This window comes from Serratia sp. CoH_134_PS_4, assembly GCF_058190535.1.
Genome location: NZ_JBXWKI010000009.1, coordinates 1 through 112,376 on the forward strand (window position 1 = coordinate 1; position 112,376 = coordinate 112,376).

Annotated in this window: 126 protein-coding genes (1 of these 126 running past the window's edge); 41 read left to right on the top strand and 85 right to left on the bottom strand. The window is 53.7% G+C overall.

The window, feature by feature from the left end; translation table 11 throughout:
- Positions 1-376: 376 nt before the first annotated feature.
- The gene (locus AC2FCQ_RS14985) at positions 377-919 is read left to right on the top strand and encodes a gamma carbonic anhydrase family protein (protein WP_209640474.1); all 543 of its coding nucleotides are present in this window, start codon (positions 377-379) and stop codon (positions 917-919) included.
- 37 nt (positions 920-956) lie between these two features.
- On the opposite strand, the gene aroE is transcribed toward AC2FCQ_RS14985, so the two are convergent.
- Genes aroE through dprA form a run of 5 tightly spaced genes read right to left on the bottom strand, consistent with a single transcriptional unit; the run spans position 957 to position 4,501 of the window.
- Entirely contained in the window at positions 957-1,775 is an 819-nt protein-coding gene (gene aroE, locus AC2FCQ_RS14990; RefSeq protein ID WP_490309150.1) for a shikimate dehydrogenase, read from the bottom strand.
- Between the two features lie 11 nt (positions 1,776-1,786).
- A complete protein-coding gene (gene tsaC / locus AC2FCQ_RS14995) occupies positions 1,787-2,356 on the bottom strand; it encodes an L-threonylcarbamoyladenylate synthase type 1 TsaC (RefSeq protein ID WP_209640479.1) in 570 nt (189 codons plus the stop codon).
- 7 nt (positions 2,357-2,363) lie between these two features.
- On the bottom strand, positions 2,364-2,909 hold the full coding sequence (locus AC2FCQ_RS15000; protein WP_404761022.1) for a DNA topoisomerase family protein: 546 nt from the start codon (positions 2,907-2,909) through the stop codon (positions 2,364-2,366).
- A 25-nt stretch (positions 2,910-2,934) separates the two neighbouring features.
- A complete protein-coding gene (smg, locus tag AC2FCQ_RS15005) occupies positions 2,935-3,408 on the bottom strand; it encodes a DUF494 family protein Smg (protein WP_037425824.1) in 474 nt (157 codons plus the stop codon).
- Positions 3,380-4,501 carry a DNA-protecting protein DprA gene (dprA, locus tag AC2FCQ_RS15010; protein WP_490309149.1) on the bottom strand — a complete coding sequence of 374 codons (1,122 nt, stop codon included), beginning with the start codon at positions 4,499-4,501 and terminating at the stop codon, positions 3,380-3,382. Before dprA ends, smg begins: the two co-directional genes overlap by 29 nt.
- A 133-nt stretch (positions 4,502-4,634) precedes the next feature.
- Here dprA and def point away from each other — a divergent pair, with 133 nt between their 5' ends.
- The 5 genes from def (at position 4,635) to mscL (ending at position 9,480) form a co-directional block, all read left to right on the top strand.
- Complete coding sequence (gene def, locus AC2FCQ_RS15015) at positions 4,635-5,144, top strand: peptide deformylase (RefSeq protein ID WP_012147205.1); 510 nt, start codon at positions 4,635-4,637, stop codon at positions 5,142-5,144.
- A 17-nt stretch (positions 5,145-5,161) separates the two neighbouring features.
- Entirely contained in the window at positions 5,162-6,106 is a 945-nt protein-coding gene (gene fmt / locus AC2FCQ_RS15020; RefSeq protein WP_490309148.1) for a methionyl-tRNA formyltransferase, read from the top strand.
- A 73-nt stretch (positions 6,107-6,179) separates the two neighbouring features.
- Positions 6,180-7,469 (top strand): 16S rRNA (cytosine(967)-C(5))-methyltransferase RsmB, encoded by a 1,290-nt coding sequence (gene rsmB, locus AC2FCQ_RS15025; protein WP_490309147.1) that lies wholly within the window; start codon positions 6,180-6,182, stop codon positions 7,467-7,469.
- 77 nt (positions 7,470-7,546) lie between these two features.
- Positions 7,547-8,923, top strand: coding sequence for a Trk system potassium transporter TrkA (trkA, locus tag AC2FCQ_RS15030; RefSeq protein WP_209640494.1), 1,377 nt, complete (start codon positions 7,547-7,549; stop codon positions 8,921-8,923).
- Between the two features lie 140 nt (positions 8,924-9,063).
- Positions 9,064-9,480: a large-conductance mechanosensitive channel protein MscL gene (mscL, locus tag AC2FCQ_RS15035; RefSeq protein WP_012147209.1), complete on the top strand. Its 417-nt coding sequence runs from the start codon at positions 9,064-9,066 to the stop codon at positions 9,478-9,480.
- 57 nt (positions 9,481-9,537) lie between these two features.
- Here the strand turns inward: mscL and AC2FCQ_RS15040 are convergent, their stop codons facing one another.
- The 43 genes from AC2FCQ_RS15040 to AC2FCQ_RS15250 all read right to left on the bottom strand — a co-directional run bounded on the left by AC2FCQ_RS15040 (position 9,538) and on the right by AC2FCQ_RS15250 (position 33,610).
- Entirely contained in the window at positions 9,538-9,744 is a 207-nt protein-coding gene (locus AC2FCQ_RS15040) for an alternative ribosome-rescue factor A (RefSeq protein ID WP_490309146.1), read from the bottom strand.
- An 84-nt stretch (positions 9,745-9,828) separates the two neighbouring features.
- Positions 9,829-10,260 (bottom strand): Zn(2+)-responsive transcriptional regulator, encoded by a 432-nt coding sequence (gene zntR / locus AC2FCQ_RS15045; protein WP_209640500.1) that lies wholly within the window; start codon positions 10,258-10,260, stop codon positions 9,829-9,831.
- The gene (locus AC2FCQ_RS15050) at positions 10,254-10,634 is read right to left on the bottom strand and encodes a DnaJ family domain-containing protein (RefSeq protein ID WP_490309145.1); all 381 of its coding nucleotides are present in this window, start codon (positions 10,632-10,634) and stop codon (positions 10,254-10,256) included. The genes zntR and AC2FCQ_RS15050 overlap by 7 nt, the downstream gene beginning before the upstream one ends.
- A gap of 147 nt (positions 10,635-10,781) precedes the next feature.
- Positions 10,782-11,171, bottom strand: a complete 390-nt coding sequence (gene rplQ / locus AC2FCQ_RS15055; RefSeq protein WP_004929726.1) for a 50S ribosomal protein L17 — start codon at positions 11,169-11,171, stop codon at positions 10,782-10,784.
- Between the two features lie 40 nt (positions 11,172-11,211).
- On the bottom strand, positions 11,212-12,201 hold the full coding sequence (locus tag AC2FCQ_RS15060) for a DNA-directed RNA polymerase subunit alpha (protein WP_002919219.1): 990 nt from the start codon (positions 12,199-12,201) through the stop codon (positions 11,212-11,214).
- 25 nt (positions 12,202-12,226) lie between these two features.
- Positions 12,227-12,847, bottom strand: a complete 621-nt coding sequence (rpsD, locus tag AC2FCQ_RS15065) for a 30S ribosomal protein S4 (protein WP_004951125.1) — start codon at positions 12,845-12,847, stop codon at positions 12,227-12,229.
- 30 nt (positions 12,848-12,877) lie between these two features.
- Entirely contained in the window at positions 12,878-13,267 is a 390-nt protein-coding gene (gene rpsK / locus AC2FCQ_RS15070; RefSeq protein ID WP_004951128.1) for a 30S ribosomal protein S11, read from the bottom strand.
- A 16-nt stretch (positions 13,268-13,283) separates the two neighbouring features.
- Positions 13,284-13,640 (bottom strand): 30S ribosomal protein S13, encoded by a 357-nt coding sequence (gene rpsM / locus AC2FCQ_RS15075; RefSeq protein ID WP_020837231.1) that lies wholly within the window; start codon positions 13,638-13,640, stop codon positions 13,284-13,286.
- A 146-nt stretch (positions 13,641-13,786) separates the two neighbouring features.
- Positions 13,787-13,903 carry a 50S ribosomal protein L36 gene (gene rpmJ / locus AC2FCQ_RS15080; RefSeq protein WP_002227352.1) on the bottom strand — a complete coding sequence of 39 codons (117 nt, stop codon included), beginning with the start codon at positions 13,901-13,903 and terminating at the stop codon, positions 13,787-13,789.
- A gap of 34 nt (positions 13,904-13,937) precedes the next feature.
- Complete coding sequence (gene secY / locus AC2FCQ_RS15085; protein ID WP_004929740.1) at positions 13,938-15,269, bottom strand: preprotein translocase subunit SecY; 1,332 nt, start codon at positions 15,267-15,269, stop codon at positions 13,938-13,940.
- A gap of 7 nt (positions 15,270-15,276) precedes the next feature.
- Positions 15,277-15,711 (bottom strand): 50S ribosomal protein L15, encoded by a 435-nt coding sequence (rplO, locus tag AC2FCQ_RS15090; RefSeq protein WP_012147214.1) that lies wholly within the window; start codon positions 15,709-15,711, stop codon positions 15,277-15,279.
- 3 nt (positions 15,712-15,714) lie between these two features.
- The gene (gene rpmD / locus AC2FCQ_RS15095; protein WP_002213339.1) at positions 15,715-15,894 is read right to left on the bottom strand and encodes a 50S ribosomal protein L30; all 180 of its coding nucleotides are present in this window, start codon (positions 15,892-15,894) and stop codon (positions 15,715-15,717) included.
- Positions 15,895-15,896: 2 nt separating this feature from the next.
- Entirely contained in the window at positions 15,897-16,400 is a 504-nt protein-coding gene (gene rpsE / locus AC2FCQ_RS15100) for a 30S ribosomal protein S5 (protein WP_004951140.1), read from the bottom strand.
- A gap of 14 nt (positions 16,401-16,414) precedes the next feature.
- Positions 16,415-16,768: a 50S ribosomal protein L18 gene (gene rplR / locus AC2FCQ_RS15105; RefSeq protein WP_037425856.1), complete on the bottom strand. Its 354-nt coding sequence runs from the start codon at positions 16,766-16,768 to the stop codon at positions 16,415-16,417.
- Between the two features lie 9 nt (positions 16,769-16,777).
- Positions 16,778-17,311, bottom strand: a complete 534-nt coding sequence (gene rplF / locus AC2FCQ_RS15110) for a 50S ribosomal protein L6 (RefSeq protein ID WP_209640506.1) — start codon at positions 17,309-17,311, stop codon at positions 16,778-16,780.
- Positions 17,312-17,325: 14 nt separating this feature from the next.
- On the bottom strand, positions 17,326-17,718 hold the full coding sequence (rpsH, locus tag AC2FCQ_RS15115) for a 30S ribosomal protein S8 (protein ID WP_037425859.1): 393 nt from the start codon (positions 17,716-17,718) through the stop codon (positions 17,326-17,328).
- Between the two features lie 30 nt (positions 17,719-17,748).
- Positions 17,749-18,054: a 30S ribosomal protein S14 gene (rpsN, locus tag AC2FCQ_RS15120; protein ID WP_012147218.1), complete on the bottom strand. Its 306-nt coding sequence runs from the start codon at positions 18,052-18,054 to the stop codon at positions 17,749-17,751.
- Positions 18,055-18,067: 13 nt separating this feature from the next.
- Positions 18,068-18,607 (bottom strand): 50S ribosomal protein L5, encoded by a 540-nt coding sequence (rplE, locus tag AC2FCQ_RS15125; protein WP_004951155.1) that lies wholly within the window; start codon positions 18,605-18,607, stop codon positions 18,068-18,070.
- A gap of 14 nt (positions 18,608-18,621) precedes the next feature.
- Positions 18,622-18,936 (bottom strand): 50S ribosomal protein L24, encoded by a 315-nt coding sequence (gene rplX / locus AC2FCQ_RS15130; protein ID WP_020837239.1) that lies wholly within the window; start codon positions 18,934-18,936, stop codon positions 18,622-18,624.
- 10 nt (positions 18,937-18,946) lie between these two features.
- The gene (rplN, locus tag AC2FCQ_RS15135; protein WP_020837240.1) at positions 18,947-19,318 is read right to left on the bottom strand and encodes a 50S ribosomal protein L14; all 372 of its coding nucleotides are present in this window, start codon (positions 19,316-19,318) and stop codon (positions 18,947-18,949) included.
- 171 nt (positions 19,319-19,489) lie between these two features.
- Positions 19,490-19,744, bottom strand: a complete 255-nt coding sequence (gene rpsQ, locus AC2FCQ_RS15140; protein WP_037425866.1) for a 30S ribosomal protein S17 — start codon at positions 19,742-19,744, stop codon at positions 19,490-19,492.
- A complete protein-coding gene (gene rpmC / locus AC2FCQ_RS15145) occupies positions 19,745-19,936 on the bottom strand; it encodes a 50S ribosomal protein L29 (RefSeq protein ID WP_004951169.1) in 192 nt (63 codons plus the stop codon).
- Positions 19,936-20,346 (bottom strand): 50S ribosomal protein L16, encoded by a 411-nt coding sequence (rplP, locus tag AC2FCQ_RS15150; RefSeq protein ID WP_004951171.1) that lies wholly within the window; start codon positions 20,344-20,346, stop codon positions 19,936-19,938. Before rplP ends, rpmC begins: the two co-directional genes overlap by 1 nt.
- A 12-nt stretch (positions 20,347-20,358) precedes the next feature.
- Positions 20,359-21,057: a 30S ribosomal protein S3 gene (rpsC, locus tag AC2FCQ_RS15155; RefSeq protein ID WP_004951172.1), complete on the bottom strand. Its 699-nt coding sequence runs from the start codon at positions 21,055-21,057 to the stop codon at positions 20,359-20,361.
- Between the two features lie 17 nt (positions 21,058-21,074).
- Positions 21,075-21,407: a 50S ribosomal protein L22 gene (gene rplV, locus AC2FCQ_RS15160; RefSeq protein ID WP_004391423.1), complete on the bottom strand. Its 333-nt coding sequence runs from the start codon at positions 21,405-21,407 to the stop codon at positions 21,075-21,077.
- A 14-nt stretch (positions 21,408-21,421) separates the two neighbouring features.
- A complete protein-coding gene (rpsS, locus tag AC2FCQ_RS15165; RefSeq protein WP_004929772.1) occupies positions 21,422-21,700 on the bottom strand; it encodes a 30S ribosomal protein S19 in 279 nt (92 codons plus the stop codon).
- 14 nt (positions 21,701-21,714) lie between these two features.
- Entirely contained in the window at positions 21,715-22,539 is an 825-nt protein-coding gene (gene rplB, locus AC2FCQ_RS15170; protein WP_037425869.1) for a 50S ribosomal protein L2, read from the bottom strand.
- 18 nt (positions 22,540-22,557) lie between these two features.
- The gene (gene rplW, locus AC2FCQ_RS15175; RefSeq protein ID WP_004951179.1) at positions 22,558-22,860 is read right to left on the bottom strand and encodes a 50S ribosomal protein L23; all 303 of its coding nucleotides are present in this window, start codon (positions 22,858-22,860) and stop codon (positions 22,558-22,560) included.
- Positions 22,857-23,462, bottom strand: a complete 606-nt coding sequence (gene rplD / locus AC2FCQ_RS15180) for a 50S ribosomal protein L4 (RefSeq protein ID WP_004929779.1) — start codon at positions 23,460-23,462, stop codon at positions 22,857-22,859. The genes rplW and rplD overlap by 4 nt, the downstream gene beginning before the upstream one ends.
- Positions 23,463-23,472: 10 nt before the next feature.
- Positions 23,473-24,102 (bottom strand): 50S ribosomal protein L3, encoded by a 630-nt coding sequence (rplC, locus tag AC2FCQ_RS15185; RefSeq protein WP_037425873.1) that lies wholly within the window; start codon positions 24,100-24,102, stop codon positions 23,473-23,475.
- Positions 24,103-24,134: 32 nt separating this feature from the next.
- The gene (gene rpsJ / locus AC2FCQ_RS15190; protein ID WP_001181005.1) at positions 24,135-24,446 is read right to left on the bottom strand and encodes a 30S ribosomal protein S10; all 312 of its coding nucleotides are present in this window, start codon (positions 24,444-24,446) and stop codon (positions 24,135-24,137) included.
- Between the two features lie 407 nt (positions 24,447-24,853).
- Positions 24,854-25,318 (bottom strand): bacterioferritin, encoded by a 465-nt coding sequence (gene bfr, locus AC2FCQ_RS15195; RefSeq protein WP_209640509.1) that lies wholly within the window; start codon positions 25,316-25,318, stop codon positions 24,854-24,856.
- 74 nt (positions 25,319-25,392) lie between these two features.
- On the bottom strand, positions 25,393-25,587 hold the full coding sequence (bfd, locus tag AC2FCQ_RS15200) for a bacterioferritin-associated ferredoxin (RefSeq protein ID WP_013814795.1): 195 nt from the start codon (positions 25,585-25,587) through the stop codon (positions 25,393-25,395).
- A gap of 133 nt (positions 25,588-25,720) precedes the next feature.
- Positions 25,721-26,905 (bottom strand): elongation factor Tu, encoded by a 1,185-nt coding sequence (tuf, locus tag AC2FCQ_RS15205; RefSeq protein ID WP_020828747.1) that lies wholly within the window; start codon positions 26,903-26,905, stop codon positions 25,721-25,723.
- A gap of 70 nt (positions 26,906-26,975) precedes the next feature.
- Complete coding sequence (gene fusA, locus AC2FCQ_RS15210; protein ID WP_209639060.1) at positions 26,976-29,090, bottom strand: elongation factor G; 2,115 nt, start codon at positions 29,088-29,090, stop codon at positions 26,976-26,978.
- Positions 29,091-29,187: 97 nt separating this feature from the next.
- Positions 29,188-29,658 (bottom strand): 30S ribosomal protein S7, encoded by a 471-nt coding sequence (rpsG, locus tag AC2FCQ_RS15215; protein WP_012147229.1) that lies wholly within the window; start codon positions 29,656-29,658, stop codon positions 29,188-29,190.
- A 96-nt stretch (positions 29,659-29,754) separates the two neighbouring features.
- Positions 29,755-30,129, bottom strand: a complete 375-nt coding sequence (gene rpsL / locus AC2FCQ_RS15220) for a 30S ribosomal protein S12 (RefSeq protein ID WP_004930426.1) — start codon at positions 30,127-30,129, stop codon at positions 29,755-29,757.
- A 142-nt stretch (positions 30,130-30,271) separates the two neighbouring features.
- Complete coding sequence (gene tusB / locus AC2FCQ_RS15225; protein ID WP_209639062.1) at positions 30,272-30,559, bottom strand: sulfurtransferase complex subunit TusB; 288 nt, start codon at positions 30,557-30,559, stop codon at positions 30,272-30,274.
- A 9-nt stretch (positions 30,560-30,568) separates the two neighbouring features.
- Positions 30,569-30,928, bottom strand: coding sequence for a sulfurtransferase complex subunit TusC (gene tusC, locus AC2FCQ_RS15230; protein ID WP_265556007.1), 360 nt, complete (start codon positions 30,926-30,928; stop codon positions 30,569-30,571).
- An 8-nt stretch (positions 30,929-30,936) separates the two neighbouring features.
- Positions 30,937-31,326: a sulfurtransferase complex subunit TusD gene (tusD, locus tag AC2FCQ_RS15235; protein WP_404760850.1), complete on the bottom strand. Its 390-nt coding sequence runs from the start codon at positions 31,324-31,326 to the stop codon at positions 30,937-30,939.
- Complete coding sequence (locus tag AC2FCQ_RS15240; protein WP_209639066.1) at positions 31,326-32,048, bottom strand: helix-turn-helix transcriptional regulator; 723 nt, start codon at positions 32,046-32,048, stop codon at positions 31,326-31,328. The genes tusD and AC2FCQ_RS15240 overlap by 1 nt, the downstream gene beginning before the upstream one ends.
- Before the next feature lie 399 nt (positions 32,049-32,447).
- Positions 32,448-33,281 carry an FKBP-type peptidyl-prolyl cis-trans isomerase gene (gene fkpA, locus AC2FCQ_RS15245; RefSeq protein WP_490308654.1) on the bottom strand — a complete coding sequence of 278 codons (834 nt, stop codon included), beginning with the start codon at positions 33,279-33,281 and terminating at the stop codon, positions 32,448-32,450.
- Positions 33,282-33,451: 170 nt separating this feature from the next.
- Positions 33,452-33,610: a hypothetical protein gene (locus tag AC2FCQ_RS15250; RefSeq protein WP_490308655.1), complete on the bottom strand. Its 159-nt coding sequence runs from the start codon at positions 33,608-33,610 to the stop codon at positions 33,452-33,454.
- A gap of 40 nt (positions 33,611-33,650) precedes the next feature.
- Between AC2FCQ_RS15250 and AC2FCQ_RS15255 the strand changes: the two genes are divergently transcribed.
- Positions 33,651-33,878, top strand: a complete 228-nt coding sequence (locus AC2FCQ_RS15255; RefSeq protein WP_209639071.1) for a SlyX family protein — start codon at positions 33,651-33,653, stop codon at positions 33,876-33,878.
- A 58-nt stretch (positions 33,879-33,936) separates the two neighbouring features.
- Here AC2FCQ_RS15255 and slyD read toward each other — a convergent pair whose 3' ends face one another.
- The 4 genes from slyD to kefG form a co-directional block, all read right to left on the bottom strand.
- Positions 33,937-34,533 (bottom strand): peptidylprolyl isomerase, encoded by a 597-nt coding sequence (slyD, locus tag AC2FCQ_RS15260; RefSeq protein ID WP_209639073.1) that lies wholly within the window; start codon positions 34,531-34,533, stop codon positions 33,937-33,939.
- 120 nt (positions 34,534-34,653) lie between these two features.
- The gene (locus AC2FCQ_RS15265) at positions 34,654-34,857 is read right to left on the bottom strand and encodes a YheV family putative zinc ribbon protein (protein ID WP_209639075.1); all 204 of its coding nucleotides are present in this window, start codon (positions 34,855-34,857) and stop codon (positions 34,654-34,656) included.
- A 14-nt stretch (positions 34,858-34,871) separates the two neighbouring features.
- On the bottom strand, positions 34,872-36,680 hold the full coding sequence (kefB, locus tag AC2FCQ_RS15270; RefSeq protein ID WP_209639077.1) for a glutathione-regulated potassium-efflux system protein KefB: 1,809 nt from the start codon (positions 36,678-36,680) through the stop codon (positions 34,872-34,874).
- Positions 36,681-36,682: 2 nt separating this feature from the next.
- Positions 36,683-37,234, bottom strand: a complete 552-nt coding sequence (kefG, locus tag AC2FCQ_RS15275; protein ID WP_209639452.1) for a glutathione-regulated potassium-efflux system ancillary protein KefG — start codon at positions 37,232-37,234, stop codon at positions 36,683-36,685.
- Positions 37,235-37,490: 256 nt separating this feature from the next.
- Between kefG and AC2FCQ_RS15280 the strand changes: the two genes are divergently transcribed.
- Entirely contained in the window at positions 37,491-39,404 is a 1,914-nt protein-coding gene (locus tag AC2FCQ_RS15280; RefSeq protein ID WP_265556008.1) for an ABC transporter ATP-binding protein, read from the top strand.
- Positions 39,405-39,482: 78 nt separating this feature from the next.
- Here the strand turns inward: AC2FCQ_RS15280 and tauD are convergent, their stop codons facing one another.
- From tauD to AC2FCQ_RS15310, 6 genes are all read right to left on the bottom strand, one after another.
- Complete coding sequence (tauD, locus tag AC2FCQ_RS15285) at positions 39,483-40,331, bottom strand: taurine dioxygenase (RefSeq protein WP_209639081.1); 849 nt, start codon at positions 40,329-40,331, stop codon at positions 39,483-39,485.
- Entirely contained in the window at positions 40,328-41,164 is an 837-nt protein-coding gene (gene tauC / locus AC2FCQ_RS15290) for a taurine ABC transporter permease TauC (protein WP_404760847.1), read from the bottom strand. The genes tauD and tauC overlap by 4 nt, the downstream gene beginning before the upstream one ends.
- A complete protein-coding gene (gene tauB, locus AC2FCQ_RS15295; RefSeq protein WP_265556012.1) occupies positions 41,161-41,928 on the bottom strand; it encodes a taurine ABC transporter ATP-binding subunit in 768 nt (255 codons plus the stop codon). Before tauB ends, tauC begins: the two co-directional genes overlap by 4 nt.
- A 9-nt stretch (positions 41,929-41,937) precedes the next feature.
- Positions 41,938-42,933: a taurine ABC transporter substrate-binding protein gene (gene tauA, locus AC2FCQ_RS15300; protein WP_404760846.1), complete on the bottom strand. Its 996-nt coding sequence runs from the start codon at positions 42,931-42,933 to the stop codon at positions 41,938-41,940.
- 124 nt (positions 42,934-43,057) lie between these two features.
- Positions 43,058-43,840 (bottom strand): PhzF family phenazine biosynthesis protein, encoded by a 783-nt coding sequence (locus tag AC2FCQ_RS15305; protein ID WP_490308656.1) that lies wholly within the window; start codon positions 43,838-43,840, stop codon positions 43,058-43,060.
- Positions 43,841-43,850: 10 nt separating this feature from the next.
- On the bottom strand, positions 43,851-44,453 hold the full coding sequence (locus AC2FCQ_RS15310; protein WP_209639091.1) for a LysE family translocator: 603 nt from the start codon (positions 44,451-44,453) through the stop codon (positions 43,851-43,853).
- A gap of 118 nt (positions 44,454-44,571) precedes the next feature.
- Here AC2FCQ_RS15310 and AC2FCQ_RS15315 point away from each other — a divergent pair, with 118 nt between their 5' ends.
- The 3 genes from AC2FCQ_RS15315 (at position 44,572) to AC2FCQ_RS15325 (ending at position 46,802) form a co-directional block, all read left to right on the top strand.
- Positions 44,572-45,552, top strand: coding sequence for a hydrolase (locus AC2FCQ_RS15315; protein ID WP_209639093.1), 981 nt, complete (start codon positions 44,572-44,574; stop codon positions 45,550-45,552).
- The gene (locus AC2FCQ_RS15320; RefSeq protein ID WP_012147255.1) at positions 45,549-45,782 is read left to right on the top strand and encodes a YheU family protein; all 234 of its coding nucleotides are present in this window, start codon (positions 45,549-45,551) and stop codon (positions 45,780-45,782) included. Before AC2FCQ_RS15315 ends, AC2FCQ_RS15320 begins: the two co-directional genes overlap by 4 nt.
- 150 nt (positions 45,783-45,932) lie before the next feature.
- On the top strand, positions 45,933-46,802 hold the full coding sequence (locus AC2FCQ_RS15325; protein WP_209639095.1) for a phosphoribulokinase: 870 nt from the start codon (positions 45,933-45,935) through the stop codon (positions 46,800-46,802).
- Positions 46,803-46,840: 38 nt separating this feature from the next.
- On the opposite strand, the gene AC2FCQ_RS15330 is transcribed toward AC2FCQ_RS15325, so the two are convergent.
- Complete coding sequence (locus AC2FCQ_RS15330; RefSeq protein ID WP_209639097.1) at positions 46,841-47,248, bottom strand: OsmC family protein; 408 nt, start codon at positions 47,246-47,248, stop codon at positions 46,841-46,843.
- A gap of 379 nt (positions 47,249-47,627) precedes the next feature.
- Between AC2FCQ_RS15330 and crp the strand changes: the two genes are divergently transcribed.
- Both crp and AC2FCQ_RS15340 read left to right on the top strand, forming a co-directional pair.
- Entirely contained in the window at positions 47,628-48,260 is a 633-nt protein-coding gene (gene crp / locus AC2FCQ_RS15335; RefSeq protein WP_004718520.1) for a cAMP-activated global transcriptional regulator CRP, read from the top strand.
- A gap of 54 nt (positions 48,261-48,314) precedes the next feature.
- Complete coding sequence (locus AC2FCQ_RS15340; protein ID WP_209639455.1) at positions 48,315-50,387, top strand: YccS/YhfK family putative transporter; 2,073 nt, start codon at positions 48,315-48,317, stop codon at positions 50,385-50,387.
- A gap of 84 nt (positions 50,388-50,471) precedes the next feature.
- Here AC2FCQ_RS15340 and argD read toward each other — a convergent pair whose 3' ends face one another.
- The 6 genes from argD to ppiA all read right to left on the bottom strand — a co-directional run bounded on the left by argD (position 50,472) and on the right by ppiA (position 57,435).
- Complete coding sequence (gene argD / locus AC2FCQ_RS15345; RefSeq protein ID WP_245210065.1) at positions 50,472-51,689, bottom strand: bifunctional acetylornithine/succinyldiaminopimelate transaminase; 1,218 nt, start codon at positions 51,687-51,689, stop codon at positions 50,472-50,474.
- A gap of 131 nt (positions 51,690-51,820) precedes the next feature.
- Positions 51,821-52,396, bottom strand: coding sequence for an aminodeoxychorismate synthase component II (locus AC2FCQ_RS15350; protein WP_209639099.1), 576 nt, complete (start codon positions 52,394-52,396; stop codon positions 51,821-51,823).
- Positions 52,397-52,501: 105 nt separating this feature from the next.
- On the bottom strand, positions 52,502-54,028 hold the full coding sequence (locus tag AC2FCQ_RS15355) for a helicase HerA-like domain-containing protein (protein WP_209639101.1): 1,527 nt from the start codon (positions 54,026-54,028) through the stop codon (positions 52,502-52,504).
- Positions 54,029-54,170: 142 nt separating this feature from the next.
- A complete protein-coding gene (gene btsR / locus AC2FCQ_RS15360) occupies positions 54,171-54,896 on the bottom strand; it encodes a two-component system response regulator BtsR (RefSeq protein ID WP_209639103.1) in 726 nt (241 codons plus the stop codon).
- Positions 54,896-56,581, bottom strand: coding sequence for a sensor histidine kinase (locus AC2FCQ_RS15365; RefSeq protein ID WP_209639105.1), 1,686 nt, complete (start codon positions 56,579-56,581; stop codon positions 54,896-54,898). The genes btsR and AC2FCQ_RS15365 overlap by 1 nt, the downstream gene beginning before the upstream one ends.
- A gap of 284 nt (positions 56,582-56,865) precedes the next feature.
- A complete protein-coding gene (ppiA, locus tag AC2FCQ_RS15370; protein WP_037424983.1) occupies positions 56,866-57,435 on the bottom strand; it encodes a peptidylprolyl isomerase A in 570 nt (189 codons plus the stop codon).
- A gap of 356 nt (positions 57,436-57,791) precedes the next feature.
- Here ppiA and AC2FCQ_RS15375 point away from each other — a divergent pair, with 356 nt between their 5' ends.
- The 4 genes from AC2FCQ_RS15375 (at position 57,792) to tsgA (ending at position 62,063) form a co-directional block, all read left to right on the top strand.
- Positions 57,792-58,136, top strand: coding sequence for a PTS lactose/cellobiose transporter subunit IIA (locus AC2FCQ_RS15375; RefSeq protein ID WP_209639460.1), 345 nt, complete (start codon positions 57,792-57,794; stop codon positions 58,134-58,136).
- A complete protein-coding gene (locus AC2FCQ_RS15380) occupies positions 58,133-59,440 on the top strand; it encodes a 6-phospho-beta-glucosidase (RefSeq protein ID WP_209639107.1) in 1,308 nt (435 codons plus the stop codon). Before AC2FCQ_RS15375 ends, AC2FCQ_RS15380 begins: the two co-directional genes overlap by 4 nt.
- Before the next feature lie 97 nt (positions 59,441-59,537).
- Positions 59,538-60,518: a LacI family DNA-binding transcriptional regulator gene (locus AC2FCQ_RS15385; RefSeq protein ID WP_209639462.1), complete on the top strand. Its 981-nt coding sequence runs from the start codon at positions 59,538-59,540 to the stop codon at positions 60,516-60,518.
- 360 nt (positions 60,519-60,878) lie between these two features.
- Positions 60,879-62,063, top strand: a complete 1,185-nt coding sequence (gene tsgA, locus AC2FCQ_RS15390; protein ID WP_209639110.1) for an MFS transporter TsgA — start codon at positions 60,879-60,881, stop codon at positions 62,061-62,063.
- A gap of 61 nt (positions 62,064-62,124) precedes the next feature.
- Here tsgA and AC2FCQ_RS15395 read toward each other — a convergent pair whose 3' ends face one another.
- Positions 62,125-63,408, bottom strand: coding sequence for a cytosine deaminase (locus AC2FCQ_RS15395; protein ID WP_209639112.1), 1,284 nt, complete (start codon positions 63,406-63,408; stop codon positions 62,125-62,127).
- A 288-nt stretch (positions 63,409-63,696) separates the two neighbouring features.
- On the opposite strand from AC2FCQ_RS15395, the gene nirB reads away from it, so the two are divergent.
- From nirB to cysG, 4 genes are read left to right on the top strand one after another with little or no spacing between them, the layout of a single operon-like run.
- A complete protein-coding gene (nirB, locus tag AC2FCQ_RS15400; RefSeq protein WP_209639114.1) occupies positions 63,697-66,246 on the top strand; it encodes a nitrite reductase large subunit NirB in 2,550 nt (849 codons plus the stop codon).
- Positions 66,243-66,569: a nitrite reductase small subunit NirD gene (gene nirD, locus AC2FCQ_RS15405; RefSeq protein WP_265556026.1), complete on the top strand. Its 327-nt coding sequence runs from the start codon at positions 66,243-66,245 to the stop codon at positions 66,567-66,569. The genes nirB and nirD overlap by 4 nt, the downstream gene beginning before the upstream one ends.
- Positions 66,570-66,599: 30 nt before the next feature.
- On the top strand, positions 66,600-67,400 hold the full coding sequence (nirC, locus tag AC2FCQ_RS15410) for a nitrite transporter NirC (RefSeq protein WP_209639118.1): 801 nt from the start codon (positions 66,600-66,602) through the stop codon (positions 67,398-67,400).
- 50 nt (positions 67,401-67,450) lie between these two features.
- Complete coding sequence (cysG, locus tag AC2FCQ_RS15415; RefSeq protein ID WP_490308657.1) at positions 67,451-68,854, top strand: siroheme synthase CysG; 1,404 nt, start codon at positions 67,451-67,453, stop codon at positions 68,852-68,854.
- Positions 68,855-68,907: 53 nt separating this feature from the next.
- Here the strand turns inward: cysG and trpS are convergent, their stop codons facing one another.
- The 12 genes from trpS to pilM all read right to left on the bottom strand — a co-directional run bounded on the left by trpS (position 68,908) and on the right by pilM (position 79,220).
- The gene (gene trpS / locus AC2FCQ_RS15420) at positions 68,908-69,912 is read right to left on the bottom strand and encodes a tryptophan--tRNA ligase (RefSeq protein WP_209639122.1); all 1,005 of its coding nucleotides are present in this window, start codon (positions 69,910-69,912) and stop codon (positions 68,908-68,910) included.
- Between the two features lie 2 nt (positions 69,913-69,914).
- Complete coding sequence (locus tag AC2FCQ_RS15425) at positions 69,915-70,613, bottom strand: phosphoglycolate phosphatase (protein ID WP_209639124.1); 699 nt, start codon at positions 70,611-70,613, stop codon at positions 69,915-69,917.
- Complete coding sequence (gene rpe, locus AC2FCQ_RS15430) at positions 70,606-71,283, bottom strand: ribulose-phosphate 3-epimerase (protein ID WP_490308658.1); 678 nt, start codon at positions 71,281-71,283, stop codon at positions 70,606-70,608. Before rpe ends, AC2FCQ_RS15425 begins: the two co-directional genes overlap by 8 nt.
- A 112-nt stretch (positions 71,284-71,395) precedes the next feature.
- Entirely contained in the window at positions 71,396-72,208 is an 813-nt protein-coding gene (gene dam / locus AC2FCQ_RS15435; protein WP_209639128.1) for an adenine-specific DNA-methyltransferase, read from the bottom strand.
- A 278-nt stretch (positions 72,209-72,486) separates the two neighbouring features.
- Positions 72,487-73,509, bottom strand: a complete 1,023-nt coding sequence (locus tag AC2FCQ_RS15440; RefSeq protein WP_209639130.1) for an SPOR domain-containing protein — start codon at positions 73,507-73,509, stop codon at positions 72,487-72,489.
- A gap of 159 nt (positions 73,510-73,668) precedes the next feature.
- Complete coding sequence (gene aroB / locus AC2FCQ_RS15445) at positions 73,669-74,766, bottom strand: 3-dehydroquinate synthase (protein WP_490308659.1); 1,098 nt, start codon at positions 74,764-74,766, stop codon at positions 73,669-73,671.
- A 93-nt stretch (positions 74,767-74,859) separates the two neighbouring features.
- The gene (gene aroK, locus AC2FCQ_RS15450; protein ID WP_004391482.1) at positions 74,860-75,381 is read right to left on the bottom strand and encodes a shikimate kinase AroK; all 522 of its coding nucleotides are present in this window, start codon (positions 75,379-75,381) and stop codon (positions 74,860-74,862) included.
- Between the two features lie 350 nt (positions 75,382-75,731).
- Positions 75,732-76,973, bottom strand: a complete 1,242-nt coding sequence (hofQ, locus tag AC2FCQ_RS15455) for a DNA uptake porin HofQ (RefSeq protein WP_490308660.1) — start codon at positions 76,971-76,973, stop codon at positions 75,732-75,734.
- Positions 76,970-77,338, bottom strand: a complete 369-nt coding sequence (locus AC2FCQ_RS15460; RefSeq protein ID WP_209639136.1) for a DNA utilization family protein — start codon at positions 77,336-77,338, stop codon at positions 76,970-76,972. Before AC2FCQ_RS15460 ends, hofQ begins: the two co-directional genes overlap by 4 nt.
- The gene (locus tag AC2FCQ_RS15465; protein WP_490308661.1) at positions 77,331-77,852 is read right to left on the bottom strand and encodes a hypothetical protein; all 522 of its coding nucleotides are present in this window, start codon (positions 77,850-77,852) and stop codon (positions 77,331-77,333) included. The genes AC2FCQ_RS15460 and AC2FCQ_RS15465 overlap by 8 nt, the downstream gene beginning before the upstream one ends.
- Positions 77,845-78,384: a PilN domain-containing protein gene (locus AC2FCQ_RS15470; RefSeq protein ID WP_490308662.1), complete on the bottom strand. Its 540-nt coding sequence runs from the start codon at positions 78,382-78,384 to the stop codon at positions 77,845-77,847. Before AC2FCQ_RS15470 ends, AC2FCQ_RS15465 begins: the two co-directional genes overlap by 8 nt.
- On the bottom strand, positions 78,384-79,220 hold the full coding sequence (gene pilM, locus AC2FCQ_RS15475) for a type IV pilus biogenesis protein PilM (RefSeq protein WP_490308663.1): 837 nt from the start codon (positions 79,218-79,220) through the stop codon (positions 78,384-78,386). Before pilM ends, AC2FCQ_RS15470 begins: the two co-directional genes overlap by 1 nt.
- A 122-nt stretch (positions 79,221-79,342) precedes the next feature.
- On the opposite strand from pilM, the gene mrcA reads away from it, so the two are divergent.
- Positions 79,343-81,901, top strand: a complete 2,559-nt coding sequence (gene mrcA, locus AC2FCQ_RS15480; RefSeq protein WP_209639144.1) for a peptidoglycan glycosyltransferase/peptidoglycan DD-transpeptidase MrcA — start codon at positions 79,343-79,345, stop codon at positions 81,899-81,901.
- 50 nt (positions 81,902-81,951) lie between these two features.
- On the opposite strand, the gene nudE is transcribed toward mrcA, so the two are convergent.
- Positions 81,952-82,506: an ADP compounds hydrolase NudE gene (nudE, locus tag AC2FCQ_RS15485; RefSeq protein WP_209639145.1), complete on the bottom strand. Its 555-nt coding sequence runs from the start codon at positions 82,504-82,506 to the stop codon at positions 81,952-81,954.
- A 465-nt stretch (positions 82,507-82,971) separates the two neighbouring features.
- Here nudE and AC2FCQ_RS15490 point away from each other — a divergent pair, with 465 nt between their 5' ends.
- From AC2FCQ_RS15490 to AC2FCQ_RS15520, 7 genes are all read left to right on the top strand, one after another.
- A complete protein-coding gene (locus AC2FCQ_RS15490) occupies positions 82,972-85,104 on the top strand; it encodes an intracellular growth attenuator family protein (protein WP_209639147.1) in 2,133 nt (710 codons plus the stop codon).
- Positions 85,105-85,196: 92 nt separating this feature from the next.
- A complete protein-coding gene (gene yrfG, locus AC2FCQ_RS15495; protein WP_209639149.1) occupies positions 85,197-85,874 on the top strand; it encodes a GMP/IMP nucleotidase in 678 nt (225 codons plus the stop codon).
- The gene (gene hslR / locus AC2FCQ_RS15500; protein ID WP_209639151.1) at positions 85,875-86,282 is read left to right on the top strand and encodes a ribosome-associated heat shock protein Hsp15; all 408 of its coding nucleotides are present in this window, start codon (positions 85,875-85,877) and stop codon (positions 86,280-86,282) included.
- Positions 86,283-86,307: 25 nt separating this feature from the next.
- A complete protein-coding gene (gene hslO, locus AC2FCQ_RS15505; RefSeq protein WP_209639153.1) occupies positions 86,308-87,186 on the top strand; it encodes an Hsp33 family molecular chaperone HslO in 879 nt (292 codons plus the stop codon).
- A 196-nt stretch (positions 87,187-87,382) separates the two neighbouring features.
- The gene (gene pckA, locus AC2FCQ_RS15510; protein ID WP_112364261.1) at positions 87,383-89,002 is read left to right on the top strand and encodes a phosphoenolpyruvate carboxykinase (ATP); all 1,620 of its coding nucleotides are present in this window, start codon (positions 87,383-87,385) and stop codon (positions 89,000-89,002) included.
- Positions 89,003-89,122: 120 nt separating this feature from the next.
- Positions 89,123-89,380 carry a FitA-like ribbon-helix-helix domain-containing protein gene (locus AC2FCQ_RS15515; RefSeq protein WP_490308664.1) on the top strand — a complete coding sequence of 86 codons (258 nt, stop codon included), beginning with the start codon at positions 89,123-89,125 and terminating at the stop codon, positions 89,378-89,380.
- Entirely contained in the window at positions 89,377-89,856 is a 480-nt protein-coding gene (locus tag AC2FCQ_RS15520) for a type II toxin-antitoxin system VapC family toxin (RefSeq protein ID WP_209639159.1), read from the top strand. The genes AC2FCQ_RS15515 and AC2FCQ_RS15520 overlap by 4 nt, the downstream gene beginning before the upstream one ends.
- Before the next feature lie 23 nt (positions 89,857-89,879).
- Here the strand turns inward: AC2FCQ_RS15520 and envZ are convergent, their stop codons facing one another.
- Positions 89,880-91,250: a two-component system sensor histidine kinase EnvZ gene (gene envZ, locus AC2FCQ_RS15525; protein ID WP_209639161.1), complete on the bottom strand. Its 1,371-nt coding sequence runs from the start codon at positions 91,248-91,250 to the stop codon at positions 89,880-89,882.
- Positions 91,247-91,966 carry an osmolarity response regulator transcription factor OmpR gene (gene ompR / locus AC2FCQ_RS15530; RefSeq protein WP_004709363.1) on the bottom strand — a complete coding sequence of 240 codons (720 nt, stop codon included), beginning with the start codon at positions 91,964-91,966 and terminating at the stop codon, positions 91,247-91,249. The genes envZ and ompR overlap by 4 nt, the downstream gene beginning before the upstream one ends.
- Positions 91,967-92,382: 416 nt before the next feature.
- Here ompR and greB point away from each other — a divergent pair, with 416 nt between their 5' ends.
- From greB to AC2FCQ_RS15555, 5 genes are all read left to right on the top strand, one after another.
- Positions 92,383-92,856 (top strand): transcription elongation factor GreB, encoded by a 474-nt coding sequence (gene greB, locus AC2FCQ_RS15535; protein WP_209639163.1) that lies wholly within the window; start codon positions 92,383-92,385, stop codon positions 92,854-92,856.
- 157 nt (positions 92,857-93,013) lie between these two features.
- Positions 93,014-95,344, top strand: a complete 2,331-nt coding sequence (locus tag AC2FCQ_RS15540; protein WP_265556040.1) for a Tex family protein — start codon at positions 93,014-93,016, stop codon at positions 95,342-95,344.
- A 648-nt stretch (positions 95,345-95,992) separates the two neighbouring features.
- A complete protein-coding gene (feoA, locus tag AC2FCQ_RS15545; RefSeq protein ID WP_209639167.1) occupies positions 95,993-96,217 on the top strand; it encodes a ferrous iron transporter A in 225 nt (74 codons plus the stop codon).
- Between the two features lie 71 nt (positions 96,218-96,288).
- Positions 96,289-98,604 carry a Fe(2+) transporter permease subunit FeoB gene (gene feoB / locus AC2FCQ_RS15550; protein WP_490308665.1) on the top strand — a complete coding sequence of 772 codons (2,316 nt, stop codon included), beginning with the start codon at positions 96,289-96,291 and terminating at the stop codon, positions 98,602-98,604.
- On the top strand, positions 98,604-98,843 hold the full coding sequence (locus tag AC2FCQ_RS15555) for a FeoC-like transcriptional regulator (RefSeq protein WP_209639172.1): 240 nt from the start codon (positions 98,604-98,606) through the stop codon (positions 98,841-98,843). Before feoB ends, AC2FCQ_RS15555 begins: the two co-directional genes overlap by 1 nt.
- 44 nt (positions 98,844-98,887) lie before the next feature.
- Here the strand turns inward: AC2FCQ_RS15555 and AC2FCQ_RS15560 are convergent, their stop codons facing one another.
- On the bottom strand, positions 98,888-99,172 hold the full coding sequence (locus AC2FCQ_RS15560) for a YdgH/BhsA/McbA-like domain containing protein (protein ID WP_209639174.1): 285 nt from the start codon (positions 99,170-99,172) through the stop codon (positions 98,888-98,890).
- Between the two features lie 246 nt (positions 99,173-99,418).
- A complete protein-coding gene (gene bioH / locus AC2FCQ_RS15565; protein ID WP_490308667.1) occupies positions 99,419-100,213 on the bottom strand; it encodes a pimeloyl-ACP methyl ester esterase BioH in 795 nt (264 codons plus the stop codon).
- A 41-nt stretch (positions 100,214-100,254) separates the two neighbouring features.
- Here bioH and gntX point away from each other — a divergent pair, with 41 nt between their 5' ends.
- Together gntX and nfuA are read left to right on the top strand one after the other, a co-directional pair.
- On the top strand, positions 100,255-100,938 hold the full coding sequence (gntX, locus tag AC2FCQ_RS15570; protein ID WP_265556041.1) for a DNA utilization protein GntX: 684 nt from the start codon (positions 100,255-100,257) through the stop codon (positions 100,936-100,938).
- A 67-nt stretch (positions 100,939-101,005) separates the two neighbouring features.
- Positions 101,006-101,581 (top strand): Fe-S biogenesis protein NfuA, encoded by a 576-nt coding sequence (gene nfuA / locus AC2FCQ_RS15575; protein ID WP_012147309.1) that lies wholly within the window; start codon positions 101,006-101,008, stop codon positions 101,579-101,581.
- 188 nt (positions 101,582-101,769) lie between these two features.
- On the opposite strand, the gene malQ is transcribed toward nfuA, so the two are convergent.
- Positions 101,770-103,860 carry a 4-alpha-glucanotransferase gene (gene malQ / locus AC2FCQ_RS15580; RefSeq protein ID WP_490308669.1) on the bottom strand — a complete coding sequence of 697 codons (2,091 nt, stop codon included), beginning with the start codon at positions 103,858-103,860 and terminating at the stop codon, positions 101,770-101,772.
- A gap of 9 nt (positions 103,861-103,869) precedes the next feature.
- Complete coding sequence (gene malP / locus AC2FCQ_RS15585; RefSeq protein WP_490308670.1) at positions 103,870-106,275, bottom strand: maltodextrin phosphorylase; 2,406 nt, start codon at positions 106,273-106,275, stop codon at positions 103,870-103,872.
- 542 nt (positions 106,276-106,817) lie between these two features.
- On the opposite strand from malP, the gene malT reads away from it, so the two are divergent.
- The 5 genes from malT to glpD form a co-directional block, all read left to right on the top strand.
- A complete protein-coding gene (gene malT, locus AC2FCQ_RS15590) occupies positions 106,818-109,532 on the top strand; it encodes an HTH-type transcriptional regulator MalT (RefSeq protein WP_490308672.1) in 2,715 nt (904 codons plus the stop codon).
- A gap of 84 nt (positions 109,533-109,616) precedes the next feature.
- Positions 109,617-109,943: a thiosulfate sulfurtransferase GlpE gene (gene glpE / locus AC2FCQ_RS15595; RefSeq protein ID WP_020837374.1), complete on the top strand. Its 327-nt coding sequence runs from the start codon at positions 109,617-109,619 to the stop codon at positions 109,941-109,943.
- A gap of 163 nt (positions 109,944-110,106) precedes the next feature.
- Positions 110,107-110,943: a rhomboid family intramembrane serine protease GlpG gene (gene glpG / locus AC2FCQ_RS15600; RefSeq protein ID WP_209639186.1), complete on the top strand. Its 837-nt coding sequence runs from the start codon at positions 110,107-110,109 to the stop codon at positions 110,941-110,943.
- Between the two features lie 36 nt (positions 110,944-110,979).
- Positions 110,980-111,738 (top strand): DeoR/GlpR family transcriptional regulator, encoded by a 759-nt coding sequence (locus AC2FCQ_RS15605; RefSeq protein WP_020837378.1) that lies wholly within the window; start codon positions 110,980-110,982, stop codon positions 111,736-111,738.
- Between the two features lie 256 nt (positions 111,739-111,994).
- A protein-coding gene (glpD, locus tag AC2FCQ_RS15610) for a glycerol-3-phosphate dehydrogenase (RefSeq protein ID WP_490308673.1) crosses the window boundary here: on the top strand, positions 111,995-112,376 show its start. The gene runs 1,127 nt beyond the window's last position; only the first 382 of its 1,509 coding nucleotides appear in the window; the start codon lies at positions 111,995-111,997; its stop codon lies beyond the right edge, outside the window.

Consider the following 112,376-nt stretch of genomic DNA (forward strand, 5'->3'; position numbering starts at 1 on the left):
CCCACACAGATTGTCTGATAAATTGTTAAAGAGCAGTGAGTTAGCCGCCGTAGCTTGCTATCTCGAGGTGGCGTATAATACGCTTTCCTCTTTCAGAGTCAACCCCTAAATTTCAGGATTTTTTCTCTTCGAACCCCGGAGACTCTGTGAAGTTGTTCACATGTTCCGTGTCGATGGAGGCGCATTATAGGGACCCGAGTTTTTTGCACAACCCCTTTTTTGATCTTTTCTTTCTGTTTGCACACTTTTAAACCCTTTCGCGTGGATCTTGCGCGATCAGAGCTGTTTTCCACAGGATCTATCATTTCAGTTGGTTGTAATTCCACCGCCAGCGTCTAGTATTGCCGATAAATATGATCCCACGTGAGGCTATATCATGTCCGATGCAGTACGTTCTTATCTTCATTACTCTCCTAAACTGGGTCAACGCGTGATGATCGATCCTTCCAGCGTCGTGATCGGCAATGTCTCACTGGCGGATGACGTCAGTATTTGGCCTTTGGTTGCCATTCGTGGTGACGTGAACGCAGTCATTATCGGCGCACGCAGTAATATTCAAGACGGCAGCGTGCTCCACGTGACCCATAAATCCGAACATAACCCTGAAGGTTACCCACTGCTGATTGGGGAAGACGTGACGGTAGGGCATAAAGCAATGTTACACGGCTGCGCGATTGGCAATCGCGTACTGGTAGGAATGGGATCGATCCTGCTCGATGGTGCAGTAATAGAAGATGACGTGATGATTGGTGCCGGCAGCCTGGTCGCGCCAGGTAAACGTCTGGTGAGCGGTTATCTCTATATGGGGAGCCCCGCGCGCCAGGTTCGTCCATTGACCGCTGCCGAACGGGAAGGATTGCTTTACTCTTCTACTAACTACGTACGTTGGAAAGACGAATATTTGTCAGAAGATATCTGACAAACGCCCGTTTCCTAATGGGATAACGGGCTTAGCGTTACGCCGCCAGTTCGTGACGCAACTGGCGCAGCACCGGCTCGATCTCCGGCATCACACCATGCCATAACAGAAACGCATGTGCAGCCTGCCCCACCAGCATGCCTAAACCGTCGGCATAGTCTGTTGCGCCTTGTTGCTGCGCCCAGGCCAGAAACGGTGTCAGCCCCTGCTGATAAAACATGTCATAGCAACGGGTGCGGGCATTGATCATGTCAACGGGTAACGTCGGGATCTCACCACTAATACCTGACGCTGTAGCATTAATGACTAAATCAAATTGCTGTTGATCCAATTGATCCAGAGGCAATGCGGATATTTCACCGAGATGCTGGAATACTTGTGCCAGCGTCTGCGCGCGACCAAAAGTCCGGTTAGTGATCACCACGTCACAACCAAACGACAGCAAAGGCAAGATCACTCCGCGAGCCGCGCCGCCGGCTCCCACCAGCAGAACGCGATCTTTTGGTCGGATCAGCCCTTGACGTTCAAGATCCGTCAGTAGCCCAATTCCATCCGTGTTGTCACCCAGTAGACCTCCTTCCGGCAATACCTTCAGCGTGTTTACCGCACCGGCCAGCGAAGCTCGCTCACTGAGCTCCGTCGCGACCTCGTAGGCCTTTTCTTTAAAAGGCACGGTAACATTCGCACCCCGACCGCCCGCCCGAATGAACATCTGCAAAGTCGCTTCGAAATCATCCAGCGGCGCCAACACCGTACCATAGGGATGTTCTATACCGGTTTGGGCGGCAAATAACGCATGAATACGCGGCGATTTGCTGTGACTGATAGGATTACCAAATACCGCGAACTTCTCCATGCACATTACCTCTAGCCTTGACGGATTTGCTTGCCCGTCAGGACATCTCTGATTTCGGAAGGGTTAAGGCGGCCACCGACGCTACCCACCAACACAGGGAAAGCAGCACCGAATTGCTGTTGTACCTCATCAGTACTGCGACAAGGTTCTTGCCCACTAAGATTGGCGCTGGTCGATACCAGCGGTTTGCCAAACTGCCGACACAGTTGCTGTACTAACGGGTGATCACTCACACGCACAGCCAATGAATTGAAGCGGCCAGTCAGCAAACGCGGAGTATCCGCCCGCGCAGGGATAACCCAAGTCACGGGGCCCGGCCAACTGGCGAACATCGTCGCTCGCTGCTGGTCACTCAGTGCAGCGTCATCTATATAAGGTGCTAACTGCGCGTAATCGGCCGCAATCAGGATCAGGCCTTTTTCCCAAGGACGTTGTTTCAGAGCCAATAACGCGTTGACCGCCTGCTCGCTGTCAGGATCGCAGCCCAGGCCAAACACCGCCTCGGTCGGGTAGGCAATAACCTGTTGGTTCTGCAACGCGTCAATTATTGGCGTGAAATTAGAAGTGAATTCTGAGCTCATGATGTCGTTATTCTGTGGTTACTACGGGTTTTCCGCAAAGTTTACTGGCGCAGTAAAGGGTTGGACCTTTTACCGTGCGCTTCTCCATCAACAACGGATAATGGCAGTAGCTGCACTCACCGGCGACAGGTTTAAAATTGAGAACGAACTGGCATTCCGGGTAGCGATCGCAGGAGTGGAAAACCTTGCCATAGCGCGATTTGCGCTGAAGCAATTTACCCTGCTCACACTGCGGGCAGCTGATACTGGTTTCGTCCGGTTTATCGATGACTTCAGTATGATCGCACTTAGGATAATTACTGCAGGCAATAAACATACCGTAACGCCCCTGACGCAATGCCAGCACCGCTTGGCATTTCGGACACGCCTGTCCATCGAGCATCTTGACGATATGGCCCTCGACCTGCGCTTTCAGCGGCCGAATATGTTGGCATTCAGGATAACGGGAACAGCCGAGGAAGGGGCCGTGGCGACCACTGCGGATCACCAGCTCGGCCCCGCATTCCGGACAGGGTTCATTTTGCCTGGCGGCAAAAATCGCTGCTTTTGTCATAACTTCTTCTATGCATGTTATCGGCTCAGTGCAGATAACCTTCGTTTACTTCAAACAACAGTTCTTCCATTTGCTGATAGGCGCTTTCATATCCGGGGATATTAAACAGTACCATCAGCACCACCCATTTCAGATCTTCGAGATCGAATTCTGTGTTATCCAAAGCCATAACACGATCGATAACCATTTCACGGGTTTCGAGGTTCAATACCTGAATCTGCTCCAGGAACAGGAGGAAACCACGGCAACTAGCATCCAAACGCACACCTTCTTCTTCGGTGTAGATCCGCATTGCTAACGGATCGGCATCCATAAAATACGGTGCATTTTCGCCTTCTTGTAAGTCAGCGAGTTTTTCAAGCCAATTCAACGCGTTGTAGATATCATCCCGATGAAACCCCGCTTCAGCGAGATCATCGGTCAGTTGATCCTGATCGACGCGCATCTCTGGTTCATTGTGGATATAAGTTTCAAACAAGTACATCAGTACGTCGAACATGGCCTGCCCTCCTTATTCGGACATAGCCGCCGGGTACAGCTGCGATCCACCCTGCTAACTCCAGATCGAGTAACTTGATTACTACCTCTGGCACAGGTTGGCCGGCACGTTCAGCGACGACGTCAACAGGTGTCACCTCATCTCCTACGTTAGCCAACACATCGGCAAATGGCAATTCAACTTCGGCTTCTGACGCACAAATAGTTGTATTTTCGCTCAAGGAGAGCCAATGCAGACCGCTTCCCAGCTGTTCAGCAATTTCTTTCGGCCCTGTAACCAAATAAGCACCCTGCTGAATCAGCCAATGTGTGCCTTCACTCATTGGGTTGCCCAACGCACCGGGGAGAGCGAAAATTTCCCGCCCCTGTTCCAAAGCATAGCGGGCGGTAATCAGCGTTCCGCTGCGTAAAGAGGCTTCAATCACGACCACGCCCAGGCTCAGCCCACTAATAATACGGTTGCGCTGTGGAAAATGGCTCGGCATCGGTAAGTCTGTGGCCAAATACTCAGAAACCAATGCCCCACCACTCTCAATGATGCGTTCAGCCAAACGGCGATGCTGGCGCGGGTAGACATTGGCTAAACCGCTACCGAGTACAGCGACCGTTCGACCTTCTGCGGCCAGCGCAGCACGATGGCAGATGCTATCAATGCCCATTGCCAGTCCACTGGTAATGGTAAACCCACAGTGTACCAACCCAGTGGCAAAGTAAGTGGCCCAATGCTCACCATAATGGCTGAACTGGCGACTACCAACCATGGCAATTTGCGGCTGCCGAACGGCTTCGGGGTTACCTTTCACCATCAGCACTAGTGGCGCATCCTCTAGAGGGAGCAATCGCTCGGGGTATTCCGCCTCTCCATATAACCAAAGCACATTACCGGGGTGTTCTAACCAAGCGAGCGTAGCGGCCAGATGACGCGCATTTGCCTGGCGGAACTGTGCCTGCTGCCGCTGGTTTAGCCCCACCTCTCGCAACAAACGATAAGGCTCGCCGCCGGCTGCCACTATCTGCCGGATTATCTGGCTGGCCTTAGCTGCGCTCAGCCCAGCGACTCCACGCATCCGTAAACAGATTTCCTGTGCCTGCATCGCCTGTTCCCCCGCAAAAAATGGTGGTATTACCAATTCGAGCAATTGGTGCGCAATGCTGTCAATCAGGCCGGGAAATGTCTAGAATAGAAGCTAAACCTCGTTTATCACTCGGATACAGATCTCAAGATATATGTCAGTATTGCAGGTATTACATTACCCAGACGACCGGCTGCGCAAAGTCGCGGCCCCGGTAAAAGAAGTCAATGCGAATATCCAGCGCATCGTGGATGATATGTTTGAAACCATGTACGCAGAGGAAGGCATTGGCCTGGCTGCGACACAGGTGGACATCCATCAGCGCATTATCGTTATTGACGTTTCTGAGAACCGCGATCAGCGCTTGGTGCTGATCAACCCGGAACTGCTGGAAAAAAGCGGCGAAACCGGGATTGAGGAAGGTTGCCTCTCTATCCCTGAACAACGTGCTTTAGTTCCGCGCGCAGCTGCTGTGAAAATCAGAGCACTGGACCGTGACGGAAAACCTTTCGAGCTGGAAGCTGACGATCTGTTAGCCATTTGTATCCAGCACGAGATGGATCACCTGGTAGGCAAGCTGTTCGTCGATTACCTGTCGCCACTCAAGCGCCAACGTATTCGTCAGAAACTGGAAAAAATGGCCAAGCTTAACGCACGCGCCTAACCCATCAGGAAATCAACGTGTCTGACTCTTTACGGATTATTTTCGCCGGAACTCCAGACTTCGCAGCGCGTCACCTTGACGCGCTGTTGTCATCTGAGCACCAGATCGTCGGGGTCTTCACCCAGCCCGACCGCCCTGCGGGTCGCGGTAATAAACTAACGCCTAGCCCGGTCAAAGTTCTGGCCGAGCAGCATCATTTGCCCGTATTCCAACCCAAATCACTGCGCCCGGAAGAGAACCAGCACTTGGTTGCTGATCTCAACGCTGATGTGATGGTGGTGGTGGCCTATGGCTTGATCCTGCCTAAAGCGGTGTTGGATATGCCACGGCTTGGTTGTATCAACGTCCACGGCTCGCTGCTGCCACGCTGGCGCGGTGCTGCACCAATCCAGCGTTCACTCTGGGCTGGTGATAACGAAACTGGCGTGACCATCATGCAGATGGACGTGGGTTTGGACACTGGCGATATGATGTACAAAATCGCTTGTCCAATTGAGGCGGATGACACCAGTGCCAGTCTGTACGACAAACTGGCGCAGCTTGGCCCACAAGGCATGCTGGCCACGCTACAGCAAATGGCTGCGGGTACGGCGAAACGTGAAGTACAAGATGAATCGCTGGTAACCTATGCTGAGAAGCTGAGCAAAGAAGAAGCGCGCCTGGATTGGAACCTATCGGCTGCACAGCTTGAACGTTGCATCCGTGCCTTTAACCCATGGCCAGTCAGCTATTTCACCCTTGAAGATCAACCCGTGAAAGTCTGGCAGGCAACAGTATTGGCACAAACCACTGATGCAGAACCTGGTACCATTATCCATGCTGACAAGCAGGGTATCCAGGTAGCGACCGCTGAGGGTGTTCTTAACCTGACTCAGTTGCAACCGGCAGGAAAAAAACCGATGTCAGCACAAGATCTGCTGAACTCACGCCGTGAATGGTTTACACCGGGCAACCGGCTATAAATCGCCCCCACTGCCCGGTCGATAATCGCCGGGCTGTTTCTTTCTTAACGCCGATCGTTATCAGCTTTAGCCTATGAAAAACAATTACAATCTCCGCAGCATCGCTGCCAAAGCCATCGGCCAGGTGCTCGATCAGGGTCAGTCACTCAGCACTGTCCTGCCGTCACTGCAAAAGACCATTTCTGACAAGGACCGCGCACTCCTGCAAGAGTTGTGTTTCGGCACCCTGCGCGTATTGCCGCAACTGGAATGGTGCATCCAGCAATTGATGGCAAAACCCATGACTGGCAAGCAGCGCACGCTGCACTATTTGCTGATGGTGGGCCTCTACCAGCTGCTGTATACACGCATACCCGCCCACGCAGTATTAGCGGAAACAGTAGAAGGCGCAGTGGCATTGAAACGGCCTCAACTTAAAGGCCTGATCAACGGCGTTCTGCGCCAGTTCCAGCGCCAACAGGAAGAGTTACTGCAACGTGCCGCTAACAATGACAGCCGCTATTTGCACCCGAGCTGGCTGTTAAAGCGTATCCAGCAGGCCTATCCCGCACAGTGGGAACAGATTATCGACGCCAACAATCAGAAGCCACCTATGTGGTTGCGCGTCAATCGTCTTCATCATTCCCGTGAAGATTACTTGCAGTTGATGGAGCAAGCGGGCATTGCCGCCGTCCCGCATACTGAATATCGCGATGCGGTACGTCTACTGGCGCCATGTGCCGTCACCGACCTGCCAGGTTTTGCCGATGGGTGGGTAACGGTGCAAGATGCTTCCGCACAAGGCTGTGTCGATCTTCTCGATCCGCAGGATGGCGAGCAGATCCTCGATCTTTGTGCGGCTCCCGGTGGCAAAACTACCCATATCTTGGAAGCGGCTCCCAAAGCCCATGTGATGGCGGTCGATATCGATGAGCAGCGTCTGAGCCGGGTTAAAGAAAACCTGCAACGCCTGCGTTTACACGCCGACGTAAAACTGGGTGATGGCCGTACCCCGCAGCAATGGTGTGGTGATAAACAATTCGATCGCATTCTCTTGGATGCCCCTTGTTCTGCCACCGGTGTAATCCGCCGGCATCCCGATATCAAGTGGTTGCGCCGCGACAGCGACATCGCGGACCTGGCCGCTTTGCAGGCCGAGATCATTGAAGCCATTTGGCCACATCTCAAAACCGGTGGAGTGATGGTGTATGCCACCTGTTCTATTCTACCGGCAGAGAATGCTGAGCAAGTTGCAGCCTTCCTTCAGCGTCATGCAGATGCTCGTCTGGTTGAGACCGGTAACGATCAACAGCCTGGCCGACAGAATCTTCCCCATCCTGAGGATGGAGATGGCTTCTTTTACGCTAAGCTGATTAAAATGTAGCTGTTCCGTACTCAGGGCGCGTCTGTTGCGCCCTTTCAGATAATCTTCAGCGGTTTCAGTGTGAAGCAGAGAAGCAAATGAAAATAATTATTCTTGGCGCAGGTCAGGTGGGTGGAACACTGGCGGAAAACCTGGTGGGCGAAAACAACGATATTACCGTCGTGGATACTGATGCCGGCCGCCTGCGTCAGTTACAGGATAAGTTTGATCTGCGGGTCGTTCAGGGATATGGCTCTCATCCACGCGTACTCCGTGAGGCCGGTGCTGAAGATGCCGATATGTTGGTTGCAGTCACTAATTCTGACGAAACCAATATGGTTGCCTGCCAGATTGCCTACTCGCTGTTTAATACCCCCAACCGAATCGCCCGAATTCGTGCGCCAGAATATATCCGCGAGTCAGAGAAGCTGTTCCAACCCGAAGCCGTACCCATTGATCACCTGATCTCACCGGAACAACTGGTTATCGACTACATCTACAAGCTGATTGAATACCCAGGTGCACTACAGGTGGTTAATTTTGCTGAAGGCAAGGTCAGCATCGCGGCGGTAAAAGCCTATTACGGTGGCCCACTGGTCGGTAATGCGCTGTCTTCGATGCGTGAACACATGCCGCACATTGATACCCGTGTCGCCGCAATCTTCCGCCAGGATCGTCCTATCCGTCCACAGGGTTCCACCATTATCGAAGCCGGTGACGAAGTCTTCTTTGTGGCTGCCTCACAGCATATCCGCGCGGTAATGAGTGAGCTGCAACGGCTGGAAAAACCGTATAAACGCATCATGATTGTCGGCGGCGGCAACGTTGGTGCCGGTTTGGCGCAGCGGTTGGAGAAATCCTACAACGTGAAGCTGATCGAACGAAATCAGCAACGCGCTGCAGAACTGGCCGAACAACTGCACGATACCATTGTGTTTTATGGTGATGCCTCAGACCAGGAGCTGCTGGCGGAAGAGCATGTTGACCAAGTCGACGTCTTTATTGCCATAACCAATGACGATGAAGCTAACATCATGTCAGCCATGCTCGCCAAACGAATGGGTGCCAAAAAAGTAATGGTACTTATTCAACGCCGCGCCTATGTTGACCTGGTTCAAGGCAGCGTAATCGATATAGCGATTTCACCACAGCAAGCAACCATCTCAGCATTGTTAGGCCACGTGCGTAAAGCGGATATCGTCAGCGTTTCATCATTACGTCGCGGTGTGGCGGAGGCGATTGAAGCCATAGCACATGGTGATGAAAGTACGTCAAAAGTGGTTGGCCGCATTGTAGAAGATATTAAACTGCCGCCAGGTACCACCATTGGTGCCATTGTGCGTGGTGATGACGTTATTATTGCTAATGGCAGCAGTAAAATCGAACAGGGCGATCACGTCATTATGTTTATTACCGACAAGAAGTTCGTCCCTGACGTTGAGCGCCTGTTCCAGCCAAGCCCATTCTTCTTGTAGAACAAATGTAGCAATGGATGGTCTATAATTACGAGGTTGTTCTCTGCCGTGGAAAGAGACAAATCTTTTCTCTCCTTTTGTGGCAAAGGGAAATTGCTTTGTTAAACTTGAGTTATTAAATTCTTCAAGGGGTGCGTTCTATGAGTATGATGAAAGAGTTCCGCGAATTTGCCATGCGTGGCAACGTGGTTGACTTGGCAGTGGGTGTGATTATTGGTGCAGCATTCGGTAAGATCGTATCGTCTTTCGTTGCAGATATTATCATGCCACCACTGGGCTTATTGATCGGCGGCGTTGATTTCAAACAATTCCACCTGGTATTACGCGAAGCTCAAGGCGCAGTACCTGCAGTAGTAATGAACTACGGCTCATTCATTCAGACCATTTTCGACTTCGTTATTGTTGCCTTTGCTATTTTCCTGGCAATTAAGCTAATGAACAAAGTGCGTCGTAAACAAGAAGAAGCACCAGCGGCCCCGCCGGCGCCAACTGCTGAAGAAAAACTGTTGACTGAAATCCGTGATTTACTGAGTCAGCAGCAACAGCCAAAACTGTAAACCTGTTTATCCTGCACAAATAAAAAGCCATCTTATTCAGATGGCTTTTTTAATGTCTTAAAACCAGAAGGCCAGTGGTAAAATATCGCCTGATACATTACCACTGGCCTCCCAGCTGCCACCTTTTGCATGTTTGTCTTTGCGCCGGTAGCTCCCTTTCCCTTTAGTATTTTTTTCTACTCTTTGGCGGAATAAAGGGTCATGCAACAGCGCCTCAATGGCATTGTCTTGTATCTTGCCTTTCGTATGACGGTATTGAGTCATAGTAATGTACCTTCTCTATGTATGGTTATATAACGCGATAATATTACTGCTGGTCGTATAAAAATTAAAGTACCGCCGATTGTATTAAGCACCTTTTTTTACTTTTTCATCGCTGGCTCCCTGCTCCAGCGCTTCAAGGATCGAGCAATAACTACTGGTATGTGCACTGCCGCAACAAGCATCGCTAAGACGCTTTAACGACTCACGCATCCGAGTTAGTTCCTTAAGCTTATTTTCTACTTCACCGAGCCGCGCGTCGACGATTGACTTAGACTCCTGGCAGGTATGATGCTCAGGATCAACACGGATCGACAACAGTTCAGCAATGGTTTCTAGCGTAAAACCGAGCTGTTTGGCATAACGTATAAAGCGCAACCGCTGCAGGTCTTGATTGTTGTACAACCGGTAACCGCCCTCGGTTCGAACGTTATGGTCCATCATCCCTTGTTTTTCGTAGTACCGCACCGTGTCCGGCGTAACGTCTGCAAGCTTTGCAAGTTGCCCAATCTTTAACATTGCCCTTCCTCCGAAGAAAACTTATCACCCAATGCGCGTTGGTATTCACCATGCAAAAAGTCAGTGCTCATCCCTGCCTGTCGTAAACGGTGTTCTAACAGTGCCATCCGTTTCCCTAACTCAACATAGTCCGGATGTTCGCTATTAATTTCTTGCAGTAAACGAGCTATGCTCAGCGCTTCTTTACGATCCTCTAATTCTGCAGGCAAATAGCCCGCATTTTTAAGCAGGCGAAACCCAGTACGCAGCTCAACGGGAACCGCACTGTCATCATCCAACTCAAGCGGCAGCCCCTGGCCCGGTAAATTATCCAATTCACCTTTAGCCTGGGCATCGAGAATATGACGTTCCGCCCATTGATCGAGTAACCACATAGCAGGATCCCTCAGTTGATCTGATTAATAACGTCAGCATAGCGGATAGGGGCGAGGATCTTAAGTCTGGCGGGGGAAGAACGCACGTTTAGCCGGGTATAGACGTAAAAAAACCGGGCAAGCCCGGTTTTTTTACGCGTCTACAGATTACTCTGCAGTTGCTACTTCTGCTTGAGACTCAGCACGATCAACCAGCTCGATGTATGCCATCGGCGCGTTGTCGCCTGCGCGGAAGCCACACTTCAGAATGCGAGTGTAACCACCGGCACGGCTCGCGAAACGCGGGCCCAGCTCGTTAAACAGTTTTGCCACGATCTCGTTATCACGAGTACGGGCGAATGCCAGACGACGATTAGCTACGCTGTCGGTCTTGGCAAGAGTAATCAGCGGCTCAACAACGCGACGCAGCTCTTTCGCTTTTGGCAAGGTCGTCTTGATGATCTCATGACGAACCAAAGAGCCGGCCATGTTACGGAACATAGCCTGGCGATGGCTGCTGTTACGGTTCAGTTGACGACCACTCTTACGATGGCGCATGACCTTATCCTTCTCAGTAAAACCTTAACCTGTGATCCGGTTACTCGTCAGCAATGCTTGCCGGTGGCCAGTTTTCTAGGCGCATGCCCAGAGACAGACCACGGGAGGCCAGCACGTCTTTAATCTCAGTAAGAGATTTTTTACCCAGGTTCGGCGTTTTCAGCAACTCAACCTCGGTACGCTGTACCAGATCACCGATGTAGTGGATAGCTTCTGCCTTAAGGCAGTTAGCAGAGCGGACAGTCAATTCCAGATCGTCAACAGGGCGCAGCAGAATCGGATCGAATTCTGGTTTCTCTTCTTTAACTTCTGGTTGACGTACATCACGCAAGTCAACAAAAGCTTCAAGTTGTTCAGCCAGGATGGTTGCCGCACGGCGGATCGCCTCTTCAGGATCGATCGTGCCATTGGTTTCCATTTCGATGACCAGCTTGTCCAGGTCAGTACGCTGTTCTACACGCGCTGCTTCAACATTGTAGGCAATACGCTCTACAGGGCTATAGCATGCGTCAACCAACAGACGACCGATCGGGCGCTCATCTTCTTCCGAATGAATTCGGGCAGAAGCCGGCACATAACCACGACCACGTTGAACTTTGATACGCATGCTGATAGCAGCGTTTTCATCGGTCAGGTGGCAGATCACGTGCTGAGGCTTGACGATTTCGACATCACCATCATGGGTAATGTCGGCAGCGGTCACAGGGCCAATGCCAGATTTATTCAGGGTAAGGATAACTTCATCTTTCCCTTGAACTCTCACCGCCAGCCCTTTCAGGTTGAGCAGGATCTCCAGGATATCTTCCTGTACGCCTTCTTTGGTGCTGTACTCGTGCAGTACACCATCAATCTCAACCTCGGTCACCGCGCAACCCGGCATAGATGAAAGCAGAATACGGCGCAGTGCGTTGCCAAGAGTATGGCCAAAGCCACGCTCTAAAGGCTCAAGGGTCACCTTGGCGTGCGTCGAACTGACTTGCTCGATATCTACCAGGCGCGGTTTTAGAAACTCTGTCACAGAACCCTGCATTGTGTCCTCTCTTTGGTACTAAGCCTTACTTGGAGTAAAGCTCGACGATCAGGTGTTCGTTAATGTCCGCAGACAGATCGGTACGTTCAGGCATACGCTTGAACACGCCTTCCATCTTAGCAGCATCAACTTCAAGCCAGGTCGGCTTTTCACGCTGCTCAGCCAGCTCCAGAGAAGCTTTAACACGAGATTGCTTTTTAGCCTTCTCGCGGATGCTGACTACGTCATTCGGAGATACCTGATAAGAAGCGATGTTAACAACGCGACCATTTACCATAATTGCTTTGTGGCTAACTAACTGACGTGACTCTGCACGAGTAGCGCCGAAGCCCATACGGTAAACAACGTTGTCCAGACGACCTTCCAGCAGTTGCAACAGGTTTGCACCGGTGTTGCCCTTCAGGCGTGCTGCTTCTTTGTAATAGTTACGGAACTGACGTTCCAGAACACCGTACATACGGCGAACTTTTTGCTTTTCACGTAACTGTACACCGTAGTCAGACAGACGCGGTTTACGCGCACCGTGTTGACCAGGCGGTTGCTCAATTTTACACTTGGTATCGATCGCGCGAACGCCAGACTTAAGGAACAAGTCTGTGCCCTCACGGCGGCTAAGCTTGAGCTTAGGACCCAAATATCTTGCCATTTTCTTTCTCCAACAAACCTAAAAGCAGCGTTATACGCGGCGCTTTTTCGGCGGACGACAACCGTTGTGAGGGATAGGAGTCACATCAGTAATATTAGTGATGCGGAAACCTGCGGCGTTCAGTGCACGAATAGTTGATTCGCGACCCGGACCCGGTCCCTTAACCATAACTTCCAGGTTCTTGATACCGTATTCTTTTACTGCGTCAGCACAACGCTCGGCTGCAACCTGAGCTGCAAACGGAGTTGACTTACGAGAACCACGGAAACCAGAACCACCGGCAGTTGCCCAACCCAATGCATTACCCTGACGATCGGTAATAGTTACAATGGTGTTGTTGAAAGAAGCATGGACATGAGCCACGCCGTCAGAGACTTGTTTTCTTACACGCTTACGTGTACGAACAGGTGCCTTTGCCATTATTCAATCACCCTGATTATTTCTTGATTGGTTTACGCGGACCCTTACGGGTACGTGCGTTGGTCTTCGTACGCTGACCGCGAACTGGCAGACCACGACGATGACGCAAACCACGGTAAGTACCAAGATCCATCAGACGCTTGATGCTCAGGGTAACTTCACGACGCAAATCACCTTCTACAGTGAATTTGGCGACTGCTTCACGCAGCTGTTCAATTTGCTCTTCAGACAGCTCACTGATCTTAACATGTTCAGCAATACCCGTAGCAGCACAGATAGACTGTGAGCGGGTTTTACCGATTCCGAAGATCGACGTTAAGGCGATTACGGTATGTTTATGATCAGGAATGTTAATGCCTGCTATACGGGCCACTATGCACTCCTACTATTTTATACGGCAACACCATTCTGAAAAGCCCGTTTTCAGGATACTCAAATAATGTTGCAGCTACATACAAAAGATTGGCTGGCTAATCTAGCCAGCTCAACCCAACTTTGCAAGAAAAATATGCGAGATAATCAGCCTTGACGCTGTTTATGCTTCGGCTCGGCGCTGCAAATCACACGAACGACACCGTTACGCTTAACGATTTTGCAGTTACGACATAATTTCTTGACGGAAGCACGAACTTTCATTTTTACTCTCCGTAACTTCTCAAACGCACCTGAATTAGCGGTTATAGCCTTTCAGGTTTGCTTTCTTCAATGCAGACTCGTACTGACTTGACATCATCAGAGTTTGCACTTGAGCCATAAAGTCCATGATGACGACAACCACGATCAGTAGCGAGGTACCACCAAAGTAGAATGGTACTTTCATTGCATCACGCATGAACTCCGGGATCAGGCAGATGAAAGTAATGTACATCGCGCCCACCAGGGTTAAACGCGTCATTACTTTATCGATGTACTTCGCCGTTTGCTCTCCCGGACGAATTCCTGGTACGAAGGCACCGGACTTCTTCAGGTTATCTGCTGTCTCACGCGGGTTGAAAACCAACGCCGTGTAAAAGAAACAGAAGAAGATGATTGCAGACGCATAGAGTAACACATAAAGCGGTTGCCCTGGCTGCAAATACAGCGAAATCGTTGTCAGCCAGTTCCAACCGGTACCGCCCCCAAACCATGATGCAATCGTGGCAGGGAACAGAATAATGCTGGAAGCGAAGATTGCTGGGATAACCCCTGCCATATTCACTTTCAACGGTAAGTGTGTGCTCTGTGCTGCATAAACACGACGACCTTGTTGACGCTTCGCATAGTTAACGACAATACGCCGTTGACCACGTTCGATGAAAACAACGAAGAAGGTTACTGCAAACACCAATACTGCAACCAACAGCAACAGGAGGAAGTGCAGGTCGCCTTGCCGGGCTTGCTCAATAGTATGGGCCACTGCCGGCGGGAGTCCCGCTACAATACCTGCGAAGATAATGATCGAGATACCGTTACCGATACCGCGTTCAGTAATCTGTTCGCCCAGCCACATCAGGAACATTGTCCCGGTAACCAAGCTCACGACTGCAGTAAAGTAGAATGCAAAGCCTGGGTTTAACACCAGACCCTGCATACCAGGCATATTCGGCAGACCAGTAGCAATACCGATCGACTGGAATATGGCCAACACCAGCGTACCGTAACGGGTGTACTGGCTAATCTTACGACGGCCAGCCTCCCCTTCTTTCTTAATTTCAGCTAACGCTGGATGAACCACCGTTAACAGCTGGATAATGATCGACGCCGAAATATACGGCATGATCCCCAGAGCAAAGATAGAAGCACGGCTGAGGGCACCACCAGAGAACATGTTAAACATTTCAATGATAGTGCCTCTCTGCTGCTCGAGCAATTTGGCAAGCACAGTGGCATCGATACCAGGAATCGGAATAAAAGAGCCGATACGGAAGACAATCAGCGCGCCGATTACAAACAAAAGTCTGCGCTTCAGCTCGCCGAGCCCGCCTTTAGCACTTTGAAAATCTAATCCTGGTTGCTTAGCCATCTGCTACTTATTCCTCAATTTTACCGCCAGCAGCTTCGATAGCAGCACGAGCGCCTTTGGTGACACGCAGACCACGCAGGGTAACCGGACGAGCGATTTCGCCTGAAAGCATAACTTTCGCGAATTCGATCTGGACACCAACAACGTTAGCGGCTTTCAGCGTGTTCAGGTCGATTACGTCGCCTTCAACAAGAGCCAGCTCAGACAGACGAACTTCTGCCGTGATCATAGCTTTGCGAGAGGTGAAGCCGAATTTCGGCAAACGACGATATAAAGGCATCTGACCACCTTCAAAACCACGACGTACGCCACCGCCAGAACGTGAGTTCTGACCTTTGTGACCACGACCAGCGGTTTTACCCAGGCCAGAACCAATACCACGACCTACACGCTTAGGCGCATGCTTGGCACCTTCAGCCGGAGACAGAGTATTTAAACGCATCTGTTACTCCTCAACCTTAACCATGTAGGAAACCAAGTTGACCATACCACGTACAGCAGGAGTATCCTCACGCTCTACAGTATGACCAATACGACGCAGACCTAAACCGATCAGGGTTGCCTTATGCTTTGGCAAACGGCCGATGCTGCTTTTTGTTTGAGTTACTTTAATAGTCTTTGCCATGGTTATTTCCCTAGAATTTCTTCGACGGACTTACCACGCTTAGCAGCGACCATTTCTGGGGATTTCATATCTTCCAAAGCAGCAATAGTTGCACGAACCACGTTGATCGGGTTAGTAGAACCATAAGCTTTAGCTAATACGTTATGAACCCCTGCAACTTCCAGGACGGCGCGCATTGCACCACCGGCGATGATACCGGTACCTTCGGAAGCTGGTTGCATGAATACGCGGGAACCTGTGTGAGCACCTTTTACAGGGTGCTGCAGAGTACCGCTATTCAAAGCAACATTAATCATAGCGCGACGGGCTTTTTCCATCGCTTTCTGGATCGCTGCCGGAACTTCGCGTGCTTTGCCGTAGCCAAAACCAACGCGACCGTTACCATCACCAACAACTGTCAGTGCGGTAAAGCTGAAAATACGGCCACCTTTTACGGTTTTAGATACGCGGTTTACCGCGATCAGCTTTTCCTGCAGTTCGCCAGCTTGTTTTTCGATGTGAGCCATCTTAAACCTCTTCCTTAGAACTGAAGGCCAGCTTCACGGGCAGCATCTGCCAGTGCCTGGACTCGACCATGATATTGGAAACCGGAACGGTCAAAGGAAACTTTAGAGATCCCTTTTTCCAACGCACGTTCAGCCAGTGCTTTACCTACTGCTGCTGCTGCGTCTTTGTTACCGGAATACTTCAATTGCTCTGTGATAGCTTTTTCTACAGTAGAAGCGGCTACCAGTACTTCAGAACCATTTGGCGCAATTACCTGTGCGTAAATGTGACGCGGGGTACGATGTACCACCAGGCGGGTTGCACCCAGTTCTTTGATCTTACGGCGTGCGCGGGTCGCACGACGGATACGAGCAGATTTCTTATCCATAGTGTTACCTTACTTCTTCTTAGCCTCTTTGGTACGCACGACTTCGTCGGCGTAACGGACACCCTTGCCTTTGTAAGGCTCAGGACGGCGGTAGGCACGCAGATCTGCAGCAACCTGGCCAATAACTTGTTTATCAGCGCCTTTCAGCACGATTTCAGTTTGGCTTGGGCATTCAGCAGTAATACCTGCTGGCAGCTGGTGATCGACCGGGTGAGAGAAGCCTAAGGCTAAATTCACCACGTTGCCTTTAATGGCAGCACGATAACCAACACCTACCAGTTGAAGCTTCTTGGTGAAGCCTTCGGTAACACCAATTACCATTGCGTTCAGCAGAGCGCGCGTAGTACCCGCTTGGGCCCAGGCGTTTGCAAAACCTTCGCGCGGGGCGAAAGTCAGTGCGTTAGCTTCTTGCTTCACTTCAACGGCGTCATGGACAGTACGAGTCAGCTCGCCGTTTTTACCCTTAATCGAAATAACCTGACCGTTGAGTTTTACCTCTACGCCGGCAGGAATGACGACGGGTGCTTTTGCAACACGAGACATTCTTTCCTCCCGAATTAAGCTACGTAGCAGATAATCTCGCCACCAAGACCTGCTTGGCGAGCTGCACGATCGGTCATAACACCTTTAGAGGTAGAAACAACAGCGATACCCAAACCGGCCATAACTTTTGGCAGCTCATCTTTTTTCTTGTAGATGCGCAGACCTGGACGGCTGATTCGCTGAATGCTTTCTACCACTGCCTTGCCCTGGAAGTACTTCAGTACCAGTTCCAGAACAGGCTTGGCGTCGCCTTCGATTTTGAAATCTTCAATAAAACCTTCATCCTTCAGCAGTTTGGCAATTGCCACTTTCAGCTTGGAGGAAGGCATGGTGACCGCAACTTTGTTCGCGGCTTGACCGTTACGGATACGGGTCAGCATATCCGCGATCGGATCTTGCATGCTCATCTGTCTTTACTCCCGTGATTCAATTGGTAATTACCAGCTAGCCTTTTTCAAGCCAGGTACTTCACCGCGCATAGCGGCTTCACGTAACTTGATACGGCTCAACCCGAATTTGCCCACATAACCATGTGGACGGCCAGTTTGGCGGCAGCGCTTGCGCTGACGAGACGGGCTGGAATCACGCGGCAGAGTTTGCAGCTTGAGAACAGCATCCCAACGATCTTCGTCGGATGAGTTCACACCAGAAATGATAGCTTTCAGTTCCTCGCGTTTAGCGCGGTACTTTTCAGCCAGTTTCACGCGAACGACTTCGCGTGCTTTCATTGATTGCTTAGCCATCAGTAACCCTGCCTTACTTACGGAACGGGAAGTTAAAAGCAGCCAACAGCGCGCGGCCTTCATCATCAGATTTCGCAGTAGTGGTAATGGTAATATCCAAACCACGAACGCGATCGACTTTGTCGTAGTCGATTTCTGGGAAGATGATTTGCTCACGCACACCCATGCTGTAGTTACCACGGCCATCGAATGACTTAGCGGACAAGCCACGGAAGTCACGGATACGTGGAACAGCAATGGAAATCAGACGCTCAAAGAACTCCCACATGCGTTCGCCACGCAGAGTTACTTTACAGCCGATCGGATAGCCCTGGCGGATTTTGAAGCCTGCAACAGATTTGCGTGCTTTGGTGATGAACGGCTTTTGACCGGAGATAGCTGCCAGATCAGCTGCTGCGTTATCCAGCAGTTTCTTGTCAGCGATCGCTTCACCAACACCCATATTCAGGGTGATCTTCTCGACCCGAGGGACTTGCATGACAGAGTTGTAATCAAACTGAGACATCAGTTGTTTGACTACCTCGTCTTTGTAGTAATCATGCAGTTTCGCCATCGTATTACTCCAAATTACTTGATAGTTTCGCTGTTAGACTTGAAGAAACGGACTTTTTTTCCGTCTTCGAATCTAAAGCCTACACGGTCAGCCTTACCGGTAGCCGTGTTGAAGAGAGCAATGTTAGAAACCTGAATTGCAGCTTCTTTTTCAACAATGCCACCTGGTTGGTTCAGGGCCGGAACCGGCTTCTGATGTTTCTTAACCAGGTTGATACCTTCAACAATGACCTTGCCAGCAGACAGGACATTTTTTACTTTACCGCGCTTACCTTTGTCTTTCCCGGTAAGAACGATAACTTCGTCATCACGACGGATTTTCGCTGCCATGGTTCGCTCCTTAGAGTACTTCTGGTGCCAGAGAGATAATTTTCATGAACTTCTCATTACGCAGTTCACGAGTTACCGGCCCAAAAATACGCGTACCGATAGGCTGCTCGCTGTTATTGTTCAAAATAACGCATGCATTACCATCGAAGCGAATGACAGAACCGTCCGGGCGACGTACACCCTTCTTGGTGCGCACCACTACCGCCTTCAGCACATCGCCTTTCTTCACCTTACCGCGAGGAATTGCTTCCTTGATGGTAATTTTGATGACGTCGCCGATGCCTGCGTAGCGACGGTGCGAGCCACCTAGAACCTTGATACACATTACGCGACGTGCACCGGAGTTGTCGGCGACGTTCAGCATAGTCTGTTCTTGGATCATTTTAGTGCTCCGCTAATGTCAACTACTACTTTAAGGCCTAAGAAAACTTTAGGCCGTTGAAAAGCCCCATTACCGAGGGCGCAGCATTATAACACCGCTTCCAGAGTATGGGTAGAAAAAATAAACGGCTCATTTTCTGAGCCGTTTATTAAGTAAGAGCCAGCTACTCTATTACAGAATCGCTTTCTCTACAACGCGAACCAACGTCCAGGACTTAGTCTTGGACAATGGACGGCATTCGCGGATTTCTACCACGTCGCCGATACCACATTCGTTGTTCTCGTCATGTACGTGCAGCTTGGTCGTACGCTTGATGAATTTCCCGTAGATCGGGTGCTTCACCGTGCGCTCGATAGCAACAACCATGGATTTCTCCATTTTGTCACTAACAACACGACCCTGCAGGGTACGGTTAATATCAGTCATTTACACACCCGCCTTTTCAGTCAGTAAAGTCTTAACGCGTGCGACATTACGACGCACTTGTTTCAACAGGTGAGTTTGTTGCAGCTGGCCACTTGCCGCCTGCATGCGCAAGTTAAATTGCTCACGCAGCAGGTTGAGCAGCTCAGTGTTCAGCTCTTCAACGCTTTTTTCACGCAGCTCTTGTGCTTTCATTACATCACCGTCTTAGTTACAAAGGTGGTTTTGATCGGCAATTTAGCTGCAGCCAGCTTGAATGCCTCACGGGCGACCTCTTCTGGTACACCGTCCATTTCGTACAGGACTTTCCCAGGTTGGATCAGGGCAACCCAATATTCCACGTTACCCTTACCTTTACCCATACGCACTTCGAGCGGCTTCTCGGTAATTGGTTTGTCCGGGAATACACGGATCCAAATTTTACCTTGACGCTTAACTGCACGAGTCATTGCACGACGAGCTGCTTCGATTTGACGAGCAGTCAGACGGCCACGGCCAACAGCTTTCAGACCGAAAGTGCCGAAGCTAACATCCGTACCCTGCGCCAGACCACGGTTGCGGCCTTTGTGCATCTTACGGAATTTTGTACGCTTTGGTTGTAACATCAGCGACTCTCCTTACTTGCGGCCTTTACGCTGCTGCTTTTTAGGTTGAGCAGCCGGTTCCGGTTGTTCAACTGCAGCCATACCACCCAGGATCTCACCTTTGAAGATCCATACCTTAACGCCGATTACACCATAAGTGGTGTGCGCTTCAGATGTGTTGTAATCGATATCCGCACGCAGTGTATGCAACGGAACACGACCTTCACGGTACCATTCGGTACGCGCGATTTCAGCACCGCCAAGACGGCCGCTTACTTCAACTTTGATACCTTTAGCGCCAAGACGCATTGCGTTCTGTACAGCACGCTTCATAGCACGACGGAACATAACGCGACGTTCCAGCTGTGAAGTGATGCTGTCAGCAACCAATTTAGCGTCAAGTTCCGGTTTACGGACTTCGGCGATGTTAATTTGCGCAGGAACGCCAGCGATATCCGCTACGACCTTACGCAGTTTTTCGACATCTTCACCTTTCTTGCCGATAACGATGCCTGGACGAGCAGTGTGAATAGTCACACGGATGCTCTTCGCAGGACGCTCGATAACGATGCGAGAAACGGAAGCTTTCGCCAGTTCCTTAATCAGGAATTGACGAACTTTAAAGTCGCTGTCCAGGTTGTCAGCGAATTCTTTGGTATTCGCATACCAAGTAGAGTTCCAAGGTTTGACAATACCCAGGCGAATACCATTAGGATGTACTTTCTGACCCATTGCTAGTCTCCAGAGTCTCAGCGATCGGACACAACCACAGTAATGTGGCTGGTGCGCTTCAGGATGCGATCTGCACGACCTTTTGCACGCGGCATAATGCGCTTCATGCTTGGGCCTTCGTCTACGAAGATTTTCGTGACTTTCAGATCATCGATGTCAGCGCCATCGTTGTGTTCTGCGTTAGCAATGGCAGACTCCAGCACTTTCTTAACCAGACCAGCAGCTTTCTTGTTGGTGTAGGCCAGAGTTTCCAGAGCTTGCGACACTTTCTTACCGCGGATCAGGTCTGCAACAAGGCGGACCTTCTGTGCAGAAGAACGAGCGTGGCGATGTTTAGCGATAGTTTCCATCTCTTCCTCCTACCTTAGCGCTTTTTAGCTTTTTTATCAGCCGCATGGCCGCGATAAGTGCGAGTCGGCGCGAATTCACCCAGTTTGTGACCGACCATTTCATCGGAAACGAACACTGGTACGTGCTGACGACCATTATGGACAGCGATGGTCAAACCGATCATGTTAGGAAAGATCGTTGAACGACGGGACCAAGTGCGCAAAGGCTTCTTGTCACCGCTTTCCACCGCTTTCTCTACCTTCTTCAGCAAGTGCAGGTCAATAAAAGGACCTTTCTTGAGAGAACGTGGCATGGCTTATCCTCTAATTATTTTTTGCTACGGCGACGTACGATGAACTTATCGGTACGCTTGTTGCTGCGGGTTTTCTTACCTTTGGTCTGAACGCCCCATGGTGTTACTGGGTGTTTACCAAAGTTTTTACCCTCACCACCACCGTGCGGGTGATCTACCGGGTTCATCGCCGTACCGCGAACGGTAGGACGAACACCACGCCAACGTGCAGCACCTGCTTTACCCAGAACGCGAAGCATATGTTCAGCGTTACCGACTTCACCCAGGGTGGCGCGGCAATCAACTGGAACTTTACGCATTTCGCCTGAGCGCAGACGCAGAGTTACGTAGGAACCATCACGTGCAACGATCTGAACGTAGGCACCAGCAGAACGAGCCATCTGGCCGCCTTTACCTGGTTTCATTTCTACGTTATGAACCGTTGAACCCACTGGGATGTTGCGCATTGGCAGGGCGTTACCTGCTTTGATTGCAGCATCAACACCAGATTGGATCTGGTCACCAGCTTTCAGGCCTTTCGGCGCCAGGATGTAACGGCGTTCGCCGTCTTTGTACAGAACCAGCGCGATGTTCGCGGAACGGTTCGGATCGTACTCCAGACGCTCAACCACAGCAGGGATACCATCTTTGTTGCGTTTGAAGTCAACCAGACGATAATGTTGCTTGTGGCCACCACCGATATGACGGGTGGTGATACGGCCATTGTTGTTACGACCACCGCTTTTGCTCAGTTTCTCAAGCAGCGGGGCATAAGGTTTACCCTTGTGCAGCTCAGGGTTAACCACTTTAACAACGTGGCGACGACCCGGAGATGTAGGTTTACATTTAACAATTGCCATTGTTCTTACTCCTCCGACTTACTCTGCGCCGCCGATGAAGTCCAGATTCTGGCCTTCTTTCAGGGTGACGTAAGCTTTTTTCCAGTCGCTACGACGACCAACACGCTGACCGTGACGCTTCACTTTCCCTTTAACTACCAGGGTGTTAACGTCTTCGACTTCGACTTCAAACAGTTTCTGCACTGCAGCTTTAATTTCTGCTTTGGTCGCGTCTTTGGCAACTTTGAGTACGATGGTGTTGCTTTTTTCCATCGCAGCGGATGCTTTTTCAGATACGTGCGGTGCACGCAGCACTTTCAGCAAACGTTCTTCACGGATCATGCCAGCATCTCCTCAACTTGCTTCACAGCATCAGCAGTCATAACCACTTTGTCGAAGGCGATCAGGCTAACCGGGTCGATACCTGCTACATCGCGCACGTCAACCTTGTACAGGTTGCGAGCAGCCAGGAACAGATTCTCATCCAGTTCACCGGTCACGATCAGCACATCTTCCAGAGCCATATCTTTCAGTTTCTGTGCCAGCAGCTTAGTTTTAGGCGCTTCTACAGAGAACTTCTCGACAACGATCAGACGATCTTGACGTACCAGTTCGGACAGGATGCTTTTCAGCGCGCCGCGGTACATCTTTTTGTTAACTTTCTGACTGTGGTCCTGAGGCTTAGCAGCAAAGGTCACGCCACCTGAACGCCAGATCGGGCTCTTTACAGAACCTGAACGCGCACGGCCGGTACCTTTCTGGCGCCACGGTTTTTTACCGGAACCAGTTACTTCAGCACGGGTCTTCTGAGCACGAGTACCTTGACGGGCACCTGCTGCATAAGCAACAACAACCTGGTGTACCAGCGCTTCGTTGAAGTCACGACCGAAGGTAGTTTCGGAAACAGTCAGCGCGCTTTGCGCGTCTTTCAATACTAATTCCATTGCTATCCCCTTACGCCTTCACAGCTGGTTTAACGATCAGGTTGCCACCGGTTGCGCCCGGTACAGCACCCTTAACCAGCAGCAGGTTGCGCTCAGCGTCAACACGTACTACGTCCAGGCTTTGAACGGTTACACGCTCGTCACCCAGGTGGCCAGCCATTTTCTTGCCTTTGAACACTTTGCCCGGAGTCTGGTTCTGACCGATAGAACCCGGAACGCGGTGAGACAAGGAGTTACCGTGGGTAGCATCTTGGGTACGGAAGTTCCAGCGCTTTACAGTGCCAGCAAAACCTTTACCTTTAGAAGTACCGGTAACATCGACTTTTTTAACTTCAGCGAAGATTTCTACGCTGATGTTCTGACCTGTAGTGAACTCTTCACCTTCTGCAAGGCGGAATTCCCACAGACCACGGCCAGCTTCGACGCCAGCTTTAGCGAAATGGCCCGCTTCCGGTTTGGTTACGCGGTTAGCTTTTTTGCTACCGGTAGTAACCTGAACGGCACGGTACCCGTCGTTAGCCAGGTCTTTAACCTGAGTCACGCGGTTCGCTTCAATTTCAATCACGGTTACTGGGATAGAAACGCCATCTTCAGTGAAGATACGAGTCATACCCAATTTCTTACCGACTAAACCAATCATTGTTTCAACCTCTCAATCGCTCAATGACCTGATTAACCCAGGCTGATCTGCACGTCTACACCAGCAGCCAGATCCAGACGCATCAGAGCATCAACGGTTTTCTCGGTTGGCTCAACGATGTCAACCAGACGCTTGTGAGTGCGAATCTCGTACTGATCACGCGCGTCTTTGTTAACGTGCGGAGAGATCAGAACGGTAAAGCGCTCTTTGCGAGTTGGCAGCGGGATCGGACCACGGACTTGCGCACCAGTGCGCTTTGCAGTCTCGACGATTTCCGCGGTTGATTGATCGATAAGACGATGATCAAACGCTTTCAGGCGGATACGGATTCTTTGGTTCTGCATGAGACCAGAGCTCCAATTATTTATAAACGTAAATAATTACTCCTCACACCCATTTCGATTGATGGGGGAGTGTAATCGTCAACATATAACCCCCATATCGGGAGTATTGTTCGAAGGGCAAAACGTACCTGCCAATCGACTGATTCGCTAAAATCAGGCTTACCAAGATTAGGTAAGCCCGCGCATTATACGCAAAACAGAGCGAGAAGCAAGACACAGATGGAAATATGCTCAGGATATCGGCATCTTTTACAGGCGGGCATTTTACGTGACGAAGTGCGGAACAGAGATCGATGTATGCGGGGGGGCTACAATACTGCGTTGCCGGCGCTCCCCCGCCCTACTGGAGAAAACACATGCCGGCCGGGGAGCATCGTCGTTGAGTGGGGGAAACGGTATTTATATTCCTAAAGCTGAGCTTGCGCGTAGTTCTGGATCCCCAGACGAGCAATCAAATCCAGTTCGGTCTCCAGCCAGTCGATATGCTCTTCTTCATCGGCCAAGATCTCTATCATCAGATCGCGGCTGACATAGTCATGGATAGAATCGGCGTAGGCGATGCCTTCGCGCAGGTTCTTGGCACCCGCCAGCTCCAGCGCCAGATCGGAACGCAGCATCTCTTCAATGTCTTCGCCAATGTTCAGCTTGCCGAGATCCTGCAAATTCGGGATACCTTCCAGAAACAGAATCCGTTCGATATAGCGATCGGCATGCTTCATTTCGTCAATCGACTCGTGGTATTCCTTATCATTGAGGCGTGTTAATCCCCAATTCTTGAACATTCGGGCGTGCAGGAAATATTGATTGATGGCAACCAGCTCGTTACCGAGCAGTTTGTTGAGGTGAGCAATGATCTTTTTATCGCCTTTCATAGGTAACTCCTCCTGGCCAGTTCTAAAAGTGTAGAAGCTGTAAGCCAAGAGTCAAAAAATAACCTTACCTTTAGTTAGGCAACTTCGTGCATAGGAATAATGGTTCCGCTTTCCTCCACCATAATCTGTCTTGCCTGACGAATGCACTTTCCGCAATCGGTACCAATTGGCACAAGTTCACGCAATTGTTTCATGGTATGCGGGTTGTGCTGACGCACGGCCTTACGAATCGCTTTGTCAGTCACGGCATTACACAAGCATACATACATAGAGAGACTCACTTCTTAACCAATGCCGTAAGTCTAAATAGGAATGCTTTTTATTTCAATTAACATTTGACCAGATTGCATAAAAAAAGGGCACCGAAGTGCCCTCTTTTTTGTGTCGAAAAATTATACGCGATTAAGCGATAACTTTAGCAACAACACCAGCGCCTACAGTACGGCCGCCTTCACGGATTGCGAAACGCAGACCGTCGTCCATCGCGATTGGGTGAATCAGGGTTACAACCATGTTCACGTTGTCGCCTGGCATTACCATCTCAACGCCTTCTGGCAGTTCGATGGTACCGGTCACGTCAGTTGTACGGAAGTAGAACTGTGGACGGTAGCCTTTGAAGAATGGCGTGTGACGACCACCTTCTTCTTTGCTCAGGATGTACACTTCTGAGTCGAATTTGGTGTGTGGCTTGATTGAACCTGGTTTAGCCAGTACCTGACCACGTTCGATATCTTCACGCTTGATACCACGCAGCAGAACACCTACGTTCTCACCAGCACGGCCTTCGTCCAGCAATTTGCGGAACATTTCAACGCCAGTACAGGTAGACTTAACGGTGTCTTTGATACCAACGATTTCAACTTCTTCGCCAACTTTAACGATACCGCGCTCAACACGACCGGTAACAACGGTACCACGACCGGAGATGGAGAATACGTCTTCGATTGGCAGCAGGAACGGCTTGTCGATAGCACGCTCTGGTTCTGGGATGTAAGAATCCAGGTAGCCAGCCAGCTCGATGATTTTAGCTTCCCACTCAGCTTCGCCTTCCAGTGCTTTCAGCGCTGAACCACGAACAACTGGCAGGTCATCACCAGGGAAGTCATAAGCAGACAGAAGTTCACGAACTTCCATTTCTACCAGTTCCAGCAGCTCTTCATCATCAACCATGTCGCATTTGTTCATGAATACGATGATGAAAGGAACGCCAACCTGACGACCCAGCAGGATGTGCTCACGGGTCTGTGGCATTGGGCCATCAGTCGCAGCAACAACCAGGATAGCGCCGTCCATCTGAGCAGCACCGGTGATCATGTTTTTAACGTAGTCGGCGTGCCCTGGGCAGTCAACGTGCGCGTAGTGACGAGTCGGGGTGTCATATTCAACGTGAGAAGTGTTGATGGTGATACCACGAGCTTTTTCTTCTGGCGCGTTATCGATCTGGTCGAAAGCACGTGCAGAACCGCCGTAGGTTTTAGCCAGAACGGTGGTGATTGCTGCAGTCAGGGTAGTTTTACCGTGGTCAACGTGGCCGATAGTACCAACGTTAACGTGCGGTTTGGAACGTTCAAATTTTTCTTTAGACACGGCTATATTCCTTACTCTTATGCTCTCCCCTCATGGAGAGAGCACTGATCAATGTGTTAAACCCGAAAGCTTATTTACCACGGGCTTCAATAACGGCCTGAGCGACGTTGTTCGGCGCATCATCGTACTTCAGGAACTCCATGGAGTAAGAAGCACGGCCTTTGGTCAGAGAACGCAGTTGTGTCGCGTATCCGAACATCTCGGACAACGGAACTTCAGCGTGAATCTGAACGCCAGTAGCGTTAGATTCCTGACCTTTCAGTTGACCACGACGACGGCTAAGGTCACCGATGACGTCACCAGTGTTCTCTTCCGGCGTTTCAACTTCAACCTTCATGATTGGCTCAAGCAAAACAGGTTTCGCTTTTTTAAAGCCATCTTTAAAGGCGATAGACGCGGCCAGTTTAAACGCCAATTCGGAGGAGTCAACATCATGGTAAGAACCGAAATGCAGACGCACACCGAGATCAACTACCGGATAACCGGCCAGTGGACCAGACTTAAGCTGCTCCTGGAGGCCTTTATCAACGGCAGGGATGTATTCCGTTGGGATCACACCGCCTTTAATGTCATTGATGAACTCGTAGCCTTTCGGGTTTGAGCCCGGCTCCAGTGGGTACATGTCGATAACAACATGACCGTACTGACCACGACCACCAGACTGCTTGGCGTGCTTACCTTCGATATCGGTAACTTTCGCGCGAATCGCTTCACGGTAAGCAACCTGTGGTTTACCGACGTTCGCTTCAACGTTGAATTCACGCTTCATGCGGTCAACGATGATGTCGAGGTGCAGCTCACCCATACCTGCGATGATAGTCTGGTTAGTTTCTTCGTCAGTCCAAACGCGGAATGATGGATCTTCTTTAGCCAGACGACCCAGAGCCAGACCCATTTTTTCTTGGTCAGCTTTGGTTTTTGGTTCTACCGCGATAGAAATTACCGGCTCAGGGAATTCCATACGCTCCAGAATGATCACATTGTCTGGATCACACAGAGTGTCACCGGTAGTCACGTTCTTCAGGCCGATTGCCGCAGCAATGTCGCCTGCGCGAACTTCTTTGATCTCTTCACGTTTGTTCGCATGCATCTGAACGATACGGCCCAGACGCTCGCGATCCGCCTTCACGGAGTTCAGTACGGTGTCACCGGAGTTAACCACACCTGAGTACACACGGAAGAAGGTCAAGTTACCTACGAACGGGTCGGTAGCGATTTTGAACGCCAGCGCCGCGAACGGCTCATCATCGGTAGAGTGACGAACAGCTGGAGTATCTTTACCGTCATCCAGCATACCGTTGATTGCAGCAACGTCAGTAGGAGCTGGCAGGTAATCAATTACCGCATCCAGCATCGCCTGTACGCCTTTGTTCTTAAATGCAGAACCACAAGTCACCAGGATGATTTCGTTGTTCAGCACGCGCTGACGCAGAGCTTTCTTGATTTCTTCCTCGGTCAGCTCATCGCCGCCCAAGTATTTGTCCATCAGCTCATCTGAAGCTTCCGCTGCAGATTCAACCAGGTTCTGGTGCCATTCAGCAGCCAGTTCTTGCATGTCTGCAGGGATCTCTTCGTATTCGAAGGTCACGCCAGCATCAGCTTCGTTCCAGTTGATAGCTTTCATTTTCACCAGGTCAACAACACCGGTGAATTTCTCTTCCGCGCCGATAGCCAGTTGCAATGGAACTGGATTCGCGCCCAGACGAGATTTGATCTGACCAACAACTTTCAGGAAGTTAGCACCCATGCGGTCCATTTTGTTAACGAACGCGATGCGTGGAACTTTGTATTTGTTAGCCTGACGCCATACGGTTTCAGACTGCGGCTGAACACCACCAACAGCACAGTAAACCATTACCGCACCATCAAGAACACGCATAGAACGTTCTACTTCGATGGTGAAGTCAACGTGCCCTGGGGTGTCGATGATGTTTACGCGGTGCGGCTCGAACTGCTTGGCCATACCAGACCAGAAAGCAGTAGTCGCTGCAGAAGTGATGGTAATACCACGCTCCTGCTCCTGTTCCATCCAGTCCATGGTGGCTGCGCCATCATGAACTTCACCGATTTTGTGGTTTACACCGGTGTAGAACAGAATACGTTCGGTAGTGGTCGTTTTACCGGCGTCGATGTGGGCGCTGATACCGATGTTACGATAGCGCTCAATGGGTGTTGTACGAGCCATTTGATTCCTCTATTGCCTTAGGCGTTCAAGTTCAGTTAACCCAAGCGGGTTGGCTTCTTGAAGCGCCCGCTTGGTTAGCATAACTACTGCGTGGCAATTACCAGCGGTAGTGGGCGAACGCCTTGTTAGCTTCGGCCATACGGTGAACGTCTTCACGTTTCTTAACAGCAGAACCTTTGTTCTCAACTGCGTCAGAAAGCTCGTTCGCCAAGCGCAAAGCCATGGATTTATCACCGCGTTTACGAGCAGCATCAACGATCCAACGCATTGCCAGAGCATTACGACGGACCGGGCGAACTTCAACTGGTACCTGATAAGTAGAACCACCAACGCGGCGAGACTTAACTTCTACAGTCGGGCGTACGTTGTCGAGAGCTACTTCGAAAGCTTCCAGGTGATCTTTACCAGAACGCTGAGCCAGGGTCTCCAGCGCGGTATAGACGATTGCTTCTGCAGTAGATTTTTTACCATCTACCATCAGGATATTTACAAATTTGGCCAACAGTTCGGATCCGAACTTAGGATCTGGAAGGATTTTACGTTGGCCGATTACGCGACGACGTGGCATGGAAATACTCCGTTGTTAATTCAGGATTGTCCAAAACTCTACGAGTTTATTTTGACATTAAAGTGAAAATGTTTGGCCTTACTTAACGGAGAACCATTAAGCCTTTGGCTTCTTCACGCCGTACTTGGAACGAGCTTGCTTACGGTCTTTAACGCCGGAGCAGTCAAGTGCACCACGAACGGTGTGGTAACGCACACCTGGCAAGTCTTTTACACGACCGCCACGGATCAGGATCACGGAGTGTTCCTGCAGGTTATGACCTTCACCGCCGATGTAGGAGGTAACTTCAAAACCGTTAGTCAAACGCACACGGCATACTTTACGCAGTGCGGAGTTTGGTTTCTTAGGAGTGGTGGTATATACGCGAGTACATACGCCACGTTTCTGCGGGCAGGCTTCCAGCGCTGGAACGTTGCTTTTAGCAGCCTTCACAGAGCGTGGTTTGCGTACCAGCTGATTAATTGTTGCCATTAAAAAGCTCCTGGTTTTTGCTTCGTTTGTTGCTTCGTAAACATGTGATAAATCCCCCCGTATGCACTACTGGCAAAGTACGGGACGCAGAATTTTATGGCTGAGCAGTTGAGGTGTCAAGAAATATACAACATTACTCTCATCACCAAGCCATTTGGCTGCGGTGTTTTTCGGTTAATTCGACGAAATGATTATAGCCGACAACAGTAATATTGTGCGAAAAATGACCAACCAATCCTCTGGCTTCCAGGTCGTTCTGCAGCGCATAAAGGGATATGGGGGCGCTGAGTAGCAATTCAAGGTGCGCGCTGCCAGCCAAGCCAGCCAGCACGCCATCTTGCAACAACAGCAAGTCATCACCTGGGGCAGTTAAGCGCAGCAATGCTGGCAAATCACATTGTGTGGGGGAACGGCTAAGGGTATACAGCATCAGGATTTCCTAAAAAGTCATCACCACGTCATAGCTGGCCAACTGCAGGCGCAACGCATCCGGTGGCAGTATTTCAGCATCCAATACCCAGTCGGTCACCTGACCCAAACCGCGTTCCTGTAAGGATGCCTGGCACAGATAGCATTGCTCAACGTCATACAACGGCAACACGCCGAAGGTCGCAATGTAATTACGCGCCAGAATTTTTTCCGGCTGCTGCCCTGGCAAAAGCTGCAGTACGCCGTCGCCAATAAAAAACACACCCACCTCTTCGCTCAACGCAGACGTGGCCAGCAATGCATCCAGCCCTTCCCTGCCACCGGCACTACCATGAGGACTCTGGGTAAAAACAAAAGCGACTCGTTTCATAAACTCTCTCAGAACTGCACCAAGCGGTCACAGCTCAGCGAAGCCTCCGCCAATGACCCCAGCCCGCTGAGGATGAAACCCGGCTGAAGATTAGCGGTAGCCAGCCCTTGCTGCGCAGCCTCTTGCTCGTCGGTCACTCCACGTCGCAGCGCGGCTGCCACACAGACATTGAGCGCAATACCGTGCTGTTGCGCCAGTTGCGTCCAGCACCGTACCAAATCGAACTCATCACCGGCCGGTGCCGTCAGTTGATTGGCGTTCAATACGCCTTCACGGTAAAAAAACACGCTGGAAAGGCGGTGCCCTTTAGCTAAAAGGGCAAGTGCAAACTGATAGGCACTGCTAGCCTGCTGGGTGCCATACGCCGGGCCAGTGACCAAAAGACAGTAATCCAGCATCAACGTTCGGTTCCCAACAGATCGCCGCTTTTGAACTGGCGAATGTACAAGTACACCGTGTGTTTGGAGATATTCAGCCGATCCGCCACCTGGTTGATCGCATCCTTGATATCAAAAATACCCTTCTCATAGAGGTTCAGTACCACCTGGCGATTTTTCGCGTTGTTGGAGACAGTGCGATCGGCATTCACTTCTTCAATGGTGAACTCCAGCGTTTGCGCCACCAAGTCGTCAACGGAGGACGCAAAGTTGACCGACGGGGCAACATCTTGCGTTTCCGGTGGCATGAAGGTCTGCATGACCTGGGAGAAGGGAACATCGAGGTTCATGTTAATGCACAGCAAGCCAATCACTCGCTGCTCGCGATTGCGAATGGCGATAGTTACCGACTTCATCAGCACGCCGCTCTTGGCGCGGGTAAAATAGGCTTTCGACACGCTGCTATCGTCACCCGCCATGTCGTGCAGCATACGCAGCGCCAGGTCAGTGATCGGCGAACCGATTTGCCGACCGGTATGTTCGCCGTTAGCAATGCGCACCGCAGAGCATTTCAAATCTTCCAGTGCGTGCAGCACAATTTCGCAATGCCCGCCGATTAACATCGCCAGGCCATCAACAACGGCTTCGTAAGACTTCAGAATTTCATGATCCGTCTGAGTAAACGGACGTTCATTCAGCAAATCAAGTTCGCTGGCTTCGCTGGATAAAAGCGAATTAGACATCGAAAATACCACCCTCAAAGATCGCCTGTGCCAGGGGGCGCAGCTAAAACTGCTCGTGCAGGCTGCTTTCCACAGGCGGCGCACCCTTGTGATAAAACAGGGTGGGCTGGCTGATATCAGTCTGAAACAGCACGACGAACGTCCGCAGGCCGAAACGACCAGGAACAGTTTTAGATACACGCCCTAAGGGGCAGGCGCATGACTTATAAGCCCGGATTATTAGTCTAGCAAAACAACCAGAGTAAAATCCTTGCGTTTGCGCGTGGTATTGACGTTAAGCCCGATGCCCGGCAGGCGTCAAGCGATCAGTGGGTAAGGCGTGAAAGTGGCACGTAATTGGGTGTGCTAAAATAAAGCCGCCGCGAAGAATATTCGCGGCGGTGAGGTACTCAGACAGGCTTATTGCACTTTAGCATCAGCCGCTGCGTCAGCGGGCTTCTCAGCCTTAGCGTCTGCTTTTGGTGCCGCTTTCACGTCCAGCAGCTCAACGTCGAATACCAGGGTGGAGTTAGCCGGGATGCCCGGAACGCCAGTTTTACCGTAGGCCAGTGCCGGTGGGATAACCAGCTTGATTTTGCCGCCTTTCTTGATGTGTTTCAGGCCTTCAGTCCAACCTGGGATCACACCGTCCAAACGGAACGACAGCGGCTCGCCACGGGTGTATGAGTTGTCGAACTCAGTGCCGTCGGTCAGGGTGCCTTTGTAGTTCACCACAACGGTATCGCTGTCTTTAGGCGCAGCACCGGCACCTGGTTTTTCTACCTGATACAGCAGGCCAGATTCAGTTTTCTTCACGCCTTTTTCTTTAGCGAAGGTATCGCGATACTTAGTGCCTTTCGCTTCGTTATCTTTCGCGTCCTGCTCCATCTTCGCCTGGGCGGAAGCCTTCACGCGTGCTTCAAAGCTCTGCAGCGTTTTTTCGATGTCTGCGTCGTTCAGTTTGCTCTTGTTAGCAAAAGCGTCTTGAACGCCTGAGATCAACTGGTCTTTATCCAGTTTAATGCCAAGCTTTTCTTGTTCTTTCAGTGAGTTGTCCATGTAACGACCCAGTGATGCACCCAGTGCGTAAGCCGCTTGTTCGTCATCATTCTTGAACTTGCCAGTGCTTGGCGCCGCGTCAGCAGGTTTCGCCGCTTCTGCCGGTTTAGCTGCATCCGCAGCCATGACGTGGGTCGCATTCAGAGCAAAAGCCATGGTGGTTGCCAGAAGCGTGACTTTAAACAAAGATTTCATCCATTTCTCCAGTGTCTGAAGCGGTGCCCCAAACAATCATTAAGTAAGATAACCGGGCTACTATAGCTGTCCGAAAGAAAACAAAACAGTCACACAGGTAACCAATCGAGTCAAAGTGTGACTCCCGCTTTAAACAGAAGTTTCGTTTAATGTGCTACCCGCATGATAAATCAGATTTTTCTTTCATCCCGCAGCACAACAGTAACAAATACCGTCAAAGCAAGCGCTCTATTTTTCAGCACTTTACACAGGCCCGCCACGCTTTCGTGAAGTTGCCTCACGGAGCGGGTGAAATAGCACAGCGCAAAGCCAGCGGCAGCTGTTAACATAGTGTCAGATCCAGGATTAAACCGTGTCAGAGGTAGCATCATGCACAACGCCGATACCCAAAGCCTGTTAATGCGGCTTGAAGAGCTGGAAAGCCGCCAGGCCTTTCAGGAAGTCACCATCGAAGAACTCAACCAAACGGTGGTACAACACCAGCTTGAAATGCTGAAATTGCAGGACCACCTGCGCGTTCTGACCGACAAACTGCGTTCGACCCAAACGTCGATGATCGCCTCACAGTCGGAAGAAACGCCGCCGCCACATTATTGACAGACCATAAAAAAGGCAGCCCCAGGGCCGCCTTTTTTTTGCCGTTACTGCGCTGCGATTAGTGGCAGCCGCAACCGCCGTTACCGCAACCGCCTTTCTTAGCCTGATCCTGGCCATGCGCGTGGTCATGGTCGTGATCGTGGCCATGGCCGCCGCAGCAACCTTCACCGTGTTCGTGGTGATGATCGTGCTCGCCGTGTACGTGACCGTGCGCCAGTTCTTCAGCAGTAGCTTCGCGAATCGCGACAACTTCTACATTGAAGTTCAGGTTCTGGCCAGCCAGCATGTGGTTGCCGTCAACCACGACGTGATCGCCGTCCACTTCGGTGATTTCGACTGGAACTGGACCCTGATCGGTATCAGCCAGGAAACGCATGCCAACTTCCAACTCGTCAACGCCCATAAAGACGTCTTTAGGCACGCGCTGCACCAGGTTTTCGTCGTAGTTGCCGTACGCATCGTTAGCGCCAACATTCACGTCAAAACGATCGCCAGCTTCGTGGCCTTCGAGTGCTTTTTCCAGACCTGCGATCAGAGAACCATGCCCGTGCAGATAGTCCAGCGGCGCACTCACCGGAGACTCATCAACCAACACACCGTCTTCTGTACGTACTTGATAAGCCAGGCTGACCACCAAGTCTTTTGCTACTTTCATGATATCTCCTACCGTTAGACACTTGGCGCAACTGTCTTTGGGCTACGCCTTAACCGGACAGATTGTATCGGAAATCTGCCCCGCTGTACCCTCCAGCATAAAAAAACGCGCCCGATAACGCTACTCAGGATGGAAAATACCGATCACCTGCTCCTGCGGCCTCACGTGTTTTGCGACCTGCTCTTCGGTCTGTCGCTGATGGTGACCACACTTAACGCACTCGACCACTTCAACCTGGTCTTCGCGCCAAACGGCCAGCGTATCCATGGCTTTGCAGCTTGGGCAAACGGCTCCGGCAATAAATCTTTTGCGTGTTGCAGACATCTCAGTGCTCCAAATTATTCGTATTCATCCCAGCCGTCGAACTGGCGACTCTCTTTTTGCATTTCTCGGTGGAAAAGTTCTTCCAGCTCGCGCCGCGCTTCTTTCACGCGGGAAATCTGCGCCACATCGCCGTGATGTGGTGGCATCAGCTCACGTAGCATCCGCATATCCAACCGACGGAAGTGTTGCTGAGCACGATAGGCCTGATGCGGATGCATGCCCTGCTCCATTAGCGCTTTGCGCCCCAGTTCCAAGGCACTGGAGAAGGTTTCACGAGTAAACTGCTTGACCCCCGCCTGCAATAATTCGTGCGCCTCCACGCGACCACGTGCACGCGCCAAAATGCTCAGTTCGGGAAAATGCTGCTGACACAGGCGCACAATTTCCATCGTGTCCTCCGGCTCATTACAGGTGATCACAATCGACTTGGCCTTCGCTGCCCCGGCTGCCCGCAGCAATTCCAGCTCGGTGGCGTCACCGTAATACACCTTATAACCGTAGCGACGCAGCACACCGACGGCGCTGACGTCCCGTTCCAATACGGTAATACGCATCTTATTGGCCATCAGCAGCCGGCCGATCACCTGACCAAAACGCCCGAAGCCGACGATAATCACCTGCGGATCGTCATCTTCCACGTACGGCGTCTCTTCGTCTTCGTCCTTGGCGTTGTAGCGGCGTACCAAAATACGGTCGATAATCTGCATCAGTAACGGCGTAGTCATCATCGACAACGTTACTACCACCAACAGCAATGCAAGCTGATCGGGCTGCAAGACCTTCTGTGCACCCGCGGCCGAAAACAGCACGAAGGCAAATTCCCCACCTTGGCTAAGCACGCCGGCAAACTGCAAACGCACGGAACTGCGCAGCCCAAAAATACGCGACAGTGTATAAAGCACGCCTGACTTGATCGTCACCAGCACCACAACACCGAGCAACACTTCGACCAAATGGGTATAGAGTACGCCGATATTTAACGCCATGCCCACCGAGATAAAAAACAGCCCCAGTAACAGCCCTTTGAACGGCTCGATGGCGATTTCCAACTCATGGCGATATTCACTTTCCGCCAGCAGCACACCCGCGATAAAGGTGCCAAGCGCCATCGACAGGCCAAGCGCATCCATAAACAACGCGGCCCCGAGCACCACCAACAATGCGGCGGCAGTAAAGATCTCACGCACTCCAGAAGAAGCGATGTAGCGGAACAGTGGCCGCAGCAGGAAACGCCCACCGATCAGCATGCCGCCGAACGCCGCAACCTTGAGTGCAATTTGTGCCCAATCGTCACTGCTACCACCGGCACCGGCCAAAATCGGGATCAGGGCCAGCGCCGGGATCACCGCCATATCCTGGAACAACAACACCGAGAATCCCAGTTGCCCGCCCTCATTGCGGTTCATACCTTTTTCGCGCATTAATTGCAGCGCCATGGCCGTTGAAGACATCGCCAGTCCTATGCCCCCAATCACAGCAGCCTGCCAAGCGAAATGGGTAAGGTAGAGCAACGCTCCCAGTACAGCGGCGGTAATCAGCACTTGTCCCGCGCCGACACCAAAAATGGAACGCCGCAGCTCCCACAGCTTGCTCGGGTTCAGTTCCAGCCCGATGATAAACATCAGGAACACCACACCCAACTCGGAAAAGTGCAGGATCTCGTCAACGTCGCGAATGAAGCCCAGCCCCCAGGGGCCGATGGCAATGCCGGCGATCAGGTAGCCCAATACGGCGCCAATCCCTAACCGGCGGGCGATCGGTACCGTAACCACCGCGGCGAACAGAAACAGTAAAATTGCGGTCAATAAGGCGGAGCCTTCCATGTTCATCTCCCTCCCTGTGGCAGCGGATGACGCAACCAGTCACCGTACGCGGCAGCATGGCTTTCCAGCACCTCTGGTTTCTGCCTGCGTGCCCAGTACACCAGCATCGGCGTCATCCAGTGCATGTGGCACATGGCGGCGGTCAGTTCGAATGGCCGCAAAATATCTTCCATCGGATAACGGTTATAGCCGCCAGTACGGTAGGCACCCTCAGGCTCACCGGTGGTGATCACCGAACGCCAATACTTTCCCGTCAGCGCATTGCCACCGATACCGCTGGCAAAGCCGCGCGACAGCACGCGATCCAACCATTCTTTCAGCAGGGCCGGGCAACTGTAGGTATAGAGAGGATGTTGAAAAACAATGACCTGGTGTTCACGCAGCAATTGTTGTTCGTGGTGAATATCAATAAAAAAATCAGGATAGTGCGCGTATAAATCGTGCACGGTGACATGTTCCAACTGCTGCGCCGGTCGAAGCAAAACCCGATTCGCTACCGAGTCCTGGGATTCCGGATGGGCATACAGCAGCAAGACCTTCGGCGGCTGTGACATCATTCCCCTCCAAAGCGTCGTCAGAGTAGCGGTTTTCCGTTACCATGGTCCGCAAAGACTAATAATAGGACAGCATACCCGTCGCTTTTCAAACTGCAGCGGTGCTACCTGCGTGCGTTAACCCCAGCCACTTACCTTAGTAGCTCCTGGGATAAACGCCCTTGTCGCCTGGCTGCAACGTGAAATTCATAGGGCATATAAGGCCTGTTAATTTAGAATCACCTCAATTTAACATACTCTGAACATACGGCGCTTTATGATTGTATTCTCCTCGCTACAAATCCGACGCGGCACCCGCGTCCTGTTGGACAACGCCACGGCGACGGTTAATCCAGGTCAGAAGGTCGGTCTGGTGGGAAAAAACGGCTGCGGAAAATCAACGCTGCTGTCATTGCTGAAAGGCGAAATGACCGCAGACGGCGGCAGCTACACCTTCCCAAGTAACTGGGCTTTGGCCTGGGTAAATCAGGAAACCCCTGCGCTGGATGTACCGGCGCTTGAGTATGTGATCGACGGCGACCGTGAGTTCCGCCAACTTGAAGCCGAATTGCAGTTGGCAAACGAAAAAAACGACGGCCACGCCATCGCCACACTGCACGGTAAACTTGACGCACTCGACGCCTGGACCATTCGCTCACGCGCCGCCAGCCTGCTGCATGGCCTGGGCTTTTCCAACGAGCAGTTACTCAATCCGGTTCGCGCCTTCTCAGGCGGCTGGCGCATGCGTTTGAACCTGGCGCAGGCGCTGGTCTGTCGCTCAGACTTACTGCTGCTCGATGAACCGACTAACCACTTGGATCTGGATGCGGTGATCTGGCTGGAACGCTGGTTGAAGGGTTATCAAGGTACGCTGGTGCTGATTTCGCATGACCGTGACTTCCTTGATCCTATCGTCGATAAAATCCTGCACATTGAGCAAGAAACCATCAACGAATATACCGGCAATTACTCCTCATTCGAACGCCAACGCTCGACCAAATTGGCACAGCAACAAGCGCTGTACCAGACCCAGCAGGAGAAAGTGGCGCATCTGCAAAGTTACATTGATCGCTTCCGGGCACAGGCGACCAAAGCCAAGCAGGCGCAGAGCCGTATCAAAATGCTCGAACGTATGGAGCTGATTGCGCCGGCCCACGTCGATAACCCGTTCAGTTTCAGCTTCCGTCAGCCAGAAAGCCTGCCAAACCCTTTGCTACGTATGGAAAAGGTCAGCGCGGGTTACGGCGACAAAGTGATCCTGAAATCGATCAAGCTGAACCTGGTACCCGGCTCGCGTATCGGCCTGCTGGGCCGCAATGGGGCAGGTAAATCCACGCTGATCAAAATGCTGGCCGGCTCGCTGGAGCCACTGAGCGGTGAGATTGGTCTGGCGAAGGGCATCAAGCTGGGTTACTTCGCCCAGCATCAGTTGGAGTTTTTGCGCGCCGACGAATCCCCCTTGCAACATCTGAGCCGTATAGCACCCCGAGTGCTGGAACAACAACTGCGCGACTATCTGGGCGGTTTTGGTTTCCAGGGCGATAAGGTCACCGAGGTCACCGAGCGCTTCTCCGGCGGCGAAAAGGCACGACTGGTACTGGCCTTGATTGTCTGGCAGCGCCCTAACCTGCTGCTGCTCGATGAACCCACTAACCACTTGGACCTGGACATGCGCCAGGCGCTCACCGAAGCGTTAATCGACTTCGAAGGCGCGTTGGTTGTGGTATCGCACGACCGTCACCTGTTGCGCTCCACCACAGACGATCTCTATCTGGTGCATGATGGCCAGGTCGAGGTGTTCGAAGGCGATCTTGACGACTATCAGCAATGGCTGAGCGACCTGCAACGGCAGGAAAACCAGCAAGATGCGCCAGACAAAGAAAACAACGCCAACAGCGCACAGGCACGTAAAGATCAGAAACGCCGCGAGGCCGAATTCCGCACCCAAACCCAGCCGCTGCGCAAGCAGATCGCCAAGTTGGAACTGCAGATGGAAAAACTGGGTGCCGAACTGACGGCGATAGAAGAGAAACTGGCGGACTCGGCACTGTACGACATCAGCCGTAAAGCTGAGCTGACTGAATGCCTGCAAAAACAAAGCCAGACCAAATCCGCACTGGAAGAGACGGAAATGACCTGGCTGGATGCGCAAGAGCAGTTGGAAAGCCTGGCCCAGGAATTTGAATCTTAACATTCAAGGCCGCTATCGTTATCGGAGAATGCCTGTGCGGGGGCGAGCTCACACCGCCGCTGCGCCGTGCAGACATTCTTACGCGCGATAAAAAGGTTTGTCCCCCAGAATGGTCGCGCGGTGCATGATGCGCCGCTGCGGCAGATAATCCGCGTTGGCGTAATGCTGCGTCACGCGGTTATCCCAAATGGCAATGTCATTTTCCTGCCAGCGCCAACGCACCTGGAATTCCGGTTTGGTAATATGCGCAAACAGGAAATTCAGCAGTGCATCGCTTTCCTTTGGTGCCAAATCAACAATCCTTGTGGTAAAGCCTTCATTGACGAACAGCGCCTGACGACCACTCACGGGATGGGTCCGCACCACCGGATGCAACAAAGGGGGATTTTTCTGCACCGCCAACTGCCAGCGCTGGTGTTCCTCTTCGCTACCACGATGCTTATGCTCCGGGAATGACTTGGTAAAATCATGTTCCGCCCTCAACCCCGCCAACAATTGCCTGAACGGTTCAGACAACGCGTCATAAGCCGCAATACCGCTGGCCCACAGCGTGTCACCACCGGCAGAAGGCAGCGTTTTCGCCGCCAAAATTGCCCCCAGCGGCGGGTTTTCGATAAAGGTCACGTCGGTATGCCAGTTATCATTATCCGGCGGATTATTATCATGGGTATCCAGCACGATGATCTCTTTCACATCGGCGGCCTGCGGGTAGACCGGGTGGATGTGCAGATCACCGAAGCGACCGGCTAAATTACGCTGCTGCAAGGGTGTAATTGGCTGATTACGCAAAAACAGCACTTGGTGTTTCAGCAAGGCATGGTAAAGCTGCTCGAATTGGCCGTCGCCCAAGGGTCTTGCCAGCTCAACGTTTTCCACCAGCGCACCGATATAGGGGCCCAACGGGATGATATTCAAACGTTCGTTCATTGTTGTACTCCATGCCACGGGGTCAATCGGCGCTGCAAGGCGCGCAGCCCCAGCTCCAACCCAAATGCAATAATCGCAATCACGCCAATGCCAGCCAGCACCACATCGGTAGCCAGAAACTCACCGGCGGATTGCACCATAAATCCGAGGCCGCGAGTGGCGGCAATCAACTCCGCGGCCACCAACGTCGACCAACCGACCCCGAGCCCAATACGGATGCCGGTCAAAATCTCAGGCAGTGCGCTCGGCAACACCACAAAACGCAGCACCTGCCAGCGGCTGGCGCCCAAGGCTTGGGCAGCCCGCACACGAACCTGAGCCACACTGCGCACGCCAGCGACGGCCGACAATGTTACCGGGGCGAAAATCGCCAGATAAATCAGTAATATCTTTGAAGTTTCGCCGATGCCGAACCAAATCACCATCAGGGGTAAATAGGCCAATGGCGGCACCGGCCGATAAATTTCAATCAGCGGATCCAGAATGCCACGCACCGTCTCATTCAATCCCATCGCGATCCCCACCGGGACCCCGATAATCACCGCGGCCAGCAGCGCTACCAGAATGCGCCCCAGGCTGGCGGCCAAGTGTTGCCACAGCGTGGCATCCATAAAGCCCTGCGGGCTGGCAATCGTGATGAGCTGATGCAATACCTGCTGCGGAGCAGGCAAAAATAATGGGCTAATCAGGTTCAGCGCCGTGACACCCCACCAGGCGGCCAATACCAACAACAAGGTCGCACTGCTTAGCCAGACATTACGCGGTACGCTAAACCGACGACGCACAACCACCTGCGGCTGAGCAACCTCTTTGAGAGCGGAATGCAGACTCATAGCAAGGCCTCGCGCTGTTGGAATACTTTGCCCAGCACATATTCGCGCTGCGCGATAAATTCGGGATCGGATTTGATTGAACGGCAAGCCTCGCCGTCGGCATAACGCTGGCCGAAGTTCAGCGACAAACGTTCCACCACCTGGCCCGGCCCCGGCGACAACAGCAACAGCTCGCTAGCAAGGAACACCGCCTCTTCAATATCATGGGTGATCAGAAGCACCTGCTTGCCGGTATCACGCCAAATGGTCAGTAACAGCTCCTGCATTTGCTCACGGGTAAAAGCATCCAGCGCGCCGAACGGCTCATCCAGCAATAGCAGGCGAGGATCGGCTGCCAGCGCACGTGCAATACCCACCCGCTGCCGCATGCCACCGGAAAGCTGCCAGATGAAATGCTGTTCGTAACCCGCCAAGCCGACGTGCTGTAACATCTGCTGCGCCACCTGGCGACGCTGTTGTTTGCCAACGCCGGCCAGCTGCAGGCCAAACTCAACGTTATCCACCACATTGCGCCACGGCAGTAAACCCTCATGCTGGAACACCACGCCCCGCTCGGCGCCAGGGCCATTCACGGTCGTTCCATCCAGCGTGATGCTGCCAGCTGAAGGCTCAATAAACCCGGCGATCAAATTCAGCAGCGTGGTTTTGCCGCAGCCCGAGGGGCCAAGCACCACCACCAGTTGCCCTGCGGCAATTTGGAACGAGACGTCGCGTAGCGCTGGACGCCCCTGATATTCTGCTGAAAGGTGATTAACGTTTAGCATTCTGCTCCCTTACGACTGCGGCGCAGCCTGCACCTGTTTTACAAAACGATCGGTGACATAGGCACTGTAATCACTGTCGACCTGTGGAATTTTGCCCTGTTGTTTGAGGAATTCCGCCGTATCGTGAATAGCCTTGTCCACCGGCTGACCCAACTGGGTGATCTGCTCCGCAACCGGCAGGTAGGTATTGCCCTTCACCAAGACCGGTATCTGCTCTTCCGGCACACCGCTTAGACGGGCCAGCGTGCTGAGATTTCCTTTGTCCTTCAGCCACTGATCCGGCTGCGCCAGATAGGCTTTTTGGGCATTCAGCGCACTGGCAGCAAAGGCCGTTACCACTTCAGGATGTTTTTCTGCAAAGTCTTTACGCACCACCCAGACATCAAGGGTCGGAGCCCCCCACTGTCCGACCTCGGCAGAATCCGTCAGCACCTTGCCTTGTTTGGCCAACTCATTGACCACCGGTGCCCAGACATAGGCCCCGTCGATATCACCGCGTTGCCAGGCAGCGGCAATGGCCGGGGGTTGTAAATTAAGAATGTTGACCTGCTCAGGTTTGATACCCCAGTGCTTCAACGAGGCTAGCAGGCTGTAATGGGTGGTAGAGATAAAGGGCACAGCGATGCGTTTGCCGATCAAGTCCTGTGGACTTTTAATCGTCTTCTTCACCACCAGGGCCTCGGAGCTGCCAAGTTGTGAGGCGATCAAGAACACTTCGATAGGGAGTTTCTGGCTGGCGGCTACTGCCAGTGGACTGGAGCCGATATTACCGATCTGCACGTCGCCGGAGGCTAGCGCACGCAACACGCTTGAGCCGCTGTCAAACTTACGCCAGTCAACGGTGGCACCGGACTGTTTAGCGAAGCTATTTTCCGCCTGCGCTACCTTGGCAGGTTCCGCCGACGTTTGGTACGCCACGGTCACGTCCACTGCGTAGGCGCTGGCCGTACTGAGTGACAACACCAGAAGTGCCGCGCTGCGTAATGAAAAGAGTTTGCTCGCCATGGTCCGCTCCAATGATAAAAGTCTGTTCAGTTGCTGACAGTTTTATCTGAGCGGTGACGAGCTATAAAAGAATAAAAAAAACTTCGTTATTACCCTAGAGAATATGAATTACAGGAAATCATCATCACGCCAACAGCTCCCCACGCAGGAAAACCCGGGCGTAACCACCAATCAAGGTGCGAGCCCCCTTCAGTTCGCAGAACAATTCACCACCGCGCACTGAAACCTGGCGTGCGCGCAGTTGATGACGCCCCAGACGAGCGGTCCAATACGGCATCAACGTGCAGTGTGCTGAGCCGGTTACCGGGTCTTCGCCGCCGTCGAGGGTGAAATAGCGGGAGACAAAGTCTACCGTTTCGCCCGGAGCACTGACGATCACCGCACGGCCGGTCAGGGCAATTAATGCCGGGACATCGGGGTGTACTGCCCGTACCTGCGCTTCATTTTCCAGCACCACCAGCAGCGCATTGGCCTGCCACACTTCCTGCACAGGGATCCCCAATAGCGCCGCCAACCCGGCAGGCTCTTCGATCTTCTGCGGTGGCCGAGACGGGAAGTCCAAAATCAAACGTTCACCATCCTCGACATCACGCTTAACGTACAGGTCGCCGCTTGCCGAGCGGAACCGAATATCTTGCAACGCCGGGTTTACCGCACTGAATATCACGTGCGCCGCCGCTAACGTGCCATGGCCACACAGATCGACCTCGCGCTGAGGTGTAAACCAGCGAATAGCCGACATATCGCCATCGTCCCAGACAAAACTGGTCTCCGGCAGACTTAGTTCATTGGCGATAGCCTGCATCTCTGCGGCCGACAATGGATGCTTCAGCAGGCAGACGCCGGCAGGGTTGCCACGGAACCCTTCGCCGGTAAAAGCCGCCACGTGGAAGTAATTTTCTGCCATCTGCAATTCCTTAATGCCAGATGAGTAACACACAGGCCGCCGTCAGCAGCCCCATAGAAACATTAAAGATGATCCAGGCCTTTTTGCTGCGCAACAGGCGACCAATCACCGTACCAAATCCCAGCCAAATCACCCCGGCGACGATATTCACCACCAAAATGCCCAGCGAGATTGCCAGAATCGACGTATTGTATTTATCGCCCGCCAGGCTGAAGCTTGCCACCGCCCCCAATGCCATCAACCAGGCCTTGGGGTTAAGGAACTGCAACAGCCAGCCCTGGTACAGACGTATCGGTTTGGGTGGCGCCACATCGGTTTCCAGTTTTTCATAGGCTGCCGTCGCCACTTTCCACGCCAGCCACAGCAGGTACAGGCTGCCGAGAATTTTCAGCACCAGGTGCAATGCGGGGTAAACCAGTATCAGGCTACCCACGCCGAACGCCACCAGCAGCAAAATACTTTGCATGCCCAACATGATGCCAATCATCAGCAGCAGTGAGCGCATAAAACCAAAGTTGGCGCCGGAAGTTGTCAGTAACATATTGTTTGGGCCAGGCGTGATCGCAGCAACCCACAAGAAGCCTAACATCGAAAGAAATAAACTCGGTTCCATGAGGTGGGTGCTCCTCACCCAGGGGGATTTTTTGCAGTATTATTGTTAACTCAGGTAGTGAAGCTAACAGCGCACTATTAATCTCACAATAGCCGCCAAAAAGATTTTTATTCACGTTATGCATGAATCCTTTCGCCCTTTGACCGGGGCCAGTAATCCACATTTACAGACACTGTTGCCACGGTTGGTGCGCCGCCGCGTGCAGCTAAAACCGCACTGGCAAAGGCTGGAATTGCCCGACGGTGATTTTGTCGATCTTGCCTGGAGCGAAGATCCCGCCCTGGCCAGCCACAAGCCACGCGTGGTCCTGTTTCACGGGCTGGAAGGGAGTTTCTATAGCCCCTATGCCCACGGTCAGCTCAGCGCCTGGCGCGAAAAAGGGTGGCTCGGCGTGGTGATGCATTTTCGCGGCTGTAGCGGCGTCCCCAACCGTAAATCACGTATTTATCATTCCGGCGAAACGGAGGATGCACGCTTCTTCCTGCAGTGGCTACGAACCACCTACGGAGAAGTACCAACCGCCGCGGTGGGCGTCTCGCTCGGCGGCAACATGTTGGCCTGCTATCTGTCCCAGCAAGGAAACAAGAGTTTGCTGCACGCTGCCGTCGTGGTATCTGCGCCGCTGATGTTGGAACCTTGTTCATGGCGAATGGACCAAGGCTTCTCACGGGTTTACCAGCGATACTTGCTCGGGCAATTGAAACAGAATGCCACCCGTAAATTATTGCACTACCCAGACACCCTGCCGCTTAAGCTGACGCAGCTTAATGCGTTGCGCCGCATCCGTGACTTTGACGATGCCATTACGTCACGCATCCATGGTTTCAACGACGCCACTGACTATTACCGTCGTTGCAGTGCCTTACCGCTGCTGCCGGCGATCCAAACACCGCTGCTGATCATCCATGCCAAAGACGATCCCTTTATGACCGCCGAGGTGATCCCCGACGTGGCCACACTGCCACACAATATCGAATACCAGTTGACCGAGTTTGGCGGCCACGTCGGCTTTGTCGGCGGCACGTTGAACAAACCCCATATGTGGCTGGAATACCGTATTCCATCCTGGCTTGCCCCTTATCTGGAAACAACCTCGTGATTATCCCCTGGAAAGAACTGGAAACTGAGACCCTTAATAGCCTGATCGAGTCCTTTGTGCTGCGAGAAGGGACGGACTACGGTGAGCACGAGCGCTCGCTGGAGCAAAAAGTGGAAGATGTGCGCCGTCAGCTGAAAAATGGCGAAGTATTGCTGGTGTGGTCAGAACTGCATGAAACCATCAACATCATGCCGCGAGGGCAGTTCCGTGCCGGGCAAGAAGAAATTTAGTCTTGCTCGGTTCTATGACTGACGGAAAAAATCAGGTAACAATGGGCTATTGCAAACCAACGCGCGGAATTTTGCCCTTGGCGAAAGGGCGTCAAACAGACCAATAACCATAACTGACGCCTGCGCATTTAACACGGAGTGAGCACCACTATGTCCGCCAAACATCCCGTTATCGCAGTGACCGGTTCTAGCGGAGCCGGCACTACCACGACCAGCGTGGCGTTCCGTAAAATCTTTCAGCAGCTGAATATCCGCGCCGCAGAGCTGGAAGGCGACAGTTTCCACCGCTATACCCGACCGGAAATGGACGCAGCTATCCGTAAAGCACGCGATCTCGGCCGTCATATCAGTTATTTCGGCCCCGAAGCCAACGACTTCGGCCTGCTGCAACAAAGCTTTCTCGACTACGGCAAGAACGGTACCGGCCGTTCACGCAAGTATCTGCATACCTACGATGAAGCGGTGCCCTATAACCAGGTTCCCGGTACCTTTACACCTTGGGAGCCTTTACCGGCACCGACTGACGTGCTGTTCTATGAAGGGCTACACGGCGGCGTAGTGACCGAACACAACGACGTGGCCAAACATGTCGACCTGTTGGTTGGCGTGGTGCCTATCGTGAATCTGGAATGGATTCAGAAGCTGATCCGCGATACCGGTGAACGCGGCCACTCCCGTGAAGCGGTGATGGACTCGGTGGTACGTTCGATGGAGGATTACATCAACTACATTACGCCGCAGTTCTCACGCACCCATATCAACTTCCAGCGGGTACCCACGGTCGACACGTCGAATCCGTTTGCCGCCAAGGCGATCCCTTCGCTGGACGAGAGCTTTGTGGTGATTCACTTCCGCGGCCTGGATCAAATCGACTTCCCTTATTTACTGGCGATGCTGCAGGGATCCTTTATCTCACACATCAATACGCTTGTGGTGCCGGGCGGCAAAATGGGGCTGGCGATGGAGCTGATCATGGCACCCTTGGTGCAGCGTCTGCTGGAAGGCAAAAAAATCGAATAAGTGGGTAGAGCGCGGCAGTCAGCCGCGCCTTTTCACCATTAGGCCACGTCGCGGATTTCAAAGCTGTGAGTCACGCTGGCGGCCTTACTCAGCATCAATGACACCGAGCAGTATTTCTCCGCCGAGAGATTCACCGCCCGCTCAACGATTTTGTCGCTCAGATCTTTACCGCTCACGATAAAGTGCAGGTTGATATGGGTGAACAGCCGCGGTGCTTCTTCACGTCGTTCAGAAGTCAGCTTGACCTCGCAATCACGCACATCATTACGCCCTTTTTGCAGGATCGACACCACATCGATAGCACTACAGCCCCCTACCGACATCAGCACCATTTCCATCGGGCTGGGCGCTTTGTCGCCCGCATTGCCGTCCATCAACACCTGATGGCCAGACGCGGATTCACCCAGAAACGTTAACCCTTCCACCCACTTAACTCTTGCCTGCATACTGGTCACTCCGGTTAATTTCTTAAAATCAGGGTACGCTTTCGCATAGAAACTGGCAACGGAACCTGATGCTAATCATGCTGAAGCGAGACAACACAAGACACCCGCCTCACTCTGTGCTACAAACAGAGCCGCAATAAATCTTTCCGGGACACTGATTTCAGGGAAACTCCCAGGGAAAGGCTCCTTTACCGGTATGTTAACAGAATGTAGCTTGCAGCTCTCCCGGCAAGTTAATATGCTAGAGCGACAGCGTATATTTATGACACGCCTCAAAATCTGCTGATAGCCACCATTAAAACAACGGCGACAACAGGTTTTACAGGGAACTCTGACCCCTGTGACACAAGGCAGCGATAACAACAGAGGATAACAGCGAATGGTTCTCGGCAAACCGCAAACAGACCCTACTCTCGAATGGTTCCTGTCTCATTGCCATATCCACAAATATCCATCCAAAAGTACGCTGATTCACCAAGGTGAAAAAGCCGAAACGCTTTACTACATCGTCAAAGGCTCCGTCGCGGTGCTGATTAAGGATGAAGAAGGTAAAGAGATGATTTTATCCTACCTTAACCAGGGGGATTTCATCGGCGAGCTTGGATTATTTGAAGAAGGTCAGGAGCGTAGCGCCTGGGTTAGGGCGAAGACCGCCTGCGAAGTGGCTGAAATTTCCTACAAGAAATTCCGCCAGTTAATTCAGGTCAACCCGGACATCCTGATGCGCCTGTCAGCCCAGATGGCAAACCGTCTGCAGATAACATCTGAGAAAGTGGGTAACCTCGCCTTCCTGGACGTTACAGGCCGTATCGCGCAAACACTGCTGAACCTGGCGAAACAACCTGATGCCATGACCCATCCTGATGGTATGCAGATTAAAATTACTCGTCAGGAAATTGGCCAAATCGTCGGTTGTTCACGTGAAACCGTTGGCCGTATTCTGAAAATGCTTGAAGATCAAAACCTGATCTCCGCCCACGGCAAAACCATTGTCGTTTACGGCACGCGTTAATCACTGAAAAAACGGCGCGATGATTCGCGCCGTTTTTTTATGCCCCAAGTCATCATGTGGCGCAGACTGATTTACCACCCGGAAGTCAACTATGCACTGCGGCAAACGCTGGTGCTGTGCCTGCCAGTGTTACTCGGCCTGTTGAGCGGCCAACTGCAATACGGCCTATTATTTTCCCTGGTTCCTGCCTGCTGCAATATTGCCGGGCTAGACACCCCTCACAAACGCTTCTTCAAACGTCTGATCGTCGGTGGCTCTCTATTTGCACTCAGCAGCCTGCTATTACAGCAAGCATTGCTTTGGCACTTGCCGTTGCCGGTGTTGATGCTTGGCCTGGCACTGCTTCTCGGCGTCAGCGGTGAAATAAGTCCGTTACATGCCCGCCTGTTGCCCGCCTCGCTGGTTGCCGCCATTTTCTCCCTCAGTATGGCCGGTACAGTTCCGCTTTGGCACGCACCGCTGCTATACGTCGTGGGTACCGCCTGGTACGGGCTGTTTACCTGGTTTTGGTTCACGCTGTGGAAAGAACAACCGATGCGCGAATCGCTCAATCAGCTCTATTTGGAACTGGCGGACTACTTTGAGGCCAAATATTCGCTGCTGACCCAGCATACCGATCCACAGACCGCATTACCGCCACTGTTGATACGCCAGCAAAAAGTGATGGATCTGATCACCCTGCTGTATCAGCAGCTTAACTTTCTACCGCACGCCAGTAACCTCGAACAAAAGCGCCTACAGCGTACTTTTCAGGTCGCACTGGATCTGCAGGAACACATTACCGTCAGTCTACATCTGCCGGAAGAAGTGCAAAAACTGGTGGAGCAAAGCCAGGCCGAAGCCATCATCCGCCGCAATGCACAGGTGATTGCCGGCCGGCTGCGCACGGTGGCACACGATATTCTCTATCACCAGCATTCTCAGCGTTTCAATATGGACAATGAACTGGCGGCGCTAGAGAAAGTGGCAGCGCAGCACCCGGATAACCCCGTTGGGCAGTTCTGTTACTACCATTTCAGCCGTATTGCTCGTCTGTTACGCACCCAACACCCGCTTTACCGACGCGATCTGATGGCCAATCAAAACCGTTTGCCGTTCTGGCCTGCGCTAGTTAGTTATCTGTCATTTAAATCCAACGCCCTGCGCAATGCGGCACGCCTGGGTGTCACACTCGCTGCCGGCAGTAGCCTCGGGATGATTTTCAACTTACCGAAGCCTTACTGGATACTGCTGACCATCATGCTGGTGAGCCAGAATGGCTACAACGCCACCCGGGTACGTATCCAGCACCGTGCGCTTGGCACCCTGGTTGGGCTGGTGCTCGCCGCCGGCCTGCTGCAACTGCAGTTGCCTGAGGCTGAAACGCTGAGCGTAATGCTGGTTATCACCCTGCTGGCCTACTTGGTCTCGCGTAAAAACTACGGGTTGGCAGTGATTGGTTTTACGGTAACGGCGGTCTACACCTTGCAATTACTGGCGCTAAACGGTACCCATTTTTTGGTTCCACGCCTGATCGATACCTTGATCGGTTGTGTGCTGGTGTTCGGCAGCACCATCTGGTTATGGCCACAGTGGCAAAGCGGTTTGCTGCGTAAGAACGCTCACCAAGCGCTGGAGAACGATCAACAGGCATTGCGTTTACTGTTGGAAGAGCAAGAGCCCGATCCCAGTGCGCTGGCCTATGCCCGCATGCAGGTCAATCAGTCACACAATGCGCTTTTCACCTCGCTTAATCAGGCAATGCAGGAGCCGGGGTTTGAATCGAGCTATCTGGCGGATATGCGCCTGTGGGTGACACACAGCCAGTTTATTGTTGAGCATCTTAATGCAATGACCATTCTGGCGCGTGAACACTATATGCTGACGCCAAAGCTGGCGGAGGAGTATCTGCAAACCTGTGAAATCGCGCTGCAAAGCTGTCAGCAGCGCCTGGAATACGACGGGCCGAGCAGCAACGCCATCATGCAGCCGCCGGATCTCCACCCAGAGATGCCGATTACCGAGATGGAACGCCACCTGCGACGCATTTTGTCGCACCTGAGTGTGATGCACACCATTTCGTCACTGGCCTGGCGCCAGCGTCCGCACCACGGCATCTGGCTGAAGCGTAAATTACGCGATCAATAAGGGCGCCGTAGGGCGCCCTTAGGTTGATGACATAGTGCTCTGTTGTTTAGTGGGAGGGGCGCGCCCCGTAATCCATGCGACGCATTAAGCGTTAATCACATCCTGCACGGCCAACTCAAACAGTGCCATACCCTCGTCAATATCCTGAATCTCTACCACCAGCGAAGGAGCAAAGCGGATCACATTTGGCCCGGCGTTAAGAATCATCAGCCCACGTGCAGCGGCAGCGGTCAGGAAGTCACGCGCTTTACCCTGATATTGCGGTGTCAGCTCAGCACCAATCAGCAGGCCCATGCCACGAATGTCGCTGAAGATACCGTACTTCTCGCCCACCTTCTTTAACGCCTGCACGTACAAACCATGGCGCAGTTCAATGCCGCTCAGCACCTCTGGCGTATTGATCACGTCCAGTGCGGCTTCTGCCACAGCACAGGCTAGCGGGTTGCCACCGTAGGTGGTGCCATGAGTGCCTACCTGCATTACCGACGCAATGTCTTCGGTGGTCAACATGGCGCTGACCGGGAAACCTCCACCGAGAGCTTTGGCTGTGGTAAGAATGTCCGGCGTCACACCATAATGCATGTAAGCGAACAGTTTGCCGCTGCGCCCCATACCGCTTTGTACTTCATCGAATACCAGTAGCGCCTGGTGCTTGTCGCAGAGTTCACGTACGCCTTTGAGGAATTCGGCATTTACCGGGGTAATACCGCCTTCACCCTGAATCGGTTCCATCACTACCGCACAGGTGTGGTCATCCATCACGGCTTTTACCGCGGCCAGATCGTTGAACGGCACGTGCACGATATCCGCAGGCTTCGGCCCAAAGCCGTCAGAATACTTGGCCTGCCCACCCACTGAGACGGTGAAGAGCGTACGACCGTGAAACGCGTTATAAAACGCGATGATTTTGGTTTTGTATGGACTATGCCGGGTAATCGCGTAATGGCGTGCCAGTTTGAAGGCCGCCTCATTGGCTTCCGCACCGGAGTTGGCGAAAAACACCCGATCGGCAAACGTGGCCTGGATCAATTTGGTGGCCAAGCGCAGCGCCGGTTCGTTCGTGAAGACGTTGCTGGTATGCCACAGGGTTTCACCCTGCTCTTTCAGCGCCGCCACCAGCGCCGGGTGGCAATGCCCCAACGCCGTCACCGCGATGCCACCGGAGAAATCGATGTACTCTTTCCCCTGTTGATCCCATACACGGCTGCCTTTACCGCGTACCGGCACGAACTGAGCAGGTGCATAAACAGGCAGGATAACCTGATCAAAGGTACTGCGGCTTACTGCGGATTTTTCGGTCATTATTGGGTCCACCCTAGGGGTTCTTCAGCGTAATCTTGATGATCAAGTGAAAATATAATCACAAAATATGCATAAAAAACCAATAAAGGGCAAACGCAAATCACCTTCCCGGCGAAAAAAAAGCTAACGGTTTAACTTTTAAGGAAATTATCCAGCAGTTGGTGCCCCTGTTCGCTGAGAATGCTCTCAGGATGGAACTGCACCCCTTCCAGCGCCAGCTGGCGGTGGCGAATGCCCATGATCTCATCGTGCACACCGTCGCGCTCACTCCAGGCCGTCACGTCAAAACAGTCCGGCAGCGTCGCGGCTTCAAGCACCAACGAGTGATAACGGGTCACCGTCAGCGGATTGAGCAACCCGTGAAAAACACCAGAATCAAAATGGCGGATCGCCGAGGTTTTGCCGTGCATGACTTCACGCGCCCGCACCACCTTAGCGCCAAAGGCCTGCCCCAGCGCCTGATGGCCCAGACAAACACCGAGGATCGGCAATTTACCGGCAAAATGACGGATGGCATCCAGCGAAATGCCGGCTTCGTTCGGCGTGCAGGGGCCGGGAGAAATCACTAAACGCTGCGGCGCCAGCCTTTCGATGTCGGCCAGTTGCAGCTCATCGTTGCGCTTTACCACCACCTCGGCGCCCAATTCGCAGAAGTACTGGTAAAGGTTATAGGTAAAAGAGTCGTAGTTATCGATCAACAGCAGCATAGTCTTTCCAACGGGCATCATCGTAGGGGGCAAATACCTTGCCCCAATTTACACGGGCGCAGTATACAACGCCCCTACAATACCGCCGCTACCGATAATTTCAGCTTACTTTTTGCGACCGCCCATAATCGAGCCCAGTACACCGCGCAAGATCTGACGGCCCAGATCGCGTGCCATGCTTTTGGCCGCAGTCTGGACAATGCCATCATGCTTGCCGCCGCGCGGGCCGGTAGAACCAAACAAGATTTCATTCAGCCCCCCCATCAAGCCGCCCCCCGCCTGCTGTTGTGCCTGAGGTTGCTGTGCAGACTGGCCTGCTTGCGGGGTGCCGACGGTAGAAAACCCCTGAGCCGACAGCTTTTCATAGGCCGACTCACGGTCAACCATATCTTCGTAACGCCCATACAACGGCGACTTATTGATCGCACTGTTGAGCCCTTCCGCCCCCAACATCCCCATTTTGGATTCCGGCGCGATCACCATCGCCCGCTCCACCACATTAGGACGCCCTTTTTCGTCGAGGAAAGAGACCAACGCCTCGCCAACGCCCAGCTCAGCGATCGCCGTTTCGGCATCAAAGGCCGGGTTGGCACGCATGGTTTGTGCCGCGGCCTTCACGGCTTTCTGATCGCGTGGCGTAAAGGCCCGCAACGCATGCTGCACGCGGTTGCCCAACTGCCCCAGTACGCTGTCCGGGATATCCAGCGGGTTCTGGGTCACAAAGTAAATTCCGACACCTTTGGAGCGGATCAAACGCACAACCTGTTCGATTTTGGTCAGCAAGGCCGCCGGCGCATCGTTGAACAACAGATGCGCTTCATCGAAGAAGAACACCAGCTTTGGCTGTTCTGGATCGCCCACTTCTGGCAGGTGTTCGAATAGCTCGGCCAGGAGCCACAGCAGGAACACCGAATACAGCTTCGGCTGATTAATCAGCTTATCTGCCGCCAGCAGGTTGATAACACCCTGCCCATTGGCGTCAGTTTTCATCAGATCATTGATGTCCAGCATCGGTTCGCCGAAGAACATATTGGCACCCTGTTCTTCCAGCGTCAGCAACCCGCGCTGGATCGCACCTACCGAAGCGGAAGAGATATTGCCGTATTGGGTCTGGAACTGTTTGGCGTTGTCCCCCACATACTGCACCATCGCGCGCAGATCTTTCATATCCAGCAGCAGCAACGCATTATCGTCAGCAATTTTGAATACCAACTGCAGTACACCGCTTTGTACGTCGTTCAGATCCAGCAAGCGGGCCAGCAGTAACGGCCCCAGATCAGACACGGTGGCGCGGATCGGGTGGCCCTTTTCACCGTAGATGTCCCATGGAATGATGGTGCAAGCTTGCGGCTGCCAGTCGGTGACGCCTATTGCCGCCAAACGCGCCTGCAATTTCTCCGAGGGCACGGCTGCGGTGCCAATCCCCGAGAGATCGCCCTTTACGTCCGACAAAAACACCGGCACGCCAATACGTGAAAACTGTTCAGCCATTTTTTGCAGCGTCACGGTTTTACCCGTCCCGGTCGCACCGGTGATCAGACCATGGCGGTTCGCCAACGCGGGCAAAATAACCAAATCTTGTACCGGTTTCCCGTCTTTCATCGCTTTGGCAATAATCCGTGCTTCACTCATTTTCGTTTCCTTGGGCGCTCTGACACGGCGCAAAAAGCGCCTGTTGATGTCAATAAAGCTATAAGCGCGGCGTAACCCCGTCAAGGACAAACAAAAAGGGCGTCATCAAGACGCCCACAAAGCCAATATTTTCAGAATCTACCTAGCCCCGCAGCCCCAATTCTTCCTTCAGGGTTTTCAGGTAGCGGCGGCTGACTGGCACCGGATCCCCTACCGGCATGATCATTTCTGCCGCACCACTGTCATCGAACCGAATTTCACGCACCTGCTCCAGGTTGACCAAATACTGACGATGGCAACGAACCAACGGCGTTCGGAGTTCCAACGTCCGTAGCGTCAGCTCGGTGAAACACTCCATGCCGTCATTACGTACAACAAACACCCCACTCAATCGTGAACGGACAGCCACCACCTCATCAAAACGCAGTAGATAAATACGGCTGTGGCCCGTGCAGGGAATGTATTTCAGGTCACCGACGCTTTCATCCAACACGGCCATATTTTGTTGCCCGCGATGCTGTTGCAAACGCTGCAACGTTTTGCTCAACCGCTTGGGTTCCGCCGGTTTCAACAGGTAATCAAAGGCATGTTCTTCGAAAGCCCGCACCGCATATTCATCATAAGCGGTCAGAAAGACGATATGCGGCATGCGGTTGGGATCGAGCATGCCGACCATCTCCAACCCAGTGATTCGCGGCATCTGTATATCCAGAAAAACAACGTCAGGCTGCAGCCGATGGATGCCACTGATGGCTTCTATTGCGTTAGCACATTCACCAACAATGCTGATCCCCTCTTCTGCTTCCAGTAAATGCCGCAGGTTATCGCGCGCAGAAGGCTCATCATCGACAATCAGTACGTTTAACATCAGGCTGCCCTCGCCAAGGGTACATTGAGCGTAATACGGGTGAATAATTGCGGCTCACAGGCCACCTGCACGCCATAACCATCGCCGTAGCGTACACGAATACGCTTATCCACCAGGTTCATTCCCAACCCGCTGTTATTTGCCTTCGGTTGGAATAGACCTGCATTGTCAGTCACCTGCAGGAGTAAACACCCATCTTCAAGGCGCGCACCGATATCGATTTTCCCTACGCCCAGCAGCTGAGACGTGCCGTGCTTAATGGCATTTTCAACAATAGGTTGCAGTGAAAATGCCGGTAACCGCACCGCCAGCAACTCTTGCGGCAACGACATGGAGATCTCCAGCCGATCGGCAAAGCGCGCCAGTTCGATCTGCAAATAGGCGTTCACATGTTCAAGCTCATCGGCCAGGCTAACCTCGTCATCTGAACGTTTCAGGTTCTTGCGGAAAAAGGTAGAAAGGTACTGCACCAACTCGCAGGCCCGGTTACCGTCGCGGCGGATAACCGCCACCAGCGTATTCAGCGTGTTAAACAGGAAGTGCGGGTTGACCTGCGCATGCAGCAATTTGATTTCCGACTGCGCCAACAACTGTTTATGGCGCTCATACTGCCCGGCCATAATCTGTGCGGATAACAGGCTGGCAATCCCCTCGCCCAACGTCCTATTGATGGTGCTGAACAAACGGCTCTTGGGTTCGTAGAGTTTGATGGTACCAATCACCCGTTGGTTTTCACCACGCAGTGGGATCACCAGCGTTGAGCCCAGTTTGCAAGCGGGGTTGATCGAACAGGAGTAGGAAAGCTCATTGCCATCAGCGTAAACCACTTCGTTGTTGTCGATCGCGCGGTGTGAGTGACATGATGAAATCGGCGTGCCAGGCAGATGATGGTCGTCACCGATGCCCATAAACGCCAGCAGCTTCTCGTGGTCGGTGATCGCCACGGCGCCAATCCCCAGCTCCTGGTAGATAACCCGTGCCACTTTCATGCTATTTTCCTGATCAAACCCCTGCCGCAAGATACCTTCGGTACGCTCCGCTATCTTCAACGCCTTGGCCGAAAACGCCCCGGTGTATTTCTCGAACATCGCTCGTCTATCGAGCAGGATTTGCATAAACATCGCGGCACCCAGGGTATTGGCGATCAGCATTGGCAACGCGATGTGCTCCACCAGCCGCAGCGCTTCGTCAAACGGACGGGCAATCGCCAGAATAATTGCCATTTGCAGCACTTCAGTGACGAGCGCTACCCCCGCGACAAACAGCGGATTAAACAGCAAATCGATGCGACGATGGCGCATCGCGATACTGTGCACGACGCCGCCCACCAACCCTTCAGCCACGGTGGATACCGCGCAGGCAACATCGGTCATGCCGCCCAGGGTGTAGCGATGCAGCCCCCCCGTCAGCCCGACCAGAAAGCCGACCGAAGGTCCGCCCAACAGGCCACCCAGCACGGCGCCGATCGCGCGGGTGTTGGCAATTGAACCTTCTACATGCAGGCCGAAATAGGTACCCATGATGCAGAACACAGAGAAGATGACGTAGCACAATAGCTTGTGCGGCAGGCGAATGGTCACCTGCGTCAGCGGAATGAATAACGGGGTTTTGCTCAGCAAATAAGCAATGACAAGATAGACGCACATTTGCTGTAGCAACAGCAGAACCTGGCTAAATTCAAACATGGCAGCAGCTCATCCCTTAACAAAACAAATGCATCCCCACGTGGTTGACGTTGCAGCAAGGCGACAAGGGCGAAAATCCTCAGGAACTTACGCAGGTAAGTGACTGGGGTGAACGCACGTAGCCAACAATGTTGCAGCTTCAGGCAAGAGGGGTATAACGCCGGGTTTCCGGTCTGATTATGAGCTGGCGATTAAAGCATGTGGCGGGGGAAAAAACAGTGATGCAGGCAAGGCTTCCAGGGGAAAGCAACGCAGCCGGCCCGCTTGGGGCCGGCGCAAAATCATTATGGCAGCACTTTTGCGGACAGAATGACGATAGGCTTACTCGGGACATTCTGGTACGGACCAACGTTACCGGTGGGTGCCTGGGAGATTTTATCCACGACATCCATACCTTTGATCACTTTACCGAACACCGCATAGCCGAAATCACGTTGGCCGTGATCCAGGAAGGCGTTATCCGCCACATTCAGGAAGAACTGGCTGGTAGCGCTGTCTTTGTCGGCAGTACGCGCCATCGAAATGGTGCCGCGCAGGTTACGCAGGCCGTTATCCGCTTCGTTCTTGATTGGCGCCTGGGTTGATTTTTGCTGCATATCCGCAGTAAAGCCACCGCCCTGAACCATAAAGCCCGGGATCACGCGGTGGAAAACGGTGTTGTTGTAATAGCCGCTGTTCACGTAGTCGACGAAGTTCTTGGTGGAAACCGGAGCCTTCTGACTGTCGAGCGCTAGTTCGATATTCCCTGCCGACGTGGTCAGCATGACATGAGTTTCACCGGCGGCGAACGCAGCGGGCGCCATTGCTGTCAGGGAACACAGCGCAACGAAGGTCACTAAAGTACGTTTGAACATTAACGGGTCCTTTCTCTGGGAGACAAACAACGGAAAAGCGCCTTGATTCTAAAGAGCTGCACCTGCGAGTGCCAGCCATTTACCTATATTTACGTAATTGTGGGATATATCTCAGTCACCCCCGAAATTTACTGCCAAAAGTATGATCGCCTTAGACCTTTTTGCCAACCGCATCACGCATTTTTTGCCCTTTTTACCCCTTCGTCACTTTTTGCGACACAACTCCCGGTTTCGTTTCTCATTCTGGTTAATCTAAACAAATGAGAGCGCTCTCATTTTGAGGCGACACTGAAAACAATGACTATCCGCCGGCATGACTGTCGCGCAATAACTGGAGAAATAATGTGAGTGAATTGATGACTGAAACTGAAATCAGCCCCGATTTTGAAAGCACCATCATGGAGCTGCTGGTGTTCTCCGGTGGTGCCCGCAGCAGTGCGCTGATGGCGCTACAGCAAGCGCGTGCCGGCGACTTTACCGCCTCGGCCAAGCATATGGCCGAGTCCAAAGCATCGGTAAAAAAAGCCCATCGTATTCAGACCCAGCTGATCGGTCTGGACGAAGGCTGCGGCAAACTGACTATCAACCTGATCACCGTTCATGCCCAAGATCATTTGATGAATGCCATGGTGATCCAGGATCTGGCGGACGACATGATTGAACTGTACCGCCGTCAGGCCCAGTTGGAGGTTCGCGCATGAACGCGTTGAAAATCGCTGTTATTGGCGGCGGCAGCAGCTATACACCTGAATTGGTCGATGGGTTGATCCAACGTATCGAAGAGCTGCCGGTGACTGAATTGGCACTGGTAGACGTTGAGCCTGGGCGTGAGAAAGTAGAAATCATTGCCGCACTGACCCAACGCATGTTGGCACGCCACGGGTTAGAGCAAGTGAAGGTTAGCGTGCATTTCGAGCTCGATGACGCGATTCGCGGAGCCAGCTTCGTATTGACGCAGTTCCGCGTCGGGCAACTGCCGGCACGCGCCGCCGACGAGCGTTTAGGGCTGAAATATGATCTTATCGGCCAGGAAACCACCGGCGTTGGTGGCTTTGCCAAAGCGCTGCGCACCATTCCAGTCATGCTGGATATTGCACGCAGAGTAGAAAAATTGGCACCCGATGCCTGGATCATCAACTTTACCAACCCTGCCGGCATTGTCACTGAAGCGGTCTCTCGTTATACCAAAGCGAAAATTATCGGCCTGTGCAACGTGCCGATCAGCATGCATCACATGATCGCCAACATGCTGAAGGCACCTTATAGCGAAGTACAGCTGCAGTTCGCCGGCCTCAATCATATGGTGTGGGTACATCAGGTTACGCAAAACGGTCTCGACGTGACCGACCAGGTCATCAACATGCTGTGCGACGGTGCCGCTCTGACGATGAACAACATCAAGGAAGAGCCGTGGCAGCCTGATTTCCTGCGTGCCGTCGGTGCGATCCCATGCCCGTATCACCGCTATTTCTATCAGACCAAAGAGATGCTGGCCGAAGAAATTGCCGCAGCGGCCGAACGCGGCACCCGCGCCGAGCAGGTGATGAAAGTAGAGAAAGAATTGTTTGAACTGTATGCCGATCCACATCTCGACAGCAAACCGGAGCAGCTCAGTTTCCGTGGCGGATCATACTATTCAGAAGTCGCGCTGGAGCTTATCCGTGCGATCCATAATAATCTCGGTACGCAATTAGTCGTCAATACAGCAAACCGTGGCGCTATTCGCGGTTTGCCAGACGACGCTGTGATAGAAACTAACTGTATCGTCGATGCGCAGGGCGCACATCCGCTGACGTTTGGTACCTTGCCAGACGCCATGCACGCGCTAACCCAGCAGGTCAAAGCCTATGAACGTCTGACCATCGACGCTGCCGTACATGGCTGCCGACGTAGCGCTCTGTTGGCGCTGGTTACCAACCCACTGGTAGGCAATGCTAACGTGGCACAACCCCTGCTGGATGAAGTGCTGGCGGTGAATGCGCCTTATCTGCCGCAGTTCAAATAACTGTCTGGCAAGCCAGAGTCGCTGATAGATTGCTATAACGAGTATGTCGGGGTTCGGTTCGCCGGACCCGTTTTTTGCCGTAATCAGGAGTCGGATGATGGTGACACTGGAAGATGTCGCAGCTTTGGCAGGCGTGTCCCGCGCCACCGTGTCACGCGTAGTGAATGGCGATACCAACGTTAAAGGGCAAACCCGCGAGAAGGTTGAGCGCGCGGTGACTCAGCTCGGCTACACCCCCAATCCTGCCGCCCGTGCGCTGGCCTCCAGCCACAGTAATACCTTGGGACTGGTCACCACCTCGTATCGTGGCGGCTTCTTCGGCGCACTGATGGACTGCGTCCAAACCGAAGCCGAATCTCACGGCAAACAACTGCTGGTAACCCAGGGGCGTAACAGTGCGGAAAATGAATGGCAGGCGATTCAGCGGCTGTTCAGCCTGCGCTGTGATGGCGTGATCCTGCACGTACGCTTTCTCAGCGATGACCAACTGCGCCAATTGGCGACAGAGCAACGCCGCTTTGTGCTGCTCGATCGTCTGGTGCCTGGCCTGGAAGACCGCTGCGTCACCTTCGATCATCCACGCGCCAGCCAAATGGCAACACAGCAGTTGATCGATGCTGGTCACCGACATATCGCCTGTATCAGCGGGCCGCGAGACCGCCCTTCCAGCCGATTGCGGCTCGACGGTTTTGAACAAGCGATGCAGTCCGCACATATCAAACCGGTCGCCTGCGTCGAAGGGCTCTACGATCTTGAAAGTGGCTATCGTTGCGCCGACCAGCTGCTGCAAATGGAAACTGTCCCGACCGCAATCTATTGCTGTAACGAAGAGATGGCTATAGGTGCTTTATTGGCGATCAACGAGCACCGTTTGCGGGTACCGCAAGATATCTCATTAATTTGTTATGACAGCGGTGAACGCGCGCCCTTCGTGCGGCCTGCTCTGACCAGCGTACATTTCCCCATTACCGAAATGGCGCAGTACGCTGCACGTCTGTTGATTGACCCGACCACCGCCGGTGCGCACTTCTCGCCAAAAGTCATCAGCCGTGATTCGATCGTGACGGCAAGCAAATAGATCACAAAAATATCTCAGCAGCTTTCATTGATTGCATCAAAAAATCGACAGCCATCACAAAAACTCCCGTTGTCTGTGCTAGGATCCGCTCCCTGGTGGCTTGATCGGGACTTTTTTCTGCTTTTGCCAGGAAAAACCAGCGGCCTTAATCCAGCGTTATACCCTATGAATTTCAAATTGCAGCCAAGTGCCCAGTGCATTTATCCCCTGGTATTGTAGGGGTGTTGCATGCAGCGCCCGTGTTAATCGGGGCGAATTTATTCGCCCCCTACGGTGACTGGGATCAATGGACGCAGGCAACCACGCTGCGGTTTGAAAGGCGACGGGAGTAATCCTAACAGACATAATCAGGCCTATATAATGAATGACAGCAACCGTCTACGGCTTACCTGGATCAGCTATTTTTCTTACGCGCTGACCGGTGCTTTAGTTATCGTCACAGGGATGGTGATGGGAAACATTGCAGAGTACTTTAATCTGCCGGTTTCCAGCATGAGTAATACGTTTACCTTTCTCAACGCCGGTATTTTGATTTCGATCTTCCTTAATGCCTGGCTGATGGAAATTATCCCGCTGAAACGCCAACTGATGTTTGGCTTTATCTTGATGGTATTGGCTGTCGCAGGACTGATGGTGAGCAAAAGCTTAACCATGTTCTCGTTATGCATGTTTATCTTGGGTGTGGTCAGCGGTATCACCATGTCGATAGGCACCTTCTTGATTACCCATATGTACGCGGGCCGTCAACGCGGTTCACGTCTACTGTTCACTGATTCCTTCTTCAGTATGGCGGGGATGATCTTCCCGATTGTCGCCGCAATGCTGCTGGCGCGCCAGATTGGTTGGTACTGGGTATACGCCTGTATCGGCCTGCTGTACGTAGGCATCTTTGTGCTGGCCTTGTTCTCCGAATTCCCGGTACTGGGCAACAAAGGCGCCGACGCGGGTCAGCCGGTAGCGAAAGAAAAATGGGGTATCGGCGTGTTATTCCTGTCGATCGCCGCACTGTGCTACATCCTCGGTCAGCTCGGCTTCATTCAGTGGGTACCGGAATACGCCACCAAGTCCTTCGGGATGGATATCAGCCAGGCAGGTAAACTGGTGAGCGACTTCTGGACGTCGTACATGGTCGGTATGTGGGTGTTCAGCTTTATCCTGCGCTTCTTTGATTTGCAGCGCATCGTCACCATTCTGGCCGCGTTGGCGACTGGCGCAATGTACCTGTTCGTCAGCACCGACAACCCGGAACACCTGGGCTACTACATTATGGCGCTGGGCTTCGTTTCAAGTGCGATCTATACCACGCTGATCACACTGGGCTCGTTGCAGACCAAGGTTTCCTCACCGAAACTGGTTAACTTCATCCTGACCTGCGGCACCATCGGCACCATGCTGACCTTCGTGGTTACCGGCCCGATTGTCGCAAAAGGTGGCGCGCACGCGGCGCTCACTACCGCTAACGGCCTCTACCTGGCGGTATTCGTGATGTGTCTGCTGCTCGGTTTCGTGACCAAGCACCGCAGCCACGGCCACGTAACGCACTAATCTGCTACCCTGATGTGAAAAGGGCGCCTCGGCGCCCTTTTTTATCAGTTCAGTCTGCACCTTAGCGCCGGAAATCCACCTTCTCATCCTGCGTCAGGTACAACGTTGTCTCCGCTGGCTGGGTTTCGGCAATCACCGCCCCTTCACGTATCGAATAGCGCACTGGCGTCTGCCGGCGCACGGCATCAAACCCGCTTTCTGCAGGCAGGATCACCAGATTGGCACTGTTGCCTGCCACCAAGCCGTAATCCGTCAGGTGCAAAGTCCGCGCACTGTGGCTGGTGATCAACTTCAATCCGTCGTCTATCTGGCCATACCCCATCAGTTGGCACACATGCAGCCCCATGTGCAGCACCTGCAGCATGTTGGCGGTACCCAGCGGATACCAGGGATCGAACACGTCGTCATGACCAAAGCAGACATTAATCTCTGCTTCCAGCATCTCCTTCACCCGGGTAATACCACGCCGTTTAGGGTAGCTGTCGAAGCGCCCCTGCAAGTGAATATTCACCAGCGGATTCGCAACAAAGTTGATGCCGGACATTTTCAGCAGGCGGAATAGCCGCGACGTGTAAGCACCATTGTAAGAATGCATCGCCGTGGTGTGGCTAGCCGTCACCTTGGCTCCCATACCCAGCTTCAGCGCCAGGGCGGCGACGGTTTCAACAAAGCGTGACTGCTCATCATCAATCTCGTCACAATGCACGTCCACCAGCCGATCGTACTTTTGCGCCAGGGCAAACGCCTTGTGCAACGACTCCACGCCGTATTCACGGGTGAACTCAAAGTGTGGAATGGCCCCCACCACGTCAGCCCCCAGCCGCAGTGCCTCTTCCAACAGCGCCTCTCCGTTGGGATAAGACATGATGCCCTCCTGCGGAAAAGCGACGATCTGCAAAGTGACCCAGGGCGCGACCTCTTGCTTCACTTCCAGCATCGCTCGCAACGCCGTCAAGGTAGGATCCGAGACGTCAACGTGAGTACGCACATATTGCACGCCATTGGCGATCTGCCACTTCAGCGTCTGCCAGGCCCGTTGCTTAACGTCTTCATGGGTGAGCAGCGCCTTGCGTTCAGCCCAGCGTTCAATGCCTTCGAACAGGGTACCAGACTGGTTCCAGGTCGGCTGTCCGGCTGTTTGGGTCGTATCCAGGTGAATATGCGGTTCAACAAATGCCGGCATCGCCAACCCACCCTGCGCATCCAGCACATCACTTCGCCACTCCGGCCCTTCCGGCTGCGGCACGATATGGGCGATGCGCCCCTGTTCAATGGCCAGTTGCCAAAGACCTTCATGCCCGCTTAATCGCAGGTTATCGATAAACTTTAATGGACTCTTGGCCACCCTTCACCTCTGCTGTTCCAACCTGTTTTCTTCATCATACTGGTAGCGGATCATACTGACAAAGCCGCCTTGGGGTGGCTCCCCCCACCATTACTCCCAAATGAGTAAAATTCGTATCAACTGGCTCGTTTCAGCTAAAGATGAATAAAAACCGCAACTTATCAAATATCGATAAAAATCATCTATATACCACATTAGAGGTATATGGAGGGACGATTGATTTGCATCAATAAATTGCCCGTTGGGAAGAATAAGGTAACCCTAGGAAACCAGAATTTTGAGGCAATAATGAGCAGAGTCAAACTTGCTGTCATCGGGAACGGCATGGTCGGCCACCGATTCATAGAAGATCTGTTGGAAAAAGCAGACAAAGACCAGTTCGACATTACCGTATTTTGTGAAGAACCGCGTATCGCTTACGATCGCGTTCACCTGTCTTCTTATTTCTCTCACCACACTGCCGAAGAGCTTTCGTTAGTGCGTGAAGGCTTTTACGAAAAACAGGGCGTTAAGGTATTGGTTGGCGAGCGCGCCATTACCATCAACCGCAGCGAAAAAGTCATTCACTCCAACACCGGCCGTACGGTGTACTACGACAAGCTGATCATGGCCACCGGTTCTTACCCGTGGATACCGCCGATCAAAGGCGCCGAAAGCCAGGACTGTTTCGTCTACCGCACAATTGAAGATCTGAACGCCATCGAAGCCTGCGCACGCCGCAGCAAACGCGGTGCGGTCGTCGGTGGGGGCCTGCTGGGATTGGAAGCTGCAGGCGCATTGAAAAGCCTGGGTGTAGAAACCCACGTCATTGAGTTCGCGCCGGTACTGATGGCAGAGCAGCTCGACCCGATGGGTGGCGATCAACTTCGTCGCAAGATCGAGCGTATGGGCGTAAAAGTCCATACCGGTAAAAATACCCAGGAAATCATCAACGGCGGGGAACAAGCACGCAAGACCATGCAGTTTGCCGACGGAACCGCGCTGGAAGTCGACTTTATCGTTTTCTCCACCGGCATCCGGGCCCAGGACAAGCTGGCTCACCAGTGCGGCCTGGCGACCGCACGCCGGGGTGGCATCGTGATTAACGACAGCTGCCAGACGTCCGATCCAGACGTTTACGCCATCGGCGAATGTGCGTCATGGCGTGAGCGTACCTTCGGTCTTGTCGCTCCTGGCTATAAAATGGCGCAGGTCGTGGCCGACCATCTCCTGGGCCGTGAAAACACCTTCCTGGGTGCAGACATGAGCGCCAAGCTGAAACTGCTGGGTGTCGACGTCGGCGGCATCGGTGATGCTCACGGTCGTACCGAAGGCTCTCGTAGCTACGTTTATCTGGATGAGAGCAAAGAAGTTTATAAACGCATCGTGGTCAGCGCAGACAACAAAACCCTGCTTGGCGCGGTGCTGGTCGGTGACACCAGCGATTATGGCAATTTGCTCCAATTAGCGCTTAACGCCATCGAGCTGCCAGAAAATCCGGATGGCCTGATCTTGCCAGCGCATGCGGGCAGCAAACCGGCTATCGGCGTCGACTCACTGCCGGAAACGGCCCAAATCTGCTCCTGTTTCGACGTCAGCAAAGGCGACATTATCAAAGCAGTCAGCATGGGCTGCCACACCGTCGCGGCGATCAAGTCCGAAACCAAAGCCGGTACCGGGTGTGGCGGCTGTATTCCACTGATCACACAGGTGCTGAACGCCGAGCTGAGCAAACAGGGCATCGAGGTTAATCACCACCTGTGCGAACACTTCGCCTATTCGCGTCAGGAGCTTTACCACCTGATCCGCGTCGAAGGCATTAAATCCTTCGATGAACTGCTAACCAAGTACGGCAAGGGCTACGGGTGCGAAGTCTGTAAACCGACCGTCGGCTCGCTGTTGGCTTCCTGCTGGAATGAGTACGTGCTCAAACCGCAGCATACGCCGTTGCAGGACACCAACGATAACTTCCTCGGCAATATCCAGAAAGACGGTACCTACTCGGTGATCCCACGTTCCGCCGGTGGCGAAATCACACCGGACGGGCTGATGGCCGTTGGCCAGATCGCCAAGGAATATAATCTGTACACCAAGATGACCGGCTCCCAGCGTATCGGCATGTTCGGCGCGCAGAAAGATGACCTGCCAGCCATCTGGAGCAAACTGATTGCCGCCGGTTTTGAAACCGGACATGCCTACGCCAAGGCATTGCGTATGTCGAAAACCTGCGTCGGCAGTACCTGGTGCCGCTTTGGCGTCGGCGACAGCGTCGGGTTTGGCGTCAAGCTGGAACACCGCTACAAAGGCATTCGCACCCCGCACAAAATGAAGTTTGGCGTTTCTGGCTGCACCCGCGAATGTGCTGAAGCTCAGGGCAAAGACGTCGGCATTATCGCCACCGAGAACGGCTGGAACCTGTATGTGTGCGGCAACGGTGGCATGAAACCACGCCACGCCGACCTGCTGGCGGCGGACCTCGATAGCGAGACGCTGGAGCATTACCTCGATCGCTTCATGATGTTCTATATTCGCACCGCCGATAAGCTGCAGCGTACGTCGGTATGGCTGGAAAGCCTGGAAGGCGGCATCGATTATCTTCGCAAAGTGATCATTGACGACAAGCTGGGCATCAACGCGCAACTGGAAGCCGAGATCGCCCGCCTGCGCGATGCGGTGATCTGCGAATGGAAAGAAACCGTTGAGCACCCGGAATCCCAGGTGCGTTTCTCCCACTTTATCAACAGCAACCTGCGTGATCCGAACATCCAGGTCGTCGCCGAGCGCGAACAGCATCGGCCAGCGCGTCCAGATGAACGTATCCCTGTCACCTTACTGGAAGCTGAGGAGAACAACGCATGAGCCAGTGGATAACCCTTTGCCCCATCACCGATATCCTGCCCGGTACCGGCGTATGTGCCCTGATCGGCGACCAGCAGGTCGCGATATTTCGCCCTTACGATGACGAACAGGTCTTTGCTATTAGCAATATTGACCCCTTTGCCCAGGCCAGCGTGTTATCACGCGGCCTGATCGCCGAGCATCAGGGGGAATTGTGGGTTGCCAGCCCACTCAAAAAACAACATTTCCGCCTGCACGACGGCTACTGCCTGGAAGATGACAGTCGCTCCGTTGCGCATTTCACCAGCCGGGTTCTGGACGGCATGGTGCAGGTCGCGGCCTGATTTTTTTACTTTAACCTCAGGGGAAGCAGCATGTTCACCGATACCATCAACAAATGCGCCGCCAACGCAGCGCGGATCGTCAGGCTGGCGAAACACAGCCCGCTGGGCTTTTGGATCAGCTCGGCGATGGCCGGGGCCTACGTCGGCCTCGGCATCATTCTTATTTTCACACTCGGCAATCTGGTCGACCCGTCCATCCGACCGCTGGTGATGGGGGCCACCTTCGGCATCGCACTGACTCTGGTGATCATCGCCGGTTCCGAGCTGTTCACTGGCCACACCATGTTCCTGACGTTAGGCGTCAAAGCTGGGACCATACGCCAAAGTCAGATGTGGGCAGTTTTGCCACAAACCTGGCTGGGCAATCTGTTGGGCTCAGTGCTGGTCGCGCTGATGTACTACTACGGCGGGGGCAGCCTGCTGCCAGTGGACACCAGCCTGGTGCATACCGCAGCGTTGGCAAAAACCACCGCGCCGGCAGAGGTCTTATTCTTTAAGGGTGTGCTATGTAACTGGCTGGTCTGCCTGGCAATTTGGATGGCGATTCGCGTTGAGGGTGCCGCAAAGTTCATCGCTATTTGGTGGTGTCTGCTGGCCTTCATTGCGTCCGGCTATGAACACTCCGTCGCCAACATGACGCTGTTTGCCCTGTCCTGGTTCGGCCATCACAGCGACGCCTACACCCTGAGCGGAATAGGCCATAATCTGCTGTGGGTGACATTGGGTAATATTGTGTCCGGCTCTGTGCTGATGGGCCTGGGTTACTGGTATGCCACACCGCGTGCCGAACGACCTCAAACCGAAAAAGCGGCAACACGTCAGACCGCGTAACATTTTTGGGGCGCCTTGCGCCCCTCTGCTGATTGCCCCGAGGATTGCCGATGGACTACCTGCCAATTTTCTGCCAACTGCAACACAAAGCCTGCCTGCTGGTCGGTGGCGGTGAGATTGCCGAACGCAAAGCTCGCCTGCTGCTGGACGCCGGTGCAGCACTGACCGTCAATGCCTGCACATTCACCCCACAGTTTCATGAGTGGGCCGCGCAAGGACAGGTTACGCTGTCAGAGGGCGAATTTAGTGCGGCATTGCTGGCAGAGAAATGGCTGGTGATCGCCGCTACCGATCGGGTCGAGGTCAACGCACTCGTGTATCAATGCGCCAACCAACAACGGGTGTTCTGCAACGTGGTGGATGATCCTAAGCGCGCCAGCTTTATCATGCCGTCGATTATCGATCGCTCACCTATTATGGTCGCAGTGTCCTCCGGCGGCAAAGCGCCGGTGCTGGCACGTCTGCTACGTGAAAAGCTGGAAGCGGTTCTGCCCCAACATCTGGGTAAGTTGGCGCAATTGGGCGGTTCATTGCGTCAGCGGGTGAAAAAGCACTTCAGCGACATGGGTTCTCGCCGTCGTTTTTGGGAAAAGCTCTTTGCCCATGATCGCCTCGCACAATCGCTGGCCAATAATGACGCAGCACTGGCGGAACGGCAGATCGAGGCGTTGTTCAACCATCAACCGCAAGATCACGGCGAAGTGGTGTTGGTGGGGGCTGGCCCGGGCGATGCAGGTTTGCTGACGCTGAAAGGCCTGCAGCAAATCCAGCAGGCTGACGTGGTGGTTTATGACCGGCTGGTCTCTGATGATGTTATGACGCTGGTACGCCGCGATGCTGAACGTATTTTCGTTGGCAAGCGTGCGGGCCACCATTGCGTGCCGCAGGAACAAATCAATCAAATCCTGTTGGAGCAAGCACAGCTGGGTAAACGTGTTGTACGGCTGAAAGGCGGTGATCCGTTTATCTTTGGACGCGGTGGTGAAGAACTGGAAACGCTGGCGGCAGCCAATATTCCGTTCTCCGTAGTGCCCGGTATTACTGCCGCCTCCGGCTGTTCAGCCTACAGCGGTATTCCTCTCACTCATCGAGACCATGCGCAAAGCGTACGGTTAGTGACTGGCCACGCCAAGCGCGACGGCGGGCTAGATTGGTCAACACTGGCTGCCGGGCAACAAACGCTGGTGTTTTATATGGGTCTGACTCAGGCGGCAGACATCCAACAGCAACTGATCGAACATGGCATGCCTGCCTCAACCCCAGTTGCGCTGGTTGAGAACGGAACGTCCTGCCGCCAGCGGGTGATCGAAGGGGCATTGAGCCAACTGGGAAGTTTGGCTCAACAGGCTGCCAGCCCAAGTTTAATCATTGTCGGCAGCGTGGTGAGCCTGCGTAGCAAGCTGAATTGGTTCTCCAGCCAAGAACTCGCACCGCCGCTGGCCCAGATGGCCTAGCCCCATACGTAAAAAAAGCGGCCAATGGCCGCTTTTCTTTTTTTCACCAAGGATTACTGCGGTGACACAAACCCGACAGCCTGGTAAACCTTCGCCAGGGTTTCCTGTGCACGCGCACGCGCTTTGGCCGCGCCGTCACGCATCACCTGTTGCAACAGGGCTTCGTCGTTGCGGAAACGGTGATAACGCTCCTGAAGCTCACCCAACATACCGGATACCGCTTCAGCCACAGCGCCTTTCAAGTGACCATACATTTGGCCTTCGAACTCGGCTTCCAACTGGGCGATACTTTTGCCGGTCACGCCGGAAAGGATATCCAACAGGTTAGACACCCCCGCCTTGTTCGCCACGTCATAACGGACTACCGGTGGCTCTTCGGAATCGGTCATCGCACGCTTGATCTTCTTCATCACTGCTTTCGGATCTTCCAACAGGCCGATAACGTTATTGCGGTTATCGTCCGACTTGGACATCTTCTTGGTCGGTTCTTGCAGCGACATCACGCGAGCGCCAGACTTAGGAATAAACGGCTCCGGCACTTTGAACACATCACCGTATAGCGCATTGAAACGCTGACCGATATCACGGCTCAGCTCCAAGTGCTGTTTCTGGTCTTCACCGACCGGTACCTGGTTGGTTTGGTACAACAGGATATCTGCGGCCATCAGCACCGGGTAGCTGAACAAACCGGCGTTGATGTTCTCGGCGTAACGCGTGGACTTGTCCTTGAATTGAGTCATGCGACTCAGTTCGCCGAAGTAGGTGTAGCAGTTCAACACCCAGCTCAGTTGCGTGTGCTCCGGTACGTGCGACTGCACAAAGATGGTGCTCTTTTGCGGATCAATACCACAAGCCAGATACAGCGCCAGCGTATCCAGCGTAGCCTTGCGCAACTTGTCTGCGTCCTGGCGTACGGTGATGGCGTGCAGATCGACGATGCAATAGATGCAGTCGTAATCGTCCTGCATCTTAACCCACTGACGCAGCGCACCCATGTAGTTGCCGATAGTCAGTTCGCCGGACGGCTGCGCGCCGCTAAATACGATGGGCTTACTCATGTTTAAAATTCCTGATTCTCTAAAGAGGACAGCCCAAGAGCGGGCAACAAGTCGGCAAAGCGCTCCAACACGCGGTCGGGATGGCTCAGGGCAATAGCTTCGCCGTAGTTATAACCGTAGGTCAGCGCGGCGCTTGGGCAGCCTGCGCCCTGTGCAGCCTGAATATCGTTACGGGAATCGCCGACGAACAGCAGCTCGTTGGCGCGCAAGCCAAGCTTGCCAAGAACCAGATACAGCGGTGCGGGGTGCGGCTTTTTTTCTACCACATCATCACCGCCGATAATCAGCGAGAAATAATCGATAATGCCCAATGCGGTCAGTAACGGCGCAACAAACGGCGTAGGTTTATTCGTCACCAGAGCCATTGGATAACCTTGCGCGGCCAAACTCGCCAGCGTTTCCTTTACCTGTGGAAACAGGCGGCTGCCGCTGTCGACCGTTTGTGCGTAAAAATGGTCAAAACGCGCGCGCAGTTGCAGGCAATGTTCCGGTGTGGCTTCAACTTCGGCCCAACGCAGTGCACGTTGCACCAACACGTCGGCGCCATTACCAATCCAGGTGCCGACCCGCGCTTCACCCGCCTGCGGCAGACCCATTTCTGCTAACGCCAAATCGATAGCGGCGGCAAGCCCTGGGGCACTGTCGACCAGGGTGCCATCAAGATCAAAGGCGAGCGCACGGATCGCGCCGAAATCAGCCATGTGTCACCTTTGCCAATTCACTGCGCATTTCATCAATCACGCGGCGGTAGTCCGGCTTACCGAAGATAGCGGAGCCCGCAACAAACATGTCTGCGCCTGCCGCAGCGATCTCGGCAATATTATCGACTTTGACGCCGCCATCCACTTCCAGACGGATATCGCGGCCGCTTTCGTCGATCAACTTGCGCACCTGACGCAGTTTATCCAGGGTGCCGTGAATAAACGACTGCCCGCCAAACCCTGGGTTGACCGACATCAGCAAAATCACGTCGACCTTGTCCATCACATAATCAAGGTAACTCAACGGCGTTGCCGGGTTAAAGACCAGACCGGCTTTACAGCCGTGCTCTTTAATCAGTTGGATTGTACGATCGACGTGTTCGGAGGCTTCCGGATGGAAAGAGATGTAACTGGCACCTGCTGCGGCAAAGTCCGGCACAATGCGGTCGACCGGTTTTACCATCAAATGCACGTCAATGGGTGCGGTAATGCCGTAGTCACGCAGCGCCTGACAAACCATTGGCCCGATCGTCAGATTGGGGACGTAATGGTTATCCATCACGTCAAAGTGCACTACGTCGCCACCAGCGGCCAACACATTAGCAGTGTCCTCACCCAGGCGGGCAAAGTCTGCTGACAAGATGGACGGGGCAATCAAAAATTTTTTCATCCGCTCTCTCCAAACGTAGGGTTCGAATCGTTATACCCCTCGTTTTTCAAGCCACAACCTTGTTGGCCGCGACTCGAAATCCCTGGGGTAAATACACCGGGGTGTTCCCGGCTTAGCGATACAGCGCCAAAAGCTCATTCACTTTGCTGCGACCGAGAATATTTCTGCTGATGGTACGCCGCGCTTTCACCACGTACAACGATGCATGCTGGTACCAGTCACGCGTCAACTCGGTATCATGATTGGAAATCAATACGGGCACTTGGCTTTCTACCGAAAGCTGATGCGCCATCAACGCCAGGCTCTGCTGGTCCGCCATGCTGAAGCTATTTGTGTGGTAAGCGGTAAAATTCGCCGTCGCCGAGAGTGGCGCATAAGGCGGATCGCAATACACCACCGTACCGCGCTCAGCTTTTGCCATGGTATCGCGGTAATGCTCACAGACAAAAGTCGCGTTGCGGGATTTTTCAGCGAACCAATATAACTCTTCCTCAGGGAAGTACGGTTTCTTGTAACGTCCGAATGGAACGTTGAACTCACCACGCAGGTTATATCGGCACAAACCGTTGTAACAGTGGCGATTCAGATAAAGAAACAGCAGCGCACGGCGGTAAGGATCGTTACTCGTATTAAACTCTGCGCGCAGCAGGTAAAACTGATCCGACTTATTGAATTCATCGGTGAAAAGAAGGCGGGCATCACGCACGAAGTCATCCGTACGTAGCTTAACGATGTTATACAGATTAATAAGATCGCTGTTGATGTCGGCGAGAATATAGGCGTCGTATTCTGTGTTCAGGAAGACTGAACCCGCACCCACGAAGGGCTCGATTAAGCAGTCGCCTGCTGGTAGATGACGACGAATCTCGTCCACCAGCGGGTATTTTCCACCAGCCCATTTTAAAAAAGCGCGGTTTTTCTTCATGCCGTCAATTAGCTACTTATTATACAATTCAGAGCGGCGGATTGTACTCTGTTTCAGACAGCACATCAGCGCACAAATTTAAGTGATTGATACCCTTCATCCTTCAAGCCGCAGCATCATTGGCCACGCACAGTTATTCGACCTGTCCGCAGGCCACTTCAGTCATCTGTTACGAGTAAACAGGTACCCGCCGATTAACACGGGCGCAGCATGCTGCGCCCTTACAATGCCTGAAATTTCTGCTCTTGCCGCCTGGCCGCAGCTTGAAATCTATCGGGTTACTTTTTCAGATCCTGTTGAACCTGACCTACAGGCCGGACCCAAGGTTTTTTCGCCTGAACATCCGCAGGCAACGTCGCGATTGCGCGCTTCGCTTCTGCTGAAGAGGCATAGTTGCCGCTTACCAGTACATACCAAGGTTTGCCGTTACGCTGGGTTGAATACACCAGGTAATGCTGCAACTTCTGCTGCTTGGCGTAGGCATTAAGCGTATCGGAGCGCGAGGCACTGCTCAGTTGCAGAGTATAATGGCTCGCCGGTGCAGACTGAAGTGAGCCACCATTGCCGCTTACCGTGCCCGCTTTCGCACTCGCTGCCCCCGCTTTGCTGGAGGATGCTGGCGCTGGCGTATACACCGTGGTTGGCGTTTTATGCTGTGTGGCCGTAGCCGCTGGCTTACTGACGTTTTTCGCCGGTACTTTATGTTGCTGTGGCGCCGTGCCCTGCACTTGGCGTGCAGCTTCTTTCGCCGCAGCCCCGTTCATCAGGGTAGCCGGTGCTGTCGGCAGCGTTGACATCGGGCCGCTCATGCCCTGCGTCGCCGCATCAACCTGGCCCTGCTGCGCTGACAGTGCATCCGACATATTGCCTGGCAGATCAACACGCTGTTGCGCGCCGCCCTGCGCTGGCTGCGGTTGCGCTTCCGTCGGCGTACTGGAGATAGGTGGAACGTTGACCGTTTGCGGCTGAGACGTGCTGCTCACGCCGTTATTGTCATTGGTGTCAGTGGTACCGCCTGGCACACCGGTATTACCGGCAGTCAGCGACGACGAGCCCGACAGGTTGATGTCCTTGGCTGCGCCATTCTGTGCCCCTTCCTGTGCCGCCTCGTGCTTGGTTGGCGCCTTCAGCGCTGAACCAATACCGACAATCAGCAACAGCAACACCAGAATACCGATACCAATCATTAAGTGCTGACGTGAAACAGCAAAGCGTGGTCCCGGAGCCGGTTTACGCGAACGTGCAGGACGACGATCGCTGCTATCAGGTCTGAGATCGTCTTCCGGTTTAAACTCATCCATCTGAAACCCTCCAACTAGAGGCAAAAGCCCACCACTGTAGACCTACCGTGGCACGAGCAGATTAACCCGATCATGGCAAAGCGACGCCAGTCATGCTTTGCACATTAATTAATATAGATGTAAACGGCGGCTAAGCCACTGTTACTTCGTCCGATTTACTTAGACAGTCCGTTCAGGAAGGCAAGCTGCGATCGAAGCAAGCACCGTTTCATGCCCCACTCCGCCACGGACCTCCGCCTGGCCAATAGCCGTCGGCAGTACCAGGCGCAGTTCACCGGCCAGTACCTTCTTATCACGCATCATATGCGGCAGATAGGATTCCGGCGCCATTTCCTGCGGACCACACACCGGCAAACCCGCGCGCAACAACAGTGCTTTGATACGTTCAATATCGTCGGCACTGAACTGCCCGAGACGGTGCGCAGTTTCCGCCGCCATGACCATACCGGCAGCAACGGCTTCCCCATGCAACCATACACCATAGCCCATTTCGGCTTCGATCGCATGGCCGTAAGTATGACCCAGATTCAGCAGCGCACGCAGACCGCTTTCGCGTTCATCGGCAGCAACCACCTCGGCCTTCAGCTCGCAACAACGGCGGATACAATAGGCAAGTGCCTGCATATCCAACGCCATCAATGCATCGATATTGTTTTCCAGCCAGACAAAGAAATCGCGATCGAGAATAATCCCGTACTTGATCACTTCTGCCAGACCCGAGGAGAGTTCACGCGCCGGCAAGGTTTTCAGGCAATCCAAATCAACCACCACAGAAGCCGGTTGATAGAACGCGCCGATCATGTTTTTACCGAGCGGATGATTGACGGCGGTTTTACCGCCAACGGAAGAGTCCACCTGCGACAGCAGCGTGGTAGGAACCTGAATAAAGCGGACACCACGCTGATAACAGGCGGCGGCAAAGCCGGTAAGATCGCCAACCACGCCGCCCCCGAGGGCGATTAGCGTGGTATCACGACCGTGCGGCTTTTCCAACAGTGCCGAGAACACCTGCTCAAGCACGGCAAGGGATTTATACTGTTCGCCATCAGGTAAAATCACCTGATCCACCATGACGCCAGCCTGCTCCAGCACCTTCCGGACGTGGTCCAAATAGAGTGGCGCCAGGGTTTGGTTGGTGACCAGCATGACCTGTTCACCTGACTTCAGCGGCATAAAAGAAGCCGGATCGTTAAACAATCCGGCGGCTATGGTAATCGGGTAGCTGCGCTCCCCAAGCGTTACGGTAATTCTCTCCATGTCGCGCTCAGTTCTCAATGTGGTTTATCCCCGCTACTGCGGGGAACACAATCAGTCTTTCCGCATTTGCCGTGGCGAACACGGAAACCGCAATCAGTTACTTTCCAGCATGTTGATAATCTGGTTGGCAACCACTTTGGCGCTTTGATCGTCGGTGCGGATGGTGACATCTGCAATTTCTTCGTACAACGGATTACGCTCTTTCGCCAGCGCTTCAAGCACTTCACGCGGAGGAGAATCAACCTGCAACAGCGGACGCTTTTTGTCGCGCTGAGTACGGGCTAACTGCTTCTCGATAGTGGTTTCCAGGTACACCACCACGCCACGGGCAGACAGACGGTTACGCGTTTCACGCGATTTAACCGAACCACCTCCGGTAGCCAGCACGATGCCTTGCTTTTCCGTCAGTTCATTAATGACTTTTTCTTCACGATCGCGGAAACCTTCTTCACCTTCCACGTCGAATACCCAGCCCACGTCAGCTCCGGTACGTCGCTCAATTTCTTGATCGGAGTCGAAAAACTCCATATTGAGTTGCTGAGCTAACTGACGGCCAATAGTGCTTTTGCCGGCACCCATAGGCCCAACCAGAAAGATATTGCGTTTCTCTGCCATGTTTTTCGGTATTACTAAGACAATTCGTTAATGTTAACCCGCCCCGCCAATCAAATCAGCGGCGGGACCTAAACTGAAACCTCATGAACGATAGTGCGAGATCAGACGGAAAATTATCTCAACACTCTTGGTAGTTTGGCAACCGAATAAATCGCAATCCACGCCGCAGGAGGGAAACCATACGTTTTTAACGGCGTCTTGGCGCTAACAAAAAAACCTCGGTGCTCAATTCGGTAACCCTTGTAAGCTAAATCGGCCGCAGCGTCAAACGCAGATGCCCCCAAGGTGATAAAAAAGTGCATCTGCTCATCAACTTTAGGCGATTTTCACCAAACCGGGCACCTTGCCGCTCAGGCCTTAATCAATGTCGGAGTAATAAATATCACCAGCTCGCGCCTTTTATGCTGTTTGCTGCTTTGTTTAAACAAGGATCCCAGCAGTGGCACATCACCCATACCGGGCACTTTGTCCGCCCCCTGAGCACTATGACGTTGAAAAATACCGCCTAAAACCACGGTTTCTCCGTCTTTTAGCGTCACTTGGGTTTTGATCTCCTGTTTATCTATTGCCAGTGTCTCGCCTGCAGCACGGCTGATTGAGCGTCCGGGCATGTTCTGGCTGATGTGCAATGTCAGGGTGATTCGCCCGTTGGGCAAAATTCTCGGCGTGACTTCCATGCCCAGAACGGCCTCTTTGAACTCCATCGAGGTTGCCCCGGTGGAGCCACTGCTCACCTCGTAGGGGATTTCCGTGCCTTGTTTAATACTGGCAGTTTGCAAGTTCGCCGTCAGCAAACGCGGGCTGGCGATGATCTCCACCCGATTTTCCTGCTCCAGTGCCATCAGTTCCAAATCCAACAGACGCCCACCGATCCGAGCCAGGTGAAAACCGGCGCTGAGTGCACTACGTTCCAGCGGCAAATTGACATTAAAGCCGTTCATCCGCCAGGATGTCGCCGGTTTTTCATCCGGTGCCAGGCCCCAGCGCACGCCAAGCTCACGCAAACTCTCGCTATTGATGGTGACGACATGCGCCGCTAGCTGTACCTGTGCCAACGGTGCATCCATTTCCGCAATACGCTGCGTTAACAGCGCCACAACCGACGCAGTATCGCGAACCAACACCGCATTGGTGCGCTTGTCCGCCACCACGCTACCACGCTCACTCAGTAACATACGGTCCTGGGCGTTCAGGCTTGCGGCAACCTCAGTGGCATCAGCATGGCTCAACGGCAGAGTCACGCTGTGCAGTGGCTGTTTTTGTGCCAAGGCTTGTTGTTGTCGCTGCTTCTCCTGCTCATTGGGTTCTGGGTGCACCATCATGACATTGCCCTCCAGGGTCATCGACAGCTTCCCCATACGCAGGATCACGGCCAATGCCTGCTGCCAGGGCACGTTATCCAGCCTCACCGTCAGATTGCCCTCCACACCCACAGCAGTAACCACATTCAGTTGCCGGTAATCTGCCAACGCCTGTAACACGACGGTAACCGGTGCATCCTGAAACGCCAACGAGATAGGGCCTTGATCCTGTGCGGCACCCGTAATGGCCGCCCCCCATAACAACACTCCCACCCAACGGCATCCTTTCATTTTTTTTCTTCCTTATGAGGGGTTCCCAGCACCAACACCACCGTATTCTCCGTGGCCGGGCACTCAGCATCTACCTCGACCTCTTCCCGTTTTAGGGTTAATCGTTTTGCCTGCACCTTATCCACCTGCCAACGCCCAGCCAGCAAGGTTTGATGAGGCGCCAACCGCAACCATTGCCCGCTGGGGGTGATAACCCAGGCATGGCGCAATGCCCCCAGCCCGATGGTCCCCTTCAATTGCCAACTCGCCGGTGACTCGGCCGCTGACACGCAGCCTGACAAGGGCAATGGGCTAAAGGGATCCCGCTGCTGCGCCATTAACCCCAGCGGCAGTAACAACAACCAGACTACACAGCGTTTATTCATTGATATTCAACGCCGTAGCCTCTGCCAACGCCGCGTCCTGAAAAGTAAAATGCGTGGTGAGCCTCCCCGCCTGCGCTTCAACGGACATTTCAGCAAGGCGCAGTTGGGCAGGTAAGTTCTCCAACAGTATTAATAACCTGTCGTAATTGAGATGCAGCCTCAGCATTCGCTGCGACGAACCCTCTTGCTGGTGCCAGCGTTGCAGCTCCGCACCGACGCGTTGCAAAACCGCCATCAAATCCCCCTGAGGGGTTGGTCGCTGTATGATCTGTTGAAGATTTTGGTGCACCGCTTCAAGCGTTGGCATGCGAGCCACCTGTTCCGACAACAATTCAATGCGTTGTGTGAGCCGCCGATGCTCTATCGCGGTCTGTTCCAACTGCTGCCATTCCCCCTGCAGCAACAGGACAAACAACAGTCCCAGCCCACTCAGCACCAGCCCCTGTATCGCCAGCAGCGAGCCCCGCGGCAGGCTCGACCATCTCGCCATCCAACGCGGCGGTGGCTTAGTCATCCCGGCGGCTCCATTGCGCGACCAACGCAAATGAAAATAGGCCATCCTGGCGCCGCGCCACGTCTGCCAGACGGTAACTCTGCAATAACGGCACTGTTGCCAATTGCTGCTCAAACTGAACCACCGCCTCATAACGGCGGCTGAGCCCCCGCAGACTGATGTTTTGCGCCTTGCTCTCAAATGCAATAAGCCACATCGATGAGGGCAACAGCGTTGAGAATTGCTGTAACAACCGCAGATAACGTCGGTTATATGCCAGGTTCTTATCGTGCTGTTCCGCAAGCGCGGTTAAACGGGACAGGCGCGCCATCGCCTGTTGCAAGCGCTGATGACGGTCGGTCAGCTCCGCTTGCTGGCGGACCAACACCAACAGTGCCTCATGCCGCTGTACCTGTTGCTGACGCAGCAAACCCATAATCACCGTCAACACAACCAGCATGAGCGCCCATTGCAGCGCAAACACGCGCAGCCAAAAGGCACCGCGCCGACGCTGAACCTGTATGCGCCAGGGCAAAAGATTCACCTGGTACATCAGCTATCTCCTCCACGCAGCGCCAGACCGCCCGCCAAGACGAATGCCGCCGGCAAGCGGGGTAACGGGGGCCGGAGCTGGCTAAAGGCACTGAACGGCGACCACGGCACGCACCCTGACGGCGGTTGCTCATCTATTACGCTGCTATAGTAAATCTGATGTTCACCGCATGATGGGCTGGCAGCATGCATTGCCGCCAGAGCCTGGCGCGCGCCGTCCGCCTCCCCCGCCGACACAAGACCATAGGCGGCACGTTGCGGGGTGGCCCACAGCCATTCTTGGTCGAGGCGATGCAGCAGACCGGCATTGGCCGGTAGCCCTGCCGCTGCCGCCATAATGCGCAGCGCGCAAGGTGTGATATCCACCACCTGTGGCTGTAAATTGGCTTGCTGCAGGCAATGCAGCCATTGTTGCAATTCCTGTTGACGTGCCGCGGTAAGCAGCAGCGTGGTCGGATCTGAGGGTGAACAGCGGTAGTCCAGCGCCAGTGTTTGGCTATCCAGTGGGAACTGTTTGAGCCCCTGACTGGTGATGTAGTCGCCACGTGCGGGTTCTTTTAGCCTGGCATCCGGCAACGGCAAGCTGTGCTGTAAAACCCGTTGTGCGGGCAGAGCAATGCGTAAGGAAATATGTCTTGGTAACTGAACTCGCCATTGTCGCAGTGCTTGAATTAATGCATCGGTCTGCACAAGACAACCTTCACGCAGCACCGGTTGTGGCAACGTTTGTTGCCACCAGTGACGCAGTTGCCAGCCATGCCGGCGGCGCTGGGCCGCCAGCGCGCGAACGCAGTGGCTTTGTATATCCAGCCCCACCTGCCATGCTTGAGTGAACATATTTCGCCCGACCTCCATATCGTCAGATGATAAAAGAACATATCCATGTTGCAGGCTTGCCTTTATACTACCGCGCGGTTGTTTATAAACTGCCCAAATGACATGAAAATGGGAAATCTCAGGTGAAGTTCGTAAAGTATTTACTAATCCTTGCAGTGTGTTGCATCGTGTTGGGGGCAGCCTCGATCTTTGGCTTGTACAAATATGTCGAGCCACAGTTGCCTGACGTTGCAACGCTGAAAGATGTGCGGCTGCAAATACCGATGCAGGTTTACAGCGCCGATGGCGAACTGATCGCCCAATACGGTGAAAAACGCCGTATTCCGCTAAAACTGGACCAAATTCCGCCGGTCATGGTGCATGCGTTTATCGCCACCGAAGACAGCCGTTTCTATGAGCATCACGGCGTCGACCCCGTCGGTATCTTCCGTGCAGCCTCTATTGCGCTGGTCTCCGGCCATGCGTCACAGGGGGCGAGTACCATTACCCAGCAGTTGGCGAGAAACTTCTTCTTAAGCCCGGAACGCACCCTGATGCGCAAGATCAAGGAAGCCTTCCTGGCCATTCGCATTGAACAAATGCTGACCAAAGACGAAATTCTTGAGCTGTATCTGAATAAAATCTATCTGGGGTATCGCGCCTATGGCGTAGGGGCTGCGGCTCAGGTTTACTTCGGTAAAGACGTCAGCCAACTCAGCTTAAGCGAAATGGCGACGATCGCCGGTCTGCCGAAAGCCCCATCAACCTTCAACCCGCTTTATTCACACGATCGCGCGGTCGCGCGCCGCAACGTGGTGTTGTCGCGCATGTTGGATGAGCACTACATCACCCAGGCGCAGTTCGATCAGGCACGCAGTGAAGAATTAGTGGCCAATTACCATGCGCCGGAAATCAGCTTCTCCGCACCTTATCTCTCCGAGATGGTACGCCAGGAGATGATCAAGCGTTATGGCGACAACGCCTATACCGACGGCTACAAGGTCTACACCACCATCACCAAGAAACTGCAGTTGGCGGCGCAAGAGTCTGTACGTAATAACGTGCTGGCGTATGACATGCGCCACGGCTACCGCGGCCCATCCAACGTGCTGTGGAAAGTCGGTGAAGCGGCATGGGATCAAAAACAGATCGTCGATTCACTGAAAAATCTGCCTAACTACGGCCCGCTATCACCTGCTGTGATCACAGCAACCAGCGCCGAAGAGGCGACGGCAATGATGGCAGACGGCAGTAATATCGCCTTGCCGATGTCTACCATGCGCTGGGCCAGACCCTACAAGTCCGATACTCAACAAGGCCCGACGCCGAAACGCGTCACCGATGTGGTGCAAGCCGGCCAGCAGGTTTGGGTGCGGAAGGTTGGCGAAAACTGGTGGCTGTCACAAGTGCCGGACGTCAACTCAGCGCTGGTCTCAATCAACCCGAATGACGGTGCAGTAAAAGCACTGGTCGGTGGGTTTGACTTCAACCAGAGCAAATTTAACCGTGTGACTCAGGCGCTGCGCCAGGTCGGTTCCAATATCAAACCCTTCCTGTACACCGCCGCAATGGATAAGGGCCTGACGCTGGCAACTATCCTGAATGACCTGCCGATCACCCGTTGGGATCCCGGTGCGGGTACCGACTGGCGTCCGAAGAACTCCCCACCAACCTACGATGGTCCGATTCGTCTGCGTCAGGGGCTGGGGCAGTCGAAGAACGTGGTCATGGTACGTGCGATGCGGGCGATGGGTGTCGACTATGCAGCAGAATATCTGCAGCGCTTCGGCTTCCCGGCTCAGAACATCGTGCATACCGAATCGCTGGCTTTGGGCTCTGCTTCATTCACCCCAATGCAGCTGGTGCGCGGTTACGCAGTATTGGCCAACGGCGGTTACCTGGTGGATCCGTACTTCATCACCAAGATTGAAGATGATAACGGCAACACCGTGTTCGAAACCAAACCGCGAATTGTCTGCAGCAGCTGTAATTTGCCGGTAATTTATGGTGATACTCATCGTTCAGCCGTGCTTTCCGAAGACAACATTGAAAATGTCGCGACGTCGCAGGAAGGCAACAATGGCAACGTGCCAATGCCGCAATTGGAGCAAGTGACCCCAGCTCAGGTGCAGCAGGACGGCGATCAGCAATATGCGCCACACGTTATCAGCACGCCGCTGGCATTCCTGATGCACGATGCGCTGAACAGCAACATCTTCGGCGAACCGGGCTGGATGGGCACCGCCTGGCGTGCGGGTCGAGACCTGAAACGCCATGATATCGGCGGTAAAACCGGTACCACCAACAGCTCAAAAGATGCCTGGTTCTCCGGCTATGGCCCGGACACCGTGACATCAGTATGGATTGGCTTCGATGACCATCGGCGTGATTTGGGCCGTTCAACGGCTTCCGGCGCGATCCCGGATCAAATATCTGGTGGTGAAGGCGGTGCCAAGAGTGCACAACCGGCATGGGATGACTTTATGAAAATCGCACTGGAAGGTATCCCAGAGCAGAAGGTCACCCCACCACCGGGCATCATCAGCGTAACCATCGACAAGAGCAGCGGTAAGCTTTCAGGCGGCGGTGGCGGCAGTCGCTCCGAGTACTTTATCGAGGGGACTCAGCCGACAGACTATCCATCACGGGATACCGGCACAACGCTGACGGACCCCGGTGGCGAGAGTCACGAGTTGTTCTAACAAAAAAGGGCCAGAGAAATCTGGCCCTTTTTTTATTTGGCTATCGGCATTTAACGTGAGCCGCGTAGAAATGCCTCGGTAAGGAACAGCGCACAAACATTGCGTGCCTCGCGGAAATCAGGCTCCGCCAGCAGCGCCATCATGTCAGCGATGGGCCAACGCACCTGCGGCAATGGCTCAGGCTCATCCCCTTCCAGGCTTTGCGGATAGAGGTCCTGTGCCAAGACGATGTTCATTTTGCTGGAAAAGTACGACGGCGCCATGGTCAATTTACTCAGAAAATCAAAGTTTTTTGCACCAAAGCCCACTTCTTCCATCAGCTCACGGTTGGCCGCTTCCAGCACACCTTCACCGGGATCAATCAACCCTTTGGGGAAACCCAGCTCGTAAGATTCGGTGCCCACTGCATATTCGCGGATCAGCAGTAAATCGTCACCGATCACCGGCACAATCATCACCGCCTCACGTTCTGAAGGCCGCATCCGCTCGTACACCCGCCGCACACCGTTACTGAATTCCAGATCGACCGACTCAACGTTAAATAAACGCGAACGTGCGACCGTTTCCACTTTCAGAATTTTAGGTTTTTGCAGGTGTTTATCCATGATTGCCTCAAATGAGTTATCCGGCGGTACGCCACAGCACCGGGCGTGATGAGACGGATAACCAGAATAATGACTGGTGTGACGCGCACTTCATATACGCTTAAACGCTGACCAAATCCGATCTTGATCACATTGTGCGTTAATGAGAACCTTTGCTGCAACGAGCACAAGCAGTAATTTACTTTTTTTTAACAAGCGTAGCCAGCACCCACCAACTTTCTATCTTCTTTAAGCAAAAAACAGGGCATTAAATAAGATAATGCCGATATCGATAGGGCAACCAGGTTGCTATCATCACGCAGGTAAGACACAACCATAAAACCAAGCGTTTTATGAAGAAATGAGATCCCGGTGGAGAATCTGTTCTCCCACGACTGTTCAGGGTGTCTCTTGGTCATTTGACTGCGTATAATGCGCCACGATTCATCAGGTTGGTGAGGTTCACGGGTACAGAATGGGGATAGCATGAGCACAATAGCGTTGATATTGGCCTTAGTGCTTGCCTGCCTGATTGCTGCCGGCCTGTATCTTTGGTTTAAAGCTCGCAATCAGCCGCTGCTGACGCGCGCCCTGCCCTTTATCAAACCTACTCACCGTAAGCTGACCGGCGAAGAGCGCGCCGCTGTTGAGCACTATCTCGGCCAGCAAAATAAGCCGAGCAACAAGCTGTTGCCCGGCAGCACCGCGTTGCCGTCCGCCAAACTGGCGTTAACGCCGCAAAGCGACAACGTCTACCCCATTACCCACGCGATTACCCGCTACGGCTTGGCCAGCGATGAACCCAATAAATGGCGCTATTATCTGGACGCTGAAGAGGTGCATCTCCCCCCGTTTTGGGAACAGTACATCAGCGCCGATAACCATGTCGAAGTGATTAAAACCCAAACGCTGCCGCTGGTGATCTCGCTCAATGGCCATTCACTGAAAGATCATATTCACGATCGGCCACAGCCGCCGGTGGTGAAGGCGGCGCCGAGCCAAAACGCATCGATCCGCAAGGAAGAAAGCGAGCACGTCGAGCTGGTCAATATCCGCAAGGAAACCCAGGAAGAGCATGCGCTAAATCGTCCGAACGGCATCAAAGAAGCCGCGATCATTTCAGCGGCCCTGCTACTGCTGTTCTTCAGCCTGATTAGCCCGGTCGTGGTCATCCCCTGGATGATTATCGTCGCTGTGCTGATGATCGCCTGGGGCTGTTGGAACCTGTTCCGCCGGCCATCTGCACGCGAGTTGAAAGAAGTACACTGCCTACGGGGCACGCCCAAGCGCTGGGGATTGTTTGGTGAATCCAACCAGGGGCAGATCAGCAACATCTCGCTCGGCATTATCGATCTGATTTACCCGCCGCACTGGCAGCCTTACATCACCCAGGACTTGGGTAAAACGACTGACGTAGACATCTATCTTAACCGCCAGGTGCTGCGCCAGGGGCGGTTCCTTTCGCTGCATGATGAGGTCAAAAACTTCCCGCTTCAGCAGTGGGGAAGAAACGCAGTGTTGATGGCCAGTTCGCTCTTGGTTCTGGTACTGTTGTTGACCTATATCCCACTGAGCCTGCCGCTCAAGCTAAGCATGGCTTGGTTACAGGGCGCGCAAAAAATTGAAGTGAACACCGTACAGGCACTGGAAGGTGCGACGTTGCGGATCGGGGATACCCTGAAAGCCCAAGGCAACGGTATGTGTTATGTGCCGCCGCTGGTCAATGGTGCGCGTGACGCCAACTTTATGCCTTTCGACTGTTCAGGTATTTACTGGAACAATGCCGCACCATTGCCGCAGCCAGAGTCGGAAGTCATCGACAAGGCCTCGGCACTGCTGGCAACGGTCAATGCCCAGTTACACCCTGACGGCACAGAACAAAAGCTCAATCCACAGTTGGCCAGCGCCATTGAAAAATCCGGCATGATCCTGCTGGATGACTTTTCCGATATTGTGCTGAAAACGCAGGATCTGTGCCAAACGGACAATGACTGCGTCCGGCTGAAGAACGCACTGGTGAATCTGGGCAACGTTAAAAACTGGGCCACGCTGGTGAAACGCGCCAAATCGGGTGCGCTGCAAGGCGTTAACGTGCTGCTGCGGCCGGTAAGTGCCGAATCCCTGGAAAGCCTGGCCAAAGTTGCCGCCTCGTCGTTTGTGTACAACGAAACGCGACAGGCTGCTGCTGCACTCAACAGCCCACCACCCGGCGGTTTTTTGATCAGCAGCGACGAAGGTAAGCAGTTGGTGAATCACCCGCAACCGACCGTGCCGCTAAACGAGTACAATGCACTTGACCAATGGAATGAGCTGCAGCGCCTGTCCAGCATGCTGCTGCACACGCCGTTTGAAGCGCAGGGCATCATCACCAATATCAGCGTAGATGCCAACGGCACGCGCCACATTGCGCTGCACAGCGAGCCGGATATTATCACGCTCTGGCGTTTTCTCGGCACCAGTCTGCTACTGCTCGCGGTCGCCGTCATTCTGGGTTACAACACCTGGCGACTCATAGAACGTCGCCGCAGCAATCAACACAGAATCACCGATATCCAGCGCTACTACGAAAGCTGCTTTAACCCGCAGCTCTCTCCGATGTCATTACGGCCAATGCCCTAAACCACATTCGTCGGTCTGCGCTCTGTCATCTGCTTATGTTAGGCTATCCCACTGTTCCTGCGGACCGCAGGCGGTTCGCCTATGGAGTTTTCATGGTTCCCAAATTTGACTGGTCAGAGATTGATACCGTACTGCTGGATATGGACGGTACTTTGCTCGATCTGGAGTTCGACAGCCACTTTTGGCTCAGTCTGGTACCACAAGCCCTGAGCGAGCAGCGCGCGATTCCCTTTGAAGAAGCGCGTAGCATTATCCATCAGGAATATCTGGCGGTGCAGCACACCATGAACTGGTACTGCTTCGACTACTGGAGTGAGCGGCTGGATCTTGATATTTATCGCATGACCAGTGAAGTGGGCAGCCGCGCCCGTCTGCGTGAAGATACCGAACCGTTTTTACAGGCATTACGTGCGGCAGGTCATCAGACTATTTTGTTGACCAACGCCCATCCACACAGCCTGGCGGTAAAAATTGAGCATACCGGTTTAGATCGACACCTTGATTTATTACTTTCTACCCACACATTTGGTTATCCGAAAGAAGATCAGCGTTTGTGGCAGGCAGTACAGCAGCACACCGGTTTCGATCCTCAGCGCACGCTGTTTGTCGACGACGGTGAACCCATTTTGGATGCGGCCCGCACCTTCGGCATTCGCTACTGCCTGGGCGTACAAAACCCGGACTCCAGCATGGCGGAGAAAACCTTCCAGCATTACCCGTCAATGCGCGATTACCGCCTATTGATTCCGGCGCTGGCCAAGGGGGAGTGAATGAAAGATAAAGAAACACGTGAGGACAGCGTCCGGCTGGACAAATGGCTTTGGGCGGCACGTTTCTACAAGACCCGTGCGCTGGCGCGGGACATGATCGATGGCGGCAAGGTGCACTACAACGGACAGCGCGGAAAGCCGAGCAAGCTTGTTGAGCTCAACGCCGAGATCAAATTGCGTCAAGGTAATGAAGAACGCACGGTGATTGTACTGGCGTTAAACAGCCAACGGCGTGGCGCCGACGAGGCGCAGCAAATGTATCAGGAAACTGAGACCAGCATCGCCAACCGAGAAAAAGTGGCGCTCGCACGCAAGATGAATGCGCTGACCATGCCGCATCCGGACAGACGTCCAGACAAGAAAGAGCGGCGTGACCTGATTAAATTTAAATTTGGTGAGCAGGAATAAACCCTCACCGCAATGAGAGAAAACTATGTCTAACCATGACCAATTGCACCGTTACCTGTTTGAAAACTACGCGGTGCGCGGTGAGCTGGTTACCGTCAGCGAAACCTATCAGCAGGTTCTGAACAACCATGACTACCCGGCTCCGGTAAAAAAACTGCTGGGTGAACTGCTGGTAGCCACCAGCCTGCTAACCGCCACCTTGAAGTTCGACGGCGACATCACCGTGCAATTGCAAGGCGACGGCCCGCTGAAACTGGCGGTGATTAACGGCAACAACCGCCAGGAAATGCGCGGTGTAGCTCGCGTACAAAGCGAAGTCGCCGATGACAGCACGCTGCACCAGATGATCGGCAATGGCGTCATGGTGATCACCATCGCACCAACCGAGGGTGAACGCTATCAGGGCGTGGTGGCACTGGAAGGTGAAACACTGGCGGAATGCCTCGAAGCCTACTTCCGTCAGTCAGAACAGCTGCCAACCCGTCTGTTCATCCGTACCGGTGAATCCGAAGGTCAACCGGCCGCAGGCGGCATGCTGCTGCAAGTGTTGCCAGCGCAGGACGGCAATGCCGATGATTTCGATCATCTGGTGCAACTGACCAACACGGTGAAAAGCGAAGAGCTGTTCGGCCTGCCCGCCAACGAAGTGCTGTATCGCTTGTACCATCAGGAAGAAGTCACCTTGTATGAACCGCAAGACGTGATCTTCCGTTGCACCTGTTCACGTCAGCGCTGCGCCGATGCATTAATCACGCTGCCAGCGGAAGAAGTGGCTCAAATGCTGGAGCAAGATGGCAACATTGATATGCACTGCGATTATTGCGGCAATCACTATGTCTTCGATGCCATGGATGTGGCCGCTTTATACACCGGTAACACCGGCGAAAGCGACCAGTTGCACTAAGTAGCACCTCATATCGGCGGGCGCACCCAGCGCCCGCCTGCTCACGCCGTTTGCACGTTTGCTTTTTTCCGTGTGCTATCTCTCATAACGTAACGAAAAACCGACTAAAACGTTAATTATTTGATACCTATCGCGGTTACTCGCGGCTGAATCCCTACAATTGGCGCCAGAAATTCTGTGACCAAGGAGTAGTGACATGCGTGTTAAAGGTATAACCCCTCAGGATCTGGCCGCTTATGGGATTCATAACGTTGGCGAAATCGTTCACAACCCGAGTTATGACTTGCTGTTCAAGGAAGAAACAGACCCATCTCTGGAAGGTTTTGAGCGTGGGGTCGTAACCAAGCTGGGTGCTGTATCCGTCGACACCGGTATTTTTACCGGCCGTTCCCCGAAAGATAAGTACATCGTCCGTGACGACATCACCCGCGACACCGTCTGGTGGGCCGATCAGGGTAAAGGTAAAAACGACAACAAACCCCTTAGCCCGGAAACCTGGGCAGACCTGAAACAACTGGTCACCACGCAACTCTCCGGCAAACGCCTGTTTGTAATGGATACCTTCTGCGGCGCCAATGCCGACTCCCGTCTGAAAGTCCGCTTTATTACCGAGGTAGCCTGGCAGGCGCACTTCGTTAAAAACATGTTCATCCGCCCGACCGACGAAGAACTGCAGGATTTCGAGCCAGACTTCGTTGTCATGAACGGCGCCAAATGCACTAACCCGAACTGGCAGCAACAGGGCCTGAACTCGGAAAACTTTGTCGCCTTCAACCTGACCGAACGCATGCAACTGATTGGCGGCACCTGGTACGGCGGCGAAATGAAAAAAGGTATGTTCTCTATCATGAACTACCTGTTGCCGCTGAAAGGCATCGCCTCCATGCACTGCTCGGCCAACGTGGGCGAGAAAGGTGACGTGGCCGTATTCTTCGGCCTGTCCGGCACCGGTAAAACCACCCTGTCTACCGATCCAAAACGCCAACTGATTGGCGATGACGAACACGGCTGGGATGACGACGGTGTGTTTAACTTTGAAGGCGGCTGCTACGCAAAAACCATCAAGCTGTCTGAAGAAGCGGAGCCGGATATCTATCACGCCATCAAACGCGATGCGCTGCTGGAAAACGTCGTCGTTCTGGCTGACGGCACAATAGACTTCAACGACGGGTCGAAAACCGAGAACACCCGTGTTTCCTACCCGATCTATCACATCCAGAATATCGTGAAGCCGGTTTCCAAAGCGGGCCATGCCACCAAGGTGATCTTCCTGACCGCGGATGCTTTCGGCGTATTGCCACCGGTATCTCGCCTGACAGCTAACCAGACTCAGTACCACTTCCTGTCTGGCTTTACCGCCAAACTGGCCGGTACCGAGCGTGGTGTAACCGAGCCTACCCCAACCTTCTCCGCCTGCTTCGGCGCAGCCTTCTTGTCGCTGCACCCAACGCAGTACGCTGAAGTGCTGGTGAAACGCATGCAAGCGGCTGGCGCTCAGGCTTACCTGGTCAATACCGGTTGGAACGGCACCGGCAAACGCATATCCATTAAAGATACTCGCGGCATTATCGACGCGATCCTCAGCGGTGAAATCGATAAGGCAGAAACCATTACTCTGCCTATTTTCGACCTGGCGATGCCAACCTCACTGCCAGGCGTTAACCCGGATATCCTGGACCCACGCGCCACTTACGCCAGCATTGAGCAATGGCAAGAGAAAGCACAGGATCTGGCCGAGCGTTTTGTCACCAACTTTGACAAATACACCGACACCCCAGCGGGCGCAGCCCTGGTCAGCGCCGGTCCAAAACTGTAATACCTTCTTTTAGAGCTTCAGCTAAGGCGTGGATACCACGCCTTTTTTTTTGATGGTTGTTTTTAGCCAGGCCAAAGTGGTAATAATGCAGTGCAATCATTGATAGCAAAGGGGGGGTCAATGGCGACCATAACCGTTAGAAATCTGGACGACGAAGTAAAGGAGTTACTGCGGATCTCGGCAGCGAAAAACGGCCATTCCATGGAAGAGGAAGCACGAATGATTCTGAAACAGGCCTTAGTGAAACAACCACCGCGCTATGGTTTGGGCACCTGGATGCATCAACACTTTGCCGAGTTGGGCGGTGTTGAACTGGAGATCCCGCCGCATGATGAAACGCCCCCCCGCACGGCCACCTTTGACGACGACCAGGTATGATTATTCTCGATACCCATGTGATTGCAGAAACGTTGCGCCCCAACCCACACTACAACGTCCTCACATGGCTGAATGAAAAAGACAACGATGAACTTTATCTGAGCGCGATAGTTCTCGCCGAGTTATTCGGTGGCGTTGCCTGTATGCCCGATGGGAAACGGCAGCGCATACTCAAACATAAGCTGGCGGAGGCGGTACAGATAAGATTTGACGAGCAAACTCTGCCCTTTGATACACTCTGCGCACTGCAATATGCGGAACTTATGGGTAAAAATCAGCGTGAGGGCCGGTTAATGAGCAGGGTGAATACTCAAATTGCCGCGACCTGCCTGCATTACGGTGCCGCCCTGGCCACGCGTAATACCAAAGACTTTATCCATTGCGGAATTGAATTAATCGACCCTTGGCAGGCAAGTACAGACCGTCGTCTGCATGAAGATGCGGCGGAATACTACGTCATGAGCAGAAAACCCTGACAGGGCAGCTTCACTGTCAGGGATTAGGCGTTGTCTTTTGCTGCCTGATGCCCGTTAGACGACTCTTTTCTCTCCATCGGTAACGGAATATACGCCCTGATCAACAGCCCGCCACGTTCGCTGGTGCCTATTTCCAACGCGCCATGGTGCCCATCTATAATGCGCTGAACGATAGCCAAGCCCAGACCGGTGCCACTGGTACTGCGTGCGCTGTCACCGCGGACAAAGGGTTGCAGCAGATGTTTCAACTCTTCAGGTTTAATGCCTGGGCCGTCGTCTTCCACCTGGAACCAACCGCGTTGCAGTTCACGACCGCTGCTGACTTTGATCCAGCCGTTGCCGTAACGTGCCGCATTCACCACCATGTTGACTGCCGCGCGCTTGATCGACAGCGGATGCACATTCATCATCAGTTCACCCGGTGCCATGGCCGTTTCGATAACCCGCTCATAACCACTCTCGGCCGCAACCACTTCGCCCAGAATGCCATTCAGATCGCAGAGCTCCGTTTGCATTTCCTGGCCGGTGCGCAGGTAATCAATAAACTGCTCAATGATGGCATTACACTCTTCAATGTCTTTATTGATCGACTCCGCCAGATAACCGTCTTCGGCGCTCATCATCTCGGTGGCCAGACGAATGCGCGTCAGCGGTGTGCGCAGATCGTGGCTGACCCCCGCCATCAACAGCGTGCGGTCATCCGCCAGCTGCTTGACGCCCGACGCCATCTGATTAAAAGCCCGTGTGACCGAACGCACTTCGGATGCGCCATACTCACGTAACGGCGGGGGAATAATGCCTTTGCCGACCTGCAAAGCGGCGTGCTCAAGTTCAACCAGAGGACGGTTCTGAATGCGTATAAACAGCCAAGCGCCACCTATCGCCAGCAGCATGATCGCCAGGGTATAACGGAACAGCGGCGAGAAATCGCCCTGGTGAATTTCAGTTAACGGGACACGAACCCAAATATCCGGCTGCAACCACGTCTTCAGCCACACGACCGGCGAGTTCTTGTTCACTTCCACACGAACGTCGGTCGGCCCACCCAGTTGCTGTGCCATTTGCTGACTGAGGAATTGATAGTGCTGCGCCCAGCGCAGACCGCTCTCCTCCGCCGCCGAGTTGGTGTAGAGAGAAATTCCCAGTTCGCGATAGATTTCGCGGCGGAATGCCGGTGGCACTTCCAGCAAGGTGCCATCCTCCAGTTGCAGCCGGTCAGTCATCAGCATACGAACTTCGTAGGCCAATACCTTATTGAACTGCTGCAGACTGGGCAAGATGGCAAAGTTTAGCACCACCAGATAGGTCGTCACCAAGCTGACGAACAGCAAGGTGACGATCAAGAGCAGGGTTCGGGCAAACGAGCTACGCGGTGAAAAGCGCAATCGCCTCATGCCTTGCTGCCGTCCGGGACGAAGACGTAGCCAAGACCCCAAACGGTCTGGATATAACGTGGATGCGCGGGATCTTCCTCAACCATGCGACGCAGACGAGAAATCTGCACGTCGATGGAGCGTTCCATTGCACTGTATTCACGACCACGAGCCAGGTTCATCAGCTTGTCGCGTGAAAGCGGCTCACGCGGATGGCTTACCAGCGCTTTGAGCACGGCAAACTCACCGCTGGTCAACGGCATCGGCTCGTCTTCGCGGAACATTTCGCGGGTACCCAGGTTCAATTTGAATTTGCCAAAGGCTATCACCGCCTCTTCTTGTGAAGGGGCGCCCGGCAGTTCATTGGCCTGACGGCGTAAAACCGCACGGATACGGGCCAGAAGTTCACGCGGGTTGAACGGTTTTGGAATGTAATCGTCGGCACCAATTTCCAGGCCAACGATACGGTCGACTTCTTCACCTTTGGCGGTCACCATAATGATCGGCATAGGGTTGCTTTGGCTGCGCAAACGACGGCAGATGGAAAGCCCATCTTCGCCAGGCAGCATCAGGTCCAACACCATCAGGTGGAAGGATTCACGTGTCAGCAAGCGATCCATTTGCTCAGCGTTGGCGACGCTGCGAACCTGAAAACCCTGCTCGGTTAAATAACGCTCTAAAAGCGCACGCAGGCGCATGTCATCATCGACGACCAGAATCTTATGATTCTCTTGCATTGTATTACTCCCAAAGGCTTTATTGCCTGACGTGAATATTGTTAAAAAACCCTGTCATTTCGGACAGCGTTTAATGGTATATATTCTAGACGAAATTGTTACAAAGCTTATTCTTTTGCCCATTTATCAACAATTTTCATCAAAATGCCCGCGAAGGTTCGCCAAAATCCCGATGCTCATTGGTTAAATTTATGATCGCTGTCTCTTCGCCCAACGGGCACGCCCGGTATTTGATTCGCAGTGTAACTCAGCCGGCGCGATAAGAAACGCGAGCGCCAGCAATTTTGCGCACTGCGGATGGTTGAACTCACATTTCTTTATGCAACGGCAGCCTACAGCCCGGCGTGAGTTTGTGCGACACTCTGCCAACGCAATGACTCCCTTCCCTTTGATATGCTCATGAAGGCGGAAAAACGATGAGAACGCAGCTGATAACCCGTGAAGGTTATGACAAGCTAAAACAGGAACTGGATTTCCTCTGGCGCGAAGAACGGCCCGAAGTCACCAAGAAAGTGACCTGGGCAGCCAGCCTCGGCGACAGAAGTGAAAACGCCGATTATCAGTACAACAAGAAACGGCTGCGGGAAATCGACCGCCGGGTGCGTTACCTGACCAAATGCCTCGAGCAATTGAAGATTGTCGATTACTCACCGCAACAAGAAGGCAAAGTGTTCTTTGGCGCCTGGGTTGAAGTGGAGAACGAGGGCGGTGAAATTAAACGCTTCCGCATCGTCGGCTATGACGAGATTTTTGGTCGCCGCGATTACATCTCCATCGACTCACCCATGGCCCGCGCCTTATTGAAAAAAGAAGTGGGTGACGCTGCCACCGTCAACACCCCTGTGGGTGATGCATTGTGGTATGTGAACGAGATTGAGTACGTTAAATAAGATTTCAGTTTTATCCGAGCGGCCGCCCACCGCCGCAGTACAGGCCGCTTTGCGCGTCATGACTACCGAGAGGCGGCCTGCTCCACTGGCATTTTCCCCGATCAATCCGTATAACTGTCCCCCTGTTTACTCACCGTTCTCAACAGATACCAGACTTATGAATGACCCACTGAGCCGCATTATTGCAACAGAACTGCAGGCCCGGCCGGAGCAAGTTGACTCCGCCATCCGTCTGCTGGATGAAGGTAATACCGTGCCTTTTATTGCACGCTATCGTAAGGAAGTCACCGGGGGTTTGGACGATACCCAACTGCGCCAGCTGGAAACCCGCCTGGGTTATCTGCGTGAACTGGAAGACCGCCGTCAGACCATCCTTAAATCGATCGACGAGCAGGGCAAACTGACCGAACAGCTGGCGGGGGCGATCACCGCCACGCAAAGCAAAACCGAACTCGAAGACCTTTACCTGCCCTACAAGCCCAAGCGCCGCACCCGCGGTCAGATCGCGATAGAGGCCGGTCTGGAGCCTTTAGCGGACACATTGTGGCAGGACCCTCAGCAGCAACCAGAACAACTGGCCGAAGGCTACGTTGACGCAGACAAAGGCGTTGCAGACGTGAAAGCCGCCCTCGACGGCGCGCGTTATATCCTGATGGAACGCTTTGCCGAAGATGCTGCATTGTTGGCCAAGGTGCGTAACTACTTGTGGAAACACGCACATCTGGTCTCCAAAGTGGTGGAAGGCAAGGAAGAGGCTGGCGCCAAGTTCCGCGACTACTTCGATCACCACGAACCTATTTCTCAGGTGCCGTCACACCGTGCGCTGGCGATGTTCCGTGGCCGCAACGAAGGTGTACTGCAACTGGCACTGAATGCCGATCCCCAGTTTGAAGAAGCCCCGCGCGAAAGCCAGGCGGAGCAAATCATCATCAGCCACCTCGATCTGCGCCTGAATAACGCCCCGGCGGATGCCTGGCGTAAAGCGGTGATCAACTGGACCTGGCGCATCAAGGTGCTGCTGCATCTGGAAACCGAACTGATGAGTACGGTGCGCGAACGTGCGGAAGACGAAGCGATCAACGTCTTCGCCCGTAACATGCATGATCTGCTGATGGCGGCACCTGCCGGCATGCGCGCCACCATGGGGCTGGATCCCGGCTTGCGTACCGGCGTAAAAGTCGCCGTCGTGGATGCGACCGGCAAGCTGGTCGCCACCGACACTGTCTACCCGCACACCGGTCAGGCCGCTAAAGCCGCCGCGATCGTCGCTGCATTGTGTATCAAACATAAAGTGGAGCTGGTTGCTATCGGTAACGGCACCGCATCACGCGAGACCGAGCGTTTCTACCTTGACCTGCAACAGCAGTTCAGCGAGGTCAAAGCACAAAAGGTGATCGTCAGTGAAGCTGGCGCTTCGGTGTACTCCGCTTCCGAGCTGGCGGCGCTGGAGTTCCCTAACCTTGACGTTTCGCTGCGTGGTGCCGTCTCCATCGCCCGCCGTCTGCAAGACCCCCTCGCCGAACTGGTAAAAATCGACCCGAAATCCATCGGTGTCGGCCAGTATCAACACGATGTCAGCCAAAGCCAATTGGCGAAAAAGCTGGACTCCGTTGTTGAAGACTGTGTAAACGCCGTCGGTGTCGATCTGAATACTGCCTCCGTGCCGCTGCTGACCCGTGTGGCTGGCCTGACACGCATGATGGCGCAAAACATCGTTACCTGGCGTGATGAGAACGGCCGCTTCAGTAACCGTGAACAACTGTTAAAGGTCAGCCGTCTGGGGCCAAAAGCCTTTGAGCAGTGCGCTGGCTTCCTGCGCATCAACCACGGCGATAACCCTCTGGATGCCTCAACGGTTCACCCGGAAACCTACCCCGTGGTCGAACGCATTCTGGCCGCCACCCAGCAAGCGCTTCAAGATCTGATGGGCAACCCGACTGCCGTACGTAACCTGAAAGCCGGCGACTTCACCGATGAGAAGTTCGGTGTGCCGACGGTAACCGACATCCTGAAAGAGCTGGAGAAGCCGGGCCGCGACCCGCGTCCTGAATTCAAAACGGCGACCTTTGCCGACGGCGTTGAAACCCTCAATGACCTACAGCCGGGAATGATTCTGGAAGGTTCGGTCACTAACGTCACCAACTTCGGTGCCTTTGTCGATATTGGCGTTCACCAGGATGGCCTGGTGCACATCTCCTCACTGGCGGACAAGTTTGTCGAAGATCCACATACCGTGGTGAAAGCCGGCGACATCGTTAAAGTGAAGGTGATGGACGTTGACCTGCAGCGCAAACGTATCGCGCTGAGCATGCGTCTGGATGAGCAACCGGGCGAAGGGTCTCCGCGCCGGGGCGGCAATACCGCACCGGCCAAAGACAATGCAACCCGTGCACCGGCTAATAAGGCCAAGCCGCGTGGCGGCAACACACCTGCGGGCAACAGCGCAATGGGTGATGCACTGGCGGCAGCATTTGGCAAAAAAGGCTAAAGACGCCGCAAATTTGAACGACCAAAGGTACCAAGGGCGGAGTTAACTCCGCCCTTTCCCGCAAAAATATCCCCCAGCCTTTTTTGACCCGCCTCAATAAAGCTGCAATTTTTTTGATCTTCCCGGCGGAAATAATATTCGGGTGCATTACGCCATAAAAGAGGGGTGAATAGCCATTTGTTAACATCGTTATTAACACCGCGTTCTCATTTCAGTATTTCCCTGCGAAACACAAATGGTTACTGCTCGTATTCAGCCCGAGAAATGTTGCCAAATAAATACGGATTTTGACGCTGTCGGATCAAAGCTGCCGAATCTGTCGCTAATTTTTTCAAAGTAGAAAAAAACGCTGCAATTACGTAACTGATTTAACTCGCCATTCGCATTTGCACCCCACGAAACCGGGTGATAAAAGAGTCCTGCCAGGCAACCCTGAGCGCTAAATGTGATCGCTACAACCTTTGGTTACCAATACCCCTATTTTTTGTATTGAATACGATAATTATTCTCACTATTATTATTTTGCGTGTTCACTGCATAGCCTCATGGATTGAAAACGTCGGTAACCCTGTGTGGTTACTGCGGCATTTCCTTTAGAACGTTCTTTTATCATCACCAGCCCAATAACAAGGGCTCAGAGAAGGTTATATGCATCTTCTGCCTAAACGGTCATATAAGATTGCCGGCTTCGCTACTGACATTGGCCCCGCTTATCGCCAGAAACTTCTCTCACTCGGCATGCTACCGGGGTCGTCATTTGAGGTCGTCCGCGTCGCGCCATTGGGCGACCCGATAGAAATCAAAACTCGCCGCGTCAGCCTGGTGCTGCGTAGAAAGGATCTGGCCTTGATTCTGCTCGACGGCCAATCCTGATCCTGAGCCATTTTGCCTTGGCCATGCGCATCGCCTGGCCCCATTTCCATTGACTGATATCACGCTAAATTATGAAAAAACTCACTATTGGCTTAATAGGCAACCCCAACTCCGGTAAGACTACGCTGTTCAACCAGCTTACCGGGGCGCGCCAGCGGGTCGGTAACTGGGCAGGCGTGACGGTAGAGCGTAAAGAGGGCCTGTTCACTACACCACAGTCACAGGTCAAACTGGTTGATCTTCCCGGTACCTACTCTCTGACCACCATCTCGGAACAAACCTCACTCGATGAGCAAATCGCCTGCCACTACATTCTCAGTGGCGACGCCGATTTGCTGATCAACGTGGTCGATGCGTCCAACCTGGAGCGTAACCTGTACCTGACGCTGCAACTGTTGGAACTGGGTATTCCCTGCATTGTCGCGCTGAATATGTTGGATATCGCCCGAAGCCAAAAGATTGAGATTGATATCGCTGCGCTGTCTGCCCGCCTTGGCTGCCCAGTGGTACCGCTGGTGTCCACCAAAGCCGACGGCATTGGTGTGCTCAAGCAAATGATCGACAATCATCAGTTCAACGAATTAAAAGCGCTGGTGAACTACCCGCAGCTCCTGCTAAAAGAAGTGGCAACGCTGACCGATGCCATGCCGCAAACCCTTCCAAACGAGCAACGCCGTTGGTTGGCCCTGCAAATGCTGGAAGGCGATATCTACAGTCATACCTTAGCCGGTCCTGCGGCTGCACTGCTGCCGGCCGCTCGGCAGGCGCTCCAACAGCAACATCAGGAAGACCCAGCACTGGTAATAGCCGATGCGCGTTATCAGTCGATTGCCTCCCTGTGTGACGCGGTCAGCAACTCACAACACGCCATGCCGAACCGCCTGACCGAAGCATTGGACAAGGTGATCCTGAATCGCTGGCTGGGCGTGCCTATCTTCCTGCTGGTGATGTATTTAATGTTCCTGCTGGCGATTAACCTCGGCGGCGCCCTGCAGCCGATTTTCGATATCGGCTCGGCAGCGATCTTTATCCAGGGCATTCAATGGCTGGGTTACACCCTGCATTTCCCTGAATGGCTGACCATTTTCCTGGCTCAGGGCGTCGGCGGCGGTATCAACACCGTGCTGCCACTGGTGCCGCAAATCGGCATGATGTACCTGTTCCTGTCTTTCCTCGAGGATTCCGGCTATATGGCACGGGCGGCATTCGTGATGGACCGCTTGATGCAAGCGCTCGGGCTGCCGGGCAAATCTTTCGTCCCCCTGATTGTCGGCTTCGGCTGCAACGTGCCATCCATCATGGGTGCCCGTACGTTGGATGCGCAGCGGGAGCGTTTAATTACCATCATGATGGCCCCGTTCATGTCCTGCGGTGCCCGATTGGCGATCTTCGCCGTGTTTGCTGCCGCCTTCTTTGGTCAGGACGGCGCAGGCGTGGTGTTCTCACTGTACATGCTCGGCATTGTGGTCGCGATCCTCACCGGGTTGGTGCTCAAATACACCATCATGCGTGGGGAAGCGTCTCCCTTCGTCATGGAACTGCCGGTTTACCATGTCCCACACTTGAAGAGCCTGCTATTGCAGACCTGGCAACGCCTGAAAGGCTTCGTGCTGCGCGCAGGTAAAGTGATCGTGATTGCCAGTATCTTCATTGGCGGCTTGAACAGCTTTTCGTTCAGCGGCAAGCCGGTAGATGACATCAATGATTCCGCGTTGGCGTCGGTATCCAAGGTGCTGACACCGCTGCTGCAGCCAATGGGCGTACATAACGATAACTGGCAGGCCACCGTCGGTCTGGTGACCGGTGCTATGGCAAAAGAAGTCGTGGTCGGCACATTGAACACCCTGTACACCGCCGAGCGCATCAATAATACCGAGTTTGATGCTGCTAACTTTAACCTGTTGGACGAACTGGGCGGTGCGGTGGAAACCACCTGGCAGGGTCTGAAAGACACGTTCAGCCTGAGCGTACTGTCCAACCCGATTGAGGCGAGTAAGGGTGACGGGGAAATGGACGTCGGTTCAATGGGGGTGATGAGCAGCAAATTCGGTTCCGGGGTTTCCGCCTACAGTTACCTGATTTTTGTGCTGCTGTACGTACCTTGCGTCTCGGTGATGGGAGCCATCGCCCGTGAGTCCAGCCGCGGTTGGATGACGTTCTCCATTCTCTGGGGGCTGAATATCGCCTACTCGTTGGCCACGCTATTTTATCAAACCGCCACTTTTGCCCAGCACCCGCAGTACAGCCTGACAGCAATCACCATTGTGGTGCTGTTCAATCTGTTGATCTTGTTTGGCCTGCGTCGCGCTCGCAGCCGGGTCACCGTGCGTCTGGGCAATGCTACCCCAGCAGTCTGTTGCCAGGGCAGCAAGGGTGACTGTCACTGATGGCAAGCCTGTTGCAGATCCGCGATGCCTTGGCGCTGCATGGCAGCGTGCAGGCGCTGCAGCTCAGCCGTCAGTTGGCAACCCCATTGCCGCTGGTGCAGGCCATGCTGGAACGGTTAATGGCGATGGGTAAAGTGGAGCGTATTGAGCAAGATAACAGCGCCTGCCTAAGCGGTAGTTGCAAAAGCTGTCCGGAAGGCCAGGGGTGCAGTACGGTGGTGTATCGTCTGAAGAAGTGAAGATTGGGGCGCAGCACAAAGGCGCGCCCCTTCTTAATCAATCGTTATTTCTTGTCTTTGTACACGTCAGCGATAGCGCTGAACTTGCCGTGCTCACGACCTGCCAGAATAACGTAATATTGCCCACCTTTTTCATCGGCCAGTTTGGACAATTCCTCTTTCGCATCCATCGGCGACGTGGTTTGGGCGGTGGTGGTTACGGTACCCACTTTCTCGTATTTACCTGGGTTCTTGTCCAGATCTTCCTTGGTCAGCATGGTTGCTGCCAGGGTGCTGAAGGACACTGAACCCACAACCAACGCGGCAATAATCATTTTCAAAGATTTCATTACAATACCTCTCAATGGATAATTTATTTATTATGAAAGCCGTCCAGAGTAAATGCGTAATAACACCGGCTGCCGCGACATCTTCAGACCTCGTTGCTTTCCCTGACGAGAGCCGTTTTCCCAGAGACGAAACGTCAAAATGAAAAAACCGTGAGCGTTTTTTTCATTTTCCAGCCAACGCAGTTACCCCCCTAAGTATTGAACAGGTTTATTTTTTATCCACTAAGCGGCTCTTTTTTTAGCGCTTTATTGTGCGTTTTGGCGTCGGATCCCGTTTTCAGCCACAAAGGTGCAAATAATTTCTGCGAACTCATCAGGATGGGAAATAAATGGCGCATGGGCCGCTTTCGCAATGATGACAGAGGGCGAGTGCGGCCACATGACATCCAGCAAACCAGCGACTTTACGTGGCACCAATCCATCCAAATAACCGTAAATGCGTAGTAATGGGAGCGTCAACCCCGCCAGCGGCTCGCGAAAATCGGTGGTACGCAGCATCTCCAACCCGCCGTTCAGAACGTCAACGCCAGGCATCGGCTGGTCAAGCACCACAGACTTCAACAAGCGGGCATCCTGCCGCGCGCTTTCCGTACCCAGCGTTTGTAATGCCAAGAAACGCTCTACGGTACGCTGAAAATCTTGCCCCAGCTGATGCTGAAAACCACTCAACACGTCAGGGCGGATCCCTGGCCAGTCTTCCTGAGCCGCAAAGCATGGCGAAGACGCCACGGTAATCAGCCCACGTACCCGTTGCGGCTGCATGAGCGCAATCTGGCTGGCCACCAGCCCGCCGAGCGACCAGCCTAGCCACCAGGCATTTGCCGGGGCGGCAGCTAACAGGGTCTCTGCCATTTGCTCAAGCGACATAGCCCCAAAACCTTGGCTACGGCCATATCCAGGCAGATCAACCAGATGCAGGCGAAAATGCGGCGTCAGTCGCTCTAGCATGCAACTCCACACCTGCGCATTCAGCCCCCACCCGTGCAACAGCACAAGATCGCGATCCCCTTCACCTAGGGTTTGCCAGTACAACGCAGTCATCAGTTATTGTCCTTCATTCTCATCCGTCAGGGAGGACGGCTATGCTATCAATCCAAAGCCGTTGTTGGCTATGCCGACAACCACTACGCCTTCATTGTCACGGCATCTGCAGCTACTGCCTGCGTCATTTACCCACCAAACCGCTTTGCTGTCCACGTTGCGGCCTGCCTGCAGGTGACACCGCGCGGCCCTGCGGTCGCTGCCTGCAACAACCTCCTCCCTGGCAGTCACTGGTGTTCGTCAGCGACTATCAAGCCCCGCTGCGCCAGTTGATCGGAAAATTCAAGTTTCAACACACACCAGAACTGGCCCCGCTGTTGGCACGGCTAATATTACTAAACTGGCAACAGGCACATCGAGAGCAATATCTGAACAGACCCGATGTCATTTTAGCTGTACCCTTACAGGCAAAACGTTGTTGGCAGCGCGGCTATAACCAGAGCGACCTGCTGGCACGGCCTTTGGCCTACTGGTTAGGGTGCGACTATCGCCCCGCGGCCCTGAGTCGGGTACGTAAAACCGCCCCACAACAGCACCTAACGGCTCGTGTGCGGCGGCGCAATTTGCGCGGTGCATTCCGCTGCAATGAACCCTTGATGGGTCGGCATGTTGCTTTGTTGGATGATGTGGTCACGACGGGCAGCACGGTGGCGGAAATCGCTAAGCTACTACAGCGGCAGGGCGTTGCATCAATACAGATCTGGTGCGTTTGCCGCACGTTGTAGTGCCACGGCAATGGGCGTATTATAACCTAGTATAGAAGTCAACTATTTGAACTAACGAGCTAATGCCATGATTCGTATAACAGATACTGCACAGGAACACTTTGCCAAACTATTGGCAAACCAAGAGGAAGGCACCCAAATCCGCGTATTCGTGATCAATCCGGGTACGCCTACGGCCGAATGCGGTGTCTCTTATTGCCCGCCGGACGCCGTTGAAGCGACAGACACCGAGCTGAAGTTCGAAAAACTGTCTGCCTATATCGACGAGCTGAGCAAACCGTATCTGGACGATGCCGAAATCGACTTCGTCACCGACCAATTGGGCTCCCAGTTAACACTGAAAGCGCCAAACGCCAAAATGCGCAAGGTTGATGACAATGCCCCGCTGATGGAGCGTGTTGAATACGTGCTGCAGTCACAGATTAACCCACAGCTGGCAGGCCACGGCGGCCGCGTTACGCTGATGGAAATCACCGACGACAGTCTGGCTATCCTGCAATTCGGCGGCGGTTGTAACGGGTGTTCCATGGTCGATGTGACCCTGAAGGAAGGCATCGAGAAAGAGCTGCTGCAGAAGTTCCCTGAACTGAAAGGCGTGCGCGATCTGACCGAACACCAACGCGGCGAGCACTCCTATTACTGATACCCTTTTGACGTGAAGTTGCAGCGTTGTTGGCCAGGTGCGTCCCCCCAGTCACTTACGAAAGTAAGCTCCTGGGGATTGAGGCACTTGCCGCCTGGCTGCAACTCCAATTAATTCGGGTATCCCAACATTATGGATAAGAATCATAGTGTTCAGATCTCATCTTTAATGCAATCTTGGACCCATGATTAGCCTACCGACACCTTACGCCGCCGCTTGTCCAAATCCTTAAGCAGTCGGTTAACCTGCTGATCGGCAAACATTTCCTCCAAAGTGTGCGTCAGTTTTCGCCGCCAGTTAGGGTATTGATCGCTGGTCCCGGGAATATTGACCGGGTCAGCCATGTCCAACCAATCTTCCGGCTGAAGCCCCAATAACGCGCTGGCGCTGTCTGCAACATAGCGCTGCAAGCCCCGGTTAAGTAATGGGCTCATCTTCAACAATGCCGCCTTTTTACCCACCTTCAGCGGTACACAGCCATAGTGATGCAGCCCGTCCAACAACCCTTGCTTGGCACGTTCGCGATCGGCAAACAGCTCTTTCAAGACCTCGGCATCTGGATACAACCCCAGCGAGTTGCCAAGCTGCAGATCGCCACTTTGCCAATAGCCACGCAGCGTGGGAAGATCATGCGTGGTGATGGTCGCCATGGCCTGCACAGGATAGGCCTGCGGCGCACGGAAGTGATTCTCACCGTCGCGTTCGAAATACAACACCTTATAGGAATAGACACCGCTGTCGCGCAGCTTGCCCACAATCTCAACCGGTACGGTGCCAAGGTCCTCACCAATCACCATGCAGCGATGGCGCTGGCTTTCCAGCGCCAATACCGCCAGTAAATCATCCACCGGGTATTTTACATAGGCACCGTGAACGGCGGTTTCACCATAAGGAATCCACCACAGACGCAGTAGCGCCATCACATGGTCGATACGCAACGCACCACAACTGGTCATATTGGCGCGCAACAGATCGATAAACGGCTGGTAACCGCGCGCTGCCATTACGTGCGGGTCCATCGGTGGCAGGCCCCAGTTTTGTCCCAGTGGCCCCAAAATGTCCGGCGGCGCCCCGACAGAGGCTTTCAGGCAATACAGCTCACGCTCACACCAGGTTTCCGAGCCGCCTTCTGCCACGCCGACCGCCAAATCGCGGTACAAACCAATCGGCATGTGCTGTTGCTGGCTCTGACGAAAACAATCCGCAAACTGGCTGGCAGCCAGCCACTGCAACCACAGGTAGAAGGTTACCTGATCCTGCTGTTGCTGGCAGAACTGCTTAACTGCCGCGCTGTCCCCTTGCTGATAATGTTCCGGCCAGGCAGGCCAACCCCACAGACTCGTGTCTTCTGCGGCAAGATGGGCATGCAACGCGTCAAATGCAGCCTGCTGATACAGGCTGTCACCCCCCTCGATAACAAACTGTTCAAATGCCTGACGCAGTCCGTCACCGGCTTTACGCGCCTGGAAAAGCGGGAACGCCAACTTCAGCGCCGCCAGCTTCAACTGCGTTACCGTACTGTAATCCACCAGCTTGCTGTTGCGCGCTTGGGCCAGCTTTTTTTGCGTGGCCGGCTTCAGCCACCATTTCTGTGCGGCGTCATTGCGCTGAAAATCCTCTACCGCGTTGACATCGATGTAGATCACGTTCAGCCAACGGCGCGATGACGGGCTGTACGGGCTGGCGCTGTCGGGGTTGGCAGGGTACAACGCGTGGATCGGATTCAGCCCGACAAAAGCGCCCCCCCGCTCCCCCACTTGCTCAACCATCTGCCGCAAATCGCCAAAATCGCCAATGCCCCAGTTACGATCGGATCGCAAGGTGTAAAGCTGGACACAGGCCCCCCACAGTTTTTTCCCGGTCAGCAAGGCATCGGGCTCAAAGCAGCGTTTCGGTGCCACAATCAATCGGCACTGCCACTGCTGTTCACCCTGTGTCAACGTCAACTGGTGATAACCCGTCGGTAACTCACCTGGCAGGGTAAATGTTTTACGTGCGCTGGCACGCCCCTGTTGTTGACCGCCGTCCTCACGCTGTAACGCCCAGAGATATTCGCCACTGCCCGCGAGCGGTAATGCCACCGGCGCTCCTTCATAGAACACCTTCACCGCCGGAAGCGGCGTCATTACCGCTTCCAACGGGGCCGTACCCCGCCCCATTGCGTCTAGCAGTCTACGCTTGGTGTCCTCGTCAATTGCCTGTTGTTTACCATGAGCATTAATATAGTCAGCAGCGATACCCGCCTGAGCAGCCGCCTGATCGATGACCTTGCGATCCATTCACTCTCCTTAACGCTTGGCTTGCCAGATACGCTGCTGGTAGTCGCGGATCGAGCGATCCGAACTGAACATACCGACACGCGCGGTGTTAAGAATAGTACGTCGCGTCCATTCATCACGGTCACGGTAAAGTTCATCTACCTGCTGTTGAGCTTTGCAGTAAGAAGCAAAATCCGCCAGCACCAGATAAGGGTCCCCCCCTTCCAGCAGGCTGTGCAGCATCATGTCGAATGCATGCTTGTCGCCATGACTGAATGCACCACTCGCCAGTTCGTCCAGGATTACCTTCAAATGCTTGTCTTTCTTACGGTAACTGAGCGGATCATAGCCTTTCGCCAGCAGCGCCTTCACCTGATCCACGGTATTGCCGAAGATAAAGATATTGTCTTCACCGACTTGCTCGGCGATTTCCACGTTAGCGCCATCCAGCGTGCCAACCGTCAGCGCACCGTTCAACGCCAGCTTCATATTGCCGGTGCCTGAGGCTTCCTTGCCCGCGGTGGAGATCTGCTCAGAGATATCCGCAGCCGGGATCATCAGTTCAGCAACAGACACGCGGTAGTCAGGAATGAACGCCACTTTCAGCCGATCCTTCACCAGCGGATCGTTGTTGATCTTTTCCGCCGCCTGGTTGATCGCGTAAATGATGTTCTTCGCCAAATAGTAGCCCGGAGCCGCCTTGGCACCGAACAGGAACACGCGCGGCACAATATCCAGCTGCGGGTTATCACGCAGTTGACGGTACAGCGACAGAATGTGCAGCAGGTTCAGATGCTGGCGTTTATATTCATGCAGGCGTTTGATCTGCACGTCGAAGATGGCGTCCGGGTTCAGTTTCAGCCCCATGACGTCGTGCACGTAGTTAGCCAACACCACTTTGTTATCACGTTTGATCTGCTGATAACGCTGGCGGAACGCCGCATCATCGGCGTATTTCTCCAGCCCTTTCAGCGCGTCGAGATCGTTAACCCACTCCACCTTCAGCGTTTCATCAATCAGCCCTGACAGCGCCGGGTTACACTGCTTCAGCCAGCGGCGTGGCGTAATGCCGTTAGTGACGTTATGGAATTTGTTCGGCCACAGTTGGTGGTATTCCGGGAACAGATCTTTCACCACCAGATCAGAGTGCAACTGCGCCACCCCATTGACCGCAAAACCACTGACGACACACAGGTTAGCCATACGCACCTGTTTATCATGGTGTACCGCCAGCTTGGCCCACACGGCGGCATCGCCCGGCCAGTGTTTATCCACCAGCTTTTTGAAATTGGCGTTGATCTGCTTAATGATGGAGAAATGGCGCGGCAGCAGGCTGCGTACCAATTTCTCATCCCAACATTCCAGCGCTTCAGGCATCAGAGTGTGGTTGGTGTAGGCGAACGTTTTGCTGGTGATTGCCCAGGCCGCATCCCAGTCCAACTGGTGCTCATCCAACAAAATGCGCAGCATTTCCGGGATGGCGATGGTTGGGTGGGTATCGTTAAGCTGGATCACTTCGAATTTCGGCAGGTCTTCAATCTTGCGGCCCGCCAGATGGTGCTTACGCAGGATATCTGCCACCGAACAGGCGCATTGGAAGTATTGCTGCATCAAGCGCAGACGCTTGCCCGCCTGATGATTATCATTCGGGTACAGCACCTTCGTCAGTTTGGCCGCTTCTACACCCTGTTTCTCCGCCTGCAGGAATTTGCCGTCGTTGAAGTCGCTGAGATCGAATGGATGCTGATGGGTTGCTTGCCACAGACGCAGGGGCTGAGACACGCCATTACGGAAGCCCAGTACCGGCAGATCCCAGGCTTCACCGCGCAGGGTAAACGCCGGGCGCCACAGTTCGCGGCCATCGGCCAGTTTTTCCAGTTTGCCGCCAATGCCGACATCGACGGATAACGCGGCATTGTGACGGAACCACGGGTAACTTTCCCGTTGCCAGTTATCCGGCGCTTCTTGTTGCTGCCCGCCGCTGAACGACTGACGGAACAGGCCATATTGGTAATTCAGCCCGTAACCGGTGGCCGGTTGCTCTACCGTTGCCATCGAATCCAGGAAACAGGCCGCTAAACGCCCCAGCCCACCATTGCCCAACGCCGGATCGGTTTCTTGCTCCAGCAGATCTGCCAGCTTGATATCCTGTTCCGCCAATGCCTGCTCGACGGTGTCATACCAGCCCAGGTTAATCAGGTTGTTGGCCGTCAAACGGCCAATCAGAAACTCCATCGAAATGTAGTTCACATGGCGTAGCGGCTTACTGCTTTTGCGCGGTGCCGGTTGTGCTGCCAACTGTTCGGCCAATGCGCGGCTTACCGCTTCCCACCATTGGTGCTGGGTCATCTGTTGTGCGGAACTGAGGCCAAACTGTTGCCACTGACGGGTCAGTGCCGCCAGAAAAGCATCCTTTTTAAGCGTAGGCTGTGACATAAGGAAAACTCTCTATCCAGTAAGTGGGTCAAATTACCGTTATCGTGCCGGGGAGAAAGCGTGAAGGCATCATCCCGCTTGGGGATTAGCTGGGGAGGAGGATTGGGGCGTAGCTAAAATTGTGATCTCAGGCACTTTTTGACTCCCTTGCATCATGCAAAAAAGCCCACCGACGAACGCGACGAGCACTGAGAATACGGTGAAAACTTGTTCAATAACGTTAGCATAGTTATTGCAGCGTCTGTAGTGTCGCACACACCCGGAAATGCTTTCCTGCACCTGCGTCACCAAACCGCGCCACTGCCCTGCGATTCGGCAAGGAATTGCCTGCAAACGTAAAAAAGTGTGATCAATAGCAATATAACTCCAAGCCAATGCTGAACCTTGTTGCAATACGTTTAACGTTGTCAGAACTTAGGAGGGGGATTAATTACGAGCCATAAAATAATTAACCCCCTCAGATCCCGGCAGGCGTAGTGATGACATAAACGCCATCGGGCAAGCCTCGGCGGCGGGCACCGCGATTTTCACTCTGGAATACTATGCTGATCCCATCGAAACTGAGCCGTCCGGTACGGCTGCAAAATACCGTGATCCGCGATCGCCTGTTGGCCAAATTAGCCAGCGCGGCCAACTATCGCCTGACATTGGTCAATTGCCCTGCGGGATACGGGAAAACGACGCTGGTCGCACAGTGGGCGGCCGGCAAGTCAGATTTAGGCTGGTATTCGCTGGATGAAAGCGACAACCAACCCGAGCGCTTCGCCAGCTACCTGATCGCAGCGTTGCAGCACGCCAGCAGTGGCCACTGTGTGAAGAGCGAGGCACTAAGCCAAAAGCATCAGTACGCCAGTTTGTCAGCGCTGTTCGCCCAGGTGTTTATTGAACTTTCTGATTGGCATCACCCCCTATACCTGGTGATTGACGACTACCACCTGATCACCAACGACGTCATCCACGAAGCCATGCGCTTCTTCCTGCGCCATCAACCAGAAAACCTGACGCTGATCCTGCTTTCGCGCACCCTGCCACCGCTCGGCATCGCCAACTTGCGCGTGCGCGATCAGTTATTGGAGATGGGCACGCAGCAATTGGCATTCACCCATCATGAAGCCAAGCAGTTCTTCGACTGCCGTCTGGTTGCCCCCATGGAACAGCAAGACAGCAGCCGCCTGTGTGATGAGGTCGAAGGCTGGGCCACTGCGCTGCAGCTGATTGCGCTGTCCGCACGGCAATCCACCTCTTCCGCACAGCAATCGGCCAAACGCCTGGCCGGGCTGAACGCCAGCCATCTGTCCGATTATCTTGTGGACGAAGTCCTGGATCACGTTGATGCCGATGCGCGTGCCTTCTTACTGCGTTGTTCGGTACTGCGCTCGATGAATGATGCGCTGATTGTGCGTCTGACCGGCGAAGACAACGGCCAGCAACGGTTAGAAGAGCTGGAGCGCCAGGGGCTGTTTATCCACCGCATGGACGATAGCGGTGAGTGGTTCTGCTTCCACCCTTTGTTCGCCACCTTCCTGCGTCAACGCTGCCAATGGGAGCTGGCGTTGGAATTACCGGGCCTGCACCGCGCCGCTGCCGAAGGTTGGCTGGCGCTGGGCTACCCGGCGGAGGCGATTCATCATGCACTGGCAGCCAGTGATGTCAGCATGCTGCGTGATATTCTGCTGCAACACGCATGGTCACTGTTCCACCACAGTGAATTGGCCCTGTTGGAAGAGTGTTTGAATGCACTGCCCTATGAGCGCTTGATCCAAAATCCTAAACTGGCGCTGCTGCAGGCCTGGTTGGCACAAAGCCAGCACCGTTATATCGAAGTGAACACGCTGCTGGAACGCGCAGAGCAAGCAATGCGCGAACAAAAAATTGACGTCGACCGCACCCTGCATGCCGAATTTGACGCCCTGCGTGCACAGGTCGCCATCAACGCAGGTAAGCCGGAAGAGGCCGAACGCTTGGCCACTGAAGCGCTGAAGTTCTTGCCGCTTTCCAGCTATTACAGCCGCATCGTCGCGACCTCGGTGACCGGCGAAGTCCATCATTGCAAGGGTGAGTTGGCCCGTGCGCTGCCGATGATGCAACAAACGGAACAAATGGCTCGGCGCCATCAGGCTTACCACTACGCGCTGTGGGCGCTGTTGCAGCAAAGCGAGATCCTGATTGCTCAAGGTTTCCTGCAGGCCGCTTACGAAACACAGGACAAAGCGTTTGAACTGGTACGTGAACAGCATCTGGAACAGTTACCGATGCATGAGTTCCTGTTGCGCATTCGCGCGCAGATCCTGTGGTCATGGGCGCGCCTGGACGAAGCGGAAGATGCCGCTCGCGAAGGCCTAAAAATCCTGGCGAACTACCAGCCTCAGCAACAGTTGCAGTGTATCGCCATGCTGGCCAAGTGTTCGCTGGCGCGTGGCGATCTGGATAATGCCAATGCGCATATGCAACGGTGCGAAGTGCTGCTGCACGGCACCCAATACCACCGCGACTGGCTCACCAACGCGGACAAACCACGCGTGATCCACTGGCAGATGACCGGCGATACTGCCGCTGCGGCTCAATGGCTGCGCCAGACGGAAAAACCCGGTATGGCGGATAACCACTTTATGCAGGGCCAGTGGCGTAATATCGCGCGGGTGCAAATCATGCTGGGTCAGTATGAAGAAGCCGAAGTGGTGCTGGATGAACTCAACGAAAATGCCCGCCGCCTGCGGCTGGTCAGCGATTTAAACCGTAACCTGTTGCTCAGCAACCAGCTTTATTGGCAGATGGAGCGCAAAAGCGACGCGCAAAAGGTCCTGATGGAAGCTCTGTCATTGGCCAGCCGCACCGGCTTTATCAGCCACTTCGTCATTGAAGGCGAAGCGATGGCGCAACAACTACGCCAACTGATCCAACTCAATACGCTGCCGGAGTTGGAAAACCATCGCGCCCAGCGTATTCTGCGCGACATCAACCAGCATCATCGGCATAAGTTCGCGCATTTTGACGAGAATTTCGTCGATAAACTGCTGACCCATCCGCAGGTACCCGAACTGATCCGCACCAGCCCGCTGACGCAGCGTGAATGGCAGGTGTTGGGGCTGATTTATTCCGGTTACAGCAACGACCAAATCGCTGGCGAGCTGGACGTGGCGGCCACCACCATCAAAACCCATATCCGCAATCTGTACCAGAAGCTGGGCGTGGCCCATCGTCAAGAGGCGGTGCAACAGGCGCAGCAACTGCTGAAGATGATGGGCTACGGCGCCTAAAAAACCACATTAATGCTCTGGTCTTAATTGCCGCGAAATTGACTACAATGGCGGCATATTCATATTACGAGGCAGTCCGAAGTCATGGAACAGTTTGAAGCGATCAACGTTGAGCAGGCGCACAGCCGTTGGAAAGATGACAGCGCCGCCCTGGTCGACATCCGCGATCCGCAAAGTTTTGAAGCCGGGCACACGCCAGGCGCCTTTCACCTTACTAACGCCAGCCTGCAAACCTTCATGCAGCAGAACGACTTCGATCGTCCGGTGATGGTGATGTGCTATCACGGCAACAGCAGCCGCAGCGCGGCGCAATATCTGCTGCATCAAGGGTTTGATGCGGTGTACAGCATAGACGGCGGCTTTGAAGCCTGGGCTCGTCAGTATCCGCAGGACGTTGAAACCTCTGCCTAATTCTCCCCGCCGCCGGCGGGGTTCTTTCTCGCGTCGTTAGTGCGTGTTTTTGCTGGTTTTGCGCAGATCCGTTGCCTGCGCTCAGGATTTCGACGGTATAATCAGCCGTCAACGCCGCCGGGGTAAACCGACGGCTAAAATCATCTCATTAAACGGAATACCTATGGTTCGAGTTATCGCCGTCTCCAATCCCCGCCTGGCGCAGGCCTTTGTCGATTACATGGCGACACAACACATTGAGCTTAGGGTGCACAATACTGACGAAGCGGCAGAAATCTGGCTGGCTGACGACAGCCATCTGGAGCAAGTACAGCACGAACTCCAGCAGTTCCTGGTCGATCCGCTCAATAGTCGCTATCGGGCGGCCAGTTGGCAGGCCGGAAGTACCAACGCCGAACTCCACTATCAGGGCTATTCCTATCTGCAAACGCTGTACAGCAAAGCCGGGCCACTGACGTTGAGTGTGATGGTGCTGTGCATTGCGGTGTATATCCTGATGCAAATACTGGGTGACGACACCGTGATGTACTGGCTGTCCTGGCCACAAGACAGCAGCCAATACCTGCAATTGTGGCGCTGGGTCAGCCACGCCTTCCTGCATTTCTCACTGCTGCATATTACCTTTAACCTGATGTGGTGGTGGTATCTCGGTGGTCCGATGGAAAAACGTCTCGGTGCCGGCAAACTGTTCGTATTGGCGGTGGTTTCGGCCTTTTTCAGCGGCTGGGCGCAGTCGCTGTTCAGCGGAGCCCTGTTCGGTGGCCTGTCCGGCGTGGTCTACGCGTTGATGGGTTACTGCTGGCTCAGCGGGGAGCGAGCACCGGAACGTGGCCTGATGCTGCCGCGCGGCCTGATGGTGTTTTCCGTTCTGTGGCTGGTGGCCGGGTATTTCGATATTTTAGGAATGTCGATCGCTAACGCGGCACACGTTGCCGGTTTAGTGTTAGGGTTATTGATGGCATTTTGGGACACGCGTCATCGCGCGCACAACGAACAATAACAGCCAGGTACAAGCCGGGCGTTTTAGGGGATTACCGTGAAGCAAACACAGCGTCATGACGCAATTATCGAGCTGGTGCGCCTGCAAGGTTATGTCAGTACGGAAGAACTGGTCGAACATTTTGACGTCAGCCCGCAAACGATTCGCCGTGACTTGAATGACCTGGCCGATCAAAACAAAATCCAGCGTCACCACGGTGGTGCGGCGTTGCCTTCCAGCTCAGTTAACGCCGCCTATAACGATCGCAAGGTGATGTGGTCGGAACAGAAAGCGCGTATCGCCCAACGCGTCGCCAGTCAAATCCCTGACGGCGCCACGCTGTTTATCGACATCGGCACAACCCCGGAAGCCGTGGCTCATGCGCTGATGAATCACAAGAACCTGCGTGTGGTAACCAATAACCTGAACGTCGCCACCCTGCTGACCGCCAAAGAAGATTTCCGTCTGATCCTGGCTGGCGGTGAAGTACGTACGCGTGATGGGGGCATCATGGGCGAAGCCACGCTGGATTTTATCTCTCAATTCCGTCTCGATTACGGCATTCTGGGCATCAGCGGCATCGATATGGATGGCTCACTGCTTGAATTCGACTATCACGAAGTGCGCACCAAACGCGCAATTATCGAAAACTCGCGCTGCGTCATGCTGGTGACCGACCACTCCAAATTCGGCCGTAATGCCATGGTTAACCTCGGCAATATGAACCTGATCGACTACCTGTTTACCGATCAACTGCCGCCGCCAAGCGTGATGAAAATCATCGAACAGTACGATGTGCAGCTGGAATTGTGCTGAGTCTTTTACCGTTCATTTAACCCCACTCCGCCCCGCCAGACCTGCCGTTATAGACAGGGTTCAGCCTGCTGAACCCTGCAGTTCCAGAACGAAAATACCCCTTCACTTTGTATAACTACCATCATCAAACTGTTACCTCTATCACGCCTAAATGTTTTTGTTTGGTTAAGTCTTGGCTTGTTTGTTGGTTTTTGATTACAATCATGAGCGAAAACGAACATGAAAGAGCTATTTCGAACATCTGGAGGAAGTTGACGTGGAAACCAAAGACTTGATCGTTATCGGTGGCGGCATCAACGGTGCCGGCATCGCGGCGGATGCTGCCGGGCGCGGCCTGTCCGTTCTGCTGCTGGAAGCGCAAGACTTGGCCTGTGCTACGTCTTCCGCCAGTTCCAAACTGATCCACGGTGGCCTGCGCTACCTGGAGCATTACGAATTCCGTCTGGTGAGCGAGGCGCTGGCCGAACGTGAAGTGCTGTTAAAACTGGCACCACATATTGCCTTCCCAATGCGCTTCCGCCTGCCGCATCAGCCTCACCTGCGTCCAGCCTGGATGATCCGCATCGGTCTGTTCCTGTACGATCACCTGGGTAAACGCACCAGCCTGCCAGGCAGCAAGGGGTTGCGCTTTGGACCAG

Coding starts and splice junctions, on each gene's coding strand:
- greB (WP_209639163.1), top strand. CDS start 92,383: ATGAGAACGCAGCTGATAACCCGTGAAGGTTATGACAAGCTAAAACAG.
- tsgA (WP_209639110.1), top strand. CDS start 60,879: ATGAATGACAGCAACCGTCTACGGCTTACCTGGATCAGCTATTTTTCT.
- tauD (WP_209639081.1), bottom strand. CDS start 40,331: ATGAACGAACGTTTGAATATCATCCCGTTGGGCCCCTATATCGGTGCG.
- AC2FCQ_RS15280 (WP_265556008.1), top strand. CDS start 37,491: ATGATTGTATTCTCCTCGCTACAAATCCGACGCGGCACCCGCGTCCTG.
- tauC (WP_404760847.1), bottom strand. CDS start 41,164: ATGAGTCTGCATTCCGCTCTCAAAGAGGTTGCTCAGCCGCAGGTGGTT.
- trkA (WP_209640494.1), top strand. CDS start 7,547: ATGAAAATAATTATTCTTGGCGCAGGTCAGGTGGGTGGAACACTGGCG.
- rpsC (WP_004951172.1), bottom strand. CDS start 21,057: ATGGGTCAGAAAGTACATCCTAATGGTATTCGCCTGGGTATTGTCAAA.
- rsmB (WP_490309147.1), top strand. CDS start 6,180: ATGAAAAACAATTACAATCTCCGCAGCATCGCTGCCAAAGCCATCGGC.
- tauB (WP_265556012.1), bottom strand. CDS start 41,928: ATGCTAAACGTTAATCACCTTTCAGCAGAATATCAGGGGCGTCCAGCG.
- AC2FCQ_RS15490 (WP_209639147.1), top strand. CDS start 82,972: ATGAGCACAATAGCGTTGATATTGGCCTTAGTGCTTGCCTGCCTGATT.
- rpsD (WP_004951125.1), bottom strand. CDS start 12,847: ATGGCAAGATATTTGGGTCCTAAGCTCAAGCTTAGCCGCCGTGAGGGC.
- nirC (WP_209639118.1), top strand. CDS start 66,600: ATGTTCACCGATACCATCAACAAATGCGCCGCCAACGCAGCGCGGATC.
- rpsQ (WP_037425866.1), bottom strand. CDS start 19,744: ATGACTGATATTAACCGTACCCTGCAGGGTCGTGTTGTTAGTGACAAA.
- AC2FCQ_RS15385 (WP_209639462.1), top strand. CDS start 59,538: ATGGTGACACTGGAAGATGTCGCAGCTTTGGCAGGCGTGTCCCGCGCC.
- nudE (WP_209639145.1), bottom strand. CDS start 82,506: ATGGATAAACACCTGCAAAAACCTAAAATTCTGAAAGTGGAAACGGTC.
- AC2FCQ_RS14985 (WP_209640474.1), top strand. CDS start 377: ATGTCCGATGCAGTACGTTCTTATCTTCATTACTCTCCTAAACTGGGT.
- AC2FCQ_RS15250 (WP_490308655.1), bottom strand. CDS start 33,610: ATGTTAACAGCTGCCGCTGGCTTTGCGCTGTGCTATTTCACCCGCTCC.
- yrfG (WP_209639149.1), top strand. CDS start 85,197: ATGGTTCCCAAATTTGACTGGTCAGAGATTGATACCGTACTGCTGGAT.
- rplX (WP_020837239.1), bottom strand. CDS start 18,936: ATGGCAGCGAAAATCCGTCGTGATGACGAAGTTATCGTTCTTACCGGG.
- dam (WP_209639128.1), bottom strand. CDS start 72,208: ATGAAGAAAAACCGCGCTTTTTTAAAATGGGCTGGTGGAAAATACCCG.
- AC2FCQ_RS15540 (WP_265556040.1), top strand. CDS start 93,014: ATGAATGACCCACTGAGCCGCATTATTGCAACAGAACTGCAGGCCCGG.
- tusB (WP_209639062.1), bottom strand. CDS start 30,559: ATGCTGTATACCCTTAGCCGTTCCCCCACACAATGTGATTTGCCAGCA.
- AC2FCQ_RS15240 (WP_209639066.1), bottom strand. CDS start 32,048: ATGTCTAATTCGCTTTTATCCAGCGAAGCCAGCGAACTTGATTTGCTG.
- AC2FCQ_RS15375 (WP_209639460.1), top strand. CDS start 57,792: ATGACTGAAACTGAAATCAGCCCCGATTTTGAAAGCACCATCATGGAG.
- kefG (WP_209639452.1), bottom strand. CDS start 37,234: ATGTCACAGCCGCCGAAGGTCTTGCTGCTGTATGCCCATCCGGAATCC.
- rpmD (WP_002213339.1), bottom strand. CDS start 15,894: ATGGCAAAGACTATTAAAGTAACTCAAACAAAAAGCAGCATCGGCCGT.
- rplV (WP_004391423.1), bottom strand. CDS start 21,407: ATGGAAACTATCGCTAAACATCGCCACGCTCGTTCTTCTGCACAGAAG.
- hofQ (WP_490308660.1), bottom strand. CDS start 76,973: ATGAAAGGATGCCGTTGGGTGGGAGTGTTGTTATGGGGGGCGGCCATT.
- rplE (WP_004951155.1), bottom strand. CDS start 18,607: ATGGCGAAACTGCATGATTACTACAAAGACGAGGTAGTCAAACAACTG.
- hslR (WP_209639151.1), top strand. CDS start 85,875: ATGAAAGATAAAGAAACACGTGAGGACAGCGTCCGGCTGGACAAATGG.
- AC2FCQ_RS15355 (WP_209639101.1), bottom strand. CDS start 54,028: ATGAGTGAAGCACGGATTATTGCCAAAGCGATGAAAGACGGGAAACCG.
- rplC (WP_037425873.1), bottom strand. CDS start 24,102: ATGATTGGTTTAGTCGGTAAGAAATTGGGTATGACTCGTATCTTCACT.
- crp (WP_004718520.1), top strand. CDS start 47,628: ATGGTTCTCGGCAAACCGCAAACAGACCCTACTCTCGAATGGTTCCTG.
- rplO (WP_012147214.1), bottom strand. CDS start 15,711: ATGCGTTTAAATACTCTGTCTCCGGCTGAAGGTGCCAAGCATGCGCCT.
- AC2FCQ_RS15470 (WP_490308662.1), bottom strand. CDS start 78,384: ATGTACCAGGTGAATCTTTTGCCCTGGCGCATACAGGTTCAGCGTCGG.
- mscL (WP_012147209.1), top strand. CDS start 9,064: ATGAGTATGATGAAAGAGTTCCGCGAATTTGCCATGCGTGGCAACGTG.
- rpsG (WP_012147229.1), bottom strand. CDS start 29,658: ATGCCACGTCGTCGCGTAATCGGCCAACGTAAAATCCTTCCAGATCCT.
- rplD (WP_004929779.1), bottom strand. CDS start 23,462: ATGGAATTAGTATTGAAAGACGCGCAAAGCGCGCTGACTGTTTCCGAA.
- zntR (WP_209640500.1), bottom strand. CDS start 10,260: ATGTTAAAGATTGGGCAACTTGCAAAGCTTGCAGACGTTACGCCGGAC.
- fusA (WP_209639060.1), bottom strand. CDS start 29,090: ATGGCTCGTACAACACCCATTGAGCGCTATCGTAACATCGGTATCAGC.
- AC2FCQ_RS15460 (WP_209639136.1), bottom strand. CDS start 77,338: ATGAATAAACGCTGTGTAGTCTGGTTGTTGTTACTGCCGCTGGGGTTA.
- AC2FCQ_RS15425 (WP_209639124.1), bottom strand. CDS start 70,613: ATGGCTGATTTCGGCGCGATCCGTGCGCTCGCCTTTGATCTTGATGGC.
- trpS (WP_209639122.1), bottom strand. CDS start 69,912: ATGAGTAAGCCCATCGTATTTAGCGGCGCGCAGCCGTCCGGCGAACTG.
- rpmJ (WP_002227352.1), bottom strand. CDS start 13,903: ATGAAAGTTCGTGCTTCCGTCAAGAAATTATGTCGTAACTGCAAAATC.
- dprA (WP_490309149.1), bottom strand. CDS start 4,501: ATGCAGGCACAGGAAATCTGTTTACGGATGCGTGGAGTCGCTGGGCTG.
- feoB (WP_490308665.1), top strand. CDS start 96,289: ATGAAAAAACTCACTATTGGCTTAATAGGCAACCCCAACTCCGGTAAG.
- AC2FCQ_RS15305 (WP_490308656.1), bottom strand. CDS start 43,840: ATGGCAGAAAATTACTTCCACGTGGCGGCTTTTACCGGCGAAGGGTTC.
- envZ (WP_209639161.1), bottom strand. CDS start 91,250: ATGAGGCGATTGCGCTTTTCACCGCGTAGCTCGTTTGCCCGAACCCTG.
- rpsH (WP_037425859.1), bottom strand. CDS start 17,718: ATGAGCATGCAAGATCCGATCGCGGATATGCTGACCCGTATCCGTAAC.
- bfd (WP_013814795.1), bottom strand. CDS start 25,587: ATGTATGTATGCTTGTGTAATGCCGTGACTGACAAAGCGATTCGTAAG.
- argD (WP_245210065.1), bottom strand. CDS start 51,689: ATGACCGAAAAATCCGCAGTAAGCCGCAGTACCTTTGATCAGGTTATC.
- AC2FCQ_RS15365 (WP_209639105.1), bottom strand. CDS start 56,581: ATGTTTGAATTTAGCCAGGTTCTGCTGTTGCTACAGCAAATGTGCGTC.
- aroK (WP_004391482.1), bottom strand. CDS start 75,381: ATGGCAGAGAAACGCAATATCTTTCTGGTTGGGCCTATGGGTGCCGGC.
- tsaC (WP_209640479.1), bottom strand. CDS start 2,356: ATGAGCTCAGAATTCACTTCTAATTTCACGCCAATAATTGACGCGTTG.
- rplW (WP_004951179.1), bottom strand. CDS start 22,860: ATGATCCGTGAAGAACGTTTGCTGAAAGTGCTGCGTGCACCGCACGTA.
- aroE (WP_490309150.1), bottom strand. CDS start 1,775: ATGGAGAAGTTCGCGGTATTTGGTAATCCTATCAGTCACAGCAAATCG.
- AC2FCQ_RS15000 (WP_404761022.1), bottom strand. CDS start 2,909: ATGACAAAAGCAGCGATTTTTGCCGCCAGGCAAAATGAACCCTGTCCG.
- bioH (WP_490308667.1), bottom strand. CDS start 100,213: ATGACTGCGTTGTACTGGCAAACCCTAGGTGAAGGGGATCGCGATCTT.
- nirD (WP_265556026.1), top strand. CDS start 66,243: ATGAGCCAGTGGATAACCCTTTGCCCCATCACCGATATCCTGCCCGGT.
- rpe (WP_490308658.1), bottom strand. CDS start 71,283: ATGAAAAAATTTTTGATTGCCCCGTCCATCTTGTCAGCAGACTTTGCC.
- pilM (WP_490308663.1), bottom strand. CDS start 79,220: ATGTTCACTCAAGCATGGCAGGTGGGGCTGGATATACAAAGCCACTGC.
- gntX (WP_265556041.1), top strand. CDS start 100,255: ATGCTATCAATCCAAAGCCGTTGTTGGCTATGCCGACAACCACTACGC.
- rplN (WP_020837240.1), bottom strand. CDS start 19,318: ATGATCCAAGAACAGACTATGCTGAACGTCGCCGACAACTCCGGTGCA.
- rplB (WP_037425869.1), bottom strand. CDS start 22,539: ATGGCAATTGTTAAATGTAAACCTACATCTCCGGGTCGTCGCCACGTT.
- rpsK (WP_004951128.1), bottom strand. CDS start 13,267: ATGGCAAAGGCACCTGTTCGTACACGTAAGCGTGTAAGAAAACAAGTC.
- AC2FCQ_RS15315 (WP_209639093.1), top strand. CDS start 44,572: ATGCATGAATCCTTTCGCCCTTTGACCGGGGCCAGTAATCCACATTTA.
- malQ (WP_490308669.1), bottom strand. CDS start 103,860: ATGGATCGCAAGGTCATCGATCAGGCGGCTGCTCAGGCGGGTATCGCT.
- AC2FCQ_RS15060 (WP_002919219.1), bottom strand. CDS start 12,201: ATGCAGGGTTCTGTGACAGAGTTTCTAAAACCGCGCCTGGTAGATATC.
- malT (WP_490308672.1), top strand. CDS start 106,818: ATGCTGATCCCATCGAAACTGAGCCGTCCGGTACGGCTGCAAAATACC.
- AC2FCQ_RS15520 (WP_209639159.1), top strand. CDS start 89,377: ATGATTATTCTCGATACCCATGTGATTGCAGAAACGTTGCGCCCCAAC.
- AC2FCQ_RS15380 (WP_209639107.1), top strand. CDS start 58,133: ATGAACGCGTTGAAAATCGCTGTTATTGGCGGCGGCAGCAGCTATACA.
- rpsE (WP_004951140.1), bottom strand. CDS start 16,400: ATGGCTCACATCGAAAAACAAGCTGGCGAACTGCAGGAAAAGCTGATC.
- rpsS (WP_004929772.1), bottom strand. CDS start 21,700: ATGCCACGTTCTCTCAAGAAAGGTCCTTTTATTGACCTGCACTTGCTG.
- tusD (WP_404760850.1), bottom strand. CDS start 31,326: ATGCTGGATTACTGTCTTTTGGTCACTGGCCCGGCGTATGGCACCCAG.
- AC2FCQ_RS15255 (WP_209639071.1), top strand. CDS start 33,651: ATGCACAACGCCGATACCCAAAGCCTGTTAATGCGGCTTGAAGAGCTG.
- rpsN (WP_012147218.1), bottom strand. CDS start 18,054: ATGGCTAAGCAATCAATGAAAGCACGCGAAGTCGTTCGCGTGAAACTG.
- rplR (WP_037425856.1), bottom strand. CDS start 16,768: ATGGATAAGAAATCTGCTCGTATCCGTCGTGCGACCCGCGCACGCCGT.
- AC2FCQ_RS15440 (WP_209639130.1), bottom strand. CDS start 73,509: ATGGATGAGTTTAAACCGGAAGACGATCTCAGACCTGATAGCAGCGAT.
- nfuA (WP_012147309.1), top strand. CDS start 101,006: ATGATTCGTATAACAGATACTGCACAGGAACACTTTGCCAAACTATTG.
- AC2FCQ_RS15330 (WP_209639097.1), bottom strand. CDS start 47,248: ATGCAGGCAAGAGTTAAGTGGGTGGAAGGGTTAACGTTTCTGGGTGAA.
- rpmC (WP_004951169.1), bottom strand. CDS start 19,936: ATGAAAGCACAAGAGCTGCGTGAAAAAAGCGTTGAAGAGCTGAACACT.
- rpsL (WP_004930426.1), bottom strand. CDS start 30,129: ATGGCAACAATTAATCAGCTGGTACGCAAACCACGCTCTGTGAAGGCT.
- AC2FCQ_RS15265 (WP_209639075.1), bottom strand. CDS start 34,857: ATGTCTGCAACACGCAAAAGATTTATTGCCGGAGCCGTTTGCCCAAGC.
- bfr (WP_209640509.1), bottom strand. CDS start 25,318: ATGAAAGGCGATAAAAAGATCATTGCTCACCTCAACAAACTGCTCGGT.
- AC2FCQ_RS15555 (WP_209639172.1), top strand. CDS start 98,604: ATGGCAAGCCTGTTGCAGATCCGCGATGCCTTGGCGCTGCATGGCAGC.
- secY (WP_004929740.1), bottom strand. CDS start 15,269: ATGGCTAAGCAACCAGGATTAGATTTTCAAAGTGCTAAAGGCGGGCTC.
- rplQ (WP_004929726.1), bottom strand. CDS start 11,171: ATGCGCCATCGTAAGAGTGGTCGTCAACTGAACCGTAACAGCAGCCAT.
- tauA (WP_404760846.1), bottom strand. CDS start 42,933: ATGGCGAGCAAACTCTTTTCATTACGCAGCGCGGCACTTCTGGTGTTG.
- smg (WP_037425824.1), bottom strand. CDS start 3,408: ATGTTCGACGTACTGATGTACTTGTTTGAAACTTATATCCACAATGAA.
- slyD (WP_209639073.1), bottom strand. CDS start 34,533: ATGAAAGTAGCAAAAGACTTGGTGGTCAGCCTGGCTTATCAAGTACGT.
- AC2FCQ_RS15325 (WP_209639095.1), top strand. CDS start 45,933: ATGTCCGCCAAACATCCCGTTATCGCAGTGACCGGTTCTAGCGGAGCC.
- AC2FCQ_RS15340 (WP_209639455.1), top strand. CDS start 48,315: ATGTGGCGCAGACTGATTTACCACCCGGAAGTCAACTATGCACTGCGG.
- rpsJ (WP_001181005.1), bottom strand. CDS start 24,446: ATGCAGAACCAAAGAATCCGTATCCGCCTGAAAGCGTTTGATCATCGT.
- malP (WP_490308670.1), bottom strand. CDS start 106,275: ATGTCACAGCCTACGCTTAAAAAGGATGCTTTTCTGGCGGCACTGACC.
- cysG (WP_490308657.1), top strand. CDS start 67,451: ATGGACTACCTGCCAATTTTCTGCCAACTGCAACACAAAGCCTGCCTG.
- ppiA (WP_037424983.1), bottom strand. CDS start 57,435: ATGTTCAAACGTACTTTAGTGACCTTCGTTGCGCTGTGTTCCCTGACA.
- ompR (WP_004709363.1), bottom strand. CDS start 91,966: ATGCAAGAGAATCATAAGATTCTGGTCGTCGATGATGACATGCGCCTG.
- hslO (WP_209639153.1), top strand. CDS start 86,308: ATGTCTAACCATGACCAATTGCACCGTTACCTGTTTGAAAACTACGCG.
- glpG (WP_209639186.1), top strand. CDS start 110,107: ATGGTTCGAGTTATCGCCGTCTCCAATCCCCGCCTGGCGCAGGCCTTT.
- rplP (WP_004951171.1), bottom strand. CDS start 20,346: ATGTTACAACCAAAGCGTACAAAATTCCGTAAGATGCACAAAGGCCGC.
- tusC (WP_265556007.1), bottom strand. CDS start 30,928: ATGAAACGAGTCGCTTTTGTTTTTACCCAGAGTCCTCATGGTAGTGCC.
- btsR (WP_209639103.1), bottom strand. CDS start 54,896: ATGTTAAACGTACTGATTGTCGATGATGAGCCTTCTGCGCGCGATAAC.
- AC2FCQ_RS15050 (WP_490309145.1), bottom strand. CDS start 10,634: ATGTGGTTACTCGATCAATGGGCGGAACGTCATATTCTCGATGCCCAG.
- nirB (WP_209639114.1), top strand. CDS start 63,697: ATGAGCAGAGTCAAACTTGCTGTCATCGGGAACGGCATGGTCGGCCAC.
- rplF (WP_209640506.1), bottom strand. CDS start 17,311: ATGTCTCGTGTTGCAAAAGCACCCGTCGTCATTCCTGCCGGCGTAGAG.
- def (WP_012147205.1), top strand. CDS start 4,635: ATGTCAGTATTGCAGGTATTACATTACCCAGACGACCGGCTGCGCAAA.
- aroB (WP_490308659.1), bottom strand. CDS start 74,766: ATGGAGAGAATTACCGTAACGCTTGGGGAGCGCAGCTACCCGATTACC.
- kefB (WP_209639077.1), bottom strand. CDS start 36,680: ATGGAAGGCTCCGCCTTATTGACCGCAATTTTACTGTTTCTGTTCGCC.
- AC2FCQ_RS15040 (WP_490309146.1), bottom strand. CDS start 9,744: ATGACTCAATACCGTCATACGAAAGGCAAGATACAAGACAATGCCATT.
- AC2FCQ_RS15465 (WP_490308661.1), bottom strand. CDS start 77,852: ATGACTAAGCCACCGCCGCGTTGGATGGCGAGATGGTCGAGCCTGCCG.
- AC2FCQ_RS15515 (WP_490308664.1), top strand. CDS start 89,123: ATGGCGACCATAACCGTTAGAAATCTGGACGACGAAGTAAAGGAGTTA.
- AC2FCQ_RS15350 (WP_209639099.1), bottom strand. CDS start 52,396: ATGCTGCTGTTGATCGATAACTACGACTCTTTTACCTATAACCTTTAC.
- AC2FCQ_RS15310 (WP_209639091.1), bottom strand. CDS start 44,453: ATGGAACCGAGTTTATTTCTTTCGATGTTAGGCTTCTTGTGGGTTGCT.
- AC2FCQ_RS15560 (WP_209639174.1), bottom strand. CDS start 99,172: ATGAAATCTTTGAAAATGATTATTGCCGCGTTGGTTGTGGGTTCAGTG.
- fkpA (WP_490308654.1), bottom strand. CDS start 33,281: ATGAAATCTTTGTTTAAAGTCACGCTTCTGGCAACCACCATGGCTTTT.
- feoA (WP_209639167.1), top strand. CDS start 95,993: ATGCATCTTCTGCCTAAACGGTCATATAAGATTGCCGGCTTCGCTACT.
- pckA (WP_112364261.1), top strand. CDS start 87,383: ATGCGTGTTAAAGGTATAACCCCTCAGGATCTGGCCGCTTATGGGATT.
- glpE (WP_020837374.1), top strand. CDS start 109,617: ATGGAACAGTTTGAAGCGATCAACGTTGAGCAGGCGCACAGCCGTTGG.